The following is a 91,457-nucleotide window of genomic DNA, read 5'->3' as shown; positions in this document are numbered from 1 at the left end:
GCTGGGTAGCTAAGTGCGGACGGGATAAGCGCTGAAAGCATCTAAGCGTGAAGCCCCCCTCAAGATGAGATTTCCCAGTATGTAAGACCCCTTGAAGACGACGAGGTTGATAGGCTGGGGGTGGAAGTGCAGTAATGCATGGAGCTGACCAGTACTAATCGGTCGAGGGCTTATCCAAAAATACCCCAAAAAGTGAAGCGAGGCTTCGAAGGTAATTCCGATTACTTTTCGGGGACCCCGGTGAACCAAATAGGGGCTAAAATGCAAATCTAAGTTTCGTATCCGGTTTTCAAGCGATCAAGCTTGAATACGTTTGGTGGCGATGGCGGAGGGGTTCCACACGTACCCATCCCGAACACGACCGTTAAGCCCTCCAGCGCCGATGGTACTTGGACCGAAGGGTCCTGGGAGAGTAGGACGCCGCCAAGCAATCCCCTTAACGGGGCTTTTTTTTGCCCAAATTTCTACATATATCATTGTTTTTAGATAAGGGCCCTTAGCTCAGTTGGTTAGAGCGCACCCCTGATAAGGGTGAGGTCGGTGGTTCGAGTCCACTAGGGCCCACCATAAAATTTCTATGAAGTTTGGGGCCATAGCTCAGCTGGGAGAGCGCCTGCCTTGCAAGCAGGAGGTCAGCGGTTCGATCCCGCTTGGCTCCACCATTATTCCCTGAATACTGTGGAGAGGTGTCCGAGTTGGCCGAAGGAGCACGATTGGAAATCGTGTAGGCGTCACAAGCGTCTCGAGGGTTCGAATCCCTCTCTCCGCCATAATTCTATAAACAAGGCCCGTTGGTCAAGGGGTTAAGACACCTCCCTTTCACGGAGGTAACAGGGGTTCGAATCCCCTACGGGTCACCACTTTCCTATTGGATACATATGGAGGCTTAGCTCAGCTGGGAGAGCATCTGCCTTACAAGCAGAGGGTCGGGGGTTCGATCCCCTCAGCCTCCACCATATACTTCACCCCAAAAAGTGAAGTTGAGTCGCTGAAGCGTAATCGGATTACTTTTCGGAGACACTATAAAGAAATAACTTTTTTACTGACGCGGGGTGGAGCAGCCCGGTAGCTCGTCGGGCTCATAACCCGAAGGCCGCAGGTTCAAATCCTGCCCCCGCAATTGCAAGACCCTTAGGCTGTGGAACCGTGGTGTAGAGGCCTAACATGCCTGCCTGTCACGCAGGAGATCGCGGGTTCGAATCCCGTCGGTTCCGCCATTTTCATCTTAGATTCGCTTATGCGAGCCATTAGCTCAGTTGGTAGAGCACCTGACTTTTAATCAGGGTGTCGAAGGTTCGAGTCCTTCATGGCTCACCAGTTTCATTTTATTTTGCGGACGTGGCTCAGCGGTAGAGCATCGCCTTGCCAAGGCGAGGGTCGCGGGTTCGATTCCCGTCGTCCGCTCCATGCGCCCTTAGCTCAGCTGGATAGAGCGTTTGACTACGAATCAAAAGGTCAGGAGTTCGAATCTCTTAGGGCGCGCCATATTTTTATCAGTGTGTCTGAGTTGGCAGACCTGGCAAGTTTCAATTGAATAGGGTTATGGCGGTCGTGGCGAAGGGGTTAACGCACCGGATTGTGGCTCCGGCATTCGTGGGTTCAAGTCCCATCGATCGCCCCATTTGTAACTTTCGAAACATTGTTGGGGATTAGCCAAGCGGTAAGGCAACGGACTTTGACTCCGTCACTCATAGGTTCGAATCCTATATCCCCAGCCATTTTGCGGACGTGGCTCAGCGGTAGAGCATCGCCTTGCCAAGGCGAGGGTCGCGGGTTCGATTCCCGTCGTCCGCTCCATATGCCCTTAGCCGGCATCATAGTTAGTTATCGGGATGTAGCTCAGCTTGGTAGAGCACCTGGTTTGGGACCAGGGGGTCGCATGTTCGAATCGTGTCATCCCGACCATTTATTTTGCGGGTGTAGTTCAATGGTAGAACTTCAGCCTTCCAAGCTGATAGCGTGGGTTCGATTCCCATCACCCGCTTATTACAGATAGCCATTTTATAAAATAATTTGAGAAACGCTCTTAACCCTTGAGAATTAAGTTAAGATCACTTGGTAAGTGTGTTTTTTGTTGCATGGTATATTAAAATCAACTTCAAAGTCGTCAGATCCTTAACGGGGTTGATGGCTTTTTTTGTGTGCGAAAATGTACAACAGATGCGGAGGTAATAGAGTCGAAATTATTTTCGATTCCTAGGAAAAACGGATTGAGCGGGTAAAGAGACACCTTGAAAGGTGTCTTTTTTGCATGGAATAGAATTTAAATAAGAAATATGAATACACTACATAATGTACAGAATGTACATATTGGAGTAGAATGGAGGTAAGGAGGGGTGATTATGCAAACAATTCATAATGCTACTGAAGTTAGAGCTAATTTTGGGGGCTTTATTGACACCATCGTCCGCGAGAAGCCACAAGCCATAAAACGGAATAGAGATGTTATTCTGGCTTTCTCCAAGCAACACATGAAGGAACTGCTTTCGGTGTATGAATTAACTTTTGAGTATGAACAAGATGAGGATGGCCGCTATGCGGGGTCCATTGAACAAATTGAAGACATTGTAGGCGACGGTGCAACGCTGGAGGAACTTAAGTTTGAGCTTGCCCGACAATTAATTGAATATGCAGTCGATTACGAGAACAATTACGCACGTTATTATAATACACCCAATCGACATAAACATGCCCCTTACGCATTACGTGTCCTTTTGGAAGACGATATTGAATCGGTTGCCGCCATGTTACATGCCTAGTTGGAGTGATTTAGAAAATTTTCTGCGGCGTGACGGTTGGGCCATGGTTCGACAAAATGGCAGGGATAAGATTTATGAGAAGACAATGCCCAATGGAGAAATTTTGAGGACGGCAGTATCCAAAGGAACAGGTGAAATAGGGAAAGGCTTATTTAATCGAATTTTAAAACAGCAATTGCGTATTGATAAGGACTATTTTAATTCAATGAAGTAAGAGGGAGTAGAGTACATTCAAAAGAAAGCAACCTCCATCCAAAGCGGATGGAGGTTGTTTCTCTATATTACAGCAAGCAAGGCCGATCCAATGAACGCTGCTTTACCTCGCTTACCCCATAATGACCCGCACGTCATTTTCCGCTTCCATGTCGGCGACCGGGATCAGATTGCCTTGAATTTCTTTGCCGTTGATGAGGATATGGGAGACTCCTTTTTGTACGCCGTTCTTGTTCTCCACCTGAATATTCAGCTTCTTGCCGCGGAATTCCCGGACCATGGAGAAGTCCTTCCAGTTGGAAGGAACGCACGGGTCGATCCGCAGGCCGTCAAATTGCGGTTGAATCCCCATGATGCCCTCCACCAGGGAGACCATCACCGTCGAGGCGGTGCCGGTGAGCCAGTGGACATGGGCCCGGCCTTGATACGGGCTGTCTTTGGACTCGACGAACTGCCCGTGCACGTAGGGCTCGATTTTGCGGATTTCGGCCTTGTCGTTCATGCTGGCAGGGCTGCAATCCAGGAAGTATTGGAACGCGCGGTCCCCGTTGCCGAGCATGGCTTCCGCCAAAATGAGCCATCCCTGCGGCTGGCTGAAGATGCCGGCGTTCTCTTTGGTCGAGGCGTTGAAAAGAACCATCCGCGCCACGGGCATCCCGTATTCCTTAAACGGCGGGTAGCATAACATGGTGCCGTATTCGGTGCGCAGATTGTCGTGCACTTTGTCCATGGCGAGCTTCGCTTGATCCGGGCGGGCCGCGCCGCTTAATACGGCCCAGCTTTGCGGATTCAGCCAGATTCTGGCCTCATCGTTCTCCCAGGAGCCGACCGTATAATTGTCTTCCGTAAACCCGCGCACGAACTGATCATTCTCCCATGCATACTTCTGAATGTTTGCGTCGAGCTCGTCAAGCAGGCCTTGTGCCCACTCCACATCGCTAGGCTTGTTCTTGTTCTCCGCGATCTCCATGAACACCTTGAAGGCCATGTACAGCTGGAAGGCGACGAATAGCGATTCTCCCTTGGCTCCGAGACGCAGACAATCGTTCCAGTCGGCGTAAAGCCCGACCGGCATGCCGTGGACACCCATGCGATCCAGGCTGAATTGAAGCGCTTGGCGCAGATGCTCGTAAACCGTGGCCTCTCCTTTGTCCGAATAAGGAACTACTTCATCCGTAAAGCCCCAGTTGCCGCTTTCCTTCAAATATTTGATCACGGTTGGGAACAGCCACAAGGCATCGTCGGCGCGATAATGGGGATGGCCGGTTTCCTGTACGTACTCCGGATCGTCGGGCGTGCCCTCATGCCCGGGGTTATGGTCGAACTTCACGAGCGGAAGACCGCCGCCGTTGGAGACCTGGGCGGAGATCATCAGTCTCAGGCGTTCGAGCGCCATTTCATGATCCAGGTGGATGATGCCTTGAATATCCTGCACCGTATCCCTGTAGCCGAGCCCGTTGCGCAGGCCGCAGTATTGGAAAGAGGCGGCACGGGACCAGATGAAGGTGATGAAGCATTGGTAGGCGTTCCAGGTATTGATCATGCTGTTCAAATTCTCGCTTGGCGTCCGGACCTGAAAACGGTTCAGCTTGCTGTGCCAGAATGTCTTCAGCTCTTCGAGCTCCTTGTCCACGACGGACAAATCTTGATAGTGGCCGAGAATCTCGGACGCGCCTTGTTCGTTATACTGTCCCAGAAGGAAGGCGATTTCCTTCTCTTCTCCCGGCTGCAGCTCCACGTTGATCTGCAGGGCACCGCAGGAGTTGGTGTTGAAGTTTAACGAATTGCTGCACGCTCCATTCTCGACGGAGGCCGGATTGCCGTAACTGCGATAATCGCCGAGAAATGTATCCCGGTCGCCATCATAAGCGGTTACCTCCGCGCCCGCGGCGCCGAAGAATCTCCAGCACTGATCCTCGGGAACGTTTTCATTAATAGATTGGAGAATCATATTATTCTTGTAGTAAGTCCGTGAAATGAACAAAGTATATTGAAGGTTCACGGTATCTTGTTCGTAGTTGTTGTGGTTGGTGAATTCGACGAACCCGAAGAGCGCCAGCTTCCGGGCTTTGGAGCCGTTATTGCGGACCTTCAGGCGCCACACCTCGTAGGTTTTGTTCAGCGGCACGTAATATAAGGTTTCCGTGTGGATGTTGTCATAGTCCGAAACAAGGTTCGTGTATCCGGTTCCATGATGGCATACGGACTTGTACTGATTCAGATCCTTGCCCACCGGCTGCCAGGAGCCGGACCAATAATCCCCGTTCTCCAAGTCACGCACATAAATATAGCGTCCCGGCTCGTCCTTGGAATTGAAATGGTAGCGGACATGCCGCCCGTTCGCACCGGATTTTACAAAGCTGTACCCTCCCGCATTGCCCGAGATGATCGCGCCGTATTCCGGCGAGCCGAGGTAGTTCGCCCAAGGGGCGGGCGTATCCGGCTTCGTAATGAGATACTCCTTATTTTTTTCGTCAAAGTAGCCGTATTGCATGACCATTCCTCCTACAAAGTTGGTGACAGGCAGGGCAATAAACGCGCGTTCACGAACTGTTGAAGTATCCCAACCCACTCTAATCATAAAATAGTTTTGAACAACCTTAAACCCCATATTTGTGAAAATTAAACAAAGGATATCAAATCAATAAAGAAGTTAAAGTGTCATTTCTTTGACATATAATCATTAGCTCAGAAACCCGCGACATGCGCATCGTATGAGAAAATGATTATTTCGGAACTATTTTTGCGACTGATATGCTGTGGTTGAAGTTCCAGAATTTGCTGATTTTAACAAAAGATAATCATCTCCTGCTTTATGAGGAGTTGCTATTGATCAAGGGGCCCAACTGGAGAGGTGCCTTAATACCGGTTCAGCTGTCCGGACAGTTGAACTACACAATCCACAGGCGAGGAGGCGTATAACAAAGCTTCAATAAAATGCAAGCGGTTACAAATCGGTACGCAACAAATAAAAAATAGGAGGAAATCCAATGAAGAACAAAGTTGCAAAGGTAACCGGCATGATGTTGATGTTTTCTCTGGTCCTATCTTTAATAGCAGGGAGATGGGCGAATCCGACGGCCCATGCGGCAGGTGTTTCGATCATCGGTAGCGGCGGCTGGAATGAAACGGCGTATGTAAAATGGTCACCCGTGAGCAACGCGGAGGGCTACAATGTTTATGTGAAACCCGCAAGTGCGGCGGATTCGAGCTATCAACAAATCGATAATGAGCTGATCCGAAAATACCCTTCCTATTGGAGAGCGGATGCCGTAGGTCTTGCGGCCGGAAATTATGTAATGAAGGTTGAAGCCAGACTAACGGGCGGTTCAACGGTAAGTGCTGTTTCGAGCAGCCTATCCGTAGCGTCACATGACCGATCGGGATTTGCTTTTTCCTCGGACTCGCAATATGGGACAGGCTCAGGTGCTTACAATGATGACGGAACACTGAAGAACGGCGCCAAAGTGATCTATGTGACCTCCGAGACGGCGCAAACCGTGACCCTTGATGTGAAGGTCAGTAGTTCAGGCAGTGTGCAAAAGGGTGTCGGGATCGGCGAGATTTTGAACCTAAGACAAAAAGGTTATGATACAACCCCGCTTGCCATCCGGTTTATTGGGCAGGTGACGGACGATGACATGAGCGGAGAACTGAACAGCAGCGGATTCCTTCAAGTCAAAGGTAAAACCGACTATTCGGAAATGAATATAACAATCGAAGGGATCGGGGACGACGCCTATGCTTATGGATGGGGAATCCTTCTTAGATATGTCGGGAACGTGGAAGTGAGGAATCTGGGCATCATGTTGTTCCCTGACGACGGGATTTCCCTGGATACGGGAAACGTCAATGTGTGGGTGCATAATAATGATTTGTTCTACGGAACCGCAGGCGGAGACGCCGACCAAGCCAAGGGCGACGGCTCCACGGATCCACGGATCTGAAAAAAGGCTCAACCTATATCACCATCTCCTACAATCACTACTGGGATTCGGGAAAAGCGGCGCTGGTCGGTTTGAGTGAAACGGCGGATTTCTTCGTCACCTTCCATCATAACTGGTTCGATCACTCGGACTCCCGTCACCCGCGCATCAGAACGGGATCGATTCATATTTATAACAACTTCTATGATGGAGTTTCCAAATATGGCGTAGGCGTTACTACGGGAGCTTCGGCTTTTGTGGAGTCCAATTATTTTAGACATACCAAATACCCGATGCTCAGCTCCTTGCAAGGTACGGATGCTTTAGGGGAAGGGACATTCTCGGGCGAGAATGGAGGCGTGATTAAGGCCTACAACAATACCATAGTGGATGCAGACAGCCTGATCTATGCCAACTCCAATGCCGGAACCGCTGCGGCCAATGCAACCTCCTTCGATGCCTACCTGGCTTCGTCGAGAAATGAAACCGTGCCAAGCTCCTATAAAGCAAAAGTAGGCGGAACGGCTTATAATAACTTCGACACAAGCAAGGATACGGGAGTAACTAGCGCCGACATCGATAACGTAAGCAATGTGGAACAAATCGTCACCGCCGAAGCCGGGCGCCTGAATAATGGCGACTTCACCTGGACATTTAATGATTCCGTCGACGACACGTCGTCTGCGCTCAATACCGCCCTAATGGCCAAAATAACCAGCTACACCACTCAACTTGTATCCGTAGGCGGGAATTCCACCTCAGACCCGGGGACCGATCCCGGAACAGATCCGGGTACAGACCCAGGGACAGATCCAGGGACAGATCCAACCGGAGACCAAGTTCATAACTTTACAACCTCCGGATTGGACAGCGACTTCTTTAATATCACAGGAAACCTTTCGACAACCAAGGGAACTGTGGTGTATAACGGACTGACGCTAACCCAATGTTTGAAGATCGAGAGCTCAACCAGCATTACCTTTACCACTACGAAAACTGCAACATTAACCTTGGTGTTTAACTCGGCCGACGGAACGAAGATCAAGATTGATGGGACCAGTTATGCAATGACTGGTGGGATTGTGAGCGTGTCGCTTGGTGCGGGGGCGCATAGTATTACAAAGGCTGATGTTACTAATCTGTTTTATATGGGGTTGGAGTAGGGTAGTTGAGATGGACTGGGCGCATTACTAGCCTTAAAGATTTAATCTAAATTCATTGATAAAATTAGCTGGCGTTAGTGAAAAAATGAAGACAACACACACATTTGGCATACTTGCAGGGGTATTGAAATACAGCGGGTATAGTGATTTCTAAACTGTCACCGTACTCACTGTTAAGTAAGTGAAGTTGATTTGGTATAAGAGTTTGACTATACATGCCCCCGTTTTTCTTACATTATATATTTTATTTTAAAAAAGAGACCTAAGCTTAATTCTTAGGTCTCCTATTCTTTGGACACTCCAACTAATTGTTCAGGAAAAGGACTTTTTTGAAATTCATTTATAAGCTGATTGTATATAAGATCTACGAAAGATTCAGCGAGTTTTACCGGTACTGCATTACCGATTTGAGTTGCAATGTTTTCGCTGGAGCCTTCGTAAGCTTTTCCTCCCTTTTTTCCTGTGAATTTATAATACAGAGGAAATGTTTGAATTAATGCAGCCTCTCTCATGCTGATTGCTCGATCTTCTAGGGGATGTCCAAACCGTCCCTTTGTATAGGCCAAACAACCACAAGTTATGGTAGGGGCGTAGTCGTTGAAATTCATTCTTCCATAAACATCACCAAAATTAACATTTTTCTTTTTATGGCATTCCAATACTAACCGATCTTCTCTCCACTCGGAACGACTACCCCCGTTATGAGGAGTAGCTCGTATTCTAACTAGATTATCAGGAGACAGATTTCTACATCTATGGAGTTTATCTTTTTCATCTACTCCTCCAGCGTCTAATTTAGATAAATTGTATTTCTCCAAGTGCTTCCCTAATGTAGGGGCTTTTTCAGGCTTTGGCCATAAGGGAAGCGGATTAGTTACATATGGAATGCCTTTGACCGATTCTTTTATAATTGCGTCGGTGTTAGGGAACTCATTTATCTTTTTTCCTATAAGGATCATTCTCTTTCGGTGTTGAGGAACCCCAAAATTAACGGCATCTACTACTTCAAAACGTAAGTGATATGAGGGGCGATTCAAATCCCTTTTGTATCCTTTAGGACATAAATTAGAAAGAAGGGACAAAAAAACATGAAAAATTTTGAAATTTATTATATTATCGACGTTTTCAAATAAGATATAATTAGGTTGAAATATCTTTGCAACTCTTACTACTTGCATTATAAGCTTGTTGCGGTCGTCAGCGTTGGTGACACTTTTTTTTCGGCTATGTCTTGAAAATCCTTGACATGGGGGTGTCGCTACAAGAAGATCTAGGTTTTCACCATTTAATTTATTTTTGATCTTGTTCCACTTTTTTTTCTTAACTTTTCGTATATCCTTCACTAGTAGGTGATCACTACCGTGATTAAGCGCATATGTACTTGCAATTATTTCGTCGAATTCAACAGCACATTTTATATCAAAGTGTTTTTTTAATGCCTCTGATACACCACCTGCTCCAGAAAATAAATCTATAGCTGAAAATTTCACATAGTACCCCCTACAATATTCTCCTTATAACATATTATTGTATAACAATGTGACAGCTACTGATAGTATTAATATCTAAATTTTCGAGGAAATTAATAAGTTTAGGAGATGTAAAAATGGCAAAATTTAAAACAAGAGCCAGGGCTGTAGATCTCCTTGGCAAACAGCAAATCAGGGATGAGGTAACCGCCATATCCGAGTTGTTGAGGAATGCTTACGATGCAGATGCTTCTGAAGGACTCATAGATATAGATACCGATAAACAATTTATTCTAGTCTGCGATGATGGGGATGGAATGAGTGCGGATGATATAGAACAAAATTGGTTAACTATTGGGACCTACTCGAAAAAAACGAAGGAGATTAAGCCGACAAAAAAAAATAGAATCAAAATCGGCGAGAAAGGAATAGGAAGATTAGCCGTATCTCTATTGGGGGATCAACTCTTAATAATCTCAAAAAAGAAATCGGATGGTAAATGGTGCGTCTTATATCTTCATTGGGAACTTTTTAGAAATGAGAAAATGTTCCTTGATGATATAGAGATTCCATTAAAAACCTTTAATACACTTTCTGAAGTGTCTAACTATTTGAAAGAAAAAAAAGTCGAGCTTAAAGAAATGCTTATTAATAATTTGCATGATCATTCTAAATGGGACAGTGAAGTTAGAAAAAATATGCTTGATCAAATTGAGTCTTTTCAAATAGAAAAAAAGGTTTTTGATTGGATGAATATTATTGAAGCTGGCAAAGGTGGAACCATCTTTTATGTGGCAAATATAGACTCTAGCTGGGATTGGAAGGTTTACGAAAATATAAAGAATCTTCAAGTGCAAGATGAAACATTAAAAATTCGATATAGAAGATTAAAAGACCTATTATATTCATTCCAAAACTATATTGATATATATGATAAAGAAATAGAAAAAGAAGAGTCTACATCAAAAAGCGGTCTCTCTGATTCAAATAATAAAAAGAAAGAAGATAATAGCTTCAACCCCAAAATCCACATAAACGGTTACCCTCTAGAGGACGAACAATGGTTCAATAAGGATGATATTAAACTATATGACTATGCATTAAAAGGGAAAATTATTGATGGGATGTTCGTAGGCAAAGCATTTATGCGAGGACAAGGCCAAGTAGAGGATGTTACCGTACATGCAGATGAATTATCTGTAGGGCTAAGTAATAAAAATTTTAAGGAATTTGGCCCAATCAATCTTAAGTGGTTTTTTGTCGAGGGTACAGCAAGTCTTTCCTCTTTAAATAAAGATCAACATCGGGATATGACTGAAAAGCTTAAAGATATTGGAGGCATCTATGTTTATCGTGATGGGTTGAGAATTCTTCCTTATGGTGAACAAGGGAATGACTTCTTGCATATGGAAGAAAGGAGAACTAAACGTGCTACTACATATTTATTTAGTCATCGAAGAATGTTTGGTTTCATGGAAATAAGTAAGATTTCTAACCCTTCTTTGGTGGATAAATCGAGTAGGGAAGGATTTGTAGAAAACTCCAGTTATAATTACTTTCGAAGCGTGGCTATCAATTTGTTAAAATGGTGGGCGCTTGAGTATTTAGAAACGACTCAGGATGAAGGTAAGAGAAATAACTATATAAACGCTTTAAAAGAAGAGCATGAGCGACAGGAAAGAGCTAGACAACAACAATTAGAAGAGGAAAAGAGAGAAAAACAATATTTTAAAGATTTGAACAAAGCTTTAGAAAAGTTTAGTGATTCTTTGGATGCCCAATCATCTAAATCATTAACAAATATCAAGAGAGAATTTGAAAATTATAAAAGTAAAATAGAGCAGTCTAGAAATAAATTGGAAAAATATGATCTAATTTATTCTTATAAGAGAGAGAGCATTGAGGAAATAGATTTACTTTGGCAATTTAAGCTTGAATTGAATCCAAGGTACAATCATTCGATTGAATTAGTCGAATTGGTTGAGGAAATGAATAATGAATGCTCAGATAAGGTTGCAAAAAGTAAGCTGGAATTAGATTACCTGATAAGCCAACTTGAACTTGTGTCAATTTTTGAAGAATCCGAAGACCTATCCGATATTAATGCAAACCTAGATGAAGCCCTGGAATGGATTAATAAATTCATTAGAAGGATCAATGAATTAAACAACGATCACTTTAAGAACCATTATGAATTATTGGATGAAGTTAAGAAAAAAACGGCAAATTTATTATTAAATTCAACAGAAGAGAATAGAAAAAAAATAAATAATGAAATTGAGAAGCTTACTGAGTACCAGAAGAAGTTTAATCAATATAAAATCAGTGGCAAAACTATATTATTAAAGGATATTACTCTACAAAATGCAGTTCAAGAAGTATTACAAGATTTCAATTCTAGTATTAGTAAAATACAAGAGGAGATACTAAATTACGAAAATGAAATAAAGCAAAGTACAGTCCTTAAAAACACCGAACTATTGTTAATAAAAGTTATCGATAGTTTAGAGAGTATCGATATATTAAATAATGACGAGTTTTTAATAGGACTTTTGAAGAAGGAAGTCGAAATGTATCGTGACCTATCTGCAGTCGGACTTGCAGCTGAGATGACAAGTCACGAGTTTAATTCCTTAAATAAGGTGATTAGAGAAAATGTCGACGCATTATTAAAAGCACTTAAACCAACTCCGTTGGCGCCGGTTATTCAGAGAGTAAGTCAATCCTTTTCTTCATTAGAAAGACTTCAAGCAAGAATGAGCCCCCTATATAGGCAATCAAGAAAAAGAACCAAAGATATAAATTTAAAATTATTTATTGATGATGTATTGGAGTATTTTTCAACTGATATTAGAAAATACACAATAAAAGTTATAAATGACGTACCTGAAGATCTAATAGTAAGAGAAATTGAACCTGTATTATTTACACCAATTGCGAATGTAGTATCCAATTCGATTTATTGGATGCTAAATCAAGACAGAAGAGAAATACACTTCTATTACTCTGATACAAATCGGATATTGTTTATTCATGATACGGGTCAGGGGATTAAAGAATCTGATATGGTAAGGGTATTCGAACCATACTTCACAAAGAAATTGCAAGGCAGGGGATTAGGGTTATTTCTTTCAAGAGATACCTTAGAATCACGCGGACATTTTTTGTTCCTAGAAGACCCTGATAACACCATCAGAAGTTTGGGCGGAGCATGTTTTGGGATTCAGTTTAAAAAGGATTCAATATTAGGTGAGGTGCAAAAATGAGTTCGACAGCAGAACTAGGTTATATAAATAATATTATTAAGGATTATTTTAATTCAATATTAATAATTGATGATCAATTGGATTTGAATGTCAAGGTGGTTGAAACGTCTACTGAAATAGACTTAAGTGGAATTGACTACGGATCCGTAGATCCGGCTCTTTTAGTTGGAGTAGAAGAGGAAAACCCATTTACTAAAGCGAGTATTAATGAGACTGCCGCGGCAGCAGCTCAGTCCGTATCAAAAAAAAAATACACTTTACAGCCAGAGGCATCATATCATACTGAGTTAATTGAAGAGGGATTTGTTACCACGCCGTTCAGATATGATTCAACGCTTGATGTTGCTCAGGTGGATGTATTAGCAAGCTTACTGTTAAACATTAAACTACTTATCGTTGATTGGGATTTGGAAAATTCCAAAACTGTAGAACCAGGAGCAGCGGCTGCTGCAATCTTGAAAAAGTATGCAAGTCTTGGTAGAGGATTAAGATGCGCTGTTATTTATACAGCATCCGATGACTTTGATGCAATCATGGGTTGTTTAAATGATGAAAATTTGATAACAAAAAGAGATGGGGAATTTTTTGAAAATGTAAGTGATACGGGACATAAATTGTTCGGATTCATTATTTCCAAGAAACATTTAAAGGCAAAACAAATCATACCTGTAATTTCAGAGAAACTTTTGGCCGATAAAAGCATGGTTCTTCATTTTATGGACACAGCTTCAAAAATTAAAAATAACATAAACAGGGCGATGCTAGAGTTTAGCGTCCCATTTGAAAAGGTGATTTTTTCTCAAATTCTTACTGCGAAGATCCCGGAAAATGATATACCAAGATTTCTTACTGATAAATTTTTGGGGATAGTAATGGAAAGTAATGACGATAAATTTCAATATAACTTTATAGTTGAAAACAAAATAAATAGTTTAAAAAAGGCTGTTGAAACGGTAGGGTTTCCTGAAGATAAGGTAGCTAAATTGGTTCTTGAAATTGGATCTGACCAAACAAAAAAGGCCCTTATCAATCAATTTAGAGACTCGGGTTTTGTTTTGCGATTAATTGAAAAAATTCAAAACCACCAACAAGGCCTACAAGATTTGGAGAAAGAGATATGCGGGTTAGTAGAAAACTTTGATATGAAAAGGGATTTATTCCTTATTATTATGCTTTGGGATGAATTTCTAAAAGAAAAGGGTGTTAAGTCGTTACAAGAGGATATTATAGATGCGTTGAGTTTGCATCCGTTCAATAAAGATAATCTCAATATAATAAGTAACTTCTTTAATTTAAAGGTAAGTGGTCAGTTTAAAAAGATTATTTTGGAAAATGGGTTTGATTCAATAATTGTAGGGTTACTTACAAAACATGTGGATAAGCCATTTGAAGATTTTAAAACTGAATTTTTAACTACTATTAAGAATTTTGACGATGATAAAGTGAAATTAATCAATCTACTTACTTTTTGGCCAGCCTTTTTTGGGGCAGACTCTGAATTCAGTAATTCATATAAGGCACAGATTTATAATTTTACTAAGTTGATGAAATTCAATGATAGCACAAATGACCGAATCGAAACTGGCGCAATTTATCACCAGGTGTCGAATGATACATATCTATTATGTATTACACCGTATTGTGATACTTTTAATACGACTAAAGTTGATTCGTATATAAAATTTTTGGTGGGAAGAGTCGAGCAAAGCCCGGTAGGGGATAGTTTGAAAAATTCCGACACACCTAACTGCTTTTATATGGCTGTTCCATTTGCTGAAGAAAGAAAAGTAAAGATAATTAAATGGAACTTTTATGAAGTTACTACTCTGCATGAAAATGATGTAAAGTCGGATAAACTGAATAAATTGCTTTATTTACGTAAAGAGTATATTCAAAATGTTTTGAATCGATATATTGCATATCAGTCTAGAGCAGGTGTGGATGAGTTGTTTTTTAAAGAATCAAACTATATAAATAATTTTAAAAAATTTCTCTGATACTGAGGTATTTTTTATGGACTCCTTTAGTAAGGAAAAAAGAAGTCAAATAATGAGCAATGTTAAATCTAAAAATACCACGCCGGAACTAATAGTCCGGCGTCTTTTGCATAGAATGGGATATCGATTTAGATTGCATAGACCTGACCTTCCTGGTAAGCCTGATATCGTTTTGCCTAAATATAAAAAAGTGATATTTATCAACGGTTGTTTTTGGCACGGTCACGAAAATTGTAAAAAATCACAACTACCCAAAACGAATAGAGAGTTTTGGCAAAGTAAAATTAGAAAGAATAAATCACGTGATGAAAAAAGCATTAATAAACTTCTGGAAATGGGATGGCAGTGTCTTGTTATCTGGGATTGTCAAATCAAAAAAAAAGATATTGAGAAACTTGTGATTATACTGGAAGGATTTATGAAAGGTGAAATGGATTATGATAACATTTGACGATCTGCTAAAGGGAGAACAGTATGAGAGACAATATTTATCAAAAATATGGGGCTTCAAGGGTTATCATGCGATTTGTAGGGGAATTGTGACACCTAAAGAATCAAAATATATTATTTTATTTATCACGAAGGAAAACAGAAGGGAAACCATAAAGATTACATGAGAGGCGATTTGTTTATACATGGAGGGAGAAACTAATCATTTAAATGATAAAAGGCTGATTAATACTATTGTAAATCATGATACTGTACAGCTCTTTTATCGTGAAAAACACCATATGCCATTTACTTTTTATGGGGAGGTAAACTTGATAAATTACGAGATATGCCAGTCTGAACCTAGTAGATTTGTATTTAGACTTAAGTAAATTAAGTGTTGTTACCAATAGACTCTCTTTTACTAGAAAATAGATCTATCTAAGTTGAACTACCTGAGATAAAAGCAACAAAGTTTATTTTACATACTTATTATAAGTGAGGTCTTTTAATGGATAATTCTACGGTTAATGAACTAGAAGCCTTATTGCAAGAGGACTTATCTAGATTATCTAAAACTTGGCCGGGTAATAATCAAACGGCGATTATTCAGCTTATAAGAATAATGGATTATTACTTGCTTAGTAGAATTTTTGGTGATAAAGAAGCCGCAAAAAGACATAAATATCATTGTTATGGATGGGGAATTGCGCTGAATATTTTTTTTGATGAAAAGATAGACAGTGAATCGTTTTCCTTATTTCCAAACAATGATGATTTTTTTATGTGGGCCGATTCGTTGCTTTATTACTGTGGCCAACTGGGATTAGTAAAGTTGGTTATAGATCACATAAAAACAGGGCTTGGCCGGATTGAAAAACATAACAATAATAAGTTTACTATTCATTATGATAATAAAATTATTGGTGTCGAAGGAATTGAAATAAAGGAATTCTTTTGGCTTAATAATTATTTAACGCAAATGAATAGTAATTATTATGATTCAATAGCTGTCTTGGCAAAGGATATACATGAATCAATGAAAGAAAATGTTTATATCTGGCGCAATTATTTTTTAGGTTATAATACAACGCATGAGATAGATCGGTTTTATCTGGATTTATCTAAATTTGAACTGCAAAAAACCATAGGATTTGATTCTTTCCCTCCTAACACTTTATTCGGCGGATTACCTTTTGAATTATATTTAGATGCACTTTGCATTTTAAAGAGTTTTTCATTAAGACATGTAGGATTCGTTACAAACCAACTTGCAAAAGGAATAAAGGTAGACTCGGCAAATCTACTTCAACACTTTATGTTGAAATCGGATATAGTTTTTTATCTTTCACAAGCAATGAAAATTGATAGTGTAATAGCTGAGAAGATAATAGATATGCTAACTTTGAATGATTTGAACAAGGATCATTTTTGTTCCAAGGTAGACGGAGCAATCCCGCCTTTTATAGAAATATCAAGACACCATATTTTATTTTCTCATTCAGGATTTAAAGCACAACCGGTTCTATTTATGCTTAATGAGTTGAGAAGACGATATCAGAAAGACTGGGATCGTGCTTTGGATAAACGAGAAGAGATTTTTAGGGCTGAACTGTATTCATTATTTTCAGAAGAACGTTTTATAAAAATAAATCGACCTATAGTAATTAAAGTACTAGGAAAAGTACTAACAGATATAGATGGGTTTATCTATGATAAAGAGACTGGGACATTAGCGTTATTCCAATTGAAGTGGCAGGAGCCGTTTGCGAACTCAATGGTGGAACGAAGAAGCAGAAAGAAGAATTTCGAAAAAGAAAGCAATCATTGGATAATGTCTATTTCTAATTGGTTAGTAAACAAATCTAATGATGAGTTAGCAGCCTCCTTTGGTTTTAAAAATAATGATTTTAAAGACTATACCAGGAGTTTATTGTTTATTATTGGCCGTAACTTCGCTCATTTCTCTGGAGATGATTTTCCTGATGAAAGAGCCGCGTGGGGTATGTGGCCGCAATTGTTAAGATTAATGAATGAAAATATATGTACTGAAGACAATCTTCTCTCTTGGTTGTTTAACTTATTAAAAAAGGATAGTCCGGTCGAAAAAGCAAAAGAATCAAACAGAAACTTAAAAGATCATATAATAGAGTTGAAAGATTATCAGGTTTTCATAAATTGGGCACATGAATAATTGAATAGGGAAATATATTGTTTGTAAGATCCAGGAACCTGTCATTACCCCGGCCCCCCTCTGCTTCTGTAAGCAGAGTGCAGGTAAAGTTGGTAAAGGCCCTAATTGGTCAAAATTGAAGCGACATTAAATAAGATTGAATCTCGGATATACAATAAAGCTTATCGACTTTAAATCAATTAAAAGATTTGGGACGAGGAAGATTCCCTCGTCCTCCATATATAGTATCAGAGAATTCACCTAATAATGTGATCTCTGAATCTAACAATCTTCGGAGTGTTGAAAATGAGAAATTAGTTCCAAGTTTGGGGGATTAGACTATTTTAATTTGTTATTATCTCTTTCTCATCCACCAAATCAATAATCTCCCGAATATCACTTATATTCAAAGCCTCCGCAATTCTCTCAATGTGACTAAAATTAATGCTCTCGCGCTTACCGTTAGAAAGCTCGCTTAACGCCGCATGCCTTACGTCGGAACGTCTTGACAACTCTCTAAGTGAAATTTGATGAGTTTTAGCTAATTCCGCTATTTTTACGACAACCTTTTTTCCCATTCTCAGGTCACCTCTTATAGGTTCATATAAAACTTGACTATACGTATAAGCGTACCGTACAATTGATTTAAAAGTGGTACTCATATACGTATCGAAGGAGGTACTCCCATGCCAACCTTCCTGGAATCCCTATACTACGGCAAACTAATTCCTCATGAAACTACCATCCCCCAAGACCCGCAGTATCGCCAACTGAGCAAACAGATATCCGAATCCATGGATTCTTGGAAAAGAAAACTCACCGAGGAGGATTTCACAGAACTCGAGGCATTACTCGATTTATATCAGCAGGTTCAGGGAATGGAACTGGCGGCATCTTTTTCGCAGGGATTTCGACTGGGGGCGGCGATGGTTTTTGAGGTATATGCGGAGAGGATGGATAAATAACGTTGGCGTCGTATTGGAACCCTAGGGTCCGAGTGGAGGAGAACCGTCGTATGAAGGGGGAATTATCCTGAAAGTATTTTCAACTTCAATAAAAAATTGTAAATATAACTAAAGTGTGTTATGATACCTTAATTGAAATTTTGACCTGGACTCACATATTGTAGAGGGTTGTGATTTTAAATTCAGAACCTTGTACAATATGTGATTTTTTATTTTTAGAGGTCATGTAAACAAAAATTGGAGGTAATTTATTAATGCAAACAGGATCCGTGAAATGGTTTAATGCAGACAAAGGTTTTGGTTTTATCGAGGTTGAAGGTGGCGACGACGTATTCGTACATTTCAGTGCGATTGTCGGCGATGGCTTTAAGTCGCTGGATGAAGGTCAACGCGTTGAGTTTAACGTGGTACAAGGTAACCGCGGCCCGCAAGCCGAGAATGTTGTAAAATTATAAGTTTGTAACACGGTCCCAAACATCATGTTTGGGACTCTTTATTAACAGCCCATAATTCTAACGGAGAAAGAGGGATGCATTTTGTACTATTCACGGAGAAAGCCAATGGAAGAGATCCCAAAGGAATTAACGGCCATTTGGTCGTGTATCAATGAAGAGTGCAACGGCTGGATGAGAGATAATTTTGTGTTTTTGTCCCAACCGACATGCGTCCAATGCCAATCCCTTATGGAGAAAGGCGAAAGAATGCTTTCGATCGTGGCAAATACGAGCCCTAATCAATCTAAGGATTGATTACATAAGTCGGACAGGGAGGCGTCTCCTCTTGTCTCCATATAAGCAAGGCGGAAGGCTATCAATCATTTTCGGTTGATGGACTTTTTATATTTTTAATGAGAGAAATAGCCTCACCCCTAGCCTAAAGTCTAGGATCAGACACCCCCCTAAGACGGTTATGTCAGGCGAATAAGACAGATATAATGGGGTTTATAACTCAGAGCGTGATTTATGAAGCCAAAGGGGTGTTTGAATTTGAAGGCAGTAGAAGCAAATACAATGGCAAGGGCGGGTAAGGTGAATTGGGTACTTTTTAATCCAAAAACCTATGCAACGATTCTCTATTTATTGCTGTCTCTCCCGTTAGGGATTATTTATTTGACGCTGGCCATTACGGGACTTGCTCTATCCGTCGGTTTGACTCCGATCTTTATCGGAATACCGCTGTTTTTTGGGGTAGCTAAGCTGTTGAATGGGATTGTGAATTTTGAGCAAAGTCTAATTCGGCATATTTTAGGTTTGCCGGTCCCTCCGGCTTCGGTTCCAAACCATCCACAGCCTGAAGCGGGGCAGAATTGGTTGAAGCGAATGGTGAAGGGGTTTGACGGCGGATTATTCATTCGAAATCTGATGCTCGTATTGCTTAGATTTGTAACGGGTATTGTCTTCTTTGCTGTCATGGTAACGGCAATCTCACTGGGACTCGGATTTATTGCTCTTCCCGCCGTACACATCATTCTGATGAATGAAATGAAGCTGGATATTTTAGAAAATAACTTGTTCAATTATTTCCATATCGATTGGACCTATAATCAGCAGTATCTGCTATACGTAGGCGTGGGTCTTGTCCTTTTTTGGATCGCGCTTCGCGTCGTCAATGGGCTTATGCAAGTTCAGCGTAGAATCATGTATGTGGACGAGTCCTATCAGCAGTCGCCGGAACCGGTTGAAGCACAATTCCAGGCGCCCGTTCAGCCGCATTATGATGAGTACCAAGGGGATCAACTCACAACTCAAGAGAAGGTGTGGCTCGCTTAAAAAGGGTGCTGCGGCGAAATATGAATTTGCCGAGCCGCGGACTGCTTTCAAGGATTCAAAACAAAACCCGGACGGGTAGTCCGGGTTTTATTTTACTAAGTAATCTGGATGTCATAGCCCTCATACGATAAGTACGAATGTTGCGGACAGTCCCGAGAGTCTTCTTGCAGGAGTTTTGCAGCTTTTTTTATATCAAGGCTTAGTCTTATGGTGATGCCCGCACTGAAAATCGTCAGGCCCTTTGCCAATGGATCGACATCCAGTTGGTTTATGAACATAATGCAATCGGCAACCCCGGCCCCGGAAGGTTCCCGTTGACATGTTCGAATTTTGAAAGCCGATGTTCGTTTTTTGAATGTAGTAATCGCAAACCACTCCCTAAAATATGGGGTGAACCAACAAATCCACTTTGGGGAGGGTAATCGTGAAAGCGCTTCTACGAGGCGTAGGCGGAAGAGTCGTGAGAAACACGGGTAAACATAACTGGCGGTAGGAGGAGATACTTTTTGATGAAGAAAAGAAGAAAGCTGTTCCTGCAATCCATGATGATGTTGTTGGTTATTGTGTCCATGGTTTTTACGAATGTTCCCGGTTCGGGGAACGAGGTTTCTGCAGCTGCGAATCCAGGCAAGCCTGCACCTCCGGGAAAGAGCGGCTTTGACTCCCAAGGCAGAATGGTGGTCGACTTTGGCTCGCCCGTGATTGACGGCAACATCGATAAGGCATGGAGCAAAGCGCAGGCGGTTTCGCCTAAACACGGTTCGGACGGGGTGGAGGCTTCCGCAACGTTCAAGGCTTTGTGGGATGACCAGGCCCTGTACATTTTGGCAGAGGTCCAAGACAAGAACTTATCCGTCGAGTCCATAACGCCCTATATGCAAGATTCATTAGAGTGGTTTTTGGACGAAAACAATGACAAAACCCAGGAATACGGCCTGGACGATTTACATTTCCGCGTCAACGTCGATAATGCCTAGTCCGTGGACAACGGAGATGCCGGGCGCTTCTACACGGCTGCGAAAAAGACGGATGGCGGCTATGTCATCGAAGCCAGAGTTGCACTCAAGGCGAAGCCGGAAAACGGAAAGGTGCTCGGCATCGAGTTACAGATCAATGATGCGAAGGGATCGGAACGGATCGGTACCCTGAATGTGTTCGATTCGACGGGCAGCGCATGGAACGATACGAGGGAATTCGGGGAAATCGTGCTAACCGGAAAGACCAAGGGAGACGTCAGCGGAGTGAATCCTTATGATCTCTTGAATTTGGTCAAAAGCACGCTAAAGCTGGACTTCACTCTTTATAAAAATCCGGACGTTGTAACGGATGCCCTGATGCAGGTGATCTCTTCCAACGTGCTAAACGACAAGAAAGCGACCCAACAACAGTTCGACGAACAAGCCGCTTCCATCAGGAATGCGATAGCCAAACTGGAGATGACGGAAGAAGCGGCCAACGAGAAATATTTCAAGGCGGTTCCGGACGCATATCGGACGGAGAGCGATCAGCCGGGGACCATCGAGAGTTTAACGTATAAAGCACCTAACTTAACGAACGGGATGGACGACAAGAAGCTGCATGTATATCTTCCGCATGGTTATGATCCATCCGATTCGAATAAGAAATATAACGTCCTCTATCTGATGCATGGCGGCGGGGAAAATGAGGATCTCATCTTCGGCGGACCCGGCCAGAGCAAGGAATTGAAGAAGATTCTGGACAATATGATCGCTAAAGGTGACATTGAACCGCTCATCGTGGTCACGCCGACCTTTTATGGCGGGAAGAATGATACCGCGCTGTTCCATGAGGAATTGATCAGCAACATTGTCCCGCTTGTGGAAACCAAGTATCACACTTACGCGAAATCCGCCAGCTTGGACGATTTAAAAGCATCCCGGGCGCATCGGGCGTTCGGCGGATTCTCCATGGGCTCGGTTACGACATGGTATACCTTCATCCATAACCTCGACTATTTCAAGTATTACATGCCATTGAGCGGAGACAGCTGGGTATTGGGCCAAGGGGCCGGGGGCAGCAAGCCTAAGGAAACGGCGGAATACCTTGCCAAAGTCGCTAAGGATGCGGGTTATAAGCCGCAGGATTACTACATTTTCAGCGCTACAGGCGACCTGGATATCGCGTATCCCAACTTGAAGCCCCAGATCGATACGATGAAGAAATTAACGGATTCCTTTATCTATTCATCGGATACGAAGAAAGGAAACTTCTACTTCATCGTAGGCGACGGCGGCACGCATGCCTGGAACTGGGTGAACCAGTATATTTACGACATTTTGCCGGACCTGTTCCAATAGGTTCATCCGCGGGTAGTGACCGCAAATCCGAGGCCTCTTGTCCCTGGCGTGGCAGGAGGCCTTGGGTATGTTTACCATGTCCGATGCGAAAGACGATCGTTATAATGGGATTTGTGGATGAAGGCATAAAGAGCGGAGGGCCAGACGGTGAAGGCACGGTTCATGGATCGCATTCGAGCTTTAAGTTACGGTAAACCCAAGAAATTGGCATTCAAAATCCCGTTTGCTTATTTCTTGGTCATTTTGCTGACGGTCGGGTTCAGTTATTTGGTATTGAATCAGATTGCCGCGAACTCGGCCCAGAAGAAAATCAACGAGGCGTCGTTGCAGACGATCACTTCCATACGGACGAACGTGGATTTAATGATTGAGAACGTCAACAATTATTCCAAAATGATCTTCTCGGATCATAATCTGCAAAATTTGTTGCGGCAGGGGGACGTATATGCCAACCTGCCAACCCAGTCTAAGGTCAGCACCTACTTATACAATCTGATGCAAGCGGTTCCGATCATCGATTCGGTCCATATTTACGACAATTCGGGACACCGTTTTTCGGTCGCGACCCAGGAATTGCCGGCATACATAGAAGCAAATATCGAGGACGCCCCATGGTATGAAGAAGTGGTAAGCAATAAAGGAAGATACATCTTAAGGCTGGACAACGGAACGGGGGCCGCGGGAAATGCCGACGGCCATACCGTCTCTTTTATCCGATTGATCCGGGACATCGACAACACCGCCCCTCTCGGGGTGCTGGTCATCAATATCAAGGATGAAGCGTTTGTACAGGCTTATTCCAATCTGCTGAACGGAAGTTCCATGCAAATCGCGATTTTGGACGAAAACAACCGGACCATTGTCGCCGATTCGACGGATGAACAGAGCGGCGCGGTCTTTAATGAGCTTCTGCACGCAAACAAGGCGATGCTGGAGGAACAATTTCAGCAAAGCGATTCGGGATATCTCCCCATGCATTTCGGTTCCCGCCAATATACGGTGAGTTACCTGTCGGGCGGGCCTTACAACTGGAAGTTCGTGAGCGTTTCGCCGAATAACAGCATGGAGCCGCGAAACCAATCGCTGGTATTCCTGGCGCTGGTGCTGCTGATCGTCAACGGAAGCATCTTTTTCATAAGCTCCTTCATCATTTCGCGGAGTATCATTAAACCGATTCAGAAGCTGCTGCGGGCGATGAACAAAGCCCCGAGCGGGATATTTATGAAGGTCAACGCCGAGCAGAACAGCTTTGAGCTCGAACAGTTGTATCACGGATACAATCACATGATCGAACGGATCGATCAATTGCTGAAACGCGTCGTCGAAGAACAAAAGACGATACGCAAAGCGGAGTTGAATGCGCTGCAGTCCCAAATCAAGCCGCACTTTTTGTATAACACGCTGGACTCCATCACGTCGCTGGCGCTATCGGGAGACAATGAGCAGGTATGCGATTTGATCGAGGCGCTGGGAAGCTATTACCGATTGAGCGTCAGCAAAGGACAAGACGTGATCACAGTCGGGGAAGAAATCGAGATGGTCCGGAATTATTTGAAAATCCAGAGCGTTCGTTACCAGGACGTCTTTGAGACCCGGTTCGAGGTGCAGAAAGACTGCAATCCGGTGCCGATTCCCAAGCTGGTGCTGCAGCCGTTGGTTGAAAACTCGCTTTACCATGGCATTCGGCCCAAAGGAACGAAAGGAATCATTCGGATCCGCGCATTCCAAGAGAACGGGGCCGTGAAAATATCCATATCCGATGACGGCGTTGGCATGTCGCCGGAGGAGATCACGCAAATCCTGCGCACGGAAAGGCAAGGTCAAATCAAGAGCTTCGGACTGTGGGGAACCATGGAACGCCTGCGTATTTTTTACGAGGACAAGGACGTGTTCCATATTGAAAGCGAGCCGGGGAAAGGAACGACGATCACGTTAATCATACCGAATGGAGTAGATTCACCATGGAAAAACGGAAGGTTTTGATTGTTGACGATGAACATTTGATCCGGAATCTGATCCGCATGCGCATCGATTGGGAACAGCAGGGCTTTGAGATCGTCGGGGAAGCTTCCAATGCCCGCGATGCGCTGGAGCTGGCGGAGGCCCTGAAACCGGATGTCATATTCACGGACATCTACATGCCAAACATTGACGGAATCGAGTTTAGCCGAAAGGTGCTGGAGAAGCATCCGAAGATGAAAATCGTGGTCGTGAGCGGGCATGACGAGTTTGAATACGCGCAGCAGAGCATCAAGATGGGGATCTTCGATTTTCTCCTCAAACCGGTCCGGGCTTCGGACCTGCTGCAGGTCACGGCCAATCTCAAACAGAAGATGGATGAAGAACGGACCCGGGATCATGAACTGGCCAGAATGAAGGAAGAGATGGAACGGAATTTTCCATACCTCAGGGAGAAGTTTTTATTCCAGTGGTTAAAGGGGACGCTTTCCCGGGAGGAAGTTCTGGAACAAGCGGAATACTTCAACCTGCCCGCGTTTCGCCGCCATGGCGGTGCGCATCAAATCGCCGTCGTCGAAGTCGCTCCGGCCTCCGAAAATCACACCGAGGAACAATTGACTTATTTGTGGTTGGCATGCAAGCACCATATCGAGGCATTTTTTCGGGAGGATCCCCTTGTCACGCTGTTATCGGACACCCGAGACCAATTTGTCATGATTTCATTTCATCCCGAGGGTGATCTTGCCGCGACTTGCGAATCGCTAATGGCCCGTCTGGTGGATGGCGGGAAATGCCGGGCCAACATTGGGGTCGGACGAAAGCGGGAACATCTGCAGGAAGCCCACCTGGGGTACCAGGAAGCATGCCAGGCGATCCGTTATAAAGCGTTTGTGGGAAACAATCAGGTTGTTTGCTTTGAAGACATGGTGGACAGCAGGGAGCAGGCGTACAGATCCAATCCGGAGCTTCTTCGGCAGCTGCAATTTTACGTCAGCGTCGGTTCGTCCGAACGCGCCGCACAGATGCTGGCCCGCATCTTCGACGTTTCCTTTTCGAGCGTCTCGCAATTTCGCATGGCCGCGATGGATGTCATTACCGAATGCCAGCGCGCGGCGATGGAACAGCAGATCGAGGGCGAGCAGGGGTTCGATAAAGAAACGCTGGTTTCCATGATTACCGCCGATAATTTGCCGGAGCTGCTTCAAACCTTGGAGCGTTACGTCCTTAGCGTTTCCGAAACCATTCATACGAAAAAACAAGCCAAGGAAGGGAACCTCATCAGTCAGGTGAAGGCGTATTTGGACCGGAATATGGGCGATCCACAGATCGGATTGGCCAGCACGGCGGCGGCTTTCTTTGTCAGTCCGGGCCATCTGGGACGGCTCATGAAGAAAGAAACGGGTCAAACCTTCGTCGAATATCTGACCAACCTGCGAATGAAAAGAGCGGAAATCCTTCTGAAAACAACCGATTTCAAGGGATATGAGATTGGAGAACAGGTCGGCATTCCGGATCCGCATTATTTCAGCATTCTCTTTAAGAAGGCGACCGGCAGAGCCATGAACGAGTACAGAAACGGAAAATGACAGGAAACAGGATGCTCGAATTTTACAAGGGAATGTGTTTATTTTGAATGGAGCTATCGGTGCATCTTCCTTAAAATGACTCTAGATGCATCGAATTAGAGATTGGGAGGTCAAAAGATGAAAGCGTTATTAAAAAAATCCTTGAGTATCATATTAACGTTAGGTTTGGCAGGCAGCCTGGCTGCATGTTCATCCGACTCTTCCGGAGAGAAATCGTCGGCGGGAAGTGGAAGCGGTTCCATTAAGCTTAAACTTTGGGATCAGTCCGTAGGGAACACGGACCCGTCGGCCAAGCTGCTACCGCAAATCGTCGAGAAGTGGAACAGCGAGCATCCCGATATCCAAATCGAACGGACTGGTACGACCGGCGAGCAGTATAAAACCAAAATCAAAACATCGCTGGCCGCCGGCGAAGCGCCCGACCTCTTTTACGGCATGGGCGGCGGCAGCTTCATGCAGCCTTATATCGAATCCGGAAACGTGCTTGAAATCTCCAGCTATCTGACGGATGACATTAAATCGAGAATGGCACCGGGCATGGCGGAAGCCATCGAAACGGACGGGAAAATCTATACCCTCCCGGTCTACACCCATATTGCCAACCTTTATGTAAATACCGAGTTGTTCGAAAAAGCGGGAGCCAAAATTCCGACGACGTACACGGAACTGCTTGATGCGGTAGAGAAATTGAAGGCGGCGGGAATTACGCCGGCGCTCATTGGCGAAAAGGACCGCTGGCCTGGCATGTACTGGTACGACATGATCGCCATGCGTCAGGCAGGAAATGAAGCGGTCATGGAGGCATTTAAGGATCCTTCTAAATGGGATTCGCCGGACTTCGTCGCGGCTGCCGCCAAAATGCAGGAGCTGGCAAAAGCGGGCGCCTTCAACAGCAGCATGCTGAGCATGAGCTATGATGAAATGCTGGGCGCCTTCAATGCGGGCAGCGGCGCAATGATGTTCCAGGCGAACTGGGTCAATGCCGGGATCGAGGATCCGTCCTCGGCGACGAAGGGCAAGGTTCAAGTCGTTCCTTTCCCGGTTTTTGAAGACGGAAAAGGCACAGCCACCGAAATTTTCGGCGGTGCCGTCGACGGTTTCTATATCAGCAGCACGACGAAGCATCCGAAAGAAGCCGCTGAGTTCCTGATGTATTTGAGCGAGCAGCTCGGTACGCAAGGTTATCTGGCCGGTGCCGGACTTCCAAGCTGGAATATTGACGGGTTGGATACCTCGAGCCTGTCCGAGTTGGACAAATCGGCCGCGGACATTATGAAAACCGCAACCTCGTTTATTGCATGGTGGGATAACATTCTTCCCGCGGACTCTGCGGAAACGCACAAAAACTTGATCGCCTCGCTTCTGGCGGGCGAGTTTACGCCCGAGGAGTTCTGCAAACAGATGGCCCAGCTTAAACCGACGGAACTCAATCTTTGATCTTTGAATAATCTCAAGCCGGTTGTGGTCAGGGAAATCCCTGGCCACATCTTTGAGAGGAGAACTCACAATGAATTCAGTTTTTTCGAATAAGACGGCAATTGCGATATTCGTTCTTCCTACCCTGCTCATATTTTGCGGGATTGTATTGGTTCCGATTTTCGTCTCGAGTTATTATAGCGTCTTGGATTGGAACGGCGTCGGTAAAGGTGCGTTTATCGGACTTGATAATTACGTGGAGATGTTCAAGGATCCCCGGGCATTGCATTCCATCCGCAACTCGTTCCTGTTCGCGGCGGCTTCCATTTTCATTCAGTTGCCCCTGTCCCTCTTGCTTGCCTTGATCCTGGCGTCCTCCGTAAAGGGCGAAGGGTTTTATCGGACGGTGTATTTTATTCCGGTGTTGATCTCCACCGTGGTCATCGCGCAATTATGGTCCAAAATCTACAATGCGGATTACGGGCTTTTAAATACACTGCTCGAGAACATAGGCCTTTCGGAGCTGGCCCAGGACTGGCTCGGGCAGAAGAAGACCGCGCTCGCAGCTTCGTTCATTCCGACCCTGTGGCAGTATGTCGGTTATCATATGCTGCTGATGTATGCCGGGGCGAAATCGATTTCGCAGGATATTTTCGAAGCGGCCAAAATTGACGGGGCCTCCCGCATCCGGACCGCATTCGCCATTACGATTCCGTTGATGAAACCTATACTCAAAGTATGCTTGGTCTTTTCCGTCATCGGCGCATTCAAGGTCTTCGACCTGGTGTACGTCCTCACGGGCGGCGGTCCTTTGTTTGCTACCGAGGTGCCGAGCACCTTGATGTACACGACCATTTTCAATACGTACAGATATGGGTACGGCAGTGCGATATCCGTCTTTATTATCCTGGAATGTTTGGTATTTACGGTAATCATCAATAAATTTTTCAAGACCGAATAGGGGTGAGCATGTTGAGTACTGCAGAAGCAAGGTTGCCCAAGAGACCGCAATTCATCGGGAAGATCCTGTTGCAAGTCTTTCTGATTATCATGGCGATTGTTCAGATATATCCCCTTATTTGGCTGGCGTTCTTCTCCTTGAAAGACAATAGCGAAATCTTCAGCGGCGATGTTGCGAGTTTCCCTAAAAAGCTCCTATGGAGCAACTATGCCAAGGCGTTGTCGGACGGCAACGTGATGAATTATTTCAATAACAGCGTGCTGGTGACTGTGGCCTCCATTCTCCTGGTACTGATTCTGTCCTCGATGACGGCTTACGCCATTACCAGAATGAACTGGAAGCTGAGCAATACCACGATGACGCTGATTCTTCTCGGAATGATGGTTCCGATTCACGCGGCGTTGCTGCCGCTGTTCATGGTGCTGAAAAACCTGCACTTGCTGAATACCTACTGGTCGTTGATTATTCCTTACGTGGCCTTTGGGATCCCGATGGCCGTATTCATCCTGGGCAGCTTCTTTAAGGGCGTTCCCCGCGAAATGGAAGAATCCGCGGTCATGGACGGGTGCGGCGTATACAGAACCTTTTTCTCCATTATTCTGCCGTTGATCCGTCCCGCCATCGCTACGGTAGCGATCTTTACCTTCCTGTCCTGCTGGAACGAGCTGATGTTTGCGGTGACCTTCATCAATGACACGCATTTTCAGACGCTGACGGTCGGGATGATGTCGATGGTCGGAACTTATATTACGCAGTGGGGAATTATCGGAGCGGGACTCATGATCACGACCGTCCCTACGGTACTGATTTATTTGCTGTTGAACAAGCAAGTCCAAAAAAGCATGATTGCGGGCGCAGTCAAAGGATAAGGGTGCGAAAGGAGAACATTTGATGAAAGCAACGATGACGATCCAAGCCGATCAACCGGTCGGAACGATCAGCCGCCACATTTACGGGCACTTCGCCGAGCATCTCGGCCGCTGCATTTACGAAGGCATCTGGGTAGGCGAGGATTCGACGATTCCGAACACCCGCGGTATCCGAAACGACGTTCTGGAGGCGTTGCGTGGCCTGAATATTCCGGTGCTCCGCTGGCCGGGCGGCTGTTTTGCCGACGAGTACCACTGGAAGGACGGCATCGGTCCGCGGGAGCAGCGCAAGCGCATGGTCAATACCCATTGGGGCGGCGTCGTGGAAAACAACCATTTCGGCACGCATGAATTTTTCGATCTGTGCGAGCTGTTGGGGGCGGAACCGTACATTTGCGGTAACGTCGGCAGCGGCACCGTGCAGGAAATGCAGGAATGGGTCGAGTACATGACCTTCGACGGCGAATCGCCGATGGCCAACTGGCGGCAGGCGAACGGACGGGAGAAGCCGTGGAAACTGAAGTATTTCGGCGTCGGAAACGAAAACTGGGGCTGCGGCGGCAACATGCGGGCGGAGTACTACGCCGACGAATACCGCCGGTACCAGACCTATGTCCGGAATTACGGGGAGAACCGGCTCTATAAGATCGCCGGGGGCGCGAATGTGGACGACTATCACTGGACGGAGACGCTGATGCGCGAAGCGGGTGCATATATGGACGGCCTTAGTCTGCACAACTACACGGTTCCGGGGGGATTCGAGGTCAAACGGCCGGCCCTGGGCTTCGATGAGGCGGAATGGTTCGAGACCATGCAGCTGGCGCTGCACATGGACGAGCTGATTAAGCGCCATACGGCGATTATGGACCAGTATGATCCGAAGAAACGGGTCGGCCTGATCATCGACGAGTGGGGGAACTGGTTCCAGGTGGAGCCGGGCACGAATCCGGGTTTCCTGTACCAGCAAAATTCGATGCGGGATGCGCTGGTCGCGGGTTTGCATTTCCACATCTTCCATCGTCACTGCGACCGCGTTCATATGGCGAACATTGCGCAGACGGTGAACGTGCTGCAGGCGATGATACTGACGGAAGGCGAAAAGATGCTGCTGACGCCGACCTATCATGTCTTCGAGATGTTCAAGGTCCACCAGGATGCGGAGGCGCTGGCGCTTCATCTGGAGACGGACGAGTACCAAGTGGGGGATGCATCCGTTCCCCAAGTCAGCGCATCGGCGTCGAAGCGGGCGGACGGCACAATCGATATCAGCCTGTGCAACGTCGACCCGCATCAGGAGGCTGCCGTCACATTGCGGTTGCGCGGACTGGCGGGAGTCAACAAGATTGCCGGAAGGGTATTGACGCATGCCGACATGAATGCGCATAATACTTTCGAGCAGCCGGAGACGGTCAAGCCGCAGTCGTTTGACGGGGTTACGGACGTGAATGAAGGCGGTTTGTCGGCAGCACTGCCGCCGATGTCCGTCGTCGTGCTGACGCTTTCTTAAAGAGAGGCGGGAAGAGACTATGAAATATCGGAATCTTGGTAAATGGGGCGTCAAAGTCAGCGAAATCGCCTTGGGCAGCTGGATGACGGATGTGCAGGGCACCCAGGCGGTGGAAACGGCAAGGATGAGCGTCCGGCGCGCCTATGAGCTCGGCGTCAATTTTTTCGACTGCGCCGACGCTTACAGCGGCGGGCAGGCGGAAGTGTTCCTCGGCAATATCCTGAAGGAATATGACCGCAGCTCTTACGTCGTTTCCAGCAAAGTGTTCTTCCCTACCGGAAACGGCGTGAATGACCGGGGGCTTTCCAGAAAGCATATCATCGAGCAGATCGACAAGTCCCTGAAAAACCTGCAAGTCGACTATTTGGACATGTATTTTTGCCATCGGTACGACGAAAGCACCCCTTTGGAAGAAACGCTGCAGACGATGAGCGATTTGGTCGCGCAGGGGAAAGTTCTATACTACGGCGTCAGCGAATGGTCGCCCGTACAGATCACCGAAGCGTTGTATCTGATCAAGGAAATGGGCCTGCGTCCGATGTCGGTCATTCAGCCGCAATATCATATGATGGACCGGTACATCGAGGACGAAATCATCGGCATCTGCGAGAAGCACGGGTTGGGGATCGTTCCTTTCAGCCCGCTGGCGCAAGGCCTGTTGACCGGCAAGTACCGCCAAGGCCAGCCAATTCCCGAGGGTTCACGGGCAACGCACCAGGCCGATAAGCAAATCAATAACCTGCTGACCGAAGAGAATTTGAATAAGGTGGAGAAGCTGGTCCGGATTGCCGAAGATTTGGGTACCAACCTCTCCGTGTTGGCCTTGGCCTGGCTTTTGAGAAAGCCGCAAATCAGCAGTCTGATCACCGGCGCGTCCCGTCCGGAGCAGATCGAGAACAATGCTGCAGCCAGCGGGCTGACGTTATCGGACGAGGTGTTGGACGAGATCGAGCGCATTCTGGATTATCGCCCCTTTGTCCGCAAAATCGGATGAGAATCGCTCGGACGATTAGTAGTTAGCCGGCATTATTTTTGATCGGAGGAAGGTCATCATGGCCAAAGGATCGTTGGTTCATCGGGTCCCGACCCGGGAGAAGGCCGTCGCCTTTACGTTCGACGACGGGCCGCATCCCGTATTCACGGAACAAATATTGGAGATTTTCCGCAAGGCGAACGGCAAGGCCACGTTTTGCATGATCGGCCAAGAGATCGATAAGTTCGCTGACATTGCAGCCAAGGTGCATGCCGCAGGGCATGAGCTTGCCAACCATACCTACTCGCATCCGGACCTGACCGCATTGACGCTGGAGGAAGCGCGTACGGAAATACGGCTGGGGGACGAGCGGATCCGCCTAGTGACGGGGAAGCCCGTTTCGAGCTTCCGTCCGCCGTATTTTGCCGCGAATGACGACATCCTTTCGCTTGCCGCCGAGCTCGGGTACCGTTCGATCGGGTGCGTCAACGGCGAGGCGAAGGATTGGGAGCAGCCGCAGCCCGGCGTCGATTACATTTTGGATCATACGAGAGCGACGGTCGGCAATGGCAGCATCTTCTTGTTTCACGATGGCTATGGAGATCGTGCCCAAACGGTTGAGGCCGTCCGGGTGCTGGTGGAGGAGCTTGCCGCCGATGGATACCGGTTATTGACGGTTAGCGAGCTGTTTGCCCTTTCGGACCCGACTTGATTTGAAGCAGTTGAAACATCCCCTTATGGTAGAGAGTGGACATGGACCTCCTGGTTTCATGGGATCGACTCCTGGCCGGAGGGGATTTTTTTATGACTGAAAAAAAGTGCTTGATTAAATAGGCTACCGGGCACTCCGCTCTACATTTACTGCCCTTATGTTAATATGAGAGAAAGCACGATTTAATAGAGGAGGAAGTTTACAATAAGCCCGTCCGAGATCTTATTCCACAAGTGATTCCGGATTCCGGAAAGGATTGCAAGACGCGTATTTTGGGTGAGGATGAGTACAAGAAGGAACTGCTGATCAAGCTCTATATTTTAACAACGTCCGAGCACCCTCGACGGGTAATAACTCTTAAGCTTCGATATACTAAGAGTAGCCAAGTTTTTTCAATGACTTCTTTAATCACTTTTACTAAGGAGGCTTTCCAAATGAAACAAAATATCCCGGAACATACGCTAAACGATGGTTTAAAGGTACCCGCAATCGGACTTGGTACGTATAGCTTGAAAGGTGAGGAAGGCGTTAAGGCCATGGCCGCTGCGATGGATGCGGGGTACCGGTTGATTGATTCGGCTTTTAACTATGAGAATGAGGGGGCTGTCGGAAAGGCGATCAAGCGGAGCTCCGTTCCCCGGGAAGAGCTGCTGATTTGCTCCAAGCTGCCGGGGCGCCGTCATGCCTACAAAGAGGCGCTGGCGACTATCGAGGAATCGCTGTACCGGACCGACCTGGATTATTATGATCTCTATCTGATCCATTGGCCCAATCCCAAGACGGACATGTACGTGGAGGCTTGGCAGGCGATGATCGAGGCTCGGAAGCGCGGATATATCCGTTCGATCGGGGTTAGTAATTTCCTTCCCGAGCATCTTGATCGGCTAATGAAAGAAACCGGGGTCACACCGAGTATGAATCAGGTGGAGCTGCATCCTTATTTTGACCAGGCTGAGCAGCGGAAGAAGCATGTGGAGTATGGTATCGTGACGGAATCCTGGAGTCCGCTCGGGCGCGGGAATGATATCGTCGAAGATGAGAAGATTGTCCGGATTGCCCAGGCTCATGGGAAAACGGGGGTCCAGGTGATTCTGCGCTGGCATACCCAGCTTGGGGCGATTCCGATCCCTAAATCGGGCTCGCTTCAACATCAGAAGGATAACCTCGATATTTTCGATTTCGAGCTGACGGCGGAGGAGATGGAGGTAATCTCGTCTTTCAGCCGCGAAGATGGACGGTTGTGGGGACAGGACCCGAGTGGGTACGAGGAGTTTTGATCGGATAAAATTGGGGTTCGGAATAGTGTTTTTCGCCACAAAACAATAACAGCGGGCCACAAGCTTCATAGAAGCATTGTGTCCCGCTATTCTGCGTTCTCTTCCTGTATCTTTTCGTACTCACTTTCTACCAGCTTGAAAAAATCGGACGGTTTTATTCTTAGTCCTTTGCAAAGGTCAAATACTTTCGTAACGGAAGGTTCGTTTCGGCCGACCTCAATCATGGAAATATAGGAACGATCCACGCCGCATTCATGCGCCAGATCCTCTTGGCTTAAGCCTTGCTTGATACGAATAGCTTTAACGGTTTTCCCGATAATTTGTTTAATCATAATGGACCGATCCTTCAAGAAAATTACCCCTTTTAAGTCCATTATCAGTCTGTTATACTAGCCACGACAGATAAAGTATTCAACAATATGTAATATATTTACAAATATTATGCACTATAAGGACACTTTTTATGTAGGAATTGGAGGCTGTTCAATGATGTCTTCACTTAGTGTACTTGAGGAGGAACGAAAGAAGTTAAATGAAATTGGATGTAAATCTCTTGAAAATGGGGTTCCCCTATTTCAAAACGAAGCTCTTCAGGCTCAAAGCCGGAGAGTAGATTTATTGAATGTCCAGCAGCACAAACGAGTTGGATTAAAACAACGGTTGAGCTAGCACGGTTATACATACAGGGGAAGATGGACGGTGTTCAGCTTGTGATTGCGCTATTCGACGATCCGCTTTTTAGTACGGAAGAACCAAAGACATCGTGGTAATTCTGCCCCCCATCTAACTTTTCGTGCTATAATATCCCCTGCGTGTGTTTGAACGATGAACACTACGCGGGTGGGAGAGGGAAAATTGAAAAGTGTGATACAACATGAAAGGAGTTTTCAAACTTAAGCCACACGGAACGAATTTGAAAAAGGAGGTCACGGCAGGCTTAACGTCCTTTTTCTCGATCGTTTACATTATTGCGGTCAACGCCAAGATTCTTGAGGACGCGGGCATTCCGCTTGAGGCAGGGATTATTGCAACCGTCCTGTCCTCGCTGGCCGGCTGTCTGCTCGTCGCGTTCATAGCGAACGCCCCGTTGATTATCGTACCCGGTATGGGCATCAATGCCTTATTTACGTATACCATTGTCGGTTCGATGGGACTAAATTATATGGAGGCGCTGGGTGCGGTCGTTCTATCGGGGATCCTGTTTGCGGTGATTGCTTTTTCCAAACTGTCTTGGATTATTTCCAAGGCGATCCCGACTTCCTTGAAAGAGTCGATCTCCGTGGGGATCGGGCTGTTTATCGCTTTTATCGGCCTGCAGAAGAGCGGCATTGTCATCGGCAATGCGGGCAACTTTGTCGCCCTTGGCGACTTGTCAACACCGCTGGTGCTGGCTTCGATCATCAATCTGGTGATCACCTTATTTTTGTATTTGAAAAAAGTCCCCGGGAACTTTCTGATCAGCATCATTTTAGGAACGCTGGTTGCCTGGTTGTTCGGAATCATCGACTTTTCGTCGCTGCATGCCGGATCGGTCTCTTTTCAAACCTATCAAGACGTGTTTCTGAGTGCGGACTGGAGCAAAATGATCAGCGTTCCGTTCTTAATGGCCTGCTTCTCGTTCGTTTTAGTACTGGTCTTTGAAAATATAGGGCTGGTACATTCCCAAGTGGACGGCATGCTTCAGGCACCGGAGAAGAGTGGAAAGGCGCTGAAAGCCGTTTCGATTTCTTCGATCATTTGCGGACTGCTGGGGACGAGCCCACCGGTGTCTACCGTAGAATCGGCGGCGGGCATTACGGCAGGCGGACGAACCGGATTGACCTCGTTGACCACGGGTTTGCTTTTTTTGCTGTCGCTGTTCTTTATGCCATTTATCAAACTGGTACCGGATGCAGCCATCACCCCTATTCTGCTTATTATCGGGGGATTGATGCTGACCAATATCGTTAATATAGACTTTAGCGATTTTACCGAAGCATTTCCTGCATTTCTCGTCATCATCATGATTCCTTTAACCTACAGCATCGTGGACGGGATTGCCTTCGGCTTCATCGCTTACCCGCTGCTCAAGCTATTTGCCAAGAAACGGGAACAGCTTTCGCTGTCCATGTTCGTGATCTCGATTCTGTTCCTGGCGAATTTCTTGTTGCAGGCGGTTTTATAAAAAAGGGCACCTCGGGAGAGGTGCTCAGGCTGTCGAGAAAGTATCGACGGCTTTTTTTATGTCCAAATTGTTTAAAACATCACCGCGTTAAGCAAAAATTATTAATTTACGAGATAGATTTACAGAAATTTACTACGAGAAGTATAATAGAAATGATGACTCATTAATAGGAGGATATTCCTTGGATAACAATTACAAAGAGGAACAATACGGGTTTTCTCCGCTAACCGAATCTTACGTTCCGCCGCAAGCGAAGACGAGTGGCAAAGCAATTGCCTCTTTAATACTAGGTATAATATCCTTAATTACTTTGCCATTAGGAGGAAGCATAGTCCTTGGAATCATTGGCTTCATCAGTGGTATCGTTGCGATTGTGTTCTCGTCTTTATCGTTTAAAGAAATCAAGCGAGGACAGGTGCGAGGACGCGGTATGGCAATTGCAGGATTGGTATGCGGAATCTTCTCGACGGCTCTCAATGTGCTTGCCTTTGTTATCTCGTTTGTGATTGCCTTCGTGAATGCTAAGAATAATATGTAGACACAACAAGCGAGACGTTTTTATAAGCGGAAAAGCTCGGGGGAGAACTGAAAAGCTGAAGACCCACAACCGATGGCGGTTGTGGGTTTTTTATATAGGTGTAAAAGTCCGGGGCATGCCCCTCGTCTTCATCCTTGACAATTCGAGGTCTATTGCAATAGACTTAGGGACAGAGGTTTACTGAAATAAACTTACTTGGAGGAATCCGGAATGACCGAGTACCGATTGTTTGATGCGGAATATAAATTTGCCTGCCTTGTTTGGGATCATGAACCGATTAATTCGACAGAGCTTGTCCGGTTAAGCCGAACCGAGCTGGGATGGAAGAAGTCCACAACCTATACGGTCTTAAGGAAGCTATGCGAACGGGGAATCCTTAAGAACGAGGAAGCGACGGTCACGGCTGTTGTGAAGAAGGAAGAAGTACAGAAATACGAAAGTCAAAAGGTTGTCGAAAAGGCTTTTAGCGGGTCGTTACCGCAGTTCTTAACCGCTTTTCTTGGTGAGAAAAAGCTGTCGGAGGAAGAGGCGGAAGAGCTGAAGCGGATTATTGAGGAGGCCACCCAATGACAGATCTGTTTCTTATGATCCTCAATATGAGCATAACGGCAAGCTTTGTAGCACTTGCGGTTATTTTGGCGAGATTTCTTTTGAGGCGTGCTCCCAAGATATTCTCCTATGTCTTATGGTCAGCCGTATTGATCCGACTGGTTGTCCCTGTCAGTTTCACTGCAAGCTTCAGTCTATTTGCATGGATTCAGCCTTCAGTCAAGGCCCAAACCGAAACGGGTATCATGGAGCTTGTGCCGCAAGCTGACAGGTTCATGAAAAACGCGGTCATAGATAGGGGAGTGAGCAAAATTAGGCGGTTTGGTCAATGCATCCTTACCCGGAGCTCCTCCGATATCAGGCGTAAAGCTTGTGGAGATGATGGTGTGGGTCGGCAGTCTGATATGGGTAACGGGCGTTGTTTATCTCCTTATCCGCAGCGTCATTTCTTACTTAAAAGTTAGGGAGAGCCTAAGAACGGCGGTCCTTGTTAAGGATCATATTTTCGAAACGGACCGGATTGCCACACCCTTTGTACTTGGTTTTCTGAAGCCCCGGATTTATATTCCGCTTGGCCTGAGCGAGCCGGAGCTGTCGTACATTCTACAGCATGAGCAGACGCATATCAGGAGAGGGGATTATTTGATTAAGCCTTTTGCCTATTTGATGCTTATCGTGCATTGGTTTAATCCGTTGATGTGGTTATCTTACTCGCTTATGAATAAAGATATGGAAATGTCCTGTGATGAGCGCGTCATTCGTAAGATGGGCGATCGGATAAAAGGAGGCTACTCGACAACATTACTGTCTCTTTCCGTCGGAAGAAGTCAGTTACACTCCGGCAGCCCATTGGCCTTTGGAGAGAATCATGTGAAGGCGAGAATTAAAAATATCCTTTCTTATCGCCGGCCTTCTTCTTGGAGGGTCGCAGGCTCCTTGCTCGTGATCGGGATCGTCATTGCAGGCTGTACGGCCAATCCGAAGCCTTTATTAGTACCGACGCAGCCATCTACGCAGCAAATCTATATGGGATATGATTTGGATAAAATGATGGACAATAAAACGCTTTATGTAGGCGCCGCCAGTAAGGTAGGCGGGCTCATCGGCGGAATGCCCTATCCCGAGGGATTGGAAGGGAAAGGGATGGAGCTTCAGACAACGGCTCCGCCATATGGAGTGACCATCAACTATATCATGAATCAGCCGACGGATTTGATAGAAGATGGCGCTTTAGATAGTGACCTGTTTGCTCGTAACTCTATCCTGCTTCTAAGCATGATTGATAATGTGGATAGTATTACTTATTCGATTACTGACAGTACGGGTCAATATAACGGGGATACGTACCGCTTTACGATGACAAGGGAAGAGGCCGACAAGCTGCTTGGAGAAGACGTCCGGAAATACAGCGAGGACGAAGCAAGCGTGCGGCAACTGATCGACCGGTTATCGGGTGAATCGCCGACTTTTTAATCCAAAAAACGTTGATAAGCTCCGCCGACACTTCGCCGGCGGAGCTTTTTCGTTACGAGTTATTTTCCCACGTTTATCGGCGTTAAAGGATTTTTACTCAGAATATCCTCTACCTCTTCGTATCCTTTCGGAAATGCGAAATTGTAACGCGCGGGGAGCGCAAATACGTATTTGTCGTTACGGCCTAGTTCTTTAGGTCCGATGGGCGCTGCCCCGATGTGGAAGCTCTCGGCCTGCAGCGCATCCCATTGGGGGATGGTCAGGATCAGAATGGGAATATCCTGCATAGGCTGCTCTTCTGTCCAGTCCGGGTGACGAAGGGAGATCTTCGGCCCTTCTTCGGCGTTGCTGTCCTGATTCTCTTCGAATGGAGTACCTTCCCATTTCTCCGATATCACCTTGTATCCTTCCCACGAATCCGGCAGCTCGAAGCGGAACCCATACTCGGTATTTTCGTATACGACGGCGTCCGACTGATCCGAATTGTCCATATTCTGCGTATTGTCGGTATCGCCCTTATCCTGCGTATTCCCCGTATTGCTCGCATTCTCCGCATTTTCCCTCACATCCGTTACTCCTGCCTTATCCGCATCAGGCTTTTCATTTTCGCCTGGTGATGGGTTCGCGCATCCGTTCAAGGACAGGGACGCCAATAACAACCCAATAATAATAAGCGACTTCTTCATCACGGTTCCCTCCTTTTCTCTCTGATATTAGACGGGAGCAAAAATTCATTTGTTGCATGTTAATGACATAACCAGGTTCAGCGACATTATAACACCCATCGCCTTGGAATTACTCCTGCCACTCCATTCATAAAAATGTGAGTAGGATAATTGTTTGGGAAGCGCCCGTGGTAGAGAATGGGGTAAGAATACGATACGAACGGAGTTGTTATTTTTGCAAACTCAACCATCGATCGGTGTTATTTTGGCTCAAATTGGGACTCCCGAAAAGCCTGAAACAAAGTCGGTACGATCATACTTGCGGCGATTTTTATCGGACCGGCGGATTGTGGATACGAATCCTTGGCTGTGGCAGCCGGTACTCCGGGGAATTATTCTCCGGACGAGGCCCCGCAAGTCGGCCCGGCTGTACCGGCAAATCTGGAGCGAGGAGGGCTCTCCTTTGTTGGTAAACTCCCTCCGCCAACAAGCAGGTTTACAGGAGATACTGGGACCGAAATTCCAAGTGGAGCTGGGGCTTGCTTATAGCGAGCATAGCATGGAGCGGACCATGCGGCGCTTTGAGCAAAGGGGCATCGGCCGTGTTTTGGTCGTCCCGTTATTTCCCCAATATTCGTCAACGACAACGGCCTCCGTGTACGATCAGGCCTGTTTTGCCGCGCTTGGCCGCACGAGCTCCAGAGGGCCGGCACCCAAACGGTATATACCGGCACTCCGGTTCGTGGAGCCCTATTATAAGGAACAGGGATATATATCGGCGATGAAGTCGCATCTGCTCCGCCATTTAAAGCGGTTGGACCGGGAGCCGGACGGGATCGTGCTGTCTTTTCACGGCATTCCTAAACGCTATGCGGACACGGGGGATCCTTATCCGGAGCAGTGCATGGAGACGGGGCGGCTGCTCGCCGAAGCGATGGGCTGGCGGGAGGATCAGTGGCAGGTCGCGTTCCAATCCCGGTTTGGGCCGGAGGAGTGGATCGGACCTTCCACGGCCGTAGTGATCGGAGGTCTGGCGGAACGGGGGATTGCGAATCCGCTGGTATTTGCCCCCGGCTTTGTGACCGATTGTCTGGAGACCTTGTATGAGTTGGATATCGAAGGAAGGAACCATTTTTCTGTCTCCGGAGGGCAAGCGGAACAGTTCCAATACGCTCCTTGTCTGAATGACCAGCCCGAGTGGCTGGAATTCCTGGCCGGGCTGGTGGAGCGAAATGCCGCAGGCTGGTAACTATATTGAATATATATCGCATATTATTGATGAACCTCCGATTGGAGGTTTTTTATAGATAAAGTTGTTGACTTAAACCATGGTTTAAGTCGTATCCTATTCTTGTCGACAATGAAAGATAAGATTTGGAGGCCCCCAGATGAAGTATTGTTCCATTGGCGAAGTTTCCGCCAAGTTTAATATTCCGGAATCCACGTTGCGTTATTATGAAAAAAAGGGGCTGCTGCCGCTCGTCGAGCGGGATGAAGCTGGCAGGCGGCTCTTTTCGGAGGATCAAATTGCACTTCTTAATACCGTTATTTGCTTAAAAAACACGCAAATGCCGATCGGCGAAATCAAGCGATATATGGATTGGGTGGTTGAAGGAGATAATACGATCGGGCTCCGGCTTGAAATGATGAAGAAACATAAGCAAGCGGTGCTTGCCGAAATTTCGTTAATGATGGAATCCTTGGAAGGCATCGACTTTAAAATCGATCGTTATATAAGACGTCTTCAGGAAAAAGAAGAAGCTAACGTGCAGAAATAAAGAACAATAGAGAAGAGGAATGATTATGAAACTTTCAGGAAACACAATTCTTATTACAGGCGGAAGTGCCGGAATTGGTCTCGCATTTGCGGAGCGCTTCATAAAAGCCGGCAATACGGTCATTGTTTGCGGACGTCGTGAGCATGTACTTCAAACAGCGAAAGAACAATATCCCAGCCTGATCACCCGTGTATGTGATTTGGATATGGAATCGGAACGTATCGCCTTGTTCGATTGGGTAACAACGAACTATCCGAAAGTGAACGTGTTAGTTAACAATGCCGGGATCCAACAACGTTTTAATGTGCTGAAAGCAGACGTGAAGGACGATTGGAATTACTTCAATAAAGAAATTACAACCAACATTGAAGCACCTTTCCATCTCTCCATGCTGTTTGCTCCCTTTTTTGCGGCAAAAAAAGAAGCGGCGATCATTAACGTGACATCAGGATTAGCTTTTACACCGTTTGCGATTGCTCCGATTTATTCGGCATCCAAAGCGGCGCTTCATTCCTTTACAATGAGTTTAAGACATCAGCTTTCGGATACCTCTGTGGAAGTCATCGAAGTTGCTCCTCCGGCAGTAAATACAGAATTAGGCGGGACGGGACTTCACGTGCACGGAGAACCGTTAAATGCTTTCGCGGATGGAATTTTTAAAGAATTGGAAGCGGGAAAGCAGGAAATCGGCTATGGTACTTCTGTAAATCGCTTGCGCATGTCACGGGATGAAGTAGACCAATATGTAGAAGACATGTATATGGCCTCGAAAAGTTTAATAGAATAACAACACGCACGAAAAATAATCATAGGGGCTTGCCATATAGTGGCGGGCTTCTTTTTTTACAGGTATATTATTTTTAACAAATGGTTATAGCAACTGAGGGGGAAGATATAGAATGTCAGAAACTCAAACCTTTAAAGCAACCGAGCAATATGTCAAAATCATCGGGCGGACCTACGAATGTAACGGTGCCCTATGGCTGGCGTTGTCCGGCGGCGGTGTGGAGTTTTCGTTTTACGGCAAGAAAGCGGAAATTACGATAAAGGGCGATCAGGTAGCGGGAAGCGGAAATAATGAGACCCGAATCGGCATCTACGTAAACGGAAATCGGGTTGTTGATGATATGGTGAACGAGCCTTTGAAAAGGTATACCGTATTTGAAAGCGACATGGAGCAAAATGTCACGGTAAAGGTTGTTAAACTATCCGAAGCGGCGATGTCGACGGTGGGGATTCAAGAGATCATCGTGGACGCCAAAGAGGGGATTAAGCCGACCCCGGAAAACATACATAAGATTGAATTTATCGGCGATTCTATTACTTGCGGTTATGGCGTTGACGATGATGATGTTCAGGGGACTTTTTCCACGACGACGGAAGATGTCACGAAAACTTATGCCTACCTGACGGCTCAGAAGCTTCAGGCCGATTACAGCATGGTTTCCTTTAGCGGCTACGGCATTATTTCCGGCTATACGGAGAACGACGAGAAACTCCTCACCCATCTTGTTTCGGATTACTACGAAAAAGTAGGTAAGTCGGAGGGGAAGTTCGACGGAACGCTAGTGCCGCAATCCGTAAGCTGGGATTTCAACAAGTTTGTGCCCGATCTGATTGTCGTTAATCTGGGGACGAATGACGATACTTATACCAAGGACGACCCCGACAAACAGGCGGATTATACCGAACAATACGTGGAATTTCTCAAAATGGTCAGACGAAATAACGCCGGCTCCAAAATCCTTTGCACGCTCGGGATCATGGGCGACAGATTATATCCATGGGTCGAACAAGCGGTTAGCAATTATACGAAAGAAACCGGCGATGCGAATATCGCGGCAATGAAATTCGATGTGCAGTCGGCCGCCGACGGTTACGTCGTCAACAGTCATCCTTCAGAAGTGACTCACCGTAAGGCCGCGGAGAAACTGGCGGCGTATATTAAGGAGCTTATGAAGTGGGAATAATCTTTTACGATCTTAGCCTTAATCCTTAGGATAAGGCTTTTTTCTATTGGTGCGGTTTAAGAGATAATCCACGCTTGTCTGGTGGAAGTCCGCCAGCTTAATCAAAATGGAGGTCGGAATATCAACGTCGCCTCGTTCGTAGTTGCTATAGATGCGTTGACTACAATTTAATATTGAAGCAATTTGAGTTTGCGTCAAATCTTTGTCTTCGCGTAAGTTCCGAATTCTTTCGTACATATATCTTCACCTCCAAGCCTAGGATATCTTAGCGAATTATTCGCTATTGAATTTTAGCGAAAAAATCGCTGACGGTTTCCGGCATACACAATCGCCATATTTAATCATCTTTCAATTTGTTATGTTACATAATATATGTTAAACTATAATTAAGTAACATATCCGGAGGGGTTCTCGGTGCAGTATGTAAATCCGATTCGAGACATGGAAACCATTCAAGCGATGAAACAAGAGCTCAGAAAGCACTCGCTAAGAGACTTGTTACTTTTTGTACTGGGAATTAATACGGGGATTGGTCTTTTTGAAATGCTCAACCTTACCGTGCAGGATGTATGGGACGGTCAAAGGGCTAAGCAATTTCTGCGTATTCAGGATGAAAGAACCGGAGAAGAACAAGCCTTTTATTTGAACGGCAAGATCGGAGAAATATTGAACGAATATTTGTCCGGCGGCGACTGGAAAGCAGAGGATTATTTATTTCGATCCAAGAAGGACGGCCGTCCGATTACCCGTCAGCAGGCATACCGCATAATCAACCATTCGGCAAGGGAGGTAGGAATTTCGGAGAAAATCGGCACGCATACGCTGCGGAAGACCTTTGGTTACCATGCGTATCATAAGGGAATTGCCATTTCCATCGTCAAGTCGATTCTGCATCATCAGTCGACCGCGGAAACGCTGAAGTACTTGGGAATCGATAAGAACGAGAAGCTGCCGATTAAGGTAGACGTGAATTTGTAAAATTTCTTGTTCCACAATAAAAAACTCTCCTCGTCAAACATGATTGAACATGCGTAAGAGGAGAGCCGTTAATAACCTTATATATTTGTTCTTTTATTCGTCAGAGTCGTCCAGACCCATCGCCGTATTCATATCCACGTTTTTAAATTCGGTGACGATCCCGTCATGAACCAGGACCTGCATCGTCTCAGCGTCCTTCATAAAGCGAAAAATTCCATTGTCAAAGTCCGTATCGGTTTCTTTGAAGAAGATGCCTTCATATTCGGTATTCTTCTCGTGACTGAAGCTTAGTCTATACTGTTCCCCGTCCTTGATTAAATAAGCGCGAACTCCGTCTCTGTACAGCCCTTCGCCGTCCCGGATATATCGGGAGACCGAAATGATATGCAGGTCAACAAAGGGGATGTCGCGCACGAGCGAATTGATAATCGATCCCTTCGTAATTTGTTCCCATCGGCTATGTGCCGTTTGGCCAAGAATAATCTGCGTGACCTGCTTTTCTCTAGCCACTTCCGCAATGACCTTGGTAACGGGCCGGCTTTCATTGTCCTTCATAATAAATTGGGCAGACGCGTTGGCATTGGCGTATTCTTTCCACTTTTCAATGTAGAATACTTTCTCGGCATCCAATTCATCGAACGGCTTGGAATCAATGGTCAGGATGTAGAGCGGAGCTTGCAGCATATTGGCTATTTTGCAGCCGCGTTTGATTAGTCTTTCGCCGTTTGGTCCATAATAAACGCAGACAAGAATGCATTCATTATTTAAGTTATCCATTTTAAGCATTTCACCTCAAGGTTAAATAGTAGAGCTCGATTAAACTATGTACGACTATAAAGGATGTTACGGAAAGAGTCAAATCTTTAAGACAGCAAGATTCGTAAGTGAGGAGGAGTGCGTTTGGCTACATTCTTTATCTTCATTTTTCTTCCGTTTATTAGTGCAATTGCGGTTCCCTTTTTATATAAGTATCTGAACCGTCGGATACATACGGGCTGGTTCGTTCTGCTCGTGCCTCTAACTATCTTTATCTATTTGTTGCAATATATACCTCATGTTGCCGCCGGGGAAACCTATAAATACATCTTATCCTGGATTCCCTCTTTCGATATTAATATCACCTCGTATGTGGATGGACTTGGCCTATTATTCGGTCTGCTCATTTCCGGTGTCGGCGCTTTAGTCATCATTTATTCTATCTTCTATATGTCCAAAACCCGGGAGGCGCTCCATAACTTCTATGTGTATTTACTCATGTTTATGGGGGCCATGCTGGGACTCGTATTCTCAGATCACCTACTAGTCCTGTATGGATTTTGGGAATTGACCAGTGTCTCTTCCTTCTTATTGATTTCCTATTGGTACGAGCGCAAGAGCTCGCGCCAAGGCGCTTTAAAAGCCATGCTGATTACGGTCCTCGGCGGGTTCGGCATGCTGGCCGGATTCATTATGCTGATCATCATGGGAGATACGTACAGCATCCGGGAAATCATTGCGAATTTGGACGCGATTCAAGGCCATGCCTTGTTTATCCCCGCCATGCTGTGTATTTTGCTGGGGGCGTTTACGAAATCGGCGCAATTCCCGTTCGGCATTTGGCTGCCGGATGCGATGGAGGCGCCGACCCCGGTCAGCAGTTATCTCCATTCCGCGACGATGGTCAAGGCCGGCATTTATTTGGTGGCCCGGATGACCCCGGTATTCGGCGGCAGTGCCGTGTGGTTCTGGCTGGTGGCCGGAATCGGCATCATTACGCTGCTTTACGGTTCTTTGACGGCGCTGAAGCAGACGGATCTGAAGGCGCTATTGGCCTATTCCACGATAAGCCAATTGGGCTTGATCATGAGCCTGCTCGGGGTCGGCTCTTTAGCGGTCTATTTCGGACCCGGCGAGAGCGGGACGGTCTTTACGGTAGCCACCTTTGCCGCCCTGTTCCATTTGTTTAACCACTCCACCTTTAAAGGAAGCCTGTTTATGGTCGTCGGCATTGTCGACCACGAGACCGGCCGGCGGGATATCCGCTATTTGGGCGGATTGATGCAAGTGATGCCGATCACGTTCACGATCGCCTTGATCGGCGCCTTTTCCATGGCGGGATTGCCGCCGTTTAACGGCTTTTTGAGCAAGGAGATGTTCTTCGGCGCCGTAACGGAAGTATCCCATGCCGGTATTTTCGGGTTAAGCAAAATCGGCGCTTTGTTCCCGATCATTGCATGGGTCGGCAGCGTTTTTACTTTCGTCTATTGCATGATTTTCGTATTCAAGACCTTCGGCGGAAAATACCGTCCCGAGAAGATGACGAGAACCGTGCATGAGGCGCCGCTGGGGATGTTGATTTCGCCGATTATCTTAGGCTTGCTGGTCATCCTTGTCTTCTTCTTCCCGAATGTGTTGGGGAAATATATTCTTACCCCGGCGCTAACATCGGTTTTGCCGATGATGTCCGTCTCCGCCTATGATCTGAAGATCAGCGCCTGGCATGGGCTGAATATGGAATTGCTCATGACGATCGGGGTAGTCGTAATCGGCTTCTTGCTCTTCAAAATAGCGAAGAAGTGGATCAAGGCGATTCGCAATTACCCGCAGCGCCTGACGCTGAATCATTTATACAATGTAACCTTACAGGGGACGGAAAAGCTCTCGTCATCCCTGACGGACCGGTATATGACCGGCTCGCTGCGACATTATTTGATCTATATTTTCGCGTTCTTCGTCATTTTGTTGATGGGATCGCTTCTGCTGTTCCACGGGCTCCGGTTCGATATCTCCAATAACGCGGTGATTAGTGTTTTTGACGCCGGGCTGGTGATCGGGATGATCATCGCCGCGTTGACCGTGTTATTGACCAGCAACCGGATCGTGGCCATCGTGGCCCTGGGTGCTTTGGGTTATATGGTTTCCATGTTCTTCGTGATCTTCCGGGCCCCCGATCTCGCCCTGACCCAAATGGTCGTGGAGACCGTGACCACGGTACTGTTCCTGCTCTGCTTCTATCATCTGCCGAAGCTGAAGAAGGATATCGAACGGATTCCTTTCAAATTGACGAATCTGATCATTTCGGTAGCCGTCGGGCTGACGGTGACGATTTTGGCGCTGTCCGCGAACGGTCATAAATTGTTCGAGCCGATCACCTCATTTTTCGAAAATGCCTATGAGCTGGCAGGGGCGAAAAATATCGTCAACGCGATCCTGGTGGATTTCCGCGGCTTCGATACGATGCTGGAAATATCCGTATTAACGATTGCCGGATTGGGCGTATATACCTTGATTCATCAGCGCGCGAAAAGGAGGGAGCAGGATGAAACCGAATAATGTGATTCTGAAAACCGTAACCCGGGTAGCGGTGGTCATCATTTTCACCTTTTCGATCTATCTCTTTCTGAACGGTCATCATCAGCCGGGAGGCGGCTTCATCGGCGGGCTGAGTACGGCCGCGGCCATCGTCCTTCTGTACCTCTCCTTCGGCATCGAGAAGGTAAGGGAAAATATCCGGATCGACTTTAAGAAGCTGGCCGCCGTCGGGGTGTTAATCGCCGTAGGTACGGGGTTGCTCGGAGCTATATTCGGCAAACCGTTTTTATTTCAGATCTTTGGTCATGTCGACTTGCCGATCTTCGGCGATACCGAGCTTGCGACCGCGATGATCTTCGATACCGGGGTCGCCTTGGCCGTCATAGGGACGGCGGTCGTCATTATTCTGGGCATAAGCGAGGACCGATAATATGGAGACACTCATCGTTATACTTGTCGGCATCTTGGTGTCGGTCGGAACTTATTTGATATTATCGAGACGATTGCTGCGGATTGTATTGGGATCCTCGATCATCGGCCATGCCGTGAATTTGCTGCTCATCACTTCCGGCGGTCTCAAAAAAGGGGCAGCCCCGCTTCTGCATGAGAAAACGGCAGGCTTCACGGATGCGATTCCGCAAGCCTTGATTCTCACGGCCATCGTCATTAACTTTGCCGTCACGGCGCTAGTATTGGTTTTGTGTTACCGTGCCTATCAAACCCACGGGACGGATGACATGGAACAATTAAGGGGAAATGAGCATGAATAATCTACTAATTACTCCCGTCGTCGTCCCTTTGCTCATGGGAATGGTGCTCATTATTTTTCAGAAAAATATTCAGCTTCAGCGGGCTCTCAGCCTGGTGGCGTTGCTGGCTACGGGCATCATTTCCGTTCTATTGATGAACCAGATCAAAAATGACGGGATTCAAACTTTGCAGCTCGGGGGTTGGGAGGCACCGTTCGGCATCAGCTTCGTCGGCGATATGTTCAGCGCTTTGCTGCTGCTCGCCACCTCGGTAGTCTCGATCGGCTGCCTGATCTATGCCTTTCCGTCCATTGGCAGAAGACAAGAAAAGCTATATTTCTATCCTATGTTTTTGTTCCTGGTCACGGGGGTCAACGGCTCGTTCTTAACGGGGGACTTGTTCAATTTATATGTCTTTTTTGAAGTATTTCTGTTCGCTTCGTATGTCATGATCGGCTTGGGCGGCACCAAGAGGCAGCTTCGCGAGTCGCTCAAATATATTTTTACGAATATTATTTCGTCCGCGTTTTTCCTGATGGGCGTTGCCTATTTATACTCTATGACGGGCACCTTGAACCTCGCCCACTTGTCGCTACGGATCGCCGAAGTCGGCCAGGACGGATTAATCACAACCGTGGCCTTCCTGTTCCTCGTTGTCTTCGCTTTAAAAGCGGGGCTGCTGCTTTATTTCTGGCTGCCGGGATCCTACAGCGCACCGCCGACGGCCATCGCGGCGATCTTTGCGGCATTGCTTACCAAGGTCGGCATCTATGCGATCTTCCGGATGTTCACCCTGATCTTCTATCATGAGCCGCAGATAACCCATTGGTTCATCGGGATATTGGCTGCCGCCACGATGATTCTCGGGGGACTCGGAGCGGTCGGTTATTGGGATTTGCGCAAAATATTAACCTACAATGTGGTGCTCAGCGTCGGATTTATTATGCTCGGATTTGTTTCGTTGACGCATACCGGTATGATGGGTTCCATCTATTATTTGATTCACGATATGATCATCAAGGCGCTCGTATTTTTGGTCGGCGGAACGGTGATTCATTTAACCGGAACCAGCCATTTGAAGGATACCGGCGGTTTGATCCGTCTTCACCCCCAGTTGGGCTGGATGTTCTTCATCGCCGCATTGTCGATGGTGGGCATTCCGCCGCTAAGCGGATTTCTGGGCAAAGTGTTCATTACCCAAGGGGCCTTTGAATCCGGTTATTTCTGGCTTGGGGCGATCGGGCTGCTGGCCAGCCTTTGCATTCTGTATTCCATGATCAAGATGTTCATGAGTGCCTTCTGGGGCGAACGCATCTTAAGTGAAGAGGAAGAGAAGGGAACCACGAAGGGCTTGCTGCTACCGATTGCTCTGTTGACTGCCGCCAGTCTTGTGTTGGGCATCGGAGCCGAAGGCCTCGCGGGTTATGTGGCTCAAGCCGCCGAGGAATTGCTCAACCCGAGTCTGTATATTCAAGCCGTGTTTGATTAAAGGGGGGAATCGCCATGCCCGTTCAGGTACTTCTCAATATATTTATTGCTTACCTGTGGATGTTTCTGCAGGACGAAATGAGCATATTAAATTTCATCAGCGGTTACTTTGTCGGTCTGTTTATTTTACTGTGCATGCGGCGGTTCTTTAAAAGCCGGTTTTACTTATTTACGCTGCTGGCGGTCGGTAAACTGCTGGTTCTGTTTATTAATGAACTGATTATTTCTTCGATGATGGTCATGAAGCATGTGCTTCGCCCCAAAATCGATGTCAAGCCGGGGATTTTCAAGGTCGAGACGGATTTGGAGGGGGATCTGGAAATTACGCTCCTCTCCTTGCTGATTTGCTTAACGCCGGGTTCGGTCGTAATGGAGCTTACTCCGGATTCCAAGGTGCTGTACATTCACGGTTTGAATATGCCGGAGTCCAAAGAGGGCGTACTCAAGTCAAAGTCAATTTTTGAAAAAGCCATAAAGGATGTGACAAGAAAATGATCTTCGATACGATTATGATCATCTCATTATGCATCTTGATGTTGGCGATCCTGGTCAATTTATACCGGATTGTGAAGGGACCATCCGGTGCGGATCGGGTCCAGGCGCTGGATTCCATAGGGATCAACCTTATCGCGAGCATTGCCGTGTTCTCTGTGTTTTTGCACACCCACGCTTTTTTTGATCTTATTTTGCTGATCGGGATCCTGTCGTTCATCGGAACGGTCGCCTTTGCCAGATTCATTGAGAGGGGTGTTGTGATTGAGCGGAAGCGGTGAAGTCGTCGGAGCGATCCTTATTCTGTTTGGAGCGATTTTTAGCCTGATCAGCGCAATCGGAATCGTACGTTTGCCCGATGTGTATACCAGATCTCATGCTGCATCTAAAAGTTCTACGCTCGGCGTGCTGTGTGCGCTGGTCGGAACCTTGCTGTATTTCATCATTACCGACAGCTATTTCAGCATCCGTCTCATCTTGGGCATCTTCTTCGTATTCTTAACCGCTCCGGTAGCGGCTCATGTGCTCACCCGGTCGGCCTACCGTAACGAGGTGCCGCTGGCGGAGACGACCGTCGAAGATGAGCTGAAGGACTATTATATGGAGAATGAGAACGTTGAGAAAGCGGAAGCGGAAAGGCAGGCTGACCTGAACCCGAACCCGATCGAGAATCAGGAGAAGCTTCAGGTGACGGAGTAAGCCGGTGTGAAAAGAGCCTAATCCCTTTGGATTAGGCTCTTTTCTGTTGGTGTGATTTTAAAGATAAACCTTGTGTTCACACAGGTTTCTGATTCTTTCGCAATTTGATATAATTACCAATGATAGCAGACGGTGGACAAACCACGGCGCAGCTCCTTGAGAAAGGAGGGATGGCCGTGGTTCATGTAACGCTTTACGATGTACTAAAATGGATTTCCTTAGTGTTGACGCTGTTCTTCAGTGTCCGGAAGTTCGTTAGATGGATTCGTCGTAAATGGCGTCGTCACATGGAAAAACCCACCGTCAAATAGGTTAGCCGCCTAACGGTGGGTTTCATGCTATGCACGCCGTGGGTGCCAACGTGCTATCAAAGCGGTGTCGTGTGTCCAGCACGACACCGTTCTTATTAGTATTTACTAAGAAGAAAACATTTATTTGTATGTATTATACCCTTAATTCATGATGCGATCAACGAAACCTCCAAAAAAATAATGTTATTACTGAAATAAGGTGTAACAGAACGAGTGCTGATCATACTGTGAAAGGAGAATGAATATGAACGGTGTGAACAAATTGGAGAAAGATAGCCGGAAGCTATCTGAAAATGTTGCTCCATTTAAAGTGTGACAAATGTCACGGAAAATAATTATTTAAATTTTGAATAATATGCTTAGCGAATATAAAGCCGGGGGATCACCGGCGAGATTGGTGGAGGGATCAAATCGTGACAGCCGGTCGCGGGACGGTAGAGCAGGATTTCATTATTGAGCGTATTCGAGAACAGTTTCAATGCCGGGTTCTATGGAGCGAAGGGCGGCCATGCCTGGAGTACAAGAATATTGACGAATTGGACAGAATCTCCGATTACGTACGGGCTAACTTTGATACGGAGCTGCTTGATGTATTTTTTACAGCGATTGAGAGCTTGCCGGCAGATTAATACAGTTATGAAACTATAAAATCCACAGCCGATTTAGGTTGTGGTTTTTTCATTTCTGTTTATTTGCCCCGTTTTTTTGCACGGCATTGGTGAATTTGCCCAATTCACTTTTCCTTCCTGGTCATAAGATGGTCTAGAAAATGATTAAAGGAGGATTTACATGGCAGCACATGGTAAGGTAAGCCCGCAATTCAAAAAGCTGTGTGACCAATTTGGAAGAATCCTGGGGGGCGAATCTGAAATTGAAGAAGGTCCTGTTTGTTTTGTCACGCGGATGACGAATCTCAACGAGACGATCTTGGGAAGAAGAACGCGTTCTCCTTTGGTTCAGATGCAAATGTTCTCATTTGAATCCCTGGATAAATCGGGCCGCGCACTTTGTTTGGGCGAGACCGCCGTACATCAAAACCAGGTCAACCGATTGATATCGAATCTCCGCAACCGGGGGATCAAAGTGACCGCCCTTCATAATCACTGGTTAAAAGAAAACCCGCGCCTAATGTATATGCACTGGGAGGCCATTTCGAATCCTATTGTGTTTGCCAGAAATACCAAAGAATCGATTGCATTTTTGGGTTAGTCCGGTTTGGCGATAAAGTTCAATTTTATAAAGAATTGAGAGGATGACAGCATATCATGGAAACAGTGAAGGCAAGCCCTCGTTTTAGAAGACTGTGTAACCAATTTTCAGCCATCTTAGGCGGAACGGAGCATGAAATTACTAAAGGTCCCGTTTGTTTTGTAACCAGAAACAGAAGGATAAACGCCTCCATTTTAGGAAGAAGAACTACGTCCCCTCTGGTTCGGTATCAATTGTTCTCATTCGAATCCCTGGACAGTTCCGGCCGTGCGCTTTGTTTGGGGGAAACCGCCCTTTTCCAAAACCAGGTCAACCGGTTGCTGACGAACCTCCGCAAGAACGGAATAACAGTAACCGCCGTCCATAATCACTGGTTATTTGAAAATCCGCGCCTGATGTACATCCATTGGGAGTCAATCGATAACCCCATTGCATTCGCCAAGAAAGTAAAACGCTCCATTGCTTTCTTGGGTTAATTGGGTAATTCGCTAAGCAGTTAAAACGGGTTTCGAAAAATCAGGCGGGGGCTTGCATAGGGGTTCAAGGACAACCGGCCCCCAAATGATATCATGCTTCGGCTTTAATCATAAGGCTTCACTTCAATTCGGTCGGCAATCAATTCATTTCTTGCCTTATCGAATTTATAAGTGATACGGACATCGCATACATATTGGGGAGAGATTCCGAAGCTTGCGCCTAAAGTGGAAACAATAGTTTGGTCTTCCACATGATAATAAACCACACCCCCGAAATATAGCTGTTCTTGATCCAAATCCGGAAATGGAGACTCATAACTGAATTCATACTTTTTTCCTTGCGCTTCCACTTTTATTGCCAAAATATCATTATGGTTAGTAATATGTGTTTCAACTTGATCCGCAGTAATTTCCTCATAGCTTTGCACTTTGATTTCCGAGAGGTCCTTGCTGTTCAGCACATGAATTTCATCAATGCTTAAACCCGTACCTTTCCCCAGATTAAGAATCACAACCGCCTCTTCCTCGCCATCCCCTGTTACGTCGGTATAATAGATGAGGGGCTCTCCCAAGGTTGAGAATCTCCAATCAAAATCTTTCTGGACTCCATTCACTTCTATAGTTACGCGCTCGTATCCGCCGGTATCGTTTTCCTTAATAGGCGAAAGCTTTACTTCATGATTTTCTGAATACCAAGTCACATCCTGACCGGTCTCTTGTTCCGAAAGTGTTGTTGTTTCCCGGACACTATTGTTGGAATTGCCGGGCCCTTCCGTACCCGCTCCCGGTTTCTCCGTACTGCATCCCGAAAGTAAAATGGCGGCCAATAAGATCGATATCCCCGTCCTTTTATTCAACTTCAGGTACCCCTCTCATCCTTGTCTAACAGAAATTATATCAAAGTAAATATAAAGGTGGTTTACATGAGAGTAACAAATTTCATACTGAATCGGCAGTTGACAGTTTATCAAATCCCGTGCTACCATATGCGAGTATTTTGAGATCGTAAGGAGGTTGGCTTATCTATGCATTCCATTCGCTGGAGATAAGAACGGCAATAAAAAAGCGGATTTTTTCCATATTTTATGGGCTTTTTTTGTCGTGCTTATTTTATGAATGGGATCACACATGGATAAGTTGAAGGATGGCGTATTCCTATTAAGCTATGCCTTATTCTTCTGTGCCTTTTCGTTGGTATGCAGACTGTAAGCCCGTAATGTGGACTTAAGGCCTGCATTTTTTATTGCCTAAAAACAATAAAACGACCAATAAAAAATGCAGAGGAGATAAAGATATGAACACGCAAACAAAAAAATGGAAACGTGACTTTTTCACCATATGGGCGGGCCAGGCCGTATCCATCATTACCAGCGCCATTCTTCAAATGGCGATCGTCTGGTATCTTACCGCGAAAACAGGCTCGGCCATGGTGCTGTCCATGGCGACGCTGGTCGGCTTCTTGCCGCAGGCGATCGGCGGACCTTTGATCGGCGTTCTGGTCGACCGGTGGAGCCGCAAGAAAGTAATGATCATAGCCGATATGGTGGTGGCCTTGGCGGCCGCCTCACTGGCTTTGGTCGCTTTCTACAGGGAGCTTCCCGTATGGTTGATTATGATCGTACTTTTTATACGCAGTATCGGTTCGGCATTTCATTCCAACGCGCTGAATGCAACGACCCCTCTGTTGGTGCCGGGAGAGTTCCTGGCCAAAAGCGCCGGGTACAGCCAATCGGTGCAATCGATCAGCTATATCGTCAGTCCGGCAGCGGCTGCGCTGCTGTATTCCGTCTGGGATTTGAATGCCGTGATCGCCATTGATGTGGCGGGGGCCCTGATAGCCAGCACCATGGTTGCGCTCGTGGCCATCCCGAAGCAGGAGACCAAGGGGAGTACGGTGCAGAGCGGCTTTACGGAGGAACTGAAAGCGGGATATTATGCGCTTAAGCATCATAAAGGATTGATGGCCCTTTTCTGGATTGGCGGGTTATACATTTTTGCATTTATGCCAATCAATGCGTTATTTCCGTTAATGACGATGGGATACTTCGGAGGAACGATGAAGCATGCTTCCGTGGCGGAAATGATCTTTGCCATCGGGATGCTGGCCGGGGGATTACTGCTCGCCAAATGGGGCGGCTTCAAGAACCGCACCTATACCATCGTCGCAGCTGTCTCTCTTATGGGACTGGCGCTAATATTATCTGGTTTATTACCGGCGGGAGGCTTTTACTTTTTCTTGATTTGCTGCGTCCTGATGGGCTTTTCCGGGCCGTTCTACAATGGCGTGCAGATTGCGTTGTTTCAGGAGAAAATAGAACCGGAGTATTTGGGCAGAGTGTTCGGATTGCTGGGGAGCGTGATGGCTCTAGCCATGCCGCTGGGTTTGGTGTTTTCCGGGGTTTTTGCCGACCGGATCGGTGTAAACCGGTGGTTCTTTCTCTCGGGGGCAATAATTGTCGGAGTTGCGGTACTATGCCTGCTCATTCCTGCCGTCAGACAACTGGATCGTTCTAAATAAGCTTAACTCAATTTGCCCCCAACCCTGAGGTTGGGGGCTTCGACCTGTTGGCTTTGAAAATGTCCCAAGAACAAAGGAAAGAATAATCCGAGGGGCAGGTTTTCTAGTTGAGAACATATTCATATTTACAAACCAACGGTCGGTTTATATATTGCGCTTATCGGATTCATTTTTGTTGTTCCGCATGGCCGGATTTATAGGCTGGTCCTATTTTAACGATTGGCATTCATCACTGCAAGCGGCGGTGGCCGTCATGCTGCTGCTGATCGCCATGTTCCCTGCGAATGTCTATGCGGCCCGCCATAAATTGACGCTGGACGGGAAGCCCGTGCCAGGTTTGTTCGTCCGGACGCTGCTGCAGATCGTTTTTATCGCGGCCGTCGTATTGGCTTCACCGGTCTACGGGGGGTGAACTCACATGGAGCCCGGCTTTTTGGAGACCAGAATAAATCAATTCCTTAATCTCGAGTAAATTCGTTAGCTCGGATATATCCTGCAACGTGTACTTCACAAAAATCTCTTTCACGAAATTGGCGCCGAACGCGTGCATCAGAAGACCATGGAAGAGCTTTTCAATAAACAGGTCATAATCCAAATCTCCAATAAACTCATGAACCATTCCAATATCATAATTGAACAGACTAAACACGATGGGCGGGTACTCATATTCCGCGGGAGCGACGGTACTATCGGCAAAATCGATGATATAGACCTGCCCCTCCTTCCCCATTCTCACATTCTCTGCGGTGATATCGCCATGGACATAAACCAATGGGGAAATCTCCAGACTGCCAAGGATCTCGGCCCGCTGTAACTGGATCGTGTTCGAGAATGCGTTCCATCTCTCGTTATTGATGCCCCTTTTGATAAACGAAGTGTAATTTGCATGTTCCGAAGGAGAAACATTGATTTTGCGCAAATTCTCTTTCAATTGATGCACAAACTCGCGCTTCTGCTTGAAAGAGCACAGGGGAAGTATGTCTCCGGCATCCCGCCCGTCTATATACTCCATAATGAAGTACTTGAACAAGTATTTATCGCGGATACTTGAGGCGGATACAATCTTAGGAGTGTTGATGCCTTGGATGATGGCCCTTTGCAGAGCGCGCTCTTCGGCTTCGTAATCCGCTTCCGTATCCGCGCCGGATTCCGGGGGAGCGAATATTTTGATCACATAATTCCCGACTTTGAATACCGCATTGGTTCCGGGAGTCAGATGTGAAATATCTTCATACCCCGTTAATCCCTCTCTTGCAAAGATTTCCTCAATTAAGCCGCGAAAAGCGGAGATCGATTGATAGACATTTCCCCATGAACTCCAGTCCCGGATATACCGCTTGAATAATGGCTCCATTCCGTACACTCCATTTTAATTACAATTTCTCTCAATTATATTGAAAGAATCGGCCCCCGGAACAGGTAAAAAACAAATATATACGAGGTTTCTCCCCAATTTATAAAATTCAGATTGACGTTCGTTTTGTCTGAGTGTACTATTTCAATAGTACACTATAACATTAATGCGAAAGGAGCTAACATAAATATGGATGCATGTCTAAGGCTGCTCGGTAAAGATTTAAAATTAATGAAGGGATGGATACTGGGGGGTATCGCCATCCTGGTTGCGGTTGGCCTCCTTGGAGGATGGCTTGCATACAGAAATTCGTCGGGGATTATCAGTATCGGGATGACGGGCTTCCTTTTTATCCAGGTGTTTTACCTTCCGGTTTATTTATGGATCAGTTTGTCCAAGGAGTGGAGATCGACTTCAGCCATGTGGATGCAGCTTCCTAAGTCGGGTTGGACCCTGCTGGCGATAAAGCTCGTTAGCGCGGTCATCGGGATGTGTGTCACATATGCCATCGCGTATGCCATGTTCTATGGTATTTCTTATATCGATGGAGATTTCGTCTGGCCGCAGCCGTTTGGGACCGGCGAGCCTGAGTTTAATCCCATCCCTTATATCGGCTATATGCGCGAATCCTTTTTTGGCGTATTTTCAGTCGTATTTTATCTGAGTGCGATCATTGGGATCTGGACGCTATTGTTCAGCGTCTCCGTGCAAGCCGTGAAGCCTAAGCTGCACCGGTTTAGCTGGCCCGTTATGTTCATTGTTCTTGTCCTTATCATCTGGGGATTCCTTTCCCTTTCGGAAACAGCCGGTTACGCGGCCGTTACGAAATGGGGAGCTTTGACCGGGGATTCCGCTTGGGCCGTAATGGAATTGCATAGCGGTGAATTAGTCGTGGATGTGCTGGTTTGCGCCATATTCTTCTTCCTGGCAGGCTGGTTAATGGAAAGAAAGGTAGAGGTGTAGGAAATGGGAGAGGAGTTTAACGCTTCACAACCAATTTATCAGCAAATCATTGCGCGCATTTGCCGGCAAATCATTCGGAAGGAAATCAAACCGGGCGAGAAGCTTCCCTCCGTACGCGAGATGGCGATGCAATCCGGGGTGAACCCGAATACGATCCAACGCGTCTATTCCGAAATGGAACGGATGAACATTGTAGAGGCAAGAAGAGGGCAAGGATCATTTGTGACCGAAAATACCGAAGAGTTGGAGCGATTGCGTATGCAATTAAAGATGGAATATATCGAAGAGTTTGTAAAGAACATGACGGAGATGGGCTTTTCATATACGGAGATTGTTGAAGGTATTGAAGAAAGCTTGCAAGCGAACGGCAACCCAAACGGTCAGGAGTGAGAATAGGATGGCGAACGCGATTGTGAAATTTGAAAATGTATCGAAACAATATCCGCGCCGCTGCGCGCTGCAAGACGTGAGCTTCGAGCTGCCTCAAGGTAAAATTATCGGCCTGATCGGGGCAAACGGGAGCGGGAAATCGACGACACTCAAACTGATGGCCGGGTTGATCCGGCCAAGCCGGGGAGCGGTTGTCATTAACGGGGTGCAAATGAACCGAAGACATCCGGAGCAAGTGTCCTTTTTGCCGGATCACAATTATTTGTACCCGTTTTATACGGTAATGCAGACCATTGAGTTCTTTCACGGCGTTTATTCCGATTTTGACCGGGATAAGGCGGCGGATATGCTGGCGTTCATGGAGCTTTCCGGCGATCAGCCCATAAAGGCACTGTCGAAAGGGAATATGGCCAGATTAAAAATCATTTTGGCACTATCCCGGCAGGTTCCGCTGATCTTGATGGACGAACCGCTGTCGGGGCTTGATCCGATCGTTCGCGGCTCGATTATTAAGAGCTTGATTTCTTTCGTCGACATTGAACATCAAACCGTCGTGCTGTCAACCCATGAAGTCGCGGAAATCGAGCCGCTGCTGGATATGGCCGTGCTGATTCATAATGGGCGAATTCAATCGATTCAAGAGGTGGATGAAATCCGCGCTTCCGGCAATATGAATCTTGTGGAATGGATGAGGCAAACGAAATAATCCGCTCCTGGTGGCGAATAATCCAAATCCTTTCTTTTCAAAAATGACCCGTTCTGCTAACATTAAGCTAAAAAGTGCAAAGGATTTGTGTGCGGAACATGTCTCGCCAATCATTGGAAACCAAGGCTTACGAAGAACTGCGGCGGCGGATCATCGCCGCGGAATATTTGCCCGGTACGCTCCTGTCGGAGAACGATCTGGCCGAACAGCTGCAGATGAGCCGGACCCCGGTCCGGGCGGCCATATCGCTGCTCGTGACGGAAGGATTCGTGGAATCGTTCCGGGGACGGGGAGTGATCGTTAAGGAGATCACCTTCCGGGAATATGCGGAAATGCTCGAAATGCTGATCTCGATGCAGCTATATGCCATCAATACGGCGGAAAGACGCGGGCTGGCGTTCGATCTTCCGGCGCTGCGCAGCCACCTGGACCGCCAGAATGAAGCGCAGGCGGCCGGAGACATTCCTGCCTATTATGAGAGCTTCCTCGGGTTTAGCGAAACGATTATCCGGATGCTCCATAATCATTACATGCTGGGCGTGCTGGAGCAGACCAGAGGCAAAATTTTATTCAAAATGATATCCTACCGCAAGCAATACCCTCAATATAAGCCCCACAAATCGCTGGAGTCGAACCGCAAGGCGTTCGAAGCGCTTGAACAGGGCGACCTGGCGGCCGCCAGAGCGGCGGTGCTGGAGATTTATACGGTCACCTACGAAAGCTTAATCATGGACGGCATTATATGAATATTCGAAAACGAGCTCGGATGATGAGCTCGTTTTTTTGTTTTAATTTTAACAAAAGTGTGACGGCGATTTAACACATAACTTACATACAACCTGCATACTAAATTTGTAACAAGTTTTGAAATCCGGAAGGAGAGTGCCGCATTAATGTCGACACAGTTGGATCGCAAGCATAGCGAAATGTTTATAGACGAAAGCCGGATCGCCACGGACAAGCGTCCTTGGTTCGGAGCATTGCCGGAAGGTTTGACCGATAATTTCTCTTTCGCCGTCATGGGCGACCGCTGCGGCATGATGACTGCCGGCGTGTTTGAGCAAGGGCTTGAACTGTTGAAGGATCTGGGACCCGATTTCGTGCTCTTTGTCGGTGATCTGGTCGAAGGTTACTGGAAAGACGCGGCGAACGCCCGCGAGGAATGGGAATACATCGACGCGCAAATCGCGGTGACCGGCTTGCCTTTCTTCCAGACGGTGGGCAACCACGATTACGGAACTCAGGCGATGGTCGACGTATGGCGCGAACGCAAAGGGATGGATTATTACGCTTTCCGCGTCGGCGACTACCTATACCTGGTCTTGAATACGGAGGACCCGTTCGATCCCATGTCGGATGAATTTATCGATCTGGTTAAATCGGCCACGGAGAAAGTCCACCGGGATCCCGAGAATACGCTCCAATATATGAAGGAATTCTACGACGAAATCGTAAGTCAACTGACTCCCGAGCAAATGAAGGGGATGTCCCAGGTCAATGTAGGTATCAGCGAGCAGCAATTGGCGTTTGCGGAAAAGGTGCTGGCGGAACATGCGGACGCGAAGCATACCTTCGTCAGCATGCACAAGCCGGGCTGGAAGGCGGAGAGCGCGGAGTTCGCGCGGATCGAAGCGCTGCTTGGCGACCGGCCGTACACAGTGTTTGCCGGTCATTTCCACTCGCTCGAATTCTCGCGGCAGGACAACCGCACCTATATTCAGTTGGGTCGCACCGGAGCCGCCGCACACGGAACTACCAGAGGCGACGATAACCTGGTCTTGTGGGTGAACGTTCGCGGGGGCGAGATCTCCTACCGCGTCGTACATTTGGACGGAGTAACCGACGCAGCGGCTTATCCGCCGCATGCCCATGGACACGAGGAGGCGTAATCCTTATGGAGCCGATCTATTTTGCCCATCTGACGGATATTCACATTAATTCCCCGGAAAAGAACGACCCCTTGTTCGGGATCGATACGACTGCGAAGCTGCGCAAGGCTTTCGAGGATATCCGCGGCTTGAAAACAAAGCCGTCGTTCATTCTGATCAGCGGCGATTTGACGCAGGACGGCGATTTGGAAGATTATCGCCACCTCAAACGGCTCATCGATGAAGAATCCGCGAAAGCGGGCATTCCGGTGCATGTCGGCCTCGGCAATCACGACTTCCGCGCCCCCTTCCGCGAGGGGTACCTGGAAGAGGCGCCGTCGGAAGAGTCGTATTATTACAGCTTTATCGACCGTGGACTTAGGATCGTGATGCTGAATACGCAAGTTCCCGGCACGCATGACGGCCGCCTGGACGAAGCTCAGCTGGAATGGCTCCGGGCAACGCTGGACGAACCGGCGGAGCAGGGCAGCATCGTCGTGCTGCACCACCCGGTGACGGTCACGCCGACCGCGCTGATGGACAGCCATTTGCTGCAAAACCCGGAGGATCTTGCCGAGGCCATCTCCGGCCGCGATGTCATCGGGCTGCTGTCCGGGCACATTCATTTTCACAACATCGGCAGTCTAAACGGCATTCCGAGCTGCGCGGCAACCGGAGTAGCGTTCGGACTCGACCCGACGGCGCAGAACAGCATGGACTTTCTCGACAACTGCGGCTACAACCTCGTTGCGGTCAAGAACGGACAAATCGCCGTCCAACCGCGTTATTTGCCGGGCGATTACCGGCTGGTTTATGAATACGATCTGCACAAGCTTTCCGCTCACGCTTAAAGCCCGGCAAAGAAAATACACACAGAGCAAAGGGAGAGGGAGAAACCATGATGGGCAAAAAAAACTGGACGGCAGGCCTGCTGTCCCTGACGATTCTTGTGACCGCGGCGTGCGGAAGCTCCGAGACAAACACGGCGGGCGGATCCACAAACGCCGCGGGCTCCGCGAATGCGGCGGCCTCCGGCGAGAAGACGAAAATTACGTTCTACAGCTACAATCTGGCGACGGCCGGGCAAAAGGACGGCACGCAAAAGCTGATCGACGAGTTTGAAGCGGCCAACCCGGATATTGAAATAGAAGGGATCCCGGTCGCCTCCCCTGACATCAACGCCAAGGTGCAGGCCGATATCGCGGCCGGGTCGCCTCCGGACGTTGCGCAGCTGGTTTTTGACGGCCTGGATTACATCGCGAACAATTTCGGCGCGAAGCCTTTGGAGGATCTCGTTCCGGAGGATGAATTGGCGCAAGCGTTCGAGGGCTTCTCGCCGAACGGCCTGAAGCTCGGCCAACTGAACGGCAAAACGTACGGCTTGCCGTTTACGTTCAGCACCCCGGTGCTGTTCTATAACGCCAAACTATTCGCCGACGCCGGACTCGATCCGGAGCAGCCGCCGGCCACTTGGGCGGAAGTGAAGCAGTACGCGCTGCAAATCGCCGAGAAGACGGGTGCCACCGGTGTTCACATCGGCGGCTCGGTCGGCAACGACTGGATCGTGCAGGCGCTGATCGGCAGCAACGGCGGCAAGGTGCTGTCCGATGACCGCAAGACGATCGAATTCGGCAGCGAGGAGGCGGTCGGCGCGATTGAGATGTGGCAGGACATGATAGCCAGCGGGGCGATGGGCAAGCTGAACGACAGCGAAGTCATGGAGGCGTTCAGCCAAGGACAAGTCGGCATGCTGCTCTTCACCAGCGCTTTGCAAAGCTCGTTCCTGACGGCGGCCGAAGCCGGCGGCTGGGAATTGAAGTCGGCGGCGATGCCATCCTTTGACGGCAAGCCGACGACCCCGGTCAACTCGGGCAGCGCGCTGTTCATTCTGTCCGACGACGAAGCGAAGCAGCAAGCGGCCTGGAAGTTCCTCCAATTCGTCACCAGCGAACGCGGCTATACGATCATTACTTCGGAAATCGGCTATTTGCCGCTGCGTCCGGCTATCGTCGACGACCCGCAGTACCTGAAAGACTGGGTGGAACAAAATCCGCTGATCAAGCCGAATCTCGAACAGCTTGAGCGGCTTAATCCTTGGGTATCCTACCCGGGCCCGAACTGGTACCAAATTGAGACGATTCTGCTCGAGGCGGTACAGAAATCGATCCAGTCCACGGACGATGTTTCAACGATAATGCAGGAAGCTCAGACCCGGGCGCAATCGCTCGTACAATAAGCTGGAAGCTCATTCCAAGCGCTTCTGAAAGGAGAACGTTTAGCGTGAACTACGATACGGCGACTTCGGCCATGCCGAAGCCGAAAGCAACAACGAGACCGCAGGCCAAGCAACGCAAAGCGTTCAGCGCCCGAATGCGAGGCGTCAAGCCTTATCTGTACTTGCTGCCGGTAGTGCTGTCGTTGGGGTTCTGGGTTTACCGGCCGCTGCTCCAAACGTTTCAGCTCAGCTTCTATCAATGGAATCTGCTGCCGACCACGCCCAAAACGTATGTCGGCTGGCAGAACTTCAAGAACCTGCTGACCTTGCCGGAGATGGGAAAGGCGCTGACCAATACGCTTATCTACACGATCGGCGTCATTCCGTTTTCCTTGATTTTGCCGCTGTTCATCGCGGTTTTTACGGACAGTATCGGAGGCCGTGCCCGTAACGTATACCGGGCGCTCATCTTCGTCCCGATGATCATGGCTCCGGTCGCCGTCTCTTCGGTATGGCGCTGGATCATGCACCCGACGAACGGCATTTTGAACCAAACGCTGGGGTGGCTCGGGCTGGACGAGCCGATCCGGTTCTTCACCGACGAGCGCTGGGCGATTTATTCGATCACGTTCATTACCGGCTGGAAGCTGATCGGCTTCAGCACGCTGATTTTCTCCGCGGCCCTGACCGGGGTGAACAAGGAGTACTACGAAGCGGCCAAAATCGACCGCGCGAACCGCTGGCAGATCTTCCGCCACATTACGCTGCCGCTGCTTTCCCCGTCGATTCTGTTTATGGGCATGCTCAGCATTTTGTTCGCTTCGGAATGGAGCTTCTCCTATGTCAATGTGCTGACGCAAGGCGGGCCGCTCGGTTCAACGACGAATATCTATTACTTGCTGTGGCAATACGGCTTCCAAACCTTCGCCGTCGGCTGGAGCTCCGCAGCCGCTGTCGTTTTGTTCATCGGCTTCGGTTTGATCGCTTTAGGCTTCATGAACCTGTCCAAACGGCTGTCGTTCTTTGACGATTAGGAGGTAAACAACCATGAATACTAAAAAGCTAAAGGCCTCCGCCATTGGCAAGCACGCGGTGTTGATCGCCCTATGTTTTCTGGCCGTATTTCCTTTATACTGGATGATCAATACTTCATTTAAGCCGGCGGGAGAAGTGTTCTCAGCGAGCCTGTGGCCCAAAACCTGGACGCTCGACAACTATAGGGACGCCTGGAACGCGATTCCGATGGCGCGGATGATCGGCAATTCCCTGCTGGTCGCCATCGCCCAAACGTTCACCCAGCTCATTACAAGCATTCTCGCCGCCTATGCGTTTACCCGCTGGAATTTCCGCGGCAGCGGCATCATTTACGGGCTCATCGGACTTACCTGGCTCGTTCCTTTTCAGGTCATTATGATCCCGAACTACGTAGTGATCAGCAATATGGGCTGGAAGGATACGCTTACGGGACTGATCGTTCCGAATATCGCTTCGGCGTTTGCGGTGATCCAGTTATACAACGCGTTTAAGGCGTTCCCGAAAACGCTGATCGAAGCCGCGCACCTGGACGGGGCGTCGGATTGGAGCGTGCTGTGGCGCACGATCGTCCCGAATTTGAAGGCGCCGATCGCCTCCATCGGTATTTTGCAGTTCATAACGGCGTGGAATGATTATTTCTGGCCGCTCCTTGTCACGAATAAGCTGGAAAATTCCACGATGCAAAAAGGGCTGCAAATGTTCATGTCCTCGGAAGCGAATTTGTGGGGGCCGTTGATGGCGGCCACGACGATCGCTTGTCTTCCGGTGCTCATCATTTATCTGCTGCTGCAAAGACAAATTATCGACTCCTTCGTGAAAGGCGGTTTACGCTAATGACATCATTGACTCATTCCTTCGAAAGACGCCTGGCGCTTACGGGCGCATACAATGTCCGCGATCTCGGCGGATACGCGACCAAGGACGGGCGAACGACCAAGTGGGGACGGCTGTTCCGCGCCGACGGGCTGCATAAGCTGACGGAGGACGACCAAAAGGCGCTGCTCGGCAAAGGCTTGCGTACCGTGATCGATTTGCGGCACGAGCAAGAGCTGAAGCAATTCAGAAATGTATTCTCCGACTCGAATGAGGTCGCTTATCACAATGTAAGTCTGGTCAATCCGGCGACATCGACCCGTCGGGATATCACCTGCCTCGGCGACCTGTACGTCGATATGCTGGACAACGTGCAGCCGCAGCTGCTGCGCGTGTTTCAATTGCTGGCGGCGGGTGAAGGGCAGGCCGCCTTGTTCCACTGCGCCGCGGGCAAGGACCGCACCGGCGTGACAGCGGCGCTGCTGCTCGATTTGGCGGACGTGCCGGAGGAGACGATCGTCGCCGACTACGCGCTGACGGGTGAATGCATCGCTCCGATTATGGAGGAGCTCCGCAAAGGCAAGCCGGAGGGTGTGCCGGACGAGAGCTATGACATCTTCCTCGCCAGCGATCCTTCCAACATGGTTATGATGCTGGAGCATCTGCAAGCGAAATACAGCGGCGCGGCAAGCTACCTGGCCGCGATCGGCTTGAGCGAATCGGAGCTCGAAGCTCTCCGGAGGAAACTGCTGAAGGATTAAGCGGAAGGAGAGCGGCCAGGCCGATTAACACGGCACGCCGCCGCTGTGCTAACGGACACCAGCGCCGTTATTCGGTCCATACTCGCGGATCCTGCGATATAGCGGACGGAGCAGCCGTTATTTCGCAAACTTTGGCCCCGAACTGAGCCATAGGCAGTAAATAAGCGCTCTGATGTCCGTAAGATTGCGGAGTAGTAGAGAGGAACGGCGCAAATAAGGGCTGTCCTGTCCGCAAGAAGCGGCCATCGCTCACATTTTTAGTCGAAAAGCCATCAACCTATCCGGTTGGCGGCTTTTTTTCATGAAACCATTTGAACGGAATAAATGTATTATTATAATAAGTAGAAACCCGAGGGAGGGAGCAACGTGGGAATTTTGTCGAGATTCAAGGAGATTATGAAGGTCAATGTCGGTGCTCTGCTGGACAGGGCGGAAGAGCCGGACAAGATCGTCGATGAATACATGCGGCGGATGAACAGCGACTTGGGGCAGGTAAAAGCGGAGACGGCGTCGGTCCTGGCGGCTGAGGGCAGGGTGAAGCGCGAGCTGGACGAGTGCGCCGCAGAGGTGCGCAAGCTGCAGCGTTACGCGGAGAAATCGGTGGAGTCGGGCGATGAAGAAGGCGCGCTGAAGTTTCTGGAGCGCAAGGCCAAGCAGGCGGAGCGGCTGAACGAGCTGCAAGCCGCCCATGAAGAGGCCGCCGCCAATGCGGCAAGGATGAAGGAAATGCAGGATAAACTCATTTCCGACCTGAACCGGCTGGAAGAGCGGCGGTTCGAGCTGAAAGGGAAGCTGGCGGAGGCGGACGCGCTCCGGCAGCGGAACGCCGGAGCTGCATCCGGCGGAACGGAGGCCGCTTTCCGCGCCGCGGAAGAGAAGGCGAACATGGCGCTGTATCAGGCGGAGGCGCTTGCGGAGCTCAGAGGCGGGGCCAAGGAAGACGACCTGGATGCGCTCATCGCCGAACTGGAGAATGGCGCGCGGAAGGACGCGGATGGCGCCGAGGAGGAATTAGCCGCCATCAAAGCAAAGTTAAAAGGGAAGGAATAGCGTTTCCTTTCCGGAATACATGTACGTGAGGTGAGCCAATGCCGGTTATTGATTACAAATGCCCCTACTGCGGCAGTAATATGACATTCGACAGCGAGACGGGAACCTTATCCTGCCCGGGCTGCGGAAGACTAAGCAATATTGAGCAAATTCAAGATCCGATGACGAAGCAGGCATTTACGGAGGGCGAGGTGAGGGAGTATCACTGCAACAGCTGCGGTGCGGTCATTGTGACCGATCCCGAGACCAGCGCGACGACCTGCAGCTTCTGCGGATCGGCCGTCGTTCTCAGCGACCGTCTGACCGGGAGCCTGGCTCCGGCGCAGGTGATCCCTTTTACCATTAGCAAGGAAGAAGCGATGCAGGCTTTCAAGAAATGGTGCCGGAAGGGCCTGCTCACCCCGAGCGGGTTCATGAGCGCGGACCGGATCAAGGGGATCACGGGAATCTACGTGCCTTTCTGGCTCTACGATCTACATAACATTGTGGACGTCAAGGCTCATGCGACCAAGGTAAGAAGCTATACGAGAGGCGATTACCATATTACGGAGACGGACCATTTCGAGGTTTATCGCAAAATCCAGCTGAATTACGTCCGGCTGCCGATCGACGCCTCGGAGAAAATGAATGATGAGCTAATGGATAAGCTGGAGCCGTTCCCGTACGATCAGCTCAAGCCGTTCAAGACGCCTTATCTCGCCGGGTATATCGCCGAGAAATACAGCTTTACCGATAAAGAGCTTTTCCCGCGGGCCAAGGAAAAGACGGAGCCTTACATTCAGGCTTATATTGCTTCTACGGTCTCCAATTATTCCACTGTTAATTACACGGCGAAAGACATTAAAACGCAGGTCAAACAAGCCAGTTATGTTTTGCTGCCGGTCTGGATGGTGTATTATGACTACGACCATTCGGAATATACCTTTGCCATGAACGGCCAGACGGGCAAGGTGGTCGGCAAGCCGCCGATCAGCAAGGGGAAGGTCGCCGCTTGGTTTGCCGGCGTTTCCTGCGTTTCGTTCCTGGCGTTGAAATTGGTTTCGTGGATGATGGGAGGCGGGTTCATATGAGGAAGCATTTTGCATCCCTGGCGGCCCTGCTTATCATCGTAACAAGCCTATTTGGTCCGATTGCGGGACAGGCGGCCGCGGCGGAGTACAAAAACCTGATCTATGATGAAGCCAACCTGCTGAGCCCGGATGACATGGACGCCCTGAACGCCATGGCCAATGAATTAGGGGCCGAAAGAGAGATCGATATCATCATCTATACTTCCGATAATTCCGAGAATAAAGACGTTATGATCATGACGGAGGATTTCTACGATGAACGGGGCCCGGGATACGATAAACCGTTTGGTAATGCCGTTATTTTAACGATGGATATGCGGAACAGGGAAATATACTTGGCCGGATTCTACAAAGGGGAAGAGTATCTTGACGACAGACGGCTCGATAAAATCCGGGATAAGATTACTCCGTATTTGTCGGACGGCGATTACAGAGCGGCTTTCGAGAAATATATTGAAACCGTGCACCGGTACATGGGCTACGAACCGGGAGTGAATCCGGATAATATCCTGTTCCAACTCTGGTTTCAGATCGCGGTCGCCTTGGTTATCGGCGGGCTTACGGTAGGCGTGATGGCATACCGTTCCGGCGGGCGGGTTACCGTGGGACACAAAACGTACGAGGATGCTAAAACATCGGGTGTGATGTCAACCTATGACCGATTCCTTCGTACGACGGTAACGAAGCGGAAGATCGAGAAGAGCAGCAGCAGTTCGGGAGGCGGCGGAGGCGGAAGAAGCAGCGGCGGACATTCGCACAGCGGCAGCCGAGGATCATTTTAAGGAGAGGATGAGGCAAGATGGGCTTTTTCAAAAATCAGTTTTCCAATGTGGTGGAATGGGAAGAATTCAGGGACGATATGATCTTCTGGAAATGGAGCAACCGGGAAATCAAAAAGGGAAGTAAGCTGATCATCCGTTCCGGCCAGGATGCCATATTTATCAATAACGGCAAGATCGAGGGGATTTTCAAGGATGAGGGGGAATTCCAGATCGAGTCGGAGATCATCCCTTTTCTATCCACGTTAAAAGGTTTCAAGTTCGGCTTCAACAGCGGGATGCGGGTCGAGGTGCTGTTCGTCAATACGAAGGAATTTACCGTCCGGTGGGGGACGCAAAGCCCGATTCTGATTCCGACGCCGCAGCTGCCGGGGGGATTGCCCGTTCGTGCCAACGGTACGTTCAATTTCAAGGTGGGCGACTACATGACGCTGATCGATAAGATCGCCGGGATCAAGCAAAGCTATCTGGTAGAAGATGTGAAAATCCGCATCACTTCCGTGCTGGACCAGTTGCTGATGAAGTGGATCAGCAAGGAAGGGAAGGATATGTTCAATCTGCAGGCCAACGCCGTGGATATCGCGCGGGGCATTCGCGAGGATCTCGATATGCAGGTCATGGACGACGGGCTTACGATCACGGGCTTTCAGGTGATGAGCTTCAATTATCCGCAAGAGATTCAGGATATGATCACCAAGAACGCCTCATACGAAATGATCGGAAATCTGCAGAAATACCAGCAGGTCAGCATGACGGACGGCATCGCTTCGGGCAAGGTGAAGGGAGGCGGAGCCGCCGCCGATATGGCGGGCATGATGATGGGCATGAACATGGCGAACGAGATGCTAAAAAATATGAACCAGAACCAGCAGCATCAACCGAGCCAGCAGAACCAGCAAAGCCAGCCGCAGCATGATAACCCGAATGCCGGCGGTCAGAAGAAGCCGAACTTCTGTCCGAACTGCGGTGCTAAGAACGAAGGGGCCAATTTTTGTCCGAACTGCGGACAGAAGCTGGGATAGTATAAAGGTGTCATCCGGTCCATTTTGAGGATTGGATGACATTTTTATTTATTCCATATTATTCAATGTAAGTAATATGAAAAAATGATTATATATGTTATTCCTTTCCGATGTTACACTTGGGATAAGCCCAAGGTGAGGTGCACATCATTTCGGGCCAAAATCCGAATGAAGGGAAGGATATCAGGTGAAGAAGTTAATGAGTCTGGTTGTGTCATTGGGCATTGTTGGAAGCTTGGTAAGCGTGGCTCCGTTACCGAATGCGCATGCGGCGGAAACGGTGAATTCCACCATCATTGTCGCGGCGGGGCAGACCTTTGACGGAGGCGGCAAAACTTATGTGGCCAATCCCAATACGCTGGGGGACGGCAGCCAGGCGGAAAACCAGAAACCGATCTTTCGCCTGGAGAACGGGGCGACGTTGAAGAATGTGATCATCGGCGCGCCTGCGGCGGATGGGGTGCATGTTTATGGAAACGCTACCATCCAGAACGTGACTTGGCAGGACGTCGGCGAAGATGCCCTGACTTTGAAAGCCAAGGGCACGGTGAATATTACCGGCGGCGGAGCTTATAAGGCCTACGATAAAGTATTTCAGATGAATGCCGAAGGCACGATTAACATCAAAAATTTCAAAGCCAACGACATCGGCAAGCTGGTCCGCCAAAACGGCGGAACCACCTATAAGGTCGTTATGACGGTTGACAATTGCGATATTTCCAATGTGAAGGATTCAATCCTGCGGACGGACAGCAGCACATCTACGGGCAAAATTACCAACACCCGGTATTCCGACGTGCCGACCCTGTTCAAAGGATTTGCCTCTGGGAAGACAAGCCAATCCGGAAACACGGAATATTAGTAGAATCAGGGACGACAAGAACTTCGGGCGGCCAGTGCCGTCCGGGGTTCTTTTTTCATACGATTTCCGGATCCGATTCCCTTCCCGAAAGTCATGTGTCATACTAGAATACATAACTCTCAAAAGCGATGAGGTGAGCGGTATGTCCATCAGATTAAAACTGCTGCTGTCCTATACGGGCATGCTGATCATCAGCCTGCTGGTATTCGTGTTGACCGCGGGTCTGTTTACGATCGCGGCGACAGGCGACATTCACAGCATCAAGGATTTTTACAAGGTTCATTATCAGGTTAATCCGTTGACGGAACAAGAGGAATCGATTTTCCTCGAATTGAAATATCTTGCGAAGAACGAGCCGGACCAGCTGCTGGATAAAGAGCTTTTGAAAGACTATGATTTCAAGCTCAGAACGGTGCGGGCCGGTCTTTATGTCCGCCGGGAAAGCAATCAAGTGTTCGAGTTGATGATGTTTTAATACGGCTGGTGATTAAAATAAGGAAGGCGAGAAATCGCCTTCCTTTGTTTATAGCCGGAAACCGCCGTGGTACTGTTATTTTTTATTATTGCCGTGGTTTCCATTATTGCCGTTGTTTCCGTTGTTGTTGCCGTTATTCCCGGAATTGCCATTACCGTTGTTATTCCCTTTGCCGTTATTGCCCTTTCCATTATGGTCTTTCCCGCCGTGGCCGTTATTGCCACTGTTGTCATCCGGGCCGCTTGGCTTGCCCGTGAGGGTCAGGATGCCGAAAACGGAGGGGTCCTGATAGCCGTTCCCGGTCGTATCGTTCCAGGCGGCGACGCTTTGGCGGGTGCCGTCTTTGGCATCATTAATTTGAGCGTCAAAACCGAATTTGATATCGTTATCCGGCGTTACGGTTTTTAGCGGGATCTTCACTTCAACCGTATAGTTGGTTCCGGAAACCTTGGCGGCTGAGACGAAGCCTTCGGCGATGCCTTCCGGATTGAAGGAGCTTTCATTATCGAAATTGACTCTGAACTGCCCGTCGTCGGCTTGATAGAACGTGGTTTTTGCGTTATTTTCATCCAGGAAAATTTCGATGGAATCCTGCTCCCATACATTTGCACTGCTCTTGTCGAGCTGCGCGTCGCTAACCTGGATCAGTACGTACAGATTGTCATCGTCCCAGAGTGCCTTGGCTACACCGGTCGCACCCTGCCAAGCTGTCTGGTACCGGTTAATCGGCATCTCGGGAGCCTGGCTCCATACCGAGTCGACCGTCCCGTCAACCACAGGAGTCCCATAGACAGCGGTGGACTGATTGGCATCCGATACATCCGGCTGGTGCTCTTCCTTGAATTTAACCGGATCAATGACGCCATAGTAGGCCGGCTTGGCCTGCAAATTCTTATCGAACAAGAGCGGGTTGTTGGCCGATCGCCAGCTCGAACCGTCGTCCAGTCCCCAGAAAGTAACCCGCTTGATGTGTGCGGCATGTTCCCTGAAAATATCCATCAACTGGGCATACAAATAGCCCTGGGCGTTCGCGAGCTTCTCGGAAAGCTCATAGTTGCTTCCTGCCTGAATGTCGAGCTCGGTGATGCTGACTTCAACGCCTAAGGAAATGAACTTTTCCAGGGACAGCTTTACATTCTCCGGATTTGTGTTTATGCTGTAATGCCCCTGCATGCCGACGCCGTCGATGAGCAGCTTGCCGGGGTGCGTAAGCGCGTACTTGTCGTTGATCGCTTTGACCATGTTGTAAATGGCCTGAGCTTTATTCTGGTTATCCTCATTATAATCGTTGTAATACAGCTTGATATCCCATTCGGGATGATCGTCGAGCACTTCCCTTGCCGCCAGGAACGCCTGCTCCAGGTAGTCCGGTCCGATGGCATTATACCAAGGGGATTTGCGCAGCGACGCTTCCCAGTCCGCCGGGTTAGACGGATTATCGCTCATGGCTTCATTTACGACATCCCAGGAAATAACCTTGTCGCCGAAATGCTCCATAACGGTTTGGATATGGGTCCGTAAATTGCCCAGAGCTTCTTCCCGTCCGAGCGGGATGGTGCTGCCTTCCGCATCCGTCGTCGTATTCAGCCAAGCCGGGGACTGCTGATGCCAAACGAGCACATGCCCGTGCATTTGCATCCCTTCGGCCAGCACTTTATCCACCATGGCGTCCGCCCCGGCAAAAGTAAAATTCCCCTTCGTCGGCTGCAGCGCATCCGGCTTCATGGCGTTGCCTGCCGTGGCGACATTGTGATGCATGGTGAGGAGCTCAAGCCGAACACCTTCCAGATCCTCGGCCGTAATGGCGTTTCCGATCAGGAAGTCGTTTTGATAGGCGGTTTTAATCGGGGTCAAATCCCGTTGGATGTCGATTTGGCCGGAGCCGGTATTTTCAAAACGGATATCGTCAATATAAAAAGAGGCCGTCGCGTTATTCGAGCTTTCCACATAGATCGTTAAATACTCGCCGCCTACACTGTTATAACGGTAGGTTCCCTCGAACGGAACCCAACCATCGCCGACGGCAATAGTTTTGGGCGACAGCGTAACATAGTTGGCGCTGCTTCCGTTGCCTATCTGCGTGGACAGTTGAATCTGCGAGCTAACGGGTTCGATGAGCTTGACCCAGGCGGAAATCTTATATTCGCTGCCTTGGTCCACATATTGCTCCACACGCAAGGACGGGCCGTGCCATGTGGAGGTTCTGCCTTCCACTTTTAAAGCATAAGCCCCGCCTTCGGTATGATTCGCTTCATCAGTGACCGTCAACATCTCACTGCCTGATCTGCCTTCAAAGCCGCCTGCCGACTGATTCTCGAATGTGATCGTGGTAAAAGGCAACGCCGGATCTCTAGGCGGTTCTTCTCCGCCGCCCGATGTCGCCTTCTCGGTAATTAGGATATCTCCAATATAGAAGGGAACGGTTGCCCCAGTATCATTCGATTGCACGCGAAGAGCGCTATCCTTGCCGGTATCCACCGTGAATTCTTTGGTCAGGGTGAAGGCACTTCCGGCTGCGAAATCCGCTCCGGCCAACCAGCCATAACTATTTACCGTCTGCAGAAAAGCCTGTGCTCCGCTTGGAACATTCACGTCAGTATCAACATATCCGGTTAAGTTGACCGTGTAGGTCTTACCGTTCTCCAGTCCGATGTCGGCAAATTTGAAATCCGCCGCGTCCCAGTTGTTGGCTCGGTTGCTTACATATATTGCCGCTCCGTCGGCATTGCCGTCAAACACTTTGTCCGTTACCGCGGTCAGGCTGGCGCCGCCCGATTGAGCCGCGTCCCCTTTCCCGTTTGCGAAAGTTTCATGATATACCGTCACCGTATCTTCCGATTCCGCCGCCGAAGTCTTCAAATCCCGGACGAACCAGCCCGACGGAACAAGCAAGGCCGCTGCGATCAAGACGGATATCGTTTGTTTGATCCATTTACTCATTCACTTCACTCCCCCTAAAGTAATTTAGCTAACTTAGTTAAGCGCTTACAATTTTTGAGTCGACGACCCTCCTCTCTGAGCCAAATCGTACTATTACTGGGGAAGTTTGTCTTGAGCGAAATTAAAGATCATACCGTACTTTTTTTATATAAATTTGAAATAAGGGCAGGGAGCAGCGAACCATGGGTTGGATGTTTATTTGAGAAATAGTGTACAGACTTAACCGATAAGAGGCCTCTCCGTTGAAAAGAAAACAAACTCTTTCGGCAGTTCCGTGAACTGCGCGAGCAAACCTTGGCTTTGGCGGAGTCGGTTACCCCGGATATGATCGATGTCGTTCCGGAAGGATTCAATAACAGTATCCGGTGGAATCTGGGGCATATTCTGGTGGCCTGGGATTACGGGATTTTTCCGAAAATCAATGAGCCTTTAAAAGCCCCGAAGCTGTGGCCGCGGAATGATCCATATCGATCGGGGCAAACTGATCCTGTCCGAAACAAACTTGGAGGAGTGGATACATTATGGCGAACAAGGATCGGAAGGACAGCAGATCGGATCGTTTTCTCGATATCGACAGAATGATTAATGAAGGCCTCGGAGGCGGAAATGTAACCCAGGATAACGGGGCTATTGAGGAAACAACCGTAGACACGATGGAATTTCCCGAATCGATCTTGGGCCTAAGTCAAGAGAATGGCACAAAGAAGGGAATTTAACGGGAAACGCCGGGTTAGGCGATGAAAATTCTCCAAGAAATTAACTTATACTCTTTTAAGAAGGCTGAGTGCAGTGGGTACTATCCTGCTGCCTCAGCCTTTTCATTTTCCAATAAGGGAAAAATCATCGTTTTTGGGAATATCCAGTGGGTCTGTAGAGGTTTTGTCGAGTTTTGTCTGATAGAGTATGGAAGGTACTTTATCCCCGAAGAGTGATGCTTCTCTGCAAGTATATATCTCAAATTATGATATTAAAAATTAAATATATAATGAAGGATTTCATAAACAGGGAGGAGGGCTTTAGAAGAGAGCAAAAACAGTTGAACATCAAATAGAGGCAGATTTTTCGGGCATTATATTTAAAATTTAAATATTCAAAATATCATATTACAAGATGATAAGAAGAGAATTTTTTATTTACATACAGCAGGGAGTGGGAGATGAGAAATATGAATAGTGCAAATAGAAGGTTTAAGTCTAAATTTACCCGGGGAATGTCGGTTATTTTTTCATTCCTGCTTGTCGTAAGCGGTTTTCCTCTTTATGGAGTATTTCAACCAATGGAAGTGCATGCGGAGGCGGGTTCGGAAACCATTACAGGTTATCCGGGTGGTGTTGGTGTTGCCCAAGGGCTTATTTCATGGGTCAATGTAGAAGATAGCATGGTTCTGGCAGAGGATAATAGTACAATCACTGCACTTAACGACCTGGTGGATTTAACCCCGGATATTTCTGATGACAACGTTTGGGGACCAAGCACAAATACGCTTATTCCGAACGCGATTAATTATAATGGCGGCATATTGATTAACTCAACCAGGGGTTATTATATACGGGAACCTTTTAATACTACGGATACAGCCCGTGAAGTATATTCAATTCAAGGTCCTTTCGAAGGAGCGATAAGCGGATTCCCCTGGAGTTTTGGGGGTGAGGGTAGCGGTTCCCCCAATGCCATAAGCTTGAGTGCGATTTCGACCACATTAGGGAATAAGAGCGGTCAAGCCGCACTGACAACTGCCGGGCATCCATTGAAATTGGGACAGGCGGATATCCTCAATGTCATACGGACAGCCAATTATTTTGGAATCAATTTTAATGGAGAGAACGTGGGGGAAAGAACACCGGCCGGTGATGTTAATTTTAATAAGGCCGTGGGTTCTAACGGTTATTATTTCGGTGCTGCGCATAGTAATCGCTTTAATGGTCTAATGACGGAAACAATACTCTATAACCGAGAGTTAGAAGCTTATGAGAGAAATAAAGTTAATAGTTACTTGGCTATAAAATATGGAATCACTTTAAATGAGGATTATGTTGCAAGCGATTGGGATGGAACAGCAGGAACAGTGCTTTGGGATACGAATTCCAATGGCGCTTACAATAACCGGGTTACGGGGATTGGCCGAGATGATATAGGCGCGCAAAATCAAAAGCAATCCAAATCGCAAGGAACCGGCGCAAATGTGGCGATTGTGCTGGGCGATTCCGTGGCTGCGACGAATACGGCCAATAAGGAAACTTTTGAAAATGATAAATCGTTCTTTGTATTTGGAGATAACGGAAAAGAAGCAAACTTTGAACAAGGCTACAAGCTTACGAAAGATGATACTGTTGCAGTCAAAACGCTAGAGCGCGTATATAAGATACAGAAAACAAATTGGGATGAGAGTAAACAAATTACGCTTCAAGTCGATAAAATTGATGATCAAAAAGGCTATCCATTGTATTTGATCGTTAGCAGCAGCGACACCTTCGTTTCTGACGCAGCTTTCTATCCGGTTAATCAGGCGGACGGAACGGTTACGTTAAATAGTTCGGAGATAGATAACGGGAACTATTTCACCTTCGCTTCCGCTTATCCGCTACCCGATAGTGCACAATTGGCGTTGGCGGAAGTCGATGGCGCCGATCATTCCTTGAACTTAAGCTTTGATCGGGAAGTCGATTTGGATAATTTGGAGGGCTTCGTTATTACGGTTGGAGACACATCTGTTGATTTATCGAATGCCGGCTATCGAGTCGATCCAAACGATAAGACGAAGCTGATTATTGACTTGTCGGAGGGGGACCTCGCATCCGGCGAAGCGATCACCGTGTCCTATGATGGCACAGGAACGCTCAGGGATCTGGAAAGCGGAGTTGCGGCCGATGTGTTTTCAGAGACATTAAATGCTGTAAATAAAGTGGCGTTGCAAAATAAAGTCAAAGAAGCATTAAGCTTGACGGAGGCGGATTACACGGAATCCTCCTGGCAGGCTATGCAAGTTGCGTTAGAAGCCGCGAATTCGTTATTGGATAAAGCTGATGCAACACAGGAAGAGGTTAATACCGCGTTAGACAACTTACAAACAGCCATTGATGGGCTGGTAAAGAAACCGCCGATCGCGGAGGGCGGAAGCTTTACCGAAGGGACAAACAAGATCACGCTAGATTTTAATAAGGCTGTGAAGTTCGACCAGAGCCAAGGCGGCTCCTCGGTTGACGGGTTTACCGTAACGGTCGGGGAAAATGAAATTACGGCGGTTACTGCAGCCGTAGATCCTGCGGATCCGACGAAAGTGATCCTTACGCTGCCGGAGGGAACGGAGCTTTCAAAAAGCGAAACCGTTCATGTTTATTACGAAGCGGCTTTCGGACATCTTCAAGGTGATGAGGATAACGGAAAAGCTGTAGAAGATTTTGATTTTGAAGTGAAAGACCCGTTTGCGGCAGCTTTGACGGTTACGGGCCCAAGCGGGGTCACGAACGATCTCCAGCCGGCGGTAACGGGAACCGCACCGAAGGATGCGGACAGTGTTACGATTACGATTGCGGGTCCGGATGGCAACCCGATTCAGTCGAATACGGCTTTAACTGTTGATCCGGTAACGGGCGCATGGTCATTCGATACTTATGAAACGAACCTGGCTCCGGGCGTTTACACTGTAACCGTGACCGCGACAAAAGGCGGACAAACCGCCACTGAGATACACACGTTTACGATCGTGGATAAAACCGCGCTTCAATCCAAAGCGGATGAAGCCCAGGGTTACCATGAAGAAGACTGGACAAGTGAGACCTGGGATAACTATCAGGAGGCTTTTACAGCGGCGACTGCCGTGCTGACGGATGATGGCGCGACACAGCAAGAAGTGGATAACGCCCTGACAGCCCTGCAAACCGCTCAGGCAGGTTTAAGAAAGGCGCCGCCGATACCGGTGAATCCTGAATCTTTTACGGAAGGGACTACATCGATTACGATCCCGTTCGATCGGGCGCTGGCGGTTGACGAAGCGGGAAATCCGAAGGATGGATTCTCCGTCACTTATGTCGGCGAGGACGGTAACCTTGTTGCGATCGACGTAACAAACGCTGAAATTTCCGAAATAAATGGCAGCTATCGGATCACCCTGGATATTGAACAGCCGCTGTCCGGCGACTGGACCGTTACTGTTGCTTACGATGAAGCGTCGGGTCATCTGAAAGGCGAAGGGGAAGACAGTTCTTCGGTAGCCGATTTCCGATTTGAATTGGTGGATCCGTTCGCTGCCGAACTAAAGATCACCGCGCCAAGCGGAACGACGTCGGACAAGACGCCAACCATATCGGGCACCGTCCATACGGATGCGGATGAATTGACGGTAACACTGAAGGATGCGGAAGGCAAACTCGTTGAAGTTGGCGGCCAAGTGAACTGGGTTGCGGGCATTTCGACCTGGTATTACAATTTTCTGAAAGAGCTGCCGCCGGGTACCTATACGATTGAAGCTACGGCTGTGGACGGTGAGCGTTCTGTAACTAAAACGAGAACATTCACGATTACGGAAATCGTGGATAAAACCGCTCTGCAAGCCGAAGTCGACTTGGCAGAAGGCTTGAATGAGGCGTACTATACGCCGGAAAGTTGGAACGCGTATCAAACACAACTGGAGCAAGCCCAGGTTGTATTGGCCGATGATGACGCCACTCAAGCTGAAGTGAACACGGCGTTGAGAGCTTTGACAGCGGCAAGAGAAGGCTTGGTTTCCGACAGCGGTCATCCGATCGCCAACGGGGTAACATTGGACAAGTCGAACCCGGACAAGTTGATCCTGACCTTCGATCAGCCTGTCAAAGTGACATCCGACCAGCTGAACGGTTTTGCCATCAGCGGCGGCCGTGGCGCGATCTCGGTGACGCAGGATGTGTATGAGCTCAGTGAAGACGGACTGCAATTGATCCTTCATCTGGATCGCGAGCTGGAGCCGGGTGAAGAGATTTCTTTAACGTATGATGAAGATCTGGGCAATATTGTCGCAGTAGGGTCGGGCAAAGGGCTGTTTACATTCAGCCGGACAGTCATTCGTCCTGAGAATACTGGCGGCGGTTCCGACTCTGGCTCCGGTTCCAGCGGCGGATCAAGTAAAGGTAATGGCGGTTCGAGCAGCAACAATACCAACGTTTCTTCCGGCCCGGTAACCAAAACGATCGTGGTCGATGTCGTAATCGGCGGCGATGAGGAAGCCGATATTACCAAGGTGCCGATCGACCGCACTACCTATGCTGACGGGCGCATTACCGATAAAGTGACTTTTACGAAAGAGAAGGCGCAGGAAACGATTGATAAAGCGCTGGAGACCGGTAAAAATATTGCACGCATTCTTATCCCGGATGCGGCGGATGAAGTGAGCGAAGTGAATCTCACAATTCCGGCGGAATCGGTAGCCTTGCTTCAAGCGAACGCCATTGATTTCGAGGTTTACAACCCGAACGTCTTTATTCAAGTGCCGGCCGCTTCGTTGCAAGGGTTGGAACAAGATTTCTATTTCCGGCTCGTTCCGGTGAAAGACCGGAGCGAACGCGAAGAAATCGAACTTCGCGCGCAGACCGAGCAAGTCGTCCGGGAATGGGCGGCGGACGATAATATCGAAGTCGTGGCCAGACCGATGACGATTGAAACGAACCTGTCGAGCCGACCGGTTACACTGACCTTGCCGCTTCGCGACGTCGAGCTCCCTGAAGATGCGAAGGAGCGTGCAGCGTTCCTAGCTCAGCTTGGAATCTTCATTGAGCACACGAACGGGGAGAAAGAAGTGGTGAAAGGCACACCGGTAACTATGCCGGATGGTCAATTGGGACTGCAATTCTCTATCGATCAATTCAGCACATTTACGATTATTGATTTTAACCATGCTTTGTCGGAAGGGCAGCACACTCCTTATGTACAAGGCTTTCCTGACGGGCAATTCAAACCGCTTGAGAATGTGACCCGCGGACAGCTTGCAGCCATGCTGGCACGTAATCTCGGCTATGTCGAAGGGACATGGAGCGGGGAAGCACCGTTCAAGGATGTACCGGAAACCTCCTGGCAGGCGGGCGTCATCGCCTTCATCAAAGAGCAAGGATTGATGCAAGGGATGCCGGACGGCAGCTTCAAGCCGAATGATGCCGTCACCCGTGCGGAAATCGCAACCGTGATGGTGAACTACCGCAACTTGGCCGTTGTGCAAGACAGCGAGACAAGCTTCAACGATATCGCGGGCCACTGGGCACAGTGGAACATCAATGCGGTGCGTGAAGCGGGTCTGATCGAGGGCTTCCAAGACGGCAGCTTCAAGCCGAACGATTATGCCTCGCGTGCGGAAGCGGTAGTCATGCTCAACCGGATGTTTGAACGCGGCCCGCTGAATGGCGTTACGGCTCCTTCCTTCCCGGATGTGCCTGCCGGCCATTGGGCATTCGAGCATATCGAGGAAGCCGCGACTGCGCATAGCTATATCATTGATGCAGAACAGAAAGAAGTAATTGCTGAATAGTTTTACCTTTTGAGAAAGCCGAGTCAGCGGGGACGTCCCGCTGACTCGGCTTTTTTTAGCGAGTTCTATGGGCCGGGCCGTTCAAACCAAGGCTCCAGACGGCTTTTCGTGAAAATATAACAAAAGACCCGCTCCCGGAGCAGGTCACCCGTCTATTGCATTATTCAGATTTTTCTTGTTCATCTAACAACTTCTCTCCGGATGTTTCTTCTTCTTGCAACAGTGGATACTTTTCAGAAAAACCTTCAAATAAGACGCCGTCAATAACATCATAATTAGGACGCTCTAGCATAAGAAATACGTGTTGGTCCTTCTCTCCTTTTATATGCCCGTATACCCCAACAGTGATATCTATATAAGAGGGCATTACTTTTACTTCAGTAATGACAATATCAACATTATAATTTTGCTTGAAATATTCTATTCCTACCGCTTTGGCTTTGCTTCGAATCAGTTCTTTCTCTTGTGATGATTTACTTAAGCCACAGCCTCCTAATAGCATAAGGATTAATATGAAATACCCTACTTTAACAAAGTACTCCTTTTTCAAGATGACACTCTCATCATTTTGCGACTAATTCATATAAGTTATGTAGAGTTTAACACCAAATTAGTTGCTTTCCTTAAGCGGAGGATGTTTTTCGAAGAATCCTTCAGGATACAAACCACTGGTTACTTCATATGTACGATAACTGACAAGCAGGAGGATTTCTTGGTCCTCTTCTCCTTTGATGTGGCCATACATCGCTACATCGCTGCTTACATGAGGGGCGTCAATATCAAATTTAGTGAAAACTACATCCACGTTATAATTTTCTTTAAAATATTGAATTCCTACCTGTTCTGCTTTTCTTATAATTTCCTCTTGTTCATCCGCTGATTTATTCAAGCCACATCCCCCCAATAGTATAAGTATTATGATTAATAATCCTACTTTTCCTAAATACCCGGTTTTCAAAAATGACACCCTCTTCATTTATATGGAAATTCTATTATATAATACATTATAAAATAATATATTTCTATTAAGAGATAAGTTAGGAGGTAGAGTTGGTTTTGTCATATATTTCTGACAAGCAATACCATGAAATAGCAGTACTAGCATATAAGGATGTTGATACCAACCAAAGTTTAAAAGACCCGAATTGGAAAGTAGTCGAGCCGGAAGGAGCCAAGCTGCACAGCAAAATATCGGGTTTTGATGCCGCTGTATTTTATAATGAGAAAACAAATCAAGTGGTGATCGGCTATAGAGGAACTGAACCAAAATTTGGTGACAGTGACCAAACCATTAACCGGATCATGGATTTTGAAACGGATGCGGCCGATGTCGTGTTCGGCAAATACAGAAAAATCGAGGAGAGGCTGGAGTCTCCGCTTAAAACGGCGATATTGAACTCACCTTTGGTATTACTGAACGATTATATCGAATATGAAAATAATCAATTTCATCAGGCCGAGGAGTTATACGATGCCGTAAAAAAACAGTATCCCGATGCCCAAATTACGGCTACAGGCCATTCCTTGGGCGGAGCTCTAGCTCAATTTGTGGCCGTACGAAACGACATTTCGGGAGTAACCTTTAGTGCCCCCAGTGTAACCAACCTATTATCCGACGAGCTGTTAGAAAAGGTAAATAACGGCGATTTTGACCGGCAAATTGTGAACTATGTTCATCCCAGCGACTCCGTCGGTGCTGGTCCGTTTTCCGAGTATCAGCGGCATGTTGGATCGACTTATTACATAGGAACCGATTTCGATTCGGCCAATCAGAAATATGATGATTTGGACATACCGGTTTATTTGGAATTTTCATATCCGATATCCAATTCAATCCAAATTGGCAGTTACCCTGGAGAATGGGGGCCGGGTCAAATTCAAAGAGCACTCGATTCTTTTAGCGGTAAAGATGGTCAATTGTCATACCATGCCCTGGAGAACTATACTTTTGACTCCAATGGCAACATTAATAATCCTCTGGTTGACCGCAATACAGGACAGTTAGTTGAAGGGTCTCCCAGATGGAATAACTACATGGAAGCCATAGCGGTCTGGGAGAATCTGAAAAATAGAGGCGCTGATTTAATTTATTCCGTAGCCGAGAAATTTTTTCCCTTCATGGCCTTGTTGGGCGGCTCGACCATCCAATTACAGCCGGAGGAATTAAAGGAATCCAGCCGACAAATTAAGCTGCACGTCCAGGAATTTCAGCAGGAGCTTCCCGGTACTTTAAGGAGCATTCAAAATCTGCTCAGCACAAGCCAAAGCCGGTCTTTGCAGCCGATTGTTCAAAGAACGATTGACGAATTAAACCAGTTCATTCGTTGGTATGCCGCAACCGCCAATGATATTGGCGAATATATTAATAAGAAGGCCGATGACTTTATTCGTGCGGATCAAGGAATCAATCCTTAAAGGAGGTGCTTCAATTGACGGGACGAATTCTGGTAGAACTCGAGGATTTGAAGAATGCGGAAAATAAATTGAATCAAGTTATACATAAGCTGGAGCAAGATGAAATATACTTAAAAACCGTATATGGACGCCTCTATGGCTGGAAAGGCGAAGCTGCCGGAGAAATGCGAAGCAGGATGAGTAGTTTTTTCAGCGAGCTGTCGGTATGGGGTGAACGTCTCGAGGAAAGACGCGATGAATTGACCCGGTACATTGATAAAATGCGACAGTTGGATGAATCGTGGCGATAAAAAGGTATTAGAGTTAGCAGAACCTCTATGAATGGACCGGAAACAGTTCCACGTTTATTTATCTCCATTAGAGGAGGGGGTTCTGTGGTTAAGCCAAATAGATGGATCAACTCGCCGTACGCGTTCGCGCTCGGCATGTTTGCGATGATGGTGCCCAGCCAGGCATTCAGCTCGTTTTACAGCTATTACTATGTGGAGAAGCTGGGGCTGGGGATTGGGCTGGCGACGCTGGCGCGGACGATCTTTTTGATCTGGGATGCGGTGAACAATCCGATCTTCGGTTATTGGTCGGACCGCACGAAGACGGGAATCGGGCGACGCAGGCCTTGGGTGATCGGGGCGGTTCCGCTGTTCATGCTGTTCTTCGTGCTAGTGTTCTCGCCGCCCGGCGAGCTTTCGGAACAGGGGTTGTTCACTTGGTTCCTGGTCACATTGATCTTGTACGAGACGGCCGCGACAGTGCTGTGGGTCAACTACGGGGCTCTATTCCCGGAGTTGTTCCGCGGCGACCGGGTTCGCGCCAAAGCGTCCGCCGTGGAGCAGGGCTATCAGATCGTCGCTTTGCTGATCGCTACTGCGGTAACGCCGGTGATTTACGCCGCGTTGAATTTTTCGAACATGGCGATTCTCTACGCCTGCGTCTTTGGGCTTTGCATGTCGGTCTGGGTGTTCAGCGTCCGGGAACGGCCGGATTCCGGCCAAGGAAAGCCGCTGAAGCTGATCCCCGCTTTTAGGGCGACGATCCAGAACAAGAAATTTTGGGTGTTCAATATCGCCAATTCTTTTGCCCAGACGGTGAACGGGCTGCTCAGCTCGATGATTCCCTTCTATGCCAAATACGTGCTGAAGATCCCCGAAGCGCAGGTATCGGTGCTGCTGGCCGCCGTATTCGTGTCGGTGATTCCCTTGATCTTCGTATGGTACTGGATCATCCGCAAGATGGACGCGGTCAAGGCCTGGCGCTGGGCGCTCGCCATCTATGGCCTCTCCATGATCCCGCTGTGGTTCGGTTATAACCTGGCCAGCGGCATTGCCGCCGGGGTGGTCGCAGGCTTTGGACTGGCGGGATTCCTGGTGACTCCGGCGATGGTCAGCGGGCGGATTATCGATGAAGACGCGGAGCGAACGGGCCTAAGAAGGGAAGGGATATATACGGCGGTGGCCGGGTTTATTACCCGATCGAGCGGACTGATCTCGGCGCTGGCTTTTTTCGTGGTGGGAATGATCTTCGGCTATGAAAGCGGCGATAACCCGGGCCCCACGCCGGAACTCACCTTCCGCTATCTCATCAGTGTGGTTCCGGTATGCCTGCTGGCGATATCCGTAACACTGTCACTAAGCGTGAAATTTCATTTTTCGAACAACCCTTTAACGAATAAATAATTATCCTAAGTAAGCAGTGGCGCAGACGAGTCTTGGAAGAGGTGATTCCAGGGCTCTTTTTTTTTGCGAAGGGGCAGGATCAATCCTCATTTTTGCCGAAATTCGATTCATCCTTATCCCTCCGTTGGGGATTTTTATAAATTTAGGTAACTAATTCTCCGCTTTGGGTGTTATTAGTTTGAAAAATAAAATAAATGTCTCTTCGGAGGTCATGATGAAAAGTAAATTACTCCATAAGGCTCTATTGGCTCTTGTATGCGGTGTTATGTTTGCGGGATGTTCCGGCGCTCCCGTCAAGGAAACGGAGCAACGCTCCAGTTTTAAAATCATGTATACGAATGAATCGTATTTCTTCCGGCAATACGGTGATTTGTTTTTGTTGCAGCATCCCAATATCGATATTGAATTGGTTGGCACGAATGGGATTAACGCAGGGGAAAATCAGGATCGCAATGAAGCGCTTGTAGATTTCATAGAGAAGGAACAGCCGGATGTAGTTATACTAAGCATGGAAAATTATCAGAAATTTGTCGCAGAAGGTAAATTGCTGGAGCTTGATACTTTGATCGAACGAGACAAATATGATATCGAGAGCATTTACCCGGCACTGATTGAGATTATTAAGGAGAAAGGCGATGGTAAGCTGTACGGCCTAGCTCCTTCCTTTTACGGAAATGCTCTTTTCTATAATGCGGATCTGTTTGCCAAATATGGAATCGAGGTGCCGCATGACGGGATGACTTGGCAAGAAATCGTCGATACGGCCCGGCGGTTTCCGACCGATGGCGATGAGACGACACGCATCTACGGATTTGGCAGTGATTATGGCGTGTCTATGCTGGATCTTGCTTGGTCTATCGCCAATACGCACGGTTTAAAATATATCAATACGGATACGATGAAAATTACGCTGAATACGGAATCCTGGAAACAGGCCTTTAAGCTGGCCAAAGACGCGGAAGATTCGGGGGCTCTCTACAATCCGAAGGACGGGGGATTCCAGGGCGGAACGATGGAAGAGTATTATCAGAGCCAGGCGTTTGTGATGGGGCGTATGGCCATGACGGTCAACGGTTCTTATTTGCTAAGTAACATTAAAGAGGCCAAGAATGCGCTCAAGAATTACAATTCTTTTCAAGTCGGCGTCGTCACGGGGCCGGTTGATCCAGCCGACCCCGATAAATCCCGAGATATCTACATTAATGAACTGTTCGCCATCCGGGCGAACTCACCGAACTCGGATGCCGCATGGGAATTCTTAAAATTTGTGAACGGGGAACAATTCGCCAAAGTTAAATCGAGATCGTTGAATAACGGGCTTTTGTCCCGCATGGGAATATCGAAAGAATATGACGGCGTAAATCTGGATGTGTTTTACACATTGAAACCGAATTTGGACGGTACAAGTTCGATGGACAGCAATAAAATTCCCGGGGATTTCCTCTCTCAATATCAACCGATCGTCGACCGGGAGCTGAAGTTGGTCGAGGAGAAGAAGAAAACCATTGAGGAGGCGCTGCAGACGATTGAGCAGGAAGGCCAGGCTGTATTGAATAAGGCGGTAAAAGATGAAGCCGCAAACAAAAACGGCAAGCAGGATGACGGCTCCGAAGAAGGAGAAGATACGGGCGATAACACCGAATAGCCGGGCGAATACGAGTCTTGGAAGTCATTCCAAGGCTCGTTCTTTGTTTTGGATGACCGCTAATATCGGAAATTTGCCGAAATTTGATTCACCCTTGTCCCTCCTTTATAATAATTACTAATAGTGTTAGCGATATGAAGAAAGAAGGGAAGATGTGGAACTCGAACAATTGGCGGACGAGATGCTGCTGCGGATGGAGGCAATGTTCCGGAATAGACCGCATAAGATGATCAGCGAGCTCTCCAAAGGTGAAATTTTCCTTTTGGGCTATTTGCTCTCCTGCGGTGGAGCGGCCAGATCGAGTGCGCTCGGAGAGGCGCTGGGGACAAGCACGGCGCGGATTGCGGCGGCGGTGAAGAGCATGGAAGGCAAAAGCTGGGTATTCCGGGAGACCGATCAGGCGGACCACCGGAAGACGATCGTTCATCTGACCCCGGAAGGGGAAGCGCATGCGCTCGGTTACCGGGACCGTGCCCGCAACGAACTCATAAAACTGCTCAGGGAGCTTGGTGCGAAAGATGCATTGGAATATCTCCGCATCACCAAAAAAATGAATGAAATCGTCACCCGGATGAATACCGGAAATTCCGACAACGCCGAAAATTGAGATAAAGGTTGATTGATTCCCCAACGAACTTTACTTCAGAAAGGAAAATCCAGCATGAAAGAACGTTTGCGCCAATTTATGATGGGCCGGTATGGAATGGATCATTACGGGCGGTTTTTGTACATCGCTTCGATTGTTTGTCTGATACTCGGCATGTTTCTCTCTCCCCTGCTGACGTTACTTGCTTTTGCGCTGCTGATCTATCAGTACTTCCGGATGTTCAGCCGCAACTTTTACAAGCGGGGCCAAGAGAACAATGCTTACCTTGCCATCCGTCACCGGATTACCGGTTGGTTCAGAACAAAGAAGCAGCAGGTTGCCCAGCGGAAAACCCACCGTTTCTATAAATGTCCCTCCTGCAAACAAACCTTGCGCGTACCTAAAGGAAAAGGGAAAATCTCCATCACCTGTTCCAAGTGTCACACGCAGTTTGTCAGAAAGAGCTAGCCGATGTTCGGGTATATCACGACGGAGCTTGCGAGATAATCCCTTCAAAAACGTTGCAAATCTCTCCAAAGATAAGGTAATTTATATATAACTATAAATTAAGACTGACAAGATATGGGGAGAGAACAACTTGAGCACAAAGAAAATAGGAATTCCTTTGGAAGGGTTTGCTGAATTCAGCAGAAAAGTGGCGGCAGAAGGAGCGGTACTGTTAAGAAACGAAGGACAAGCGCTTCCGGTTCGCAAAGGCGAAAGCGTTTCAATTTTCGGCAGAACGCAAGTGAACTACTATCGTAGCGGCACGGGGTCAGGCGGCAGCGTCAATGTGGAGTATACTACCAACCTGCTGAACGGCTTGCGGAGCAAGCAGAACATCACTGTCAACGAAGAGTTGGCGGCCGTATACGAAACCTGGATTGAGGCCAATCCGTTCGACAACGGCGGAGGCGGCTGGGCTGCGGAGCCGTGGCATCAGAAGGAGATGCCTTTAACTCCCGGACTGGTACAAGCGGCGCGAAGCAAATCGGACAAGGCGATCGTGGTCATCGGACGCACGGCGGGTGAGGATCAGGATAATGCCAACGAGCCGGGCAGCTATCAACTAACGCCCGAAGAGAAAGATATGCTGAAGCAGGTTACCGCCTATTTCGAGCAAACGATCGTTGTGCTGAACGTATCGAATATCATCGATATGAGCTGGCTGGACGATGAAGCTTACGCAAGCCCGATTCCATGCGTGATCTATGCTTGGCATGGCGGCATGGAAGGCGGCAACGCGATTGCCGATGTGCTCGTTGGGGATGTGACCCCTAGCGGCAAACTGACCGATACGATTGCATACACCATCGAGGACTATCCGTCGACCCGCAATTACGGCAGCGAGCATAAGAGCGTTTATCAGGAAGACATTTATGTAGGATACCGTTATTTCGAAACTTTTTGCCCGGACAGAGTTCAATTCGAATTCGGTTTCGGTCTGTCCTATACGGAGTTTGCGCTCGAGTACGAGGAAGCCAAAGCGGTTGTCAAAGAGGGCAAACCGTACCTTGAAATGAGCGTAACCGTCAAAAATACCGGGACCACATATGCCGGCAAAGAAATCGTACAGGTTTATTACGAAGCGCCGCAAGGTAAACTGGGGCAGCCGGCAAAAGCTTTGGCCGGATTCGGCAAGACGAAGCTGCTCCAGCCGGGAGAATCGCAGCGCCTTAGCATCAGCTTCCCGGTCGACTCCATGGCGTCTTATGATGACGGCGGCGTAACGGGACACTCTTCCGCCTATGTACTGGAAGCGGGAACGTATCGTATTTTTGCCGGAACCAGTGTCAAAAAGCTGACGGGAATCAGCGTCCAAGGTCAGGACGGCTATGTTGTTGAGCAGCTGCAAGTCGTGGAGCAGCTGCAAGAAGCGCTGGCGCCGACGGATAACTTTACGCGCATGAAGCCGGGCGCCCGCAAGCCGGACGGTTCGTACGAGCTGACCTATGAAGCGGTGCCGCGGCAAAAGATTTCCCTGGCGCAGCGAATTGAGGCCAATCTTCCGGCTACTTTAGAGCAGACCGGAGATCAAGGCTACAAGCTGCAGGATGTCCGCGACGGCAAAGTCAGCATGGAGACGTTCATCGCCCAGCTCAGCGATCAGGACCTGGCCGCGATCGTCCGGGGCGAAGGCATGAGCAGCCCGCTCGTAACGCCGGGCACGGCCTCGGCTTTCGGGGGAGTCAGCGACAGCTTGTTTAACTACGGCATCCCTGTCGGCTGTACATCGGATGGTCCGTCCGGGATTCGTATGGACAGCGGAGAGAAGGCGACGCAGGTCTCTATCGGAACTCTGCTCGCCGCAACCTGGGATCCGGAGCTGGTTGAAGAACTCTACGTGATGGAAGGCCAGGAGCTGTTGAGAAACGAAATCGACACCTTGCTCGGACCCGGTCTTAATATCCGCCGCAGTCCGCTTAATGGACGGAATTTCGAGTACTTTTCCGAGGATCCGCTGGTTTCCGGGATTTTTGCCATCGCCTGCACCCGCGGGATTAAGAAGGGCGGCTCCAACGCTACGCTGAAGCATTTCGCCTGCAACAACCAGGAGAAATACCGCAGCAAAGTGGATGCGGTCGTGTCCGAACGCGCGATTCGCGAGATTTACCTGAAAGGCTTCGAGATGGCGGTCAAGGAAGGCGGCGCCAATTCTATCATGACCGCTTACAATCCCCTCAACGGGCATTGGACAGCCTCCAATTACGATCTCAACACCACGATTCTGCGTGGAGAGTGGGGCTTTAAGGGCATCGTGATGACCGACTGGTGGGCCGTGATGAACGATGTGGTTCACGGCGGCGCCCCGGACCGGAAATATACGAACTTTATGGTCCGCGCGCAAAACGATCTTTATATGGTCGTCAGCAACTATGGCGCGGAAATCAACGCTTATGACGACAATACCTTGGAATCCTTGGAGAACGGGACTTTGACCCGAGGCGAATTGCAGCGGAACGCCATGAACATTTGTGAGTTCCTGATGCATGCGCCGGTGTTCTCCAGAAAGCAAGTGATTCACGAAGCGGTCCACAAATTCCCGGCGGCGGGCCAACCGGCAGTAACTCCTGAGCAAGTGCAGGAACTGTCAGTGGACGCTCAGGTGAAAGTGGATGCAGCCGATTCGACTTATATGAAGGTAGACCAAGCCGGTGAATACCGGATCATTGTCAGCATCATGTCGCCGGAGCCGGAATTGGCTCAGAGCGCTACCAATCTGGTGCTGAACGGCCAAGTCGTGACGACGATTCAAACGAACGGTACCGAAGGCAATTGGATTAGACAAAGACTGGTGAAGATCGGACTGGAAGCGGGCTTCTATGAAATGAAGTTCGAGTCTATCAAACCGGGCATGCAGATCGACTGGGTGGAATTCAAGCAAGTAAGTAACTGAGTCAGGGGAGCTGCAGGAATGAGAGGATATAACATTTGGCGTCCGATCATGCTGATTATGATCGCGTTGATCACGAACACCTTGGTGAGCAATCTTTTGATCTTGTTCGGCTTGCCTCGCCAAACTTCCGAAGATCTTGGCTTTATCGCCATGATCATCGCCGCACTTATCACGTACACCCGGATGACGAAGAAACGTCGGAAATAACGGTAAACCGCTAGAAAGAGGGCCCTTTTGAGGCCCTCTTTCCTTTTCCATCTAATGACTATAAGTATAACGATCTATTGTCTCCATCATTTCAATATATCGCAGCAATTGTTCTCTATGTACATCCAATTCCTCGGCACGTTGTGAAGCTCCCCGCAGGAATGCCTCCATCTTGGCGGCCAATTTTACGGCAGACTCGCCTTTCCAATCATGCAGACGGCCATATATATTCCGCATTTGTTGTTCTTGGTCTTGAAGTCTTTGCTTCAATCGTTCGCATTGTCGCACGGCTTTCCTGAGATCCTCCAACTCGACGGATATTCGACTCATATGGATTTCACCACCAATATTCTAATTTGATCACTGTCGATCGGCAGCAATAAACAGTTTTGCCTTGAGATCGATGTAGTCTGCGATTTCCGCGATAGATTGCTGGTACCATTGATTTATTCTATGAAAAGATGCAGTGGCATTATAGACAATAGGTGTCAAGGTTTTGCTTTGGCTTGTTTCGACCTGTGCTTGGAACAGTCGGATGGAATAGCTGATATCGCTATCAAATTCCTTTAAGCTATTCCGCATCTGAAGTGCGGCGTTTTGCAGTTCCTCAGGCGTAAGCTGAATGGTACCGCCGCTCTTGTTTCCGGTAAAAGTGACCTCACCGCTCCCCGCAAATCCTCCGTTTAAAGTGACGCCGAGACCTGCCGCCGCCAGTTGACCAAAAACTCCCCACTGCGAACCGTAACGCTCCACTAAATCGCCGAGAACTCCTTTGAATCCTTCCATTGCCGCAATCATACTCTCGTAGGCGGCTACTCTTGGGTTAACCTCCGCGGCTTCACCGTCCATAGTATAAAGTGCATTCGCTATATTCCCATCTTCATCGAATTTAAAGTGGCCTAAGGAATGGTTTCCCTCGTCAAAGGCGGAGTTGTAAAATTTAGCCAATGGTCCTTGCTGTCCTAAGGATATCGTAATTGGAATATATGTAATGGGAGTCCACTTAGAGCCGAATAAAAATTGAGCGAAACTGTTATCTCTAATTTGGGGTATCGAGATAGGGATAACCATTTTGAATTCATTCTTATTCGCTTCTTTACAGGTGGAATTTATGTAATAGGTTTCTCCAACATGTTCCAACTGATTAACGGCACCTGAACCGATCGTATCCTTCGGATTGACATAAGCAATATTTGTATTACGAAAATCCCCGTTTTTTACCTTCTCTTGAAGATCGTCAGGCAGAGCATGAGTGATACCAGGCGCATTGAAGCTTACTGAAGGCAATCCATTGCGTACTCCAACATATTCGGCCAATGCTCCTCCGAGAGAATGGCCGGTGGTAGATATTTCGGCCGTGGGATATTGTTCCTTGACGGCATCGTAAAGTTTCTGAGCCTGTATGAATTGATTGTCCTGGTATTTCGCTTCATATTGAATGAACCCCATCTGTGCCTCAAGCGGGAGAGCATTAATTTTCTCCTTATTTTGCTCATAGTACTGATGTACTTCTTCAACATTTTTAACACGATTACCGACGACATCATTCAGATCGGTTCCATAGTCGGGAATCAAACTCTCTAAGGGTCTTCCAAAAGGCTCTGTACCTCTGTAGCCAATGATTATCTGATTCGTCTCTTCATTGTAGAAGACAGTGGCATCGAATCCAGAGCCGTTAGTGTC

Annotated in this window: 83 protein-coding genes, 15 tRNA genes, 2 rRNA genes and 3 pseudogenes; 89 read left to right on the top strand and 14 right to left on the bottom strand. The window is 48.0% G+C overall.

Features of this window, described 5'->3' with window-relative positions:
• The 19 genes from V3851_RS22725 to V3851_RS22635 form a co-directional block, all read left to right on the top strand.
• Positions 1-178, top strand: a 23S ribosomal RNA gene (locus tag V3851_RS22725); the annotation flags it as partial.
• A 134-nt stretch (positions 179-312) separates the two neighbouring features.
• A 5S ribosomal RNA gene (rrf, locus tag V3851_RS22720) occupies positions 313-429 on the top strand.
• 61 nt (positions 430-490) lie between these two features.
• A tRNA-Ile gene (locus V3851_RS22715) sits at positions 491-567 on the top strand.
• 19 nt (positions 568-586) lie between these two features.
• A tRNA-Ala gene (locus V3851_RS22710) sits at positions 587-662 on the top strand.
• Between the two features lie 18 nt (positions 663-680).
• Positions 681-770: transfer RNA gene (locus V3851_RS22705), tRNA-Ser, on the top strand.
• Between the two features lie 15 nt (positions 771-785).
• Positions 786-860 (top strand) — tRNA-Glu (locus V3851_RS22700).
• Between the two features lie 20 nt (positions 861-880).
• Positions 881-956 (top strand) — tRNA-Val (locus V3851_RS22695).
• A gap of 90 nt (positions 957-1,046) precedes the next feature.
• A tRNA-Met gene (locus V3851_RS22690) sits at positions 1,047-1,120 on the top strand.
• Between the two features lie 20 nt (positions 1,121-1,140).
• Positions 1,141-1,217: transfer RNA gene (locus tag V3851_RS22685), tRNA-Asp, on the top strand.
• Between the two features lie 24 nt (positions 1,218-1,241).
• Positions 1,242-1,317 (top strand) — tRNA-Lys (locus tag V3851_RS22680).
• Between the two features lie 15 nt (positions 1,318-1,332).
• Positions 1,333-1,407 (top strand) — tRNA-Gly (locus tag V3851_RS22675).
• 1 nt (position 1,408) lies between these two features.
• Positions 1,409-1,485 (top strand) — tRNA-Arg (locus V3851_RS22670).
• 60 nt (positions 1,486-1,545) lie between these two features.
• Positions 1,546-1,621 (top strand) — tRNA-His (locus V3851_RS22665).
• 22 nt (positions 1,622-1,643) lie between these two features.
• Positions 1,644-1,718: transfer RNA gene (locus V3851_RS22660), tRNA-Gln, on the top strand.
• Positions 1,719-1,722: 4 nt separating this feature from the next.
• A tRNA-Gly gene (locus V3851_RS22655) sits at positions 1,723-1,797 on the top strand.
• A 31-nt stretch (positions 1,798-1,828) separates the two neighbouring features.
• Positions 1,829-1,905 (top strand) — tRNA-Pro (locus V3851_RS22650).
• Positions 1,906-1,913: 8 nt separating this feature from the next.
• Positions 1,914-1,984: transfer RNA gene (locus tag V3851_RS22645), tRNA-Gly, on the top strand.
• A gap of 358 nt (positions 1,985-2,342) precedes the next feature.
• Positions 2,343-2,759: a hypothetical protein gene (locus V3851_RS22640; RefSeq protein ID WP_331848800.1), complete on the top strand. Its 417-nt coding sequence runs from the start codon at positions 2,343-2,345 to the stop codon at positions 2,757-2,759.
• The gene (locus V3851_RS22635) at positions 2,752-2,973 is read left to right on the top strand and encodes a type II toxin-antitoxin system HicA family toxin (protein ID WP_331848799.1); all 222 of its coding nucleotides are present in this window, start codon (positions 2,752-2,754) and stop codon (positions 2,971-2,973) included. Before V3851_RS22640 ends, V3851_RS22635 begins: the two co-directional genes overlap by 8 nt.
• A 111-nt stretch (positions 2,974-3,084) precedes the next feature.
• On the opposite strand, the gene V3851_RS22630 is transcribed toward V3851_RS22635, so the two are convergent.
• Positions 3,085-5,466 (bottom strand): GH36-type glycosyl hydrolase domain-containing protein, encoded by a 2,382-nt coding sequence (locus V3851_RS22630; RefSeq protein WP_331848798.1) that lies wholly within the window; start codon positions 5,464-5,466, stop codon positions 3,085-3,087.
• Positions 5,467-5,962: 496 nt separating this feature from the next.
• Here V3851_RS22630 and V3851_RS22625 point away from each other — a divergent pair.
• Positions 5,963-8,061, top strand: a pseudogene (locus tag V3851_RS22625) (pectate lyase family protein).
• A 284-nt stretch (positions 8,062-8,345) separates the two neighbouring features.
• Here V3851_RS22625 and V3851_RS22620 read toward each other — a convergent pair.
• On the bottom strand, positions 8,346-9,551 hold the full coding sequence (locus tag V3851_RS22620; protein WP_331848797.1) for a DNA cytosine methyltransferase: 1,206 nt from the start codon (positions 9,549-9,551) through the stop codon (positions 8,346-8,348).
• A gap of 116 nt (positions 9,552-9,667) precedes the next feature.
• Between V3851_RS22620 and V3851_RS22615 the strand changes: the two genes are divergently transcribed.
• From V3851_RS22615 to V3851_RS22600, 4 genes are all read left to right on the top strand, one after another.
• Entirely contained in the window at positions 9,668-12,796 is a 3,129-nt protein-coding gene (locus tag V3851_RS22615) for an ATP-binding protein (RefSeq protein ID WP_331848796.1), read from the top strand.
• Positions 12,793-14,793, top strand: coding sequence for a response regulator receiver domain (locus V3851_RS22610; RefSeq protein ID WP_331848795.1), 2,001 nt, complete (start codon positions 12,793-12,795; stop codon positions 14,791-14,793). Before V3851_RS22615 ends, V3851_RS22610 begins: the two co-directional genes overlap by 4 nt.
• Positions 14,794-14,809: 16 nt before the next feature.
• Positions 14,810-15,244: a very short patch repair endonuclease gene (locus V3851_RS22605; RefSeq protein ID WP_331848794.1), complete on the top strand. Its 435-nt coding sequence runs from the start codon at positions 14,810-14,812 to the stop codon at positions 15,242-15,244.
• Positions 15,245-15,733: 489 nt separating this feature from the next.
• On the top strand, positions 15,734-17,416 hold the full coding sequence (locus tag V3851_RS22600; RefSeq protein WP_331848793.1) for a hypothetical protein: 1,683 nt from the start codon (positions 15,734-15,736) through the stop codon (positions 17,414-17,416).
• A gap of 323 nt (positions 17,417-17,739) precedes the next feature.
• On the opposite strand, the gene V3851_RS22595 is transcribed toward V3851_RS22600, so the two are convergent.
• Positions 17,740-17,973: a helix-turn-helix domain-containing protein gene (locus V3851_RS22595; protein ID WP_331848792.1), complete on the bottom strand. Its 234-nt coding sequence runs from the start codon at positions 17,971-17,973 to the stop codon at positions 17,740-17,742.
• A gap of 108 nt (positions 17,974-18,081) precedes the next feature.
• On the opposite strand from V3851_RS22595, the gene V3851_RS22590 reads away from it, so the two are divergent.
• From V3851_RS22590 to V3851_RS22520, 15 genes and pseudogenes are all read left to right on the top strand, one after another.
• Positions 18,082-18,360: a DUF6809 family protein gene (locus V3851_RS22590; protein WP_331848791.1), complete on the top strand. Its 279-nt coding sequence runs from the start codon at positions 18,082-18,084 to the stop codon at positions 18,358-18,360.
• A gap of 254 nt (positions 18,361-18,614) precedes the next feature.
• Entirely contained in the window at positions 18,615-18,815 is a 201-nt protein-coding gene (locus V3851_RS22585) for a cold-shock protein (protein ID WP_331848790.1), read from the top strand.
• 81 nt (positions 18,816-18,896) lie between these two features.
• The gene (locus V3851_RS22580; RefSeq protein ID WP_331848789.1) at positions 18,897-19,109 is read left to right on the top strand and encodes a cold-shock protein; all 213 of its coding nucleotides are present in this window, start codon (positions 18,897-18,899) and stop codon (positions 19,107-19,109) included.
• Between the two features lie 237 nt (positions 19,110-19,346).
• Positions 19,347-20,129, top strand: a complete 783-nt coding sequence (locus V3851_RS22575) for a sensor domain-containing protein (RefSeq protein WP_331848788.1) — start codon at positions 19,347-19,349, stop codon at positions 20,127-20,129.
• Positions 20,130-20,638: 509 nt separating this feature from the next.
• Positions 20,639-21,286: pseudogene (locus V3851_RS22570) on the top strand (sugar-binding protein); the annotation flags it as partial.
• 177 nt (positions 21,287-21,463) lie between these two features.
• Entirely contained in the window at positions 21,464-22,447 is a 984-nt protein-coding gene (locus tag V3851_RS22565) for an alpha/beta hydrolase (protein WP_331848805.1), read from the top strand.
• A 162-nt stretch (positions 22,448-22,609) separates the two neighbouring features.
• Entirely contained in the window at positions 22,610-24,430 is a 1,821-nt protein-coding gene (locus V3851_RS22560) for a cache domain-containing sensor histidine kinase (protein WP_331848787.1), read from the top strand.
• A complete protein-coding gene (locus tag V3851_RS22555; RefSeq protein ID WP_331848786.1) occupies positions 24,409-25,992 on the top strand; it encodes a response regulator transcription factor in 1,584 nt (527 codons plus the stop codon). Before V3851_RS22560 ends, V3851_RS22555 begins: the two co-directional genes overlap by 22 nt.
• Before the next feature lie 117 nt (positions 25,993-26,109).
• Positions 26,110-27,429, top strand: coding sequence for an extracellular solute-binding protein (locus V3851_RS22550; protein WP_331848785.1), 1,320 nt, complete (start codon positions 26,110-26,112; stop codon positions 27,427-27,429).
• A 70-nt stretch (positions 27,430-27,499) separates the two neighbouring features.
• Positions 27,500-28,369 carry a carbohydrate ABC transporter permease gene (locus tag V3851_RS22545; protein WP_331848784.1) on the top strand — a complete coding sequence of 290 codons (870 nt, stop codon included), beginning with the start codon at positions 27,500-27,502 and terminating at the stop codon, positions 28,367-28,369.
• Positions 28,370-28,377: 8 nt separating this feature from the next.
• Positions 28,378-29,238 carry a carbohydrate ABC transporter permease gene (locus V3851_RS22540; protein WP_331848783.1) on the top strand — a complete coding sequence of 287 codons (861 nt, stop codon included), beginning with the start codon at positions 28,378-28,380 and terminating at the stop codon, positions 29,236-29,238.
• 22 nt (positions 29,239-29,260) lie between these two features.
• Positions 29,261-30,745 (top strand): alpha-N-arabinofuranosidase, encoded by a 1,485-nt coding sequence (locus V3851_RS22535; RefSeq protein WP_331848782.1) that lies wholly within the window; start codon positions 29,261-29,263, stop codon positions 30,743-30,745.
• 19 nt (positions 30,746-30,764) lie between these two features.
• Positions 30,765-31,739 (top strand): aldo/keto reductase family protein, encoded by a 975-nt coding sequence (locus tag V3851_RS22530; RefSeq protein ID WP_331848781.1) that lies wholly within the window; start codon positions 30,765-30,767, stop codon positions 31,737-31,739.
• A 58-nt stretch (positions 31,740-31,797) separates the two neighbouring features.
• Positions 31,798-32,430, top strand: a complete 633-nt coding sequence (locus V3851_RS22525) for a polysaccharide deacetylase family protein (RefSeq protein ID WP_331848780.1) — start codon at positions 31,798-31,800, stop codon at positions 32,428-32,430.
• Between the two features lie 434 nt (positions 32,431-32,864).
• The gene (locus V3851_RS22520; protein WP_331848779.1) at positions 32,865-33,707 is read left to right on the top strand and encodes an aldo/keto reductase; all 843 of its coding nucleotides are present in this window, start codon (positions 32,865-32,867) and stop codon (positions 33,705-33,707) included.
• A gap of 86 nt (positions 33,708-33,793) precedes the next feature.
• Here the strand turns inward: V3851_RS22520 and V3851_RS22515 are convergent, their stop codons facing one another.
• Complete coding sequence (locus V3851_RS22515) at positions 33,794-34,039, bottom strand: helix-turn-helix domain-containing protein (RefSeq protein ID WP_331848778.1); 246 nt, start codon at positions 34,037-34,039, stop codon at positions 33,794-33,796.
• A 154-nt stretch (positions 34,040-34,193) separates the two neighbouring features.
• Between V3851_RS22515 and V3851_RS22510 the strand changes: the two genes are divergently transcribed.
• The 6 genes from V3851_RS22510 to V3851_RS22485 all read left to right on the top strand — a co-directional run bounded on the left by V3851_RS22510 (position 34,194) and on the right by V3851_RS22485 (position 38,431).
• Positions 34,194-34,376 carry an aspartyl-phosphate phosphatase Spo0E family protein gene (locus tag V3851_RS22510; RefSeq protein ID WP_331848777.1) on the top strand — a complete coding sequence of 61 codons (183 nt, stop codon included), beginning with the start codon at positions 34,194-34,196 and terminating at the stop codon, positions 34,374-34,376.
• A 205-nt stretch (positions 34,377-34,581) separates the two neighbouring features.
• Positions 34,582-35,871: an NCS2 family permease gene (locus V3851_RS22505; RefSeq protein ID WP_331848776.1), complete on the top strand. Its 1,290-nt coding sequence runs from the start codon at positions 34,582-34,584 to the stop codon at positions 35,869-35,871.
• Positions 35,872-36,052: 181 nt separating this feature from the next.
• Entirely contained in the window at positions 36,053-36,409 is a 357-nt protein-coding gene (locus tag V3851_RS22500; protein WP_331848775.1) for a DUF4190 domain-containing protein, read from the top strand.
• A gap of 210 nt (positions 36,410-36,619) precedes the next feature.
• Entirely contained in the window at positions 36,620-36,979 is a 360-nt protein-coding gene (locus tag V3851_RS22495; protein WP_331848774.1) for a BlaI/MecI/CopY family transcriptional regulator, read from the top strand.
• Positions 36,976-37,422 carry a M56 family metallopeptidase gene (locus tag V3851_RS22490; RefSeq protein ID WP_331848773.1) on the top strand — a complete coding sequence of 149 codons (447 nt, stop codon included), beginning with the start codon at positions 36,976-36,978 and terminating at the stop codon, positions 37,420-37,422. Before V3851_RS22495 ends, V3851_RS22490 begins: the two co-directional genes overlap by 4 nt.
• On the top strand, positions 37,337-38,431 hold the full coding sequence (locus tag V3851_RS22485; protein ID WP_331848804.1) for a M56 family metallopeptidase: 1,095 nt from the start codon (positions 37,337-37,339) through the stop codon (positions 38,429-38,431). The genes V3851_RS22490 and V3851_RS22485 overlap by 86 nt, the downstream gene beginning before the upstream one ends.
• A 59-nt stretch (positions 38,432-38,490) precedes the next feature.
• Here V3851_RS22485 and V3851_RS22480 read toward each other — a convergent pair whose 3' ends face one another.
• Complete coding sequence (locus V3851_RS22480) at positions 38,491-39,117, bottom strand: hypothetical protein (RefSeq protein WP_331848772.1); 627 nt, start codon at positions 39,115-39,117, stop codon at positions 38,491-38,493.
• 154 nt (positions 39,118-39,271) lie between these two features.
• Here V3851_RS22480 and hemH point away from each other — a divergent pair, with 154 nt between their 5' ends.
• The 4 genes from hemH to V3851_RS22460 all read left to right on the top strand — a co-directional run bounded on the left by hemH (position 39,272) and on the right by V3851_RS22460 (position 42,844).
• The gene (hemH, locus tag V3851_RS22475) at positions 39,272-40,345 is read left to right on the top strand and encodes a ferrochelatase (protein ID WP_331848771.1); all 1,074 of its coding nucleotides are present in this window, start codon (positions 39,272-39,274) and stop codon (positions 40,343-40,345) included.
• 139 nt (positions 40,346-40,484) lie between these two features.
• Positions 40,485-40,874 (top strand): MerR family transcriptional regulator, encoded by a 390-nt coding sequence (locus V3851_RS22470; RefSeq protein WP_331848770.1) that lies wholly within the window; start codon positions 40,485-40,487, stop codon positions 40,872-40,874.
• A gap of 25 nt (positions 40,875-40,899) precedes the next feature.
• Positions 40,900-41,661 (top strand): SDR family oxidoreductase, encoded by a 762-nt coding sequence (locus V3851_RS22465; RefSeq protein WP_331848769.1) that lies wholly within the window; start codon positions 40,900-40,902, stop codon positions 41,659-41,661.
• A 112-nt stretch (positions 41,662-41,773) separates the two neighbouring features.
• The gene (locus tag V3851_RS22460; protein ID WP_331848768.1) at positions 41,774-42,844 is read left to right on the top strand and encodes an SGNH/GDSL hydrolase family protein; all 1,071 of its coding nucleotides are present in this window, start codon (positions 41,774-41,776) and stop codon (positions 42,842-42,844) included.
• Between the two features lie 18 nt (positions 42,845-42,862).
• Here V3851_RS22460 and V3851_RS22455 read toward each other — a convergent pair whose 3' ends face one another.
• Positions 42,863-43,081, bottom strand: a complete 219-nt coding sequence (locus V3851_RS22455; RefSeq protein WP_331848767.1) for a helix-turn-helix domain-containing protein — start codon at positions 43,079-43,081, stop codon at positions 42,863-42,865.
• Positions 43,082-43,258: 177 nt separating this feature from the next.
• On the opposite strand from V3851_RS22455, the gene V3851_RS22450 reads away from it, so the two are divergent.
• Positions 43,259-43,822 carry a tyrosine-type recombinase/integrase gene (locus tag V3851_RS22450; RefSeq protein ID WP_331848766.1) on the top strand — a complete coding sequence of 188 codons (564 nt, stop codon included), beginning with the start codon at positions 43,259-43,261 and terminating at the stop codon, positions 43,820-43,822.
• Between the two features lie 93 nt (positions 43,823-43,915).
• Here the strand turns inward: V3851_RS22450 and V3851_RS22445 are convergent, their stop codons facing one another.
• Positions 43,916-44,599, bottom strand: coding sequence for a universal stress protein (locus V3851_RS22445; protein ID WP_331848765.1), 684 nt, complete (start codon positions 44,597-44,599; stop codon positions 43,916-43,918).
• A 123-nt stretch (positions 44,600-44,722) separates the two neighbouring features.
• Between V3851_RS22445 and V3851_RS22440 the strand changes: the two genes are divergently transcribed.
• The 10 genes from V3851_RS22440 (at position 44,723) to V3851_RS22395 (ending at position 52,537) form a co-directional block, all read left to right on the top strand.
• Complete coding sequence (locus V3851_RS22440) at positions 44,723-47,134, top strand: Na+/H+ antiporter subunit A (RefSeq protein WP_331848764.1); 2,412 nt, start codon at positions 44,723-44,725, stop codon at positions 47,132-47,134.
• Positions 47,121-47,543, top strand: coding sequence for a Na(+)/H(+) antiporter subunit B (locus V3851_RS22435; protein ID WP_331848763.1), 423 nt, complete (start codon positions 47,121-47,123; stop codon positions 47,541-47,543). Before V3851_RS22440 ends, V3851_RS22435 begins: the two co-directional genes overlap by 14 nt.
• 1 nt (position 47,544) lies before the next feature.
• Positions 47,545-47,883, top strand: a complete 339-nt coding sequence (locus V3851_RS22430) for a Na(+)/H(+) antiporter subunit C (protein ID WP_331848762.1) — start codon at positions 47,545-47,547, stop codon at positions 47,881-47,883.
• A complete protein-coding gene (locus V3851_RS22425) occupies positions 47,876-49,351 on the top strand; it encodes a Na+/H+ antiporter subunit D (RefSeq protein WP_331848761.1) in 1,476 nt (491 codons plus the stop codon). Before V3851_RS22430 ends, V3851_RS22425 begins: the two co-directional genes overlap by 8 nt.
• A 14-nt stretch (positions 49,352-49,365) precedes the next feature.
• Positions 49,366-49,845, top strand: coding sequence for a Na+/H+ antiporter subunit E (locus V3851_RS22420; protein ID WP_331848760.1), 480 nt, complete (start codon positions 49,366-49,368; stop codon positions 49,843-49,845).
• Entirely contained in the window at positions 49,842-50,123 is a 282-nt protein-coding gene (locus V3851_RS22415) for a Na(+)/H(+) antiporter subunit F1 (RefSeq protein WP_331848759.1), read from the top strand. The genes V3851_RS22420 and V3851_RS22415 overlap by 4 nt, the downstream gene beginning before the upstream one ends.
• Positions 50,107-50,541: a Na+/H+ antiporter subunit G gene (locus V3851_RS22410; protein WP_331848758.1), complete on the top strand. Its 435-nt coding sequence runs from the start codon at positions 50,107-50,109 to the stop codon at positions 50,539-50,541. Before V3851_RS22415 ends, V3851_RS22410 begins: the two co-directional genes overlap by 17 nt.
• A 724-nt stretch (positions 50,542-51,265) precedes the next feature.
• Positions 51,266-51,481 (top strand): hypothetical protein, encoded by a 216-nt coding sequence (locus V3851_RS22405; RefSeq protein ID WP_331848757.1) that lies wholly within the window; start codon positions 51,266-51,268, stop codon positions 51,479-51,481.
• Between the two features lie 160 nt (positions 51,482-51,641).
• Positions 51,642-52,061 (top strand): DUF1259 domain-containing protein, encoded by a 420-nt coding sequence (locus V3851_RS22400; RefSeq protein ID WP_331848756.1) that lies wholly within the window; start codon positions 51,642-51,644, stop codon positions 52,059-52,061.
• 56 nt (positions 52,062-52,117) lie between these two features.
• Positions 52,118-52,537, top strand: a complete 420-nt coding sequence (locus V3851_RS22395; RefSeq protein ID WP_331848755.1) for a DUF1259 domain-containing protein — start codon at positions 52,118-52,120, stop codon at positions 52,535-52,537.
• A gap of 104 nt (positions 52,538-52,641) precedes the next feature.
• Here the strand turns inward: V3851_RS22395 and V3851_RS22390 are convergent, their stop codons facing one another.
• Positions 52,642-53,394 carry a hypothetical protein gene (locus tag V3851_RS22390; protein ID WP_331848754.1) on the bottom strand — a complete coding sequence of 251 codons (753 nt, stop codon included), beginning with the start codon at positions 53,392-53,394 and terminating at the stop codon, positions 52,642-52,644.
• A 437-nt stretch (positions 53,395-53,831) separates the two neighbouring features.
• On the opposite strand from V3851_RS22390, the gene V3851_RS22385 reads away from it, so the two are divergent.
• Both V3851_RS22385 and V3851_RS22380 read left to right on the top strand, forming a co-directional pair.
• Complete coding sequence (locus V3851_RS22385; RefSeq protein ID WP_331848753.1) at positions 53,832-55,055, top strand: MFS transporter; 1,224 nt, start codon at positions 53,832-53,834, stop codon at positions 55,053-55,055.
• Positions 55,056-55,239: 184 nt separating this feature from the next.
• On the top strand, positions 55,240-55,467 hold the full coding sequence (locus V3851_RS22380; protein ID WP_331848752.1) for a DoxX family protein: 228 nt from the start codon (positions 55,240-55,242) through the stop codon (positions 55,465-55,467).
• On the opposite strand, the gene V3851_RS22375 is transcribed toward V3851_RS22380, so the two are convergent.
• Positions 55,447-56,409 carry a phosphotransferase family protein gene (locus tag V3851_RS22375; protein ID WP_331848751.1) on the bottom strand — a complete coding sequence of 321 codons (963 nt, stop codon included), beginning with the start codon at positions 56,407-56,409 and terminating at the stop codon, positions 55,447-55,449. The genes V3851_RS22380 and V3851_RS22375 overlap by 21 nt on opposite strands.
• Positions 56,410-56,598: 189 nt before the next feature.
• On the opposite strand from V3851_RS22375, the gene V3851_RS22370 reads away from it, so the two are divergent.
• The 16 genes and pseudogenes from V3851_RS22370 to V3851_RS22295 form a co-directional block, all read left to right on the top strand.
• Entirely contained in the window at positions 56,599-57,372 is a 774-nt protein-coding gene (locus tag V3851_RS22370; protein WP_331848750.1) for a hypothetical protein, read from the top strand.
• Between the two features lie 3 nt (positions 57,373-57,375).
• Positions 57,376-57,762, top strand: a complete 387-nt coding sequence (locus tag V3851_RS22365; protein ID WP_331848749.1) for a GntR family transcriptional regulator — start codon at positions 57,376-57,378, stop codon at positions 57,760-57,762.
• A 7-nt stretch (positions 57,763-57,769) separates the two neighbouring features.
• Positions 57,770-58,468: an ABC transporter ATP-binding protein gene (locus V3851_RS22360; RefSeq protein WP_331848748.1), complete on the top strand. Its 699-nt coding sequence runs from the start codon at positions 57,770-57,772 to the stop codon at positions 58,466-58,468.
• A 98-nt stretch (positions 58,469-58,566) separates the two neighbouring features.
• Entirely contained in the window at positions 58,567-59,214 is a 648-nt protein-coding gene (locus V3851_RS22355) for a GntR family transcriptional regulator (protein ID WP_331848747.1), read from the top strand.
• A gap of 147 nt (positions 59,215-59,361) precedes the next feature.
• Positions 59,362-60,357 carry a metallophosphoesterase family protein gene (locus V3851_RS22350; RefSeq protein WP_331848746.1) on the top strand — a complete coding sequence of 332 codons (996 nt, stop codon included), beginning with the start codon at positions 59,362-59,364 and terminating at the stop codon, positions 60,355-60,357.
• 5 nt (positions 60,358-60,362) lie between these two features.
• Positions 60,363-61,187, top strand: a complete 825-nt coding sequence (locus V3851_RS22345) for a metallophosphoesterase family protein (protein WP_331848745.1) — start codon at positions 60,363-60,365, stop codon at positions 61,185-61,187.
• Positions 61,188-61,234: 47 nt separating this feature from the next.
• Complete coding sequence (locus V3851_RS22340; RefSeq protein WP_331848744.1) at positions 61,235-62,572, top strand: ABC transporter substrate-binding protein; 1,338 nt, start codon at positions 61,235-61,237, stop codon at positions 62,570-62,572.
• Positions 62,573-62,616: 44 nt separating this feature from the next.
• Positions 62,617-63,585 (top strand): carbohydrate ABC transporter permease, encoded by a 969-nt coding sequence (locus tag V3851_RS22335; RefSeq protein WP_331848743.1) that lies wholly within the window; start codon positions 62,617-62,619, stop codon positions 63,583-63,585.
• 13 nt (positions 63,586-63,598) lie between these two features.
• The gene (locus V3851_RS22330; RefSeq protein ID WP_331848742.1) at positions 63,599-64,420 is read left to right on the top strand and encodes a carbohydrate ABC transporter permease; all 822 of its coding nucleotides are present in this window, start codon (positions 63,599-63,601) and stop codon (positions 64,418-64,420) included.
• Positions 64,420-65,160 carry a tyrosine-protein phosphatase gene (locus tag V3851_RS22325; RefSeq protein WP_331848741.1) on the top strand — a complete coding sequence of 247 codons (741 nt, stop codon included), beginning with the start codon at positions 64,420-64,422 and terminating at the stop codon, positions 65,158-65,160. The genes V3851_RS22330 and V3851_RS22325 overlap by 1 nt, the downstream gene beginning before the upstream one ends.
• A gap of 366 nt (positions 65,161-65,526) precedes the next feature.
• Positions 65,527-66,210, top strand: a complete 684-nt coding sequence (locus V3851_RS22320; protein ID WP_331848740.1) for a PspA/IM30 family protein — start codon at positions 65,527-65,529, stop codon at positions 66,208-66,210.
• A 38-nt stretch (positions 66,211-66,248) separates the two neighbouring features.
• Entirely contained in the window at positions 66,249-67,280 is a 1,032-nt protein-coding gene (locus V3851_RS22315; protein ID WP_331848739.1) for a TFIIB-type zinc ribbon-containing protein, read from the top strand.
• Positions 67,277-68,062, top strand: a complete 786-nt coding sequence (locus V3851_RS22310; RefSeq protein WP_331848738.1) for a TPM domain-containing protein — start codon at positions 67,277-67,279, stop codon at positions 68,060-68,062. The genes V3851_RS22315 and V3851_RS22310 overlap by 4 nt, the downstream gene beginning before the upstream one ends.
• 17 nt (positions 68,063-68,079) lie before the next feature.
• Positions 68,080-69,081, top strand: a complete 1,002-nt coding sequence (locus V3851_RS22305; protein WP_331848737.1) for an SPFH domain-containing protein — start codon at positions 68,080-68,082, stop codon at positions 69,079-69,081.
• Between the two features lie 199 nt (positions 69,082-69,280).
• Positions 69,281-69,943, top strand: a complete 663-nt coding sequence (locus V3851_RS22300) for a pectate lyase (RefSeq protein WP_331848803.1) — start codon at positions 69,281-69,283, stop codon at positions 69,941-69,943.
• Positions 69,944-70,085: 142 nt separating this feature from the next.
• Positions 70,086-70,415, top strand: a pseudogene (locus tag V3851_RS22295) (two-component sensor histidine kinase); the annotation flags it as partial.
• A gap of 78 nt (positions 70,416-70,493) precedes the next feature.
• Here the strand turns inward: V3851_RS22295 and V3851_RS22290 are convergent.
• Positions 70,494-73,358, bottom strand: a complete 2,865-nt coding sequence (locus V3851_RS22290; protein ID WP_331848736.1) for an endo-1,4-beta-xylanase — start codon at positions 73,356-73,358, stop codon at positions 70,494-70,496.
• Positions 73,359-73,682: 324 nt separating this feature from the next.
• Between V3851_RS22290 and V3851_RS22285 the strand changes: the two genes are divergently transcribed.
• The 3 genes from V3851_RS22285 (at position 73,683) to V3851_RS22275 (ending at position 79,851) form a co-directional block, all read left to right on the top strand.
• Positions 73,683-73,940, top strand: a complete 258-nt coding sequence (locus V3851_RS22285) for a DinB family protein (RefSeq protein WP_331848802.1) — start codon at positions 73,683-73,685, stop codon at positions 73,938-73,940.
• A complete protein-coding gene (locus tag V3851_RS22280) occupies positions 73,880-74,074 on the top strand; it encodes a hypothetical protein (RefSeq protein WP_331848735.1) in 195 nt (64 codons plus the stop codon). The genes V3851_RS22285 and V3851_RS22280 overlap by 61 nt, the downstream gene beginning before the upstream one ends.
• Before the next feature lie 1,349 nt (positions 74,075-75,423).
• Positions 75,424-79,851, top strand: a complete 4,428-nt coding sequence (locus V3851_RS22275) for an S-layer homology domain-containing protein (protein ID WP_331848734.1) — start codon at positions 75,424-75,426, stop codon at positions 79,849-79,851.
• 160 nt (positions 79,852-80,011) lie between these two features.
• Here V3851_RS22275 and V3851_RS22270 read toward each other — a convergent pair whose 3' ends face one another.
• A complete protein-coding gene (locus tag V3851_RS22270; protein WP_331848733.1) occupies positions 80,012-80,401 on the bottom strand; it encodes a hypothetical protein in 390 nt (129 codons plus the stop codon).
• A gap of 60 nt (positions 80,402-80,461) precedes the next feature.
• On the bottom strand, positions 80,462-80,740 hold the full coding sequence (locus V3851_RS22265; RefSeq protein WP_331848732.1) for a hypothetical protein: 279 nt from the start codon (positions 80,738-80,740) through the stop codon (positions 80,462-80,464).
• Between the two features lie 167 nt (positions 80,741-80,907).
• Between V3851_RS22265 and V3851_RS22260 the strand changes: the two genes are divergently transcribed.
• The 8 genes from V3851_RS22260 to V3851_RS22225 all read left to right on the top strand — a co-directional run bounded on the left by V3851_RS22260 (position 80,908) and on the right by V3851_RS22225 (position 89,774).
• Positions 80,908-82,266 carry a lipase family protein gene (locus V3851_RS22260; RefSeq protein WP_331848731.1) on the top strand — a complete coding sequence of 453 codons (1,359 nt, stop codon included), beginning with the start codon at positions 80,908-80,910 and terminating at the stop codon, positions 82,264-82,266.
• Between the two features lie 14 nt (positions 82,267-82,280).
• Entirely contained in the window at positions 82,281-82,556 is a 276-nt protein-coding gene (locus tag V3851_RS22255) for a hypothetical protein (RefSeq protein ID WP_331848730.1), read from the top strand.
• A 135-nt stretch (positions 82,557-82,691) separates the two neighbouring features.
• A complete protein-coding gene (locus V3851_RS22250) occupies positions 82,692-83,939 on the top strand; it encodes an MFS transporter (RefSeq protein WP_331848801.1) in 1,248 nt (415 codons plus the stop codon).
• Positions 83,940-84,153: 214 nt separating this feature from the next.
• On the top strand, positions 84,154-85,584 hold the full coding sequence (locus V3851_RS22245; RefSeq protein ID WP_331848729.1) for an ABC transporter substrate-binding protein: 1,431 nt from the start codon (positions 84,154-84,156) through the stop codon (positions 85,582-85,584).
• Positions 85,585-85,738: 154 nt separating this feature from the next.
• Entirely contained in the window at positions 85,739-86,191 is a 453-nt protein-coding gene (locus tag V3851_RS22240; RefSeq protein WP_331848728.1) for a MarR family winged helix-turn-helix transcriptional regulator, read from the top strand.
• Between the two features lie 54 nt (positions 86,192-86,245).
• Complete coding sequence (locus tag V3851_RS22235) at positions 86,246-86,638, top strand: hypothetical protein (RefSeq protein WP_331848727.1); 393 nt, start codon at positions 86,246-86,248, stop codon at positions 86,636-86,638.
• A 130-nt stretch (positions 86,639-86,768) separates the two neighbouring features.
• On the top strand, positions 86,769-89,567 hold the full coding sequence (locus tag V3851_RS22230) for a glycoside hydrolase family 3 C-terminal domain-containing protein (RefSeq protein WP_331848726.1): 2,799 nt from the start codon (positions 86,769-86,771) through the stop codon (positions 89,565-89,567).
• Between the two features lie 18 nt (positions 89,568-89,585).
• Complete coding sequence (locus V3851_RS22225; RefSeq protein ID WP_331848725.1) at positions 89,586-89,774, top strand: hypothetical protein; 189 nt, start codon at positions 89,586-89,588, stop codon at positions 89,772-89,774.
• A 51-nt stretch (positions 89,775-89,825) separates the two neighbouring features.
• Here V3851_RS22225 and V3851_RS22220 read toward each other — a convergent pair whose 3' ends face one another.
• Together V3851_RS22220 and V3851_RS22215 are read right to left on the bottom strand one after the other, a co-directional pair.
• Positions 89,826-90,104 carry a WXG100 family type VII secretion target gene (locus V3851_RS22220; RefSeq protein ID WP_331848724.1) on the bottom strand — a complete coding sequence of 93 codons (279 nt, stop codon included), beginning with the start codon at positions 90,102-90,104 and terminating at the stop codon, positions 89,826-89,828.
• 30 nt (positions 90,105-90,134) lie between these two features.
• Positions 90,135-91,457, bottom strand: a 1,323-nt coding sequence (locus V3851_RS22215; protein ID WP_331848723.1) for a lipase family protein, incomplete at its 5' end; no start/stop codon positions are given.

The sequence above is a fragment of the Paenibacillus haidiansis genome, assembly GCF_036553665.1.
GTDB lineage: Bacteria > Bacillota > Bacilli > Paenibacillales > Paenibacillaceae > Fontibacillus > Fontibacillus haidiansis.
Note: the sequence above shows the minus strand (reverse complement) of the source record. Positions and strands in the feature narration are given on the sequence as shown.

Excerpts from the sequence above, each read along its gene's own strand:
- V3851_RS22510 (WP_331848777.1), top strand. The coding sequence starts at position 34,194 with ATGATGTCTTCACTTAGTGTACTTGAGGAGGAACGAAAGAAGTTAAAT.
- V3851_RS22550 (WP_331848785.1), top strand. The coding sequence starts at position 26,110 with ATGAAAGCGTTATTAAAAAAATCCTTGAGTATCATATTAACGTTAGGT.
- V3851_RS22615 (WP_331848796.1), top strand. The coding sequence starts at position 9,668 with ATGGCAAAATTTAAAACAAGAGCCAGGGCTGTAGATCTCCTTGGCAAA.
- V3851_RS22495 (WP_331848774.1), top strand. The coding sequence starts at position 36,620 with ATGACCGAGTACCGATTGTTTGATGCGGAATATAAATTTGCCTGCCTT.
- V3851_RS22425 (WP_331848761.1), top strand. The coding sequence starts at position 47,876 with ATGAATAATCTACTAATTACTCCCGTCGTCGTCCCTTTGCTCATGGGA.
- V3851_RS22640 (WP_331848800.1), top strand. The coding sequence starts at position 2,343 with ATGCAAACAATTCATAATGCTACTGAAGTTAGAGCTAATTTTGGGGGC.
- V3851_RS22540 (WP_331848783.1), top strand. The coding sequence starts at position 28,378 with ATGTTGAGTACTGCAGAAGCAAGGTTGCCCAAGAGACCGCAATTCATC.
- V3851_RS22635 (WP_331848799.1), top strand. The coding sequence starts at position 2,752 with ATGCCTAGTTGGAGTGATTTAGAAAATTTTCTGCGGCGTGACGGTTGG.
- V3851_RS22445 (WP_331848765.1), bottom strand. The coding sequence starts at position 44,599 with ATGGATAACTTAAATAATGAATGCATTCTTGTCTGCGTTTATTATGGA.
- V3851_RS22280 (WP_331848735.1), top strand. The coding sequence starts at position 73,880 with ATGGCGAACAAGGATCGGAAGGACAGCAGATCGGATCGTTTTCTCGAT.
- V3851_RS22530 (WP_331848781.1), top strand. The coding sequence starts at position 30,765 with ATGAAATATCGGAATCTTGGTAAATGGGGCGTCAAAGTCAGCGAAATC.
- V3851_RS22300 (WP_331848803.1), top strand. The coding sequence starts at position 69,281 with ATGAGTCTGGTTGTGTCATTGGGCATTGTTGGAAGCTTGGTAAGCGTG.
- V3851_RS22485 (WP_331848804.1), top strand. The coding sequence starts at position 37,337 with ATGATGGTGTGGGTCGGCAGTCTGATATGGGTAACGGGCGTTGTTTAT.
- V3851_RS22630 (WP_331848798.1), bottom strand. The coding sequence starts at position 5,466 with ATGCAATACGGCTACTTTGACGAAAAAAATAAGGAGTATCTCATTACG.
- V3851_RS22420 (WP_331848760.1), top strand. The coding sequence starts at position 49,366 with ATGCCCGTTCAGGTACTTCTCAATATATTTATTGCTTACCTGTGGATG.
- V3851_RS22545 (WP_331848784.1), top strand. The coding sequence starts at position 27,500 with ATGAATTCAGTTTTTTCGAATAAGACGGCAATTGCGATATTCGTTCTT.
- V3851_RS22370 (WP_331848750.1), top strand. The coding sequence starts at position 56,599 with ATGGATGCATGTCTAAGGCTGCTCGGTAAAGATTTAAAATTAATGAAG.
- V3851_RS22305 (WP_331848737.1), top strand. The coding sequence starts at position 68,080 with ATGGGCTTTTTCAAAAATCAGTTTTCCAATGTGGTGGAATGGGAAGAA.
- V3851_RS22360 (WP_331848748.1), top strand. The coding sequence starts at position 57,770 with ATGGCGAACGCGATTGTGAAATTTGAAAATGTATCGAAACAATATCCG.
- V3851_RS22310 (WP_331848738.1), top strand. The coding sequence starts at position 67,277 with ATGAGGAAGCATTTTGCATCCCTGGCGGCCCTGCTTATCATCGTAACA.
- V3851_RS22285 (WP_331848802.1), top strand. The coding sequence starts at position 73,683 with ATGATCGATGTCGTTCCGGAAGGATTCAATAACAGTATCCGGTGGAAT.
- V3851_RS22400 (WP_331848756.1), top strand. The coding sequence starts at position 51,642 with ATGGCAGCACATGGTAAGGTAAGCCCGCAATTCAAAAAGCTGTGTGAC.
- V3851_RS22435 (WP_331848763.1), top strand. The coding sequence starts at position 47,121 with ATGAAACCGAATAATGTGATTCTGAAAACCGTAACCCGGGTAGCGGTG.
- V3851_RS22455 (WP_331848767.1), bottom strand. The coding sequence starts at position 43,081 with ATGTACGAAAGAATTCGGAACTTACGCGAAGACAAAGATTTGACGCAA.
- V3851_RS22250 (WP_331848801.1), top strand. The coding sequence starts at position 82,692 with ATGTTTGCGATGATGGTGCCCAGCCAGGCATTCAGCTCGTTTTACAGC.
- V3851_RS22385 (WP_331848753.1), top strand. The coding sequence starts at position 53,832 with ATGAACACGCAAACAAAAAAATGGAAACGTGACTTTTTCACCATATGG.
- V3851_RS22610 (WP_331848795.1), top strand. The coding sequence starts at position 12,793 with ATGAGTTCGACAGCAGAACTAGGTTATATAAATAATATTATTAAGGAT.
- V3851_RS22490 (WP_331848773.1), top strand. The coding sequence starts at position 36,976 with ATGACAGATCTGTTTCTTATGATCCTCAATATGAGCATAACGGCAAGC.
- V3851_RS22325 (WP_331848741.1), top strand. The coding sequence starts at position 64,420 with ATGACATCATTGACTCATTCCTTCGAAAGACGCCTGGCGCTTACGGGC.
- V3851_RS22290 (WP_331848736.1), bottom strand. The coding sequence starts at position 73,358 with ATGAGTAAATGGATCAAACAAACGATATCCGTCTTGATCGCAGCGGCC.
- V3851_RS22375 (WP_331848751.1), bottom strand. The coding sequence starts at position 56,409 with ATGGAGCCATTATTCAAGCGGTATATCCGGGACTGGAGTTCATGGGGA.
- V3851_RS22515 (WP_331848778.1), bottom strand. The coding sequence starts at position 34,039 with ATGATTAAACAAATTATCGGGAAAACCGTTAAAGCTATTCGTATCAAG.
- V3851_RS22430 (WP_331848762.1), top strand. The coding sequence starts at position 47,545 with ATGGAGACACTCATCGTTATACTTGTCGGCATCTTGGTGTCGGTCGGA.
- V3851_RS22565 (WP_331848805.1), top strand. The coding sequence starts at position 21,464 with ATGCAGGTGATCTCTTCCAACGTGCTAAACGACAAGAAAGCGACCCAA.
- V3851_RS22505 (WP_331848776.1), top strand. The coding sequence starts at position 34,582 with ATGAAAGGAGTTTTCAAACTTAAGCCACACGGAACGAATTTGAAAAAG.
- V3851_RS22535 (WP_331848782.1), top strand. The coding sequence starts at position 29,261 with ATGAAAGCAACGATGACGATCCAAGCCGATCAACCGGTCGGAACGATC.
- V3851_RS22355 (WP_331848747.1), top strand. The coding sequence starts at position 58,567 with ATGTCTCGCCAATCATTGGAAACCAAGGCTTACGAAGAACTGCGGCGG.
- V3851_RS22415 (WP_331848759.1), top strand. The coding sequence starts at position 49,842 with ATGATCTTCGATACGATTATGATCATCTCATTATGCATCTTGATGTTG.
- V3851_RS22595 (WP_331848792.1), bottom strand. The coding sequence starts at position 17,973 with ATGGGAAAAAAGGTTGTCGTAAAAATAGCGGAATTAGCTAAAACTCAT.
- V3851_RS22235 (WP_331848727.1), top strand. The coding sequence starts at position 86,246 with ATGAAAGAACGTTTGCGCCAATTTATGATGGGCCGGTATGGAATGGAT.
- V3851_RS22520 (WP_331848779.1), top strand. The coding sequence starts at position 32,865 with ATGAAACAAAATATCCCGGAACATACGCTAAACGATGGTTTAAAGGTA.
- V3851_RS22585 (WP_331848790.1), top strand. The coding sequence starts at position 18,615 with ATGCAAACAGGATCCGTGAAATGGTTTAATGCAGACAAAGGTTTTGGT.
- V3851_RS22315 (WP_331848739.1), top strand. The coding sequence starts at position 66,249 with ATGCCGGTTATTGATTACAAATGCCCCTACTGCGGCAGTAATATGACA.
- V3851_RS22245 (WP_331848729.1), top strand. The coding sequence starts at position 84,154 with ATGAAAAGTAAATTACTCCATAAGGCTCTATTGGCTCTTGTATGCGGT.
- V3851_RS22590 (WP_331848791.1), top strand. The coding sequence starts at position 18,082 with ATGCCAACCTTCCTGGAATCCCTATACTACGGCAAACTAATTCCTCAT.
- V3851_RS22340 (WP_331848744.1), top strand. The coding sequence starts at position 61,235 with ATGATGGGCAAAAAAAACTGGACGGCAGGCCTGCTGTCCCTGACGATT.
- V3851_RS22350 (WP_331848746.1), top strand. The coding sequence starts at position 59,362 with ATGTCGACACAGTTGGATCGCAAGCATAGCGAAATGTTTATAGACGAA.
- V3851_RS22365 (WP_331848749.1), top strand. The coding sequence starts at position 57,376 with ATGGGAGAGGAGTTTAACGCTTCACAACCAATTTATCAGCAAATCATT.
- V3851_RS22555 (WP_331848786.1), top strand. The coding sequence starts at position 24,409 with ATGGAAAAACGGAAGGTTTTGATTGTTGACGATGAACATTTGATCCGG.
- V3851_RS22480 (WP_331848772.1), bottom strand. The coding sequence starts at position 39,117 with ATGAAGAAGTCGCTTATTATTATTGGGTTGTTATTGGCGTCCCTGTCC.
- V3851_RS22225 (WP_331848725.1), top strand. The coding sequence starts at position 89,586 with ATGAGAGGATATAACATTTGGCGTCCGATCATGCTGATTATGATCGCG.
- V3851_RS22345 (WP_331848745.1), top strand. The coding sequence starts at position 60,363 with ATGGAGCCGATCTATTTTGCCCATCTGACGGATATTCACATTAATTCC.
- V3851_RS22460 (WP_331848768.1), top strand. The coding sequence starts at position 41,774 with ATGTCAGAAACTCAAACCTTTAAAGCAACCGAGCAATATGTCAAAATC.
- V3851_RS22380 (WP_331848752.1), top strand. The coding sequence starts at position 55,240 with ATGGCCGGATTTATAGGCTGGTCCTATTTTAACGATTGGCATTCATCA.
- V3851_RS22525 (WP_331848780.1), top strand. The coding sequence starts at position 31,798 with ATGGCCAAAGGATCGTTGGTTCATCGGGTCCCGACCCGGGAGAAGGCC.
- V3851_RS22600 (WP_331848793.1), top strand. The coding sequence starts at position 15,734 with ATGGATAATTCTACGGTTAATGAACTAGAAGCCTTATTGCAAGAGGAC.
- V3851_RS22395 (WP_331848755.1), top strand. The coding sequence starts at position 52,118 with ATGGAAACAGTGAAGGCAAGCCCTCGTTTTAGAAGACTGTGTAACCAA.
- V3851_RS22465 (WP_331848769.1), top strand. The coding sequence starts at position 40,900 with ATGAAACTTTCAGGAAACACAATTCTTATTACAGGCGGAAGTGCCGGA.
- V3851_RS22330 (WP_331848742.1), top strand. The coding sequence starts at position 63,599 with ATGAATACTAAAAAGCTAAAGGCCTCCGCCATTGGCAAGCACGCGGTG.
- V3851_RS22560 (WP_331848787.1), top strand. The coding sequence starts at position 22,610 with ATGGATCGCATTCGAGCTTTAAGTTACGGTAAACCCAAGAAATTGGCA.
- V3851_RS22470 (WP_331848770.1), top strand. The coding sequence starts at position 40,485 with ATGAAGTATTGTTCCATTGGCGAAGTTTCCGCCAAGTTTAATATTCCG.
- V3851_RS22605 (WP_331848794.1), top strand. The coding sequence starts at position 14,810 with ATGGACTCCTTTAGTAAGGAAAAAAGAAGTCAAATAATGAGCAATGTT.
- V3851_RS22220 (WP_331848724.1), bottom strand. The coding sequence starts at position 90,104 with ATGAGTCGAATATCCGTCGAGTTGGAGGATCTCAGGAAAGCCGTGCGA.